Genomic DNA, 114476 nt, shown 5'->3' with positions numbered 1-114476 from the left:
CTCGGCCTCGGCGGCGGGGCGCTGCACACGCTCCTGACCGAGGCGGCCGACTCCCCGGAGGAGGGCGAGCGGGCCCTCGCGCTGCTGCTCGGCACGGTCTCGCTGCGCCAGCAGCGCTCCCAGGCGCAGGCCCTCGGCGTGGTCACGGGACCGGACTTCCAGGGGCTTCGCCGCAACGTCCTCTGAGGCCCGGAGGGGTGCCGTGCAGGGAAGGTCGACCCCCGGCATTCGGCGGGCTCTGCGACGTCGATCAGGGGGCTCCGGATCTCCACGGGGCGCGGAATCCTTCCGCCATGACGGAACGCAACGTTCCGCAGACCTCCCCAGCACCGGATCTGCTCCCTACAGTGGAGGGTGACAGATGACGAGCTACGCCCTCGGCGTCGGCTCACAGTTCCACCCGACGCGCTCGCCGAGTCCGGCACGAATTCTCGGTGAGACCCCTTCGACCCGCCGGATTGCCACTCATGGGAGCCAGGAAGAACCACCCGCGCGAGGCCATGCACCGCCCCGTGCACATCGACGCAGACGCCGCGATCCCCGCGGCGCTGCTCGACGTGTCCTGGGCGTTCCACGGCCCCGCGGCCCACCGCGCCGGCGCGCCGGTCCGGGACGGGGCCTTCCTGCGGGTGGGCCCGGTCGGCTCGGGCAGTTCGACCGCGAGGAGGTCGGACCACGCCGGACCGGTCAAGCCGAACACCTCCGCGCATGCCCGCTCCTCCGCGCCGCGGGGCCGACTGCGTCCCCTCCACCTCGTCCCGGCCAGCCGCCCCCGCCCCCCGCGGCCGGCGCCGCCCCGCGTCCGCGTCCGTCAGGACGGGGTGCGCGTCGTGGCCCATCCGCTGGCCATGCTCCCCGGCGTCACCCACGGGCCCTCCCTGCGCCTGGACCTGCATCCCGTGCCGGACGGGATCGTGTACGTCATCCGCACCCTGGAGCTGCGCGAGCTCGGCGACGACGACAAGGGGCCCGTGCAGACCGGACTGATCACCGCGCCACGGCTCAACCGCTTCTGGGACACCGTGCTGCACGACCTCCCCGCGGGCCGCCCGGTGATCGTGCGCCTCCGCTCGGATCGGGAGGCCGACCTCCTGACGCTGCTGCGCATGCTCGCCCCCACGGACGTGCCGGTCGTCTCCTACCGCCTGGACGAGTCCCCCGTGGGCTCGCAGCGCTCCAGCTACCTGCTGCCGGACGTGGACGCGGACCGCGTGATGCAGCTCGGGGCGGAGCGGATCGCCCTCGAGGACCTGCGCGCCCAGGAGGCCGAGGATTCCGCGGGGCGCCGCTCGGGGCAGGTGTTCCTCTCCCGGCGCCGCGCGGACCGCTTCATCCGGCGCACCCTGCCGCGCCTGCACCACAGCCTCGCGTTCACGGATCCCGCCGACCTCACGGACGTGTACGTGGACGGGTCCCTGCTGCGCGGCACCCGCACGGGAGGGGCGGCCGCCGTCGCCCGCGACCGGATGTGGGCCGCCCATCCGCTGCAGGGGGCCACCCTGCCGCTCGAGGTGGAGCTCGAGGGCCTCGTGCTGGGACACCTGATGGCGGCCTGGGGCGCCCCTCCGGGGGGCGAGGTGACCATCCACTCGGACTCCCGGGCGGCCCTGGCGCTGCTGCGCGAGGCCCACCGCGAGCGCCTGACCCTGGGCGGCGCGCGCGGCGAGCGCATCCGCCGCTCCCTGCGCCGGCTCCTGGCGGCCGTGGACCTCAGCCAGGCCGCCGGCGTCCACGTGAACACCACGTGGGTGAAGGGCCACGCCGGCCTCGAGGGCAACGAGTTCGCCGACGCCCTGGCCCGCTCGGCCGCGCGCAACACGGCCGCCGGCGTCTCCGAGGGGGACCTGCACCGCCGCCTGGAGCACATCGTGCGGCTGCGCTACGCGATGTACGCGGAGACCTGGAACAGCGACTGCGCCTGAGCGCGGCGGGCCGTGCCCGCTCAGCGCAGCACGTAGCCTGGGCGCATGGATCAGATCACCGAGGCCATCGCCGCCTTCAACAACGTCTACTGGTATGTCGTGATGGCGCTGCTGGCCGTGGCAGGCGTGTGGTTCACCATCCGGACGGTCGGCGTGCAGGTGCGCATGCTCCCGGAGATGCTGCGCTCGGTCACGGCGGGATCCTCCACGGGGCCCGGCGACGACGGCGTCTCCCCGTTCCGGGCCTTCACCATCTCCGCGGCCTCCCGCGTGGGCACCGGCAACGTGGCGGGCGTGGCCATCGCGATCGTGCTCGGCGGCCCCGGCGCCGTGTTCTGGATGTGGCTGCTGGCGCTCCTCGGCGGCGCCACCGCGTTCGTCGAGTCCACGCTGGCCCAGCTCTACAAGCAGAAGGGCTCGGAGGGGTTCTTCGGCGGGCCCGCCTACTACATCCGTGACGGCCTGCGCTCGAAGTGGCTCGCCATGGTGTTCGCCGTGGCGATCACGTTCACCTACGGGTTCGTGTTCAACGCCGTGCAGTCCAACTCGATCTCCGAGTCCGTGCAGGCCAACTGGGGCCAGTCCACCACCACGGCGTGGATCGTGGGCGTGGGCCTGGCCGTCCTCACCGGCCTCGTGATCTTCGGCGGCGTGCGCCGCCTCTCCACGGTCACCAACGTGGTGGTCCCCGTCATGGCCGTCTTCTACATCATCCTGGCGATCATCGTGATCATCGTGAACATCACGGAGGTCCCGGCGATGTTCCTGCACATCGTGCGCCACGCGTTCGGCATGGAGCAGGTGGCGGGCGCCGCCGTCGGCATGGCGATGATCCTGCACGGCGTGCGCCGCGGCATGTTCTCGAACGAGGCGGGCATGGGCTCGGCCCCGAACGCCGCCGCCACCGCGGCGGTCTCCCACCCGGCGAAGCAGGGCTTCGTGCAGTCCCTCGGCGTCTACTTCGACACCCTGATCGTCTGCACGGCCACCGCGTTCATCATCCTGCTCTCCAACCCGACGTACGGGGACAAGGACGCGCTCGGCATGGTGGTCACCCAGGGGGCGCTCCAGCAGGCCGTGGGCCAGTGGGCGGGCCCCGCGCTGACCGTCATCATCTTCTTCCTGGCCTGGTCCTCCGTGCTGGGCAACACCTACTACGGCGAGGCGAACATCCGCTTCCTGGCCGGCCGCCATGCGGGCGGCGCCATCACCGTGTTCCGCTTCCTCGTGCTGCTGTGCGTGATCGGCGGCGCGCTCGCCAAGGTGGCCCTCGTGTGGGACCTCGCGGACACCTTCGCGGCGATCATGGCCACCATCAACCTCATCGCGATCCTGCCCCTGGGACACCTGGCCGTGAAGCTCCTCAAGGACTACGAGCGCAAGCTCAAGGCCGGGCAGGACCCGCACTTCCACATCTCGGACCTCCCCGAGGCCCGCGGCGTGGCACTGTGGGGCGCCGAGGACGGCACGGACGTCGCCGGCCGCGATCAGCTGCGCGGCGCCGGCGGGGACCCGCTCTCCGCGGGCAGCCACCGCGCCTGAACCGGCACGCCCGCGAGCACTGGACGCGTCCGGGGGGCGTCGGCCTAGGTTGGGCTCAACAGATCGGCCACGCTCCCGTGGCCGGCACGACGTCCCAGGAGGACATCACCATGGGCATCCTCTCCAGCCTCACCGGTTCGCTCGGCGGCACGCAGCAGCGTGGCCGCGGCCGCTCCACCCGTTCGTCCTTCGGCCGCCCCGGCCTGGGCCAGTCCGGTGTCGGCCGCACCAACGGCCGGTCGGGTGCGTCCCACGGCATGCTCGCGGCGCTGGGCGGCCTGGCCCTGAGCCAGCTGGCGCGCCGCGCCGGCGGCGCGGCCGGTCGCCGCGGCTACGCCCCCACGACGCGTCGGGGCACCCCGCGCGGCGGCGGCCTGCTGGGCTCGCTGCTCGGCGGCACCACCGGTCGACGCACCACGCGCCGTGGCCCGCTGGGCTTCTGAGCGGTTCCTCCCCCCGCACGCAGGAAGGGGCGGTCACCTCGTCCGAGGTGACCGCCCCTTCCTGCGTGCGGGGTCCGAACGGGTCGGGCCACCCAGGCCCTCGGCGGGTGGGGCGTCCCCGGGCCTGTCTCAGGCGTTCCGGCGCCGGTGGTTCGCCATGGCGAACACCGCGAGGAGAGCCGCCACGACGAGGAACGGGATGCCGCCGATCCAGACCTCGGGCTCCACCTGCGTGGCGAGCAGCAGGCAGGAGGCGACGCCGAGGACCGGCAGGAACGCCGGCACGCGGTAGTGGCGGTGCGCCACGGGGTCCTTGCGCAGCACCAGCACGGCCACGTTCACGGCCACGAACACCACGAGCAGCAGGAGCACCATGATGCCCGCGAGCAGCTCGAGGGTGCCCGTGAGAGCGAGCACCAGCGAGATCGCGGTGGTCACGATGACCGCCACCCACGGGGTCTGCCGGCCCGGGAGGACCTTGCCGAGGAAGGAGGGCAGCAGGCCGTCGCGGGCCATGCCGTAGGTGAGGCGGGAGCTCATGATGCCCGTGAGCAGCGCACCGTTGGCCACGGCCACGAGCGCGATCACGCTGAACACCACGGGCGGGACGATCCCCGCCGCCTGCACCACCTGCAGGAGCGGGGCCGAGGAGGAGGCGAGCTCATCCGTCGGGACGGCGGCGGAGGCCACGACGCCGACGGCCGCGTAGAGCAGGCCCGCCACCGTGAGCGCGCCGAAGAGGGCGCGGGGGTAGGAGCGCGAGGGGTCACGGGTCTCCTCGGCCACGTTCACGCTGGTCTCGAAGCCGGCGTACGAGTAGAAGGCGAGTACGGTGCCGGCCAGGACGGCCGCGAACGGGCCGTTCTCCGGGGTGCCGAGCTGCGTGAGTCGGGAGAGGTCCCCGCCGCCGCGGGCGAGCAGGATGGCGCCCAGGACCACCACGAGCACCAGGCCGCCGACCTCGATGAGGGTGGCCACGCGGTTCACGCCGAGCGACTCGGCGATGCCGCGGATGTTCAGGGCAGCCAGCAGCGCGAGGAACACGACGACGACGATCGCCGTCGGCCAGTTCACGAACGCGCCGAGATAGTCGCCGGCGAAGCCGAGGGCGAGCGCGCCCACCGAGACGATGCCGGCCGCGAGCATGCAGAAGCCCACGAGGAACCCGACGAACGGGCCGAACGCGCGGGTGGCGTAGTGCGAGGAGCCGCCGGCGCGTGGGTACTTCGTGGCCAGCTCGGCGTAGGAGCCGGCCGTGAGCAGCGCGAGGAGGAGGGCGGCCACGAGCGGCACCCAGACGGCGCCGCCGGAGAGCTTGGCCACGGAGCCGGCGAGGACGTAGACGCCCGCGCCGAGGACGTCGCCCAGGATGAACAGGAAGAGGCTCCACGTGCCGACCTTGCGGGCGAGTGGGCTGCTGATGGCGGGGTCGACGTCGGCGGAGTGAGCGCCGGCGGAGTGCGAAGAGGTCACGGCTCTGCTCTCGTACGGAGGGGGACGCGGGGGTGCCCGCTCACGGTAAGCGGTGGGGCGGGTGTCTGCCCAGGTCAGAGGGGCGGGACGCGGGGTCACGCGGACCACCCTTGATTGTTGGATTTCCTAGCATTAGCGTGACGCCCACCACAGGTCGCCCAGAGATCGGACTCCTCATGACTGAGGCCCACATCGTCGACGCCGTCCGCACCCCGGTGGGCCGCCAGGACCTCGACTCGGCCGCGGACGCCGAGGTGCTCCTCGACGGCGTCGACCAGCCGGGGCCGCGGGCCATGCACACCGCGCGCAACGCCTGGCGTGCCGCAGGGCTGTCCGAGGACGTCCCGGGGACGACGGTCGAACGGCTCTGAGCCCCCTCCCTGCCCCTTCCGCTCCACCCCCTGGAGGACACCATGTCGCAGACGACCCCTGACACCCACGCCCGCGGCCCGGCACCCGAGGACACCATCGGCCGCCTCTTCGCCCGTGCCGTCGCCCGCTCCCCCCGCGCCGTGGCCCTGCGGTTCGAGGACCGGGACTGGACCTACGCACAGCTGCGCGACGGCGTGCACCGCGTGGCCCGCCGGCTGCTCGCCTCCGGGATGCCGCAGGGCTCCCGCGTCGCCGCCTACGCGATGAACTCGGACGCCTACGCGGTGCTCTTCCTCGCGTGTGCCACGGCCGGCTACGTGCACGTGCCCGTGAACTTCGCCCTCAAGGGCGGAGAGCTCGCCCATGCCCTCGAGGACTCCGGCGCGGAGCTGCTCGTCACAGACGCCGCGATGCTCGAGCGCGTGGACCAGGTCCGCGCGGAGGGCCGCGCGTCGGCTCTGCGGCACGTGTGGACCATGCTCCCCGCCGGCCACGCCGAGCCCTCCGTGCTGGAGACCGCCCAGGACGAGACGCTGCACGCCGCCGCCCCGGAGGCGGAGGTGTCGGCCACCGACCTCGCGCAGCTGCTCTACACCTCGGGGACCACGTCCGCCCCCAAGGGCGCCATGATGTCCCACCGGGCGCTCGTGGCCGAGTACCTCTCCTCCGTCATCGCGCTGGACTTCACGGCTGAGGACCGTCCCCTGGTGGCCATGCCGCTGTACCACTCGGCCGCGATGCACGTGTTCCTGCTCCCCTATCTGAGCCTCGGCGCCACGGTGCGCCTGCTGTCCGCCCCGGACATCCCCCGGATGCTCGAGCTGGTGGAGACCGAGCACATCGGCTCCCTGTTCCTGGCGCCCACCGTCTGGGTGCCGCTGGCGAACCATCCGGACCTGGCCACGCGCGACCTCTCCTCGCTGCGGAAGGCCCAGTACGGCGCCTCGATCATGCCCGTCACCGTGCTGCAGCGCCTGCGGCAGGCCCAGCCCGGCATCGGCTTCTACAACTGCTTCGGCCAGTCCGAGCTCGGCCCCCTCTGCACCGTGCTGCGTCCCGAGGAGCACGATGCCCGCCCCGCCTCGTGCGGACGCCCCGTGTTCCACGTCGAGGCCCGCGTCATGACGGCGGACGGCGCCCCGGCCAAGCCGGGTGAGCCGGGCGAGATCCAGTACCGCTCCCCGCAGCTGCTCAACGGGTACTGGAACCGCCCCGAGGCCACCGCGGACGCGTTCACCGACGACGGCTGGTTCCGCTCCGGCGACCAGGTCACCCAGGACGCCGCGGGCTACATCCAGGTGGTGGACCGCATCAAGGACGTCATCAACACCGGCGGCGTCCTCGTGGCGCCCCGCGAGGTGGAGGACGCCATCTACGAGCTGGACGAAGTGGCGGAGGTCGCCGTCGTCGGGCTGCCGGACGAACGGTGGATCGAGGCGGTGACCGCCGTCGTGGTGCTCAAGGAGGGCGCCGAGCTGACCGCGGAGACCGTGCGGGCCCACGTGAAGGAGCGCCTCGCCGCGTTCAAGGTCCCCAAGCGCGTCGACTTCGTGGCCGAGCTGCCGCGCAACCAGTCCGGCAAGCTGCTCAAGCGCGCCCTGCGCGCCGAACGGACGGCGGGCCAGGGGTGATGCGGCCGACCTATGACGTGACCACCCCCCTGGACGTGGACTACCTGGGGGCCTTCACAGAGGCCACGGACGAGGACCGCGCGCACTGGGACCGCGCTCGCGGTTACGGGCGGGAGGTGCTCGAGCGGATCGACGGGCACTGGGACCGGGCGGAGTACCCGCTGGACCTGGTGGCGCGGGTGGGCGAGCTGGACCTGCTCACCGACGGGCTGGAGGTGCCGGGGCACGCGGTGATGTCGCCGTTGGCCGCGGGCCTGGTGGCGATGGAGATCTCCCGGGCGGACGGCTCCATGGCGGCTGCGGCGGCGGTGCAGGGTGGGCTCGTGCTGCGCGCGCTGGTGCACTGCGCCTCGGAGGCGCAGAAGGAGCGGTACCTCGAGCCGGTGGCCAGCGGTCGTCTGCCAGGAGGGTTCGCGCTCACCGAGCCGCTGCACGGCTCGGACTCCGTGTCCCTGGAGACCTCCGCCCGTCCCGACGGCGCCGGCGGCTGGGTGCTGAACGGCGCCAAGAAGTGGATCGGCAACGGCGCCTCCGGCGGCATCACGCTGGTGTGGGCGCGCGACACGGAGGACGGCCAGGTCAAGGGCTTCATCGTGGAGCAGTCCACGCCCGGGTACGAGGCCGAGGTCATCACCGGCAAGGGCGCCCTGCGGGCGATCCACCAGGCGGAGATCTCCCTGACGGACGTGCGGGTGGACGACGACGCACGCCTGCCCCACGTCGCCACGTTCAAGGACGCGGCCCGCGTGCTCGTGGCCACCCGCGTGAACGTGGGGTGGTCCGCGCTGGGCCACGCCTCCAGCATGTTCGAGTCCGCGCTGGCCTACGCGACGCAGCGGGAGCAGTTCGGGAAGCCCCTCGGCGCGCACCAGATGGTGCAGGAGCGGCTCGCGCAGATGCTGGACGAGGTCACGGGGATGCAGGCCCGCTGTGCGGCGGTCGCGCGGCTGCAGGAGGCCGGGACCCTGCGGGACCAGCAGGCGTCCCTGCTCAAGTACAGCTGCACGCGGGGCGCGCGCCGCGTGGCGCAGATCGCCCGGGACATGCTCGGCGGCAACGGCATCCTGCTGGAGAACCAGGTGATCCGCCACATGACGGACGTCGAGGCGCTGCACACCTATGAGGGAACGGAGTCCGTGCAGGCGTTGATCCTGGGCAGGGACCTGACCGGGATGAGCGCATTCGCATGAGCAGGATGGAAGGAGACGACATGGAGATCGGGACGTACGTGGGCCGCGAGGCCCCCCGGAGCCGAGCGGGCGTGCGCGTGGAGGCGCGGCCCGGCGTGCGCCGGGTGGTGCTGGACCGGCCCGACCAGGGCAACGCGCTGAGCCTGGACCTGGGGCGAGAGGTCCTGGCCATCGTGCGGGAGGCCGAGGCGGACGCGTCCGTGCACGTGCTCACCCTCACCGGAGCCGGCCGGCTGTTCTGCGGCGGCGGGGACGTGCGTGCCATGGCCGCCGCAGCGCCGGAGGACCGCCCCGGCGTGATCGCCGAGCTGGCCGCCGCCGCGAGCGACCTCGCGCTGGCGCTCGTGCGCTCTCGGCTCGTGGTGCTCGCCGGCGTGAACGGGACGGCCGCGGGCGCCGGGCTGGGACTCCTGCTCAACGCCGACCTCGCGCTGGTCCGGGAGGACGCACGGCTGCTGACGGCCTACGGTGCGGCGGGGCTGGTGCCGGACACGGGCGTCTCCTGGTGGCTGCCCCGCACCGTCGGGCCGGCGCGCGCCGCGCAGCTGGCGCTGGGCGGGCGGCAGCTCACGGGCACGGAGGCCGTGGAGTGGGGCCTGGCGGCGGAGGTGGCGGCGGGTGACCGCTTCGAGGCGCGCCTGACCGAGCTGGAGGACGAGCTGGCCGCCGGCGCCGTGCACACCTACGGGCCGACGAAGGCGCTGCTGCGCGGCCCCGACCTCGAGGGCTTCGAGGAGCACCTGCGGCGGGAGAGCGCCGCGATCGCGGCGGCGTCCGGGCACCCGGAGGCCGTGGCCCGCGTGGACGCGTTCGCGCGGCGGTGAGGGGCGGGGGCTGCCGCCAGGTGCGTCACAGTGCCCGGCGGTCGCCCACACCCCCCCTAGGGTGACTGACACCGCACTTCCCGTGACATCCCGGAATGAGGAGCCCTCATGGAGCCCACCGCAGCCGCCTCGAGCGAGCGCAAGCAGGCGAGCCTGGCCACCATCGTCTTCCCGATCGTCGTGGTGGCCTTCGCCGCGCTCGGTGCCTTCGTGCCTCAGGTGGCGCTGCCCATCGGGCCGTACGTCCCCTGGCTGCTGGGGTTCATCATGTTCACGATGGGCCTGACGCTCACCCTGCCGGATCTCAGGGTGCTGAAGGCGGCGCCGTTCGCGGCCCTCGTCGGGCTCCTGCTGCAGTACACGATCATGCCGTTCGCCGGCCTGGGCATCGCGGTGCTGCTGAACCTCGACCCGATGCTCGTGGCCGGCATGGTTCTCCTGGGCTGTGTGCCGGGCGGCACCGCCTCGAACATCGTCACCTATCTGGCCAACGGCAATGTCGCCCTCTCCGTGGCCATGACGTCGCTGTCCACCGTCCTCTCCCCGTTCCTCACGCCGCTCCTTGTCATGTGGCTGGCCGGCAGCTATCTCCCCGTGGACGCCGGGGCCATGGTGATGCAGATCCTCCAGATCGTGCTCATCCCGGTGGTCCTGGGCGTCCTCGTGCAGCTGTTCGCGCGGGGCTTCGCGCAGCGGGTGGCCGGCATCGTGCCCTGGCTCTCGATCGTCGGCGTGGCCCTCGTGCTCGCGGGTGTCATGGCCAAGTCCGCCGCGGTGGTGTTCAGCGCGGGCGTCGCCGTCTTCGTCGCCGTGATGCTGCACAATGCCGTCGGCTTCGGGCTGGGGCACCTGGCCGCCACGCTGGCCGGCCTCGGCCCGCGCGAGCGGCGCGCCGTGTCCATCGAGGTGGGCATGCAGAACTCCGCGCTCGCCGCGACGCTGGCCTCGGCCCACTTCGGTCCCCTGGCCGCGCTGCCCGGCGCGGTTGCCGCGGCCTGGCACAACATCGCAGGCCCGCTGCTCGCCCTGGCCTACAACCGGGCGGACACGCGCGCCGAGCGCGCGGCCACGTCGGCGCGCGACGCCGCCGAGGCCGAGGACGTCCGCCACCAGCCCACGCTCTGACACCCCGGCACCCACGACGGCGGGCCCGCACCACCACGGTGGTGCGGGCCCGCCGCTGTTCCCGGGCTCAGTCCGCGAACACCTTGCCGGGGTTGAGGATGCCCGCCGGGTCGAAGGCCGCCTTGATCCGGCGCTGCAGCTCGTACTGCTCGTGCCCCAGCTCCTCCTCGAGGAACATCCGCTTCAGCAGGCCCACGCCGTGCTCGCCGGTGAGCGTGCCGCCCATCTCGAGGGCCGCGCGGAACACCTGCCCGACGGCGTCCCACACCTCGGCGGGCACGCCGGTGGACGCGTCCACGTCGCCGACCTCCCCCGCTCGGCCGAACACCGGGATGGGGTGCAGGTTGCCGTCGCCGGCGTGGGCCGACGTCGGGATGAAGACGCCGGTGGCCGCCTCGATCTCCCGGATGCGGGCGAACATCTCCGGCATCTTCGAGCGGGGGACGGCGACGTCCTCCACGAGCGGGGTGCCGAGGTGCTCCAGGGCGGGGAACACGCGGCGCCGCAGGGTCACGAGACGGTCGGCGTGCTCGGGGTCCATGGTGACCGCGACGTCGCCCCCGGCGGCGCGCATGAGCGCGGCCATGCGCTCCCCCTCGGCCTCGGCCCCCGCACCGTCCGCCTGGACCAGCAGGTACGCGCCGCGCTCGGGCAGTGCGGAGACGTCCTCGCCCAGGAAGAGCGTGTAGCGGCGGATCGCGTCCAGGCTGGCCTCGTCCAGCAGCTCCATGATGGCGGGCACGAGGCCGGCCTCGGTGATGGCGGCGGAGGCGCGCGCGGCGGCCACCACGTCCGGGAAGAAGCCGCCGAGCGTGGCGACGGGCGCGGAGTCGAGGGGGCGCAGAGCGAGGGTGGCGCCCACGATGATGCCGAGGGTGCCCTCCGAGCCGATCATGAGGGCGGTGAGGTCGTACCCGGTCACGCCCTTGACCGTGCGGTGGCCGAGGTGGAGCAGCGTGCCGTCCGCGAGGACGACGTCCAGGCCGAGGACCGCCTCCCGCGTGACGCCGTACTTGGCGCACAGGAGGCCGCCCGCGTTGAGGGCGATGTTGCCGCCCACGCTGGAGATCTCCTTCGACGCCGGGTCCGGCGCCCACCACAGGCCGTGCTCCGCCAGGGCCCGGTTCAGGTCCCCGTTGAGGATCCCGGGCTCGACCACGGCCACACGGTCCGCCGGCGAGACCTCGAGGATGCGGTCCATCGCCATGAGGTCCAGGCTGATGGCCCCGTCCCCCGCGACGGCGCCGCCCGAGATGCCGGTGCCGGCGCCGCGGGCCACGAGCGGCGTGCGGGTGGCCGTGGCGATCCGACACACCTCCTGGACGTCCTCGACCGACTGCGCGCGGACCACGCACAGCGGGGCGACCTCCGCGGAGAAGCCCGAGCGGTCCCTCCTCGCGACGGCGATCGCGGCCTCGGTGGCGTCCACACGGCCGGGCAGGGCTGCCTCGAGGCGGGCGAGGACGTCCTGCGGGGAGGCGGAGGCAGGCGTGGCGGGGGCGGGATGGTCAGCGGACGACGTGGCCGGGGTCATAGCGGCCAGCGTAGGACGCCGCGGCGCCCGCGGCGCGGGTGTGAAGGGGTGTGGCTCAGCGAGGGCCGGCACGGCGAGGACGTCAGCCGCACCGTGCCGGCGACGCACGAGGGGTTCTAGATGAACAACAGCGGACTCCCCCGCCGGGCCGGAGCGGCGCGCGATGATCCAGGAGCTCGGCGAGGCGGCGGGCGAGGTCGCGGTGGCGCTGACGGGCCCTCGCCTGCTGGTGCTGGCCGGCGTCAACGGGACGGCCGCCGGGGCGGGGCTCGGGCTCCTGCTGGGCGGCGACGTCGTGCTCGTGCGCGAGGATGCGCAGCTGGTGACGGCGTTCTCGGCGCTCGGGATGACACCGGACACGGGCGTGTCCTCCTGGCTGCCGCGGGTGCTGAGGCCGGTGCGCGCCTCCACCGGGCCGACCCCGGTCAGGTGCGCGAGGGTGTGGAGGTCACTTGAACATCTTCAGGACGTCGCCCAGGCCGACCGTGGTGCGCCGGTAGACGGCGTTGTAGGCGGCGCGCTTCGGATCGCGCAGCCAGCCCATCCCCGTGCGGCCGTAGCCGGGGATGACCTGGCGCTTGATCGCACGCTTGGCCCGGCCCGTGGTGCGAGCCTTGATGGACTTCTTCAGGCTGGGCTTGCGGAGACCGATCTTCATGGGGCGAGCGTACTGGGTGGGGTGGACGGGGTGAGGGGGTCAGCGCCTCGCCAGGACCTGCCCCTGGCAGGGCTGTCAGGCACTTCTGTCGTCCTCCTGGACGGTGTGCAGGAACCACTCCAGCGCGTCGCGGAACGCCTCCTGCGCCGCGGCTGGCTGAAGGGTCTGCGGTTTGATGCTCGGGCGCCGGCGGAGAGACTCAGGGCCGAATTCCACCTCGGGGATGAGATTCAGACGTCCCCGGAATTCGTCGAGAAGCGTCTCGTCCGTGAAGGGAGCCCACTTCGCCAGATGATAGAAGACGACCTCGACGCCGTACGTCGGGTACAGGATCACCGGCCAGATGGCGCGTGCTGACGTGCGAGGGACGACCAGGAAACAACCGCCGGCGGCATTGTCCGCGAATTCCGCCCGGCCACCGCGCTCGACCCATCCTCGTTGGACCTCGATCAGTGCGCGGGCCGATTCGGGATCGTTGTGGTCGTGAAGTCGGTCGACCCAGCGGTCCCGCAGCGCAGGGTCGTTGCCCGGGGCGGCGAGTGACCGGGGATCGGTCAGGTCGACGTCGGCGTCGATGAGCTCGGCGAGCTGCTCTGCCAGCAGCCGCTGGCCGCCGTCGGCCCGTCCGTCCTCGGAGAAGCGCACGCCTTCGGCTGCGAGGACGTCATGCGGATCGTCCGTGCGGTGGACGTCGGTCCACCGGAAGGACGGAGAGACGGTGCCACCTGCCTGGAGCACACGATGAGCGTGCGGCAGCGCCGTCCGTGCGAGGTAGGTCCCCACGGGGACCGGATGGCTTCCGATCAGCCGTGCCAGTTCGCCGTAGGAGGTCCAGGACCCGTCGGGAATGGCCTCGACGGCGTCCGTCAGCGTCTGCCAGGCCGTGTGGGCGACTCCCGAGGCGGCCTCTGCTGAGGGTCCCGGCCAGATACCGACGATCCGGTCCGCCAGCCGCTCGGCGCGAGCACGGATCTGCGCGGGACCCCATACCGGCTCAGCGGAGATCTCCTGGTTCATGCGGATGCCGCTCTTGGCCAGCTCCGCACGCTTGACCGCGAAGGGCCCATTGCTCAGCTCGCTGTTGTACCCGGTGAGGGTGAGGTTGCCCAAGGTGTGGAGGAGCTCGGTGTGCACCTCTCGAAGGTCCTGGTGCGCCTCGAGCTGGCCGGCCAGAGCGCGCTCCCACTCCTCCGTGAGCGTCTGCGGCATGACGTGCTCGATGGTCGCGCTGTCGAGGTCCACCGGCTCCTTGCTGCCGTAGGACTCCTCGATCCACCGGAGGATCAGCTTCCGGTGGGCCGCCCGGCCCGTCGTGTAGAAGGGTGCCGTCATCACGGCCTGGCGGATCTGGTCGTCGGAGGCGAAGTGCTTCCGCCCGCTGGAGAGGAAGCGCTGCAGGGCATCCGCCGGATCGTCCTGGCCCTGAATGTCGGCCGTGGCCGCGAGCAAGGTGGTGTTGAGACCGTCGGAGTAGCGGCCGAAGACGAGGCGCCGGACCAGGTACGACTCGAGGTAGAGGAGTGCACGGGCCAGTTCGTCCGAGTCGATGTCCCCCAACGACCGGCGCTCCATCAGGTGCAGTGTGATCGGGAACGTCGTCGTCGTGCGCCAGGCGCGCAGGCGTGCCAAGCGGAACCGCACTGCGGCGTCCTTCTCCTTCTCCGGGCGGAGCATCACGTCGTAGAGACGCCCCAACGCCAGGAACCGCTCGACTTCCGCCCTGACCTGCGACTCGTCCTGCAGGCCACGCATGCGTCGCTGCTGGCCCGCGTAGATCTCCGTTTGGCGGACCTTGGGATCCTGTTGCACCAGGTCAAGCCAGAACAGGGTCTCCAGTTCCTCATTGGAGAGCAGGTTCTGCAACGGGAGCCACAGGGTGGTGTAGACCTCATCCGCCCGTGTGGGCAGCTGCATGAACAGGTAGTTCCTGAGCAGGTCGCCCTGGGTGAGCTTGAGGCCGGTGTTGTTCAGCGACTCGAAGATGCGGTGGGCGTTGTCGTTCTCCCCGGTGGTCACGGACACGATCGACAGGCCGGCGACGACGGCGGACTCGACCTCCGCCAAGGTCAGCGGCTCCTCTTCACCGTCAGCAGACGGTTGACTCAACCCGAGCAGCTTCGTCAGGAAGAACTGGTGGGCTTCGCTGATCCTGGAGCCTTCGGCAGCATCCGGGGCGTGCTCGATCCGTCCGCGGTAGGCGCCGCGGTCGGCCTGGGTGGGCAGGACCTTGTAGCGGAGATCGCCGTCCTCCCACTTGTTGACCAGGTACTTCTCATTGACCCGATCGGCGTGCATGGGGCCTTCGTGCTCAGCCCGGTGGTCGCGGACAGCGGCGAGGAGGAGCGTCAGCGTCGTCAGCCGCTGCTGCCCGTCCACCACGAGCCACCGCTGGACGCCGCCGGGCCCGTTGTCCCGGAAGCCGGCGAGAACGAGGGAGCCGATGAAGTGAGTCGCCGAAGGGTTGTCCCGCCGGTGGTCGGCGATGTCCACGACGTCCTCCCACAGTCGCTGCCACTGCGGACGTCCCCAGGAGTACGTCCGCTGATAGAGCGGGACCGTGTACTGGTAGGAGCCCCCGAGGAGTTCCTGAAGGGTGACTTCACGCGCGGCGACCATGGAAGGAGCCTAACGGGGGACTCTGGCACCACCCCTGCCCGCCCCATGCGCGCCATAGACTGCTGGAGTTTCCGGCGGACGAAGCCGTCCGCACCGTCGACGAGGGAGATCCATCGTGTCCCGGCTCACCGACCTCCTGGCTCAGGCGCGCGCCAAGGACCCTCAGCTGGCCGCCGATCTGGAGGGTGAGATCCGGCAGTTGACCCAGGGCCGGCGGTTCGGTCTGGTCTTCGAACGCCATCAGCCGGAGGGCGTGGAGCTGCCCGGACGGCCGATCCGCGTGGGAGACACGGTGCGGGTGCTCCCTCCCCGTGGTTCGACGCACGGGGGCGACTCCGTGCGGTGGCGCGTAACCAGTCTTCGGCGCACATCCGATGGAGTGCTGGCGAACCTGGAATCGGAGGGCGACGAGGCCGAGCGTGAGACCCGGTCCGTCTCCACCGCGGATCTGGTGGCTGTGGCCGGCATCCAGGACCGGATCTTCCCGGGGCTGGTCGAGACCGGCCGCGTCGAACGCGGCGGGGACAAGCCGTTCCACACGGTCATCAACGCCGAGAACTTCCACGCCCTCGAGATGCTGACCTACACGCACCGTCACGCAGTGGACTGCATCTACATCGACCCGCCCTACAACACGGGCGCGAAGGACTGGAAGTACAACAACGACTACGTCGAGTCCGACGACGACTACCGCCACTCCAAGTGGCTGTCCTTCATGGAGCGACGCCTCCAGATCGCTCGCGAACTCCTCAACCCCGAGGACTCCGTCCTGATCGTCACCATCGACGAGAAGGAGTACCTGCGGCTCGGGATGCTCCTCGAGCAGACCTTTCCCGAGGCTCGGATTCAAATGGTCTCGAGCGTCATCAACCCGAAGGGTCAGTCTCGCCGCGGGTCGTTCGGCCGCACTGACGAGTATCTGTTTTTCGTCGCGTTCGGGAGCGCTGAAGTGGCCCCGTCTGTACTACCCGACCCCTGGCGGACGGCGAAGGACTCGACGGGCGGCAACTTGTATTGGCAACCGCTCAGGCGTAAAGGCCTTCGCGGCGCTGTCCGACGCGAGGATCGCCCCAATCTCTTCTACCCCGTGTACGTCAACATGGATGGGAGCGGGATTCACAGTGTTGGTGACCCGATTCCTCTTGACGCGGAGCCCTCTTTCGAGGCCCCAGACGGCACGATCTGCCTTTGGCCCGAACGGTCTGGGGGTGGCTGGGGATACTGGCAGGTAAGTCCTGCAAACTTGCGGGAGTTCAATGAGGCTGGTTTCGTGCGAATCAACTCCTTGAATGTGGAAGGCGTCCGCTACCTCAAGGCCGGAGAGCGCCGAAAGGTCGAGAGTGGTCTATTTGCCATAACTGGGCGCCGTCCAGACGGGTCGATTATCTCGGATGGCGGAGTGGCCCCATTTACTCCGGGAACCCAGTGGCGCATTCCCTCCCATGACGCGGGCATCTATGGGACGTCTATTGTATCGTCTCTCATTCCCAATAGGAAGTTCCCCTTCCCCAAATCACTGTATGCCGTAGAAGATGCTCTGCGGTTCTACCTGAGTAAGAATCCAAATGCGATGGTTCTTGACTTCTTCTCTGGCTCTGGGACGACCGCGCACGCCGTCATGCGTCTCAACAAGCAGGACGGCGGTCGCCGTCAGTGCATCTCGGTGACGAACAATGAGGTCTCGGCCGAGGAGCAGAAGGGCTTGCGTAAGCAGGGCCTCCGTCCTGGTGATCCGGAGTGGGAGCAGTGGGGCATCTGCGACTACGTCACGAAGCCCCGCATCACCGCGGCCATCACGGGCAAGACCCCGGCCGGGGACCCGATCAAGGGCGACTACAAATTCACGGACGAGTTCCCCATGGCCGACGGGTTCGCGGAGAACGCGGCGTTCTTCACCCTGACCTACGAGGCTCCCCTCGAGGTGCGCCATCACCGTGCGTTCGAGCGCATCGCACCCCTGCTGTGGATGCGGGCTGGGTCCCGTGGCCGCATCATCATGGACCTCGGAGCCCGGGGCTGGGACGTCGCGGAGGCCTACGGCGTGCTGGAGTCGATCGACCAGGCCGCTCACTTCCTCGAGGCACTCGAGTCCCGTGACACGGTGGAGACGGCCTACATCGTCACGGACTCCGCGGCCGCCTACCAGAATGTGGCCCGCGCACTCCCCGAGCGCGTCACCCCGGTGCGCCTCTACGAGTCCTACCTCCACAACTTCCAGATCAACCGGAGGGACTGAGAGCATGCGCTACACCCTGAAGGACTACCAGGCGGACGCCGTCGCCGACGTCCTGCGCCACCTGCACCGCGCCCGGGACAACTACCAGCGCTACGAGACGCTCTCCCAGTTCGCCCTCGCGGCCACCACCGGTGCGGGCAAGACCGTGATGGCGGCCGCCGTCATCGAGGCCCTCTTCTTCGGATCCGATGAGTTCGACTTCGAGCCGGACCCCGGGGCGACCGTGCTCTGGTTCTCCGACGACCCGTCCCTCAACGAGCAGTCCCGCATCCGCATCAACGCCGCCTCCAGCGAACTCGGCAGCCGGCTCCGCACGGTGGAGGCCTCCTTTAGCGAGGAGAGCTTCGCGCCCGGGATGGTCTACTTCCTCAACGCCCAGAAGCTGCGCGAGGGCGGCCGCCTGGTGCGCGGGGCCACAGCCCCGGCGAACAGCCGCACACCGGTGCTGGCGGCCCCGGACATGGCTCAGCGCACCCTCTACGACGTCATCGCCGCCACGGTCGCCCGGGAGGGGCGCACCCTCTACTTCATCCTGGACGAGGCCCACCGCGGCATGAAGCCCCAGCGGGACCGCCAGACCATCGTCCAGCGCCTGATCAACGGCACGGCGGGGGCCCCGCCCATGCCGATCGTGTTCGGCATCTCCGCCACCGTGGAGCGGTTCACACAGGCCATGGCCCAGGCCCAGGGCCGCGACGCGCTCTCCCCCGTGCAGGTCGACCCGGTCCGGGTGCAGGCCTCCGGGCTGCTCAAGGACGACATCGTGCTCGTCATCCCAGCTGAGGCCGGCGTGTTCGACACCACCCTGCTACGCGAAGCCGTGCGCCGCACCAAGGCATCCACCGAGGCCTGGGCCGCGTACGCCGTCGAACAGAGCAAGGCCGACCCCGTGGTCCCGCTGCTGGTGGTGCAGGTGGCGGACAAGCCCTCGGACGACCACCTCAGCCAGATCCTGGACGTCATCCACGACGAGTGGCCCGAGCTGCGCCCGCAGGACATCGCCCACGTCTTCGGCACCCACGCGGACCGCCACCTGCCCGGCCAGGTGGTCAACTACATCGCCCCGCAGCGCGTCCAGGACGCCACGCACATCCGCGTGCTGCTCGCCATGGAGGCGATCTCCACCGGCTGGGACTGCCCCCGCGCCGAGGTGCTCATGTCCTTCCGCACCTACCAGGACGCCACCTATGTCCACCAGCTCCTCGGCCGCATGATGCGCACGCCGCTCGCCCGTCGGATCCCCGGCAACGAGGTGCTGAACTCCGTCGACTGCCTGCTGCCCCACTTCGACCGCGACACGGCCACCACGATCGCCGAGAAGCTCATGCGCGGTCAGAGTGACCTCGACGACCCCACCCCTGGCCCGAGCCCCGACCCCCTCCGTCGCGTGCTCTTCGACCCCGTCCGGCTGGAACCGAACGAGGCCCTCTCCCCGGAAGTGTGGGCGGCCTTCGACGCACTCCCCTCCGTCACCACCCCAGGCTCGCGCCTCAAGCCGATCAAGCGACTCGACCGCCTGGCCGCACGGCTGACCCTCGACAGGGTCAAGGACGACGCCTTCGAGGCCGCCACCGAGCGGATGTGCGCCGTCCTCGACGGGCGTGCCGTGGAGTTCAAGAAGGCGGTGGCGGACTCCCGCGAAGACGTCCTCCGCATGTCTGCCGAGGTGCTGCGCGGCCGGGCCGGCACCGACGCGCCGGTGGCGAGCTCATCCCTCACCCTGGACGCGGACGCCCGCGCCATCGAACACGCCTACTCCGAAGCCTCCCGCGCGCTGTCCGACTGGCTCGCCGGCGCCTACGTCGATCACATCGCGCCCCCGGGAGACGAGACGACCACACTCGCCGACGCCCACCTGGTGGTGGCGGCGCTCGGCCGCACGTCCGACGTCGTCCAGGCCGCGGAGGATGCAGCAGATGCGCTCGTCCGGCAGTGGCTCGACGAGACACGCGTGGCCCGCCGAGGGCTCAGCGACGAGCAACAGGCCGAGTACGACACCATCGAGGGCGCCTCCCGCACACCGGAGGAGATCACGATCTCCCGCCCGAAGGTGGCACAGGCGGACCGCCGGTGGCGGGGCGCGGACCGCGCCGAACACGAGTTTCCGACGCGGACCGGTCATCTCATGTCCGCTCCGGACGGCACCGTCCCCGTGGACCTCAACGACTGGGAGACGCGCGTCTTGGACCAGGAGGCACGCGAGGAGAGCTTCCGCGGGTGGTACCGCAACCCCTCCCGGGCCACCCGGGAGTCGCTCGCCGTCGCCTACCGGGACGGGACCGGTCAGTGGCAGGCCCTGCGTCCGGACTTCGTGTTCTTCCACGAGACCGCGGGCGGGCAGATCGTCGCGGACATCGTGGACCCCCACGGCCACCACCTGTCCGACGCCCTGCCCAAGCTGCGCGGTCTGGCCGACTTCGCGGAACAGCACAGCAGCGGTGTCCGTCGGATCGAGTCCATCGCCGAGACCGACGGCGAGCTCCGGGTCCTGGACCTGACCAAACCCGCCGTCCGCGATGCCGTGCGAGGAGCCCAGGACGCCAAGGCCCTCTACGAGGCGGCCCCGCGGTACTGAATCGGCCGACGTCGTGCCGTGCCACCCTTGGAGGACCCATGACCGGCCCTCACGACGAGACCCTGGCCCAGCTGCGCGAGTTCATCGCCGAACGTGGCTGGGCCCGGTTCCACACCCCGGCCAGCCTCGCCAAGTCCATCAGCATCGAGGCCGCGGAGCTGCTCGAGCACTTCCAGTGGACGGAGGACGGCGCGGACATGGCCGAGGTACAAGACGAGCTGGCGGACGTGCTGACCTACGCGTTCATGTTCGCGGACCACATGGGCTGGGACGTGGATGAGATCATCCAGGCCAAGCTGGTGAAGACGCAGATCAAGCACCCGGTGCCGACAGGCGGGGACGAGGAGGCGACGTCGTCATGACCGACCACAACCCCGGGTACACGTTGGAGCGCCTGCCGTTCAGGGGCGCCCTTCCCCCCGAGCAGGAGAAGAACGCGCGCATGCGGGACTGGCCCGCCGTGTACGTGATCGACAATGAGAAGCAGGTCTACGTCGGCGAGACGACGAACGTCGTCGCCCGACGAGGACAGCACCACATGGACCCGCGCAAGGCCCGCCTGACGACGATGCGCGTGGTGCTCCATGACGAGTTCAACAAGTCCGCCGCCCTGGACCTGGAGCGCTACCTCATCCAGATGCTCAGCGGCGACGGCGCCCGCCAGGTCCTGAACCGCAACGCCGGCATGACGGAGTCGGACTACTACGACCGCACGCGCTACCAGGAGATGTTCGCTGACATCTTCGAGCGGCTGCGGGCGGAGAAGGTGTTCAGCCGCTCCCGCGAGCAGATCCTCAACAGCACCCTGTTCAAGCTCTCGCCCTTCAAGGTGCTCACGCCGGAGCAGGAGGCATCGCTGCGGCACATCGTCCAGCTGCTCGTCGCCGATGACGACGTCGATCGCGGCCCGCTCGTCATTCAGGGCGGCCCCGGCACCGGCAAGACGGTTGTGGGCGTGTTCCTGGCGAAACTGCTCGTGGACCTCGCGAACCTCACGGAGGAGGACGTCGAGGTGGACCTCAGCTCCGACCACGACTTCTTCGACCTGTTCACCCACGCCAACCGGAACGCCCTACTGCGCGGCACCGAGGGCCGTGATCTGCGCATCGGGATCGTCGTGCCGCAGCAGTCCCTCCGCCAGTCCCTCAAGCGTGTCTTCCGCCGGACGCCGGGGCTGCACCCGTCCATGGTGCTGTCCGTGTGGAACGTCGGAGACGCCGAGGAGCCCTACGACATCCTGATCGTTGACGAGGCCCACCGCCTCGGACTGCGCTCGGCGCAGGCCAACGGCAGTTTGAACAACAAGTACACGGCCATCAACCAGCGGCTCTTCGGCGACGACGACGTCTCCCACACCCAGCTCGACTGGATCACCCAGCAGGCCAGGGACGTCGTCCTGCTCGTGGACCCGCGCCAGACGGTGCGTCCGGCCGACCTCGACGCCGCGACGATGGACGCCCTCCTCGCGCGGGCGCACGCCGAACACCGTCACCACGCGCTCGTGTCACAGCTGCGCGTCAAGGCGTCCGACTCATACGTCGACTTCTTCGGGAAGCTCCTCCGAGGCGAGCACCCTCCGGCCCCGGACCTGGGCGAGTACGACCTGCGCTTGTTCACGGACTTCGGCGCGATGCGCGAGGCGATCCGTGCGCGCGACACCGAGTTCACGCTCGCCCGTCTTGCCGCCGGGTTCGCTTGGAAGTGGCAGAGCAAGGGCTTCCGCAAGGATCCGTCGAAGCCGGACTGGGACATCGAGCTCGACGGGGTTCGGATGCCGTGGAACGTCGCCGACACCGACTGGGTCGACTCCCCCGGCTCACTGGACGAGATCGGCTCCATCCACACCCTCCAGGGATACGACCTCAACTACGCCGGCGTCGTCATCGGACCCGACCTGCAGTGGGACGACACGGCCCAACGGGTGGTCTTCTCCCGTGCCGACTATGCGGACACGGGCGGCAAGAAGAACAACGGCTACCTCAGCCGCACCTACTCGGACGAGGACCTGCGCGAGTACGTCATCAACATCTACAACGTGCTCCTGACGCGCGGCGTCCGCGGGACCTACCTGTACGTCGTGGACGAGGGGCTCCGGGAGCAGTTCGCCCGCTGGTTCCCCGGTATCAGCGAACCCGATGTGACGTCGGCACCTTTCAACGTCCCTCCGGGTGGCCGTCCGGGCGAGGTCCTGCGCGCCGTCGATGTCGGCCACACGGCCCAGACCGAATTCATCCTCTCCACTGACGACCTCGAGCAGGCCCGTCGTCGTGCCGAGGACCTCCGCCGTTCCCGGCAGCGGACCCGGGAGTGACAGCCCCTACCCTCGGGACTCATCTGCGCACCTGGCCCTTCTGACCCGGCCACAGCCGCCGAGAAGGGTCAGATGCGCAGAAGATTCCGGCTCCGGTGCGGGTCCATGACCGCCTCCATGCGGCGCAGGATGGTGAGCGGAAGGACGAGCGTGCCGTACTGATTCGGCTTGAACACGCCCCGCAGCTGATCCGCGATCCCCCACACGAAGTTCGAGAGGTTCTGGGGAGAGGGCATGGTGGCGGAGCCTTTCGGAGCACGGCGATGTGGCAATCGGCCTCATTCTGGCACTGAAAAGTCGCACGCCTGATGCCTGAGAGCCAAGTTCCGAAGAATTCTTCGAATGAGGAGGCCGGCACCTCTTCAACCGACCCCCGGAGGCCTGAATCCGAAGTTTTCTTCGGCTTCCCGTGTCGACACGCCACCGCAGCAGTCGAACATCACCGATTCCGAAAAATCCTTCGGATTTCAGCTGCTCATCTGCCACGATAGAGCCGTGGCCACCACACGCGCAGTCTCCTCCGCCGCGGCACTGATGAAGATCAGCGACCGCGTCCGCGCCATGCGTAAAGAGCTCCTGCTGACCCAGCAGCAGCTCGCAGACCTGGCGGGAGTCTCGGATGCGACCGTCCGCCAGATCGAGCGCGGCACCGGCAAGAGCACCCTGAAGTCAGTGCTCTCCGTCATGGAGGTACTCGGCCTCGAGCTCGAGGTCACCGGTTGACGACTCCTGCACTCGAAGACCTGAAGCGCGTCACCACCGCGGACGTCTACAAGGGCGGCGTCCCAGCGGGGACACTCACCCGCGATGAACAGGGAACCGTCACCTTCCGCTACCTCGAGGGGTACGCCGGCGACCCTGTGGCCTCCACGCTGCCGGTCGCCCAGGACCCCGTCACCGCCGCCGGAGGCGGGCTCCCACCGTTCTTCTCAGGGCTCCTGCCCGAGGGGCACCGCCTCACCGTTCTGCGCACGGCGGCCAAGACCTCGGCCGACGACGAGCTCACCCTGCTCCTGGCCGTCGGCACGGACGCGCCCGGCGATGTGCAGGTTGTCCCTGCCGGCGACCGACTGCACACGGAGGCCCCCGTCGCCACGGACGATCCGCAGAACCTGGACTTCGCCGTCCTCGCGGGAGTGCCTGACCGTAACGCCCTCCCCGGTGTCCAGGCGAAGGCTTCGGCCTCCATGGTCAACGTGCCCGTGCACCTTCAGGAGCACAGCGCCCTGCTGAAGTTGGATCCACCGAACCACCCCCACCTCGTGGTCAACGAAGCACTCCATCTGCGTCATGCCGCGGCCCTCGGCATCCCCGTGTCCGAGCACTCGGTGATCCACGACCGTCACGGACGGGCAGGTCTTCTCGTCCGCCGATTCGACCGCACTGCAGACCGCTCCGGCGAAAGGGCGCGCCTCGCACTCGAAGACGCCGGACAGGCCCTCGGCATCTACCCGGCACAGAAGTACAACGTCACCACGGAGGAGGTCATCGACGTCCTGGCCGGCCTCACTCCGCATCGACTCACCGCCACGCGCAACCTGTACCTGCAGTTCCTCTACGCGTGGTTGACGGGCAACGGCGACCTCCACGCGAAGAACGTCTCGGTGCTGCAGTCTTCGAGCGGCCGCTGGAGCATCGCCCCGGTGTACGACGTGCCCTGCACCGCCCTCTACGAGGACATGACCATGGCGCTGTCCGTGGACGGGCGCACGAGGGCCCTGCGTCGGCGCCATTGGGATGCCCTGACTGCGACCATCGGCCTGCCCCAGCGCGCCGCCCGTTCCGCCATGACGGTGGCCATGACAGCAGCTGCGAAGGTGGACCTGTCGGCCCTGCCCTTCACCGGTTCGCCGCTGAAAGGCGCCGAGTGGGAACTGCGCCACCGCCGTTACGAGCTCGAAGGCTGACCAGCGTCGTGGACGGAACATGCCCGTTCCACGTCTCCACCGATGACCTCGTCGCCGCTCGCATTCACTACGTCCGCGATCTGACCCACGGACTCCAGCTGGTGCCAGCCCTGCCCGAGAACTGCCGCACATGCTCCCGCCACAACGTGGACACCGGCTGCGACGTCTCCATCAGCTCCGCCCCCTCGCGCGGCGGCATGACCGTCACGTCTGGATGGACGTCGCCCACGGCACACGCCCCCACCGCCCCGCACGTGACAAATACACGCCACCAGCCTTGCGTATCTTGGTGAGGTCTGCCTTACTGGTTCTCGGACCCCCGCCGGAAGGACCCCCATGGCCCACGCCTCCACGCACCCCGCCCATCCGCTGCCGCCCGTGGCGTCCCGTCGTCTGCTGCTGGCCCAGCGGCTGCTCCGCGGCGAGGGCTCCGTCGAGGTCACGGCCTTCCTCGCCGGCGAGACGCTCACGACGGCCGTGCACGGCGTGAGCGCGGACGGCCGCCTCGTGGTCGCCCACGTCCCCAACCTCCTCGGCTCGCTCGGCGCGTTCCACACGCCCGCGCCGCTGGACGTGCGCGTGGACGTCCTGCGCGACGCCCTGGACCTCACACTCCCCACCCGCCTGGCGTCCGTGCATCTGCTCGGCACCCTGCGCTGGTGCCGGGACTCGGCCGAGGTCGCGGAGCTGGGGCTGCGCGGCCGCGTCGCGGACCTCGTGGCCGATGTCGGCCCGCGGGTGCGCGTGGGCGTCGTCGAGACCCAGCGGATCCTGTTGCACGACGTCGACGGCGTCGCCGTGTTCTGCCGCCACACCCTGCCGCTCACGTCGCGCGGGCTCATCGACCAGGCCGAGCTCGCAGACCCGGCGGACGACGTGCTGGGCACCGCCCCCGAGGTGCTCGCAGACCTGGCCGACGCCGTCGCCCTGGGCCTGCTGCCGGGCGAGAGCACCCCGTTGCAGGTCGGCACCGAATCCTTATCCGAGTCCCCCGCCCACGCCCTCGACGCGGACGAAGCCGGGGTGACCCTGCTGCGCGTCCGCGACGGCGAGACCACCGCGGTGCACGTGGCCCTGCCCGGCGCAGGCCGGCTCGACCACAGCCCCCGGCACGCCTGGCGGCGACTGCTGGACGCGATCCCGGCGCGGGTCGCCCACCCCTGAGGCCACGGCCCCAGCCCGGCTGCGGCTCCGAGACGAGGCACGCCCGGGCCCTCGCCGACCTGCGGCGGAGTCCCGGGCGTACGGCGCGACCGGCGGGAAGGTCAGTCGATCGTGTAGGTGGCGCAGGTGGCCACGTCCGTGACCTCGATGCCCTCGGCGGTGCAGGCGAGGTCGGCGTTGAACGTGCACTCGAGGCGGTGGCACGCACCGACGGTCGAGGCGCCCTCGGTCACCGGGCGGCGGACGTCCAGCTGGACGAAGGTGCCGCAGCCGGGCGTGCTGTCGGAGCCGGCGACGGTGATGGCCAGGGCGTTGCAGGACGTCTCGGCATTGAAGGCGCAGGCACTGGCGGCGCAGGTGCGGACGGCGGTGGTCATGGCGTGATCCTCCCGGTTCGGGCCCGCCCCGGGCCGGGGCGGCGCTACTGGAATCGAGATTACTCCGGCCCACGAATAGCACAAGAGGGGAGAGCCTTAGTCGATAGAAGATTAGCGCAAATGAATTTCGCGCATTGTCGTGTGTCGTATGGACCGACGTCGCGCCCGCCGGCCACCCCACCTCGCCGTCACCGCCCGGTCACGTCCGCGTCACCCACCCCTGCCACCCTGCACGGGTGACCTCGCACACCGATCCCGCGCACCCGATCGCCCACCCCGTCTCCCGCCGCACCGTCCTCGGCGGGGCGGGCCTCGTCGTCGCCTCCGCGGCACTGCTGTCCACGCCGGCCGGCACTGCCCACGCCGCCACCGGCCCCACGCCCTTCACGCTCGGCGTCGCCTCGGGTGACCCGTGGCCCGACGGGGCCGTGATCTGGACGCGCCTGGCGGTGGACCCCCTCGCGCTCGACGGCCTCGGCGGCATGCCGGACCGGTCGTTCCCGGTGGAGTACCAGGTGGCCACGGACGAGCGGTTCACGCGCGTCGTGCGCTCGGGCACCGTCGCCACGGACCGCTCCCGCGGGTACGCGGTGCACGTGACGCTCACCGGTCTGCGCCCCGGCACCGAGTACTTCTACCGGTTCCGTGCGCTGGGGCACCTCTCCCGCACGGGCCGCACCGTCACCGCCCCGGCATTCGGCTCCTCCCCGGAGCACTTGAGCCTGACCGTGGCCTCCTGCGCGAACTGGGAGCACGGCTACTTCACGGCCTACGGACACATGGCCGCCGAGCGCCCGGACCTGATGGTGCACCTGGGCGACTACTACTACGAGATCATGCCGTACGGGTACCCCGTCTCCTCCGGCGTCCCCCGCGCGCACAAGAACGGGGAGTCGCGCACGCTGGCCCAGTACCGGGCCCGCATGGCGCAGTACAAGACGGACCCGCACCTGCAGGACGCGCACGCGGCGGCGCCGTGGCTGGTGATCTGGGACGACCACGAGCTGGAGAACAACTGGGCGGACGAGAAGCCCGAGCTCTGGGACCCGAACTTCCTGGCCCGCCGCGCCGCCGCCTTCCGCGCCTATTACGAGAACATGCCGCTGCGCGCGTCCTCGGTGCCCCAGGGCATCGACCTGCAGCTCTACCGGCGCATCCAGTGGGGCGACCTCGCCACCTTCCACCTCCTGGACACCCGGCAGTACCGCTCGGACCAGGCCAACCTGGACCTCATCAAGGTGGTGGGGGCCGAGGCGAAGGACCCCCGCCGCTCCATCACGGGTGCGGAGCAGGAGGCCTGGCTGCGCGAGGGGTTCGAGACCTCGACGGCGCGCTGGGACCTCATCACGCAGCAGGTGCCGTTCGTGCAGTACGACCGCAGCGCCGGCCCGCTCGTCTGGGGCGACATGGACTCCTGGGACGGCTACGTGGCGTCCCGCGAGCGCGTGGTGGACGCCTGGGTCGAGGCCGGCGTGCGCAACCCGGTGGTGCTGACCGGCGACATCCACGAGGCGTTCGCCTCCGATGTGAAGCGGGACTTCAACGACCTCTCCTCGGCGCCGGTGGGCGTGGAGCTGATCACCACCTCGATCACCTCCGGCGGCGACGGCTCCGACGCCGCCGCGGAGGCGCTCGCGTGGAACCCGCACATCACGTTCAACAACGACCTGCGCGGCTACCTGCGCCTGGACGTCACGCGGGACCTGCTGGAGGCGCGCTTCCAGGTGCTCGACTACGTGAGTGAGCTCGGCTCCTCGGTGCGCACCCGTGCGGTGTTCGGGGTGGCCGACGGCGAGCACCGCCTGCACACGATCCAGGCGTGAGGCGGGCGGGGCCGGGGCGGGCGGGGACGCGACACCGCCCGCCCCGGCTCAGCGACCGGTGAAGCGGGTCATCCAGGCGAAGGGCCCACGGGTGCGGTGCGCGTAGAGGGCGAGGGCGACCAGCAGGGCCCCGAGGGTTCCGACGATCAGGTCCGTCATGGTGTCCGTGTTGCCCTTCTGGGTGTGCGCGCCGAGCACCTGGTCCGCAGTGAACTCGCCGACCTCCCAGAGCAGGGCCACGAGCGAGTGCAGCGCCACCACCGTGATGGCCTCGAGCCCGGGCGGCATGGCCAGGCCGCGGCGGGCGGCCGCGAGACCCAGGACGAGGACGCAGCCCAGCGCGATGGGCACGCCGGAGTAGAAGTGCACCACAGTGTCCCACCAGGGCCAGGCCGCGTACCGGCCGAGGGCGGCGCCCATCCACGGGGCGGCGATCAGCAGAGCCGCGTACATGGCGTGCAGGGACGGGGGCAGGCGGACCCGCGCGGCGCGTTCGACGGCGATCGGCACGGGGACCACCATGGCGATCTGCACGCTGAGCACGGCCGCCTCGCGGTCCCCCTGCGCGGCGAGGACGGCGGCGCCGACGAGGAGGACGAGCGCGGCGAGGATCAGGGGCGAGCGCCGCACGAGGGCCCGCTGACGGGAGCCGGGGGCGGGCCGGGGCACGGTGACGCCGGGGGCGGGAGGGACGTCGCGGCTCATGGTGCTGAGGGTAGCCGGGGCGTGGAGGCGGAGGGTGGTGGAGCGGTGGTCAGCGGAACATTCGCAGGACGTCGCCCCGGCCGAAGGTGGTGCGCCGGTAGACGGCGTTGTAGGCGGCCCGCTTCGGGTCCCACGGCCAGCCCATGCCGGGACGGCCCTAGCCAGGAATGAGGGCACGCTTCACGGTGCGCTTGGCGCGCCCGGTGGTGCGAGCCTTGAGCGACTTCATCAGGGACGGCTTGCGGAATCCGATCTTCATGGGGTGAGGCTGATGGGCGGGGTGGATTGACGAGGCGAGGTGATGTCCCGGCGTGACGGAGGCGCTGAACGAGTCCGGCAGGATGAATGCATGTCCTCCTTCACCTGGCTCGCCGTCGATCGGCAGCAACACCGTCAGATGATGGAGCTGGTGGGCCAGTTCCGGGACGCCTCCACCGCGGACAAGTCCCCCCTACGCATGCGACTCTGACGGGGTCCGACGCTATGACGGGTCGCTGCGCAGCCCGACCGCTCAGTGCCCGATGTCCATTCCCACCTCCATCCTGAAGGGATCACTCTGATGAGGTCACCTCGTTCCTCCCTTCCCATCGGTGCAGGCATAGTCGCGGCCGGCCTCCTGCTTGCGGGCTGCAGTGCCCCGGAGGCGGTGGAGGGAGCGCAAGTGCCGTCTCCTGCAATGACTGCCTCGGTTCAGGCCGGGAAGGAGTCAACGGCCCACTCCGCCACACCGGAGACGTCGGCGGAGGAGACTCAAACCCTTCACGCGCGGTACGTCAGCTACAGCACTGCCGAGGACGTTCAGCAGGCGTCGGACTACTCGGTTGTGGGCCGGGTGATCGCATCTCGGGTTGAAGTCTGGGACCTCATGAAGGAGCCTGGCGCGGTGCCGAACCCCAAGGACCCGGAGCCAATGGCCCTTCCCTCAACCGTGTACACCGTGCAGGTCGAAACGGTCGTCAAGGGTGATGTGCAGCCGGGTGAGACCCTGGAGTTCAGCATCTTAGGCGGGGTCAAGGATGACCAGAAGTTCGAGCTGAGCGGCGCTCCGGTGCTGACCGCGGGGGCCGGAGACCTGTATCTCTTCAACCTTGTAGACGCGGGGTGGTATCCGACGCCGGTCAACCTACAAGAGGGCGTGCTTGCGGTCGAGCAAAATGACGTCCTGCCAGTCACGGGCACAGAGTTGTCGCAGACGGAGCTCGCCGTGCTCGAGGAGTCCGTGTCCGAGGCCCGAGCAGACTGAACCCCGTCGGATCGGCCCACGTGAGGTGCCTCCCCGAGCGGGCGTCCGAGTGAGGGTGCACCAGTCCCATTCAGCGCCCGCTGCGTCCTGACCTCGGAACGAAACCCAGGGCGCTTCAGTCATGCGCCCGTCCCACCCCGGGCCCGGGATCCTGTCCACACGCCTGGAGCCGGATGCCCCTACAACCTCACACCTTCCCCTTGAGGAGGCGGTTCCAGTAGATCCGCGGCTGGCCGAACCGGTCGAACACGGCCGTGCTCCGGCGGGGCTTCGTCACGTCCACGCCGGGGATCGAGCGGTCCTCGGCGCCGTCCCGGACGTGCTCGTCCAGGACCAGCTCGTCGCGGCTGACCATCACGGGGATCACCGTGTAGCCGTCGTAGCGCTGCAGCTCGCCGCCGTCGTCCGCCGCCTGGATGTTCTGCGCCAGGGTCTTGACCTGTTTGCGCAGGGCGCCGCCGGAGGGCCGCGTCTGCACCGTCGCGGCGTCGCCGAGGGCCCACACATGCGGATGACTCCGGTGGCGCAGGGTCTCCGGGTCCACGTCCGCGAGCCCGGCGGGGCCGCCGTCGCCCAGGCCCGCCTCCGCGATGAACTCGGGGGCGTGCACCACGGGGGTCACGTAGGCGGCGTCCACCCCGTCGATCCGCTCGCCGGTGCTCAGCGTCACCGTGCGGGCCGCGTGGTCCACGGCGGTCACCTCGGCACGCGGGTGCACGTGGATGCCGTATCGCGCCGCGGCGTCGGCCAAGGCGTCGTCGATGGTGGGGCGGTCCAGGATGCGGTCGTAAGGGGTCACCAGATGGACGGCCACCTCGCCGAGGATCCCCGCCCGCTCCCACGCCGCGCATGCCAGGAACAGCGCCTTGAGCACGGTGCCGCCGCACGAGGACGGCTCGGCCGGCACGTTCGCCACCACGCGGTCCCCCGCGGCGACGCCCGCCAGGAGCCGACGCGCGGGCTCCACGTACTCGGGCACGTGCGCGCTCGCGGCCCAGCCGGCCCCGTAGGCCGCGCGGAGCCCGTCGATCGCGCTCCACCACGGGGTGAGACCCGGGCACAGCACCAGGTGACGGAAGCCGACGGTGAGTCCGGTCGACGTGGTCGCGGTGCGGGCGTCGGCGTCCACGGCGGCCATGTGGTCCGGGATCCAGTCCACGCCGTCCGGGACCACGGCGCGCATCGACCGCTCGAACCCGGCCATGTCCGCCTGGCCGCCCGCGGCGTAGTTGAGCATGGGGCGGTAGCGGTGCACCTGCTGACCGTCGGCGACGGCGATCCGCCCCGCCCCGTCCTTGAGGAGCTTGGCGGCGAGCGAGATGCCCGCGTTGCCGCTGCCGACGATGAGGACGTCGTATGTCGTCGTCATCGCGATCAGCCCGCCAGTCCGAGCAGGCGCAGCTGGTCCGCGTACTTGCGCATCCCGACCTCGACGGCCAGCGGGTTCTGCGCATACCACTCGAGATGCGTCTGGCGCATCTGCTCGTCCGGGATGAGCTCCCCGCCCACGCTCCAGTCCTCCGTGGGCTCGGCTTCGAGGTCGAGGGCCTCCACCACCGAGGCGTGCAGCGGCGCGCGCACGCCGCCGAGCAGCACGCGCGTCTCCGGCACGGGCTGGACCTGCACCTCGAACGGGACCTGCTCGGCCGTGCGCTCGGCGACGCGCGTGAGCACCACGTTGGTGGGGTGGTTCACCGTGTAGAAGCCGGTGCCGCGCTCCGCCGCCACGATGTCCGCCATGCCGACGGTGCGCTTGGCCTCCTCGCGGGCACGCAGCGCCTGGACGGACGCCGCCGCGGCCGCGCGCAGGGCCTCGGGGGCCACCTCGCGGCGCTGGCCGGTGGCGGCCTCGGCGAGCACGCGGAGGTCGTGGTAGGGGACGACGGGCGGGTCCTCGCCTGGCCGCTCGGCGGCGCCGGGGGCGAACTTCCAGTTGCGCAGGGTCACCTGCCACGGGAAGCGCGAGGTGTCGTAGACCACCGGGATCCGGACCACCGGGGCATCCTCGGGCAGCTGCGCGATCAGCTGCTCCGTGCCGATCGGCATGCCGCGGTAGTCGTGGGGGATGGGCTGCGTGACGAGGGCGCGGGTGCGGGTCAGCAGGCGCTCGAGGTGCTCCACCTCGTCCGGCTGGATCTCGAAGGCCGGCGGGACGCGCACCGTGTTCAGCCCGGAGTCACCGAGCATGGCCGTGCCCGGCTCGCCGCCGAGCAGCCGCCGGTACGACTCCGCCTGGCAGTTGCCCCACACGAGCAGCAGGTCCCCCTCCGGCAGGTCCTCGAGCCCGTAGAAGTGCCCGTAGTGCCGCAGCCGGCCCTCGTCCCAGTTCGCCACGTGCGTGCCTCCGTCGTCAGATCATGGTGCTCGGAGCGGTCCTGCGAGCGCCGTCCCGCCTCGAGGCTATCGAGACGGCGCGTCCGCCGTCAGCGGTTCAGCCCCAGCCGCCCCACCAGGCCTCGAGGTCCGGCTCGGCCTCCACCGCGCGCCAGCCCAGATCTGCCGCGCGGACCCGCAGCGTCCGCGCCGGCGGGACGGCCCCCTCGCGGTGCTCGCGCCACCGCGCGCGGGAAGAGGTCAGCGTTGCGAGGACGTCGCCCGCCTCGTCGGTCACCTCCACGCGCTCCACGCCGTCCCGCTCCAGCCTCAGCAGCCAGTCCGAGGCGTCCTTCGGCACAGGGCGCGCGCCGGGCTCGGCCGGGCGCACCGGCACCGCGACGTCGACGCCCCAGTCCGGGGCGGATCTCAGGGCCACGCGGGGGTCACTCGGCCCCGCCGCATCCGGCTCCCCCGCAGGCGCCTCGAGCGCCACGCGCTCGTCGGTCAGGCAGGCCGCGGCGGCGTCGCCCAGCGCCCCGCGCACGAGGAGCCGGGCGCTCGGGAACGCCTGCAGGAGGGCGTCCGCGCCCAGCACGGTGGCGGCGTCGCCGGCGGCCCCCAGCGTCACGGCCGCCCGTGCGGGGCGGTCCTCCCCGCCGAGGCCGAGGCTCAGCCCCCGTGCGGTGGGCGCGGCGATCCTCGGCGCGAGGACGAGGGCCTCGCGGTTCTTCACACGCCTGGCCTCGGCCGGGTCCTCGCGGCCGCCGAAGTCCTCCCCGGCCTGCCACGCGACGGCGCGCGGCTCGTACGCGAACGCTCCCCCGGCCCGCCACAGCCGGTGCGCGAGCTCCCAGTCCTCACCCCCGTAGCCGACGAAGGAGGGGTCGAAGCCGCCCGCGTCCTCGTAGACCTCGCGCGCCACCGTGAGCACCGCCGAGATGAGGAACCGGTAGGACGTGGAGTCCGCACGCCGCAGGTCCTCGGAGTCGGCGTAGGCCCGCGCGAGCCACGCGGGCTCCTCCAGGCGCGCCCACTCCGGGACGGACTCCCCCGGCCGCCAGCCACCCGCCTCCAGCAGCCGCGGGTCCAGATGACGACGCCGTCCCACCACCACGGCCAGGCCGCTCGCCGCGGGCGCGGCGCACGCGGCGGTGAGGTAGCCAGGCTCGGGGAGCATGTCGCCGTCGAGGAAGGCCAGCACGGAGCCCTCGGCGGCCTGGACCCCCAGCGCGCGGGCCGCCGAGGCGCGGAAGCCGCGGTCCTCGTGGCGCACCACGGCGGAGGCGAAGGGCAGCTCCGCGGGGAGCGCGGGCGGCTCGGGCGAGCCGTCGTCGGCGATCACCACCTGCAGCCGGGAGGCCGGGTGGTCCTGCGCGGCGAGGGCCGCGAGGAGCCGGTCCAGGTCCGCCTGCGCCCGGTAGTAGGGCACCACCACGGAGACCTCGGGCGCGGTCATGCCCACCCGTGGACCGTGGCCCACACGTCCGCGAGCCGGCGCGCGCACGTCTCGGGGCCGGGCTCGAGGCTCGTGCCGGGCGCCAGCCAGGTGCGGCGGTGGTCCTCCACGGCCTCCGCGATGGCCTCGGCCAGCGCGTAGTCCAGGGGACCGGTGTCCACGCCGGTGACCCGCAGCGTGCCGGGCCGCAGACGCGCCATCTCCTGGACGTACCGGCCGCTCGGCACGATCGGCCGGCGCCCCACGCCCATCCACGAGCCGAGCGAGCCGGACGCCGAGACGTTGCGGTGCGCGGCCAGCGGGATGCCCGCGGCCAGCAGCGCGACGTCCGAGAGCTCGTCCGGCACGAAGCCCGTGGCGCGGAACTCCAGCCCGCGGTCCCGCGCGCTCTCGCGCAGCTCCCGCACGAGGCGGTCGTGGCCCGCGGAGACCGGGCCGAGCGCGGTCACGCGGCGCGGCGCCCCGCTGCCCGGGCCCCACTGGCGGTGCAGCTCGGCGAGGGCGTCCAGCGCCACGGCGTGGCCCTTGCCCGGGTAGAGGAAGCCGAACACCACCACGTCGTCCTCGAGCCCGGCCAGGTGCTCCGGCAGCTCCGGCTGCGTGTCGGAGAGCATGGCGCGGCGGTCCTCCACGGGCAGCGGCACCACGTGCACGGCCACGTCCACGATGTCGTCCAGCAGCGCCCGCTCGTGCTCCGAGGAGACCACGACGCCGGCCACGTGCCGCGCGATCCGCGCGTAGGCCTCGGCGCGCCGCCGGAAGCGCTCCTCGCCCTCGGCGGCCTGGGGGATGTCGTGCAGGGTGAGCGTCACCGCCGGGGGCAGCACCTCGAGCAGGCAGTCGGCCGCCGCGGCGGGCGAGGGCCCGAACAGCGCGTCCGTCACGTCCAGGTGGACCGCCCGGCCGTCGTCGACGGCGTCCCGGAGGACCCCGGCGAGCCCCAGGAAGTCGGAGGAGTCCGTGGCGTGCAGGGGCTCGACGTCCGCGCCCAGCCCCTGGAGGGTGCGCCGCGCGGCGGCTCCGTGGCGCGTCACGCCGTGCTCGTCTGGACCCACGGTCGCGTACAGCACGCGCCCCCTCGCCTCCGGCTCCATCGTCACTGTTCCTCACGTGGTGGAATGGTGGTCTGCGCGGTGGCGTCGACTCAGGGAGTCGTGCCGGCCCACCGCCCAGGCCAGCCTACGACGTGCGCGGACCCGCGGGGGGACGCGGACACGCCGCTTCCACCGCCGTCCGAAAGCCACCGCCGTGACCCTCACCGTTCAGCACGTGCCCGCCGGGCACCCCTACAGCCGCGCCGTGCGTCCGCTGGACGCCTCCGCGGCCCCGGACGTGGAGTTCTGGCCGGACCCTCCCGTCCCCGGCGCGCCGGAGCACCAGTGGTGGCCGCCCCAGGCGCTCGACGCGTGCTGGCTCGCCGAGCACCGCCCGGACGTGCTGCACGTGCACTTCGGCTTCGAGCACCGCACCCCGGACGAGCTCGCGGCGGCCATGGACGCCCAGCACGCGCACGGCGGGGCCGTGGTGGTCACCGTGCACGACCTCGAGAACCCGCACCTGACGGACCAGACCCTGCACCGGCGGCGCCTGGCCGTGCTCCTGGAGGCCGCCGACGCCGTGTTCACCCTGACCCCCGGCGCGGCCGACGCGGTGGCCCGCGACTACGGGGTGCGGGCCCACGTGGTGCCGCATCCGCACATCGTCCCGCTCGACGCCCTCGCCGAGCTCGCCCCGGCGGACCCCGCCCCCGCCCCGGACGACGCCGGCCCCGCCGCCGGCGAGGACGACGAGGAGGAGCGCGCCGCCGTCGCCCCCGCCCGCCTCCTGGTGCACGCGAAGGACCTGCGCGCCCAGGTGGACCCCGTGGGGTTCCTGCCCACGCTCGCCGCCGCCGTCGGGATGCTGGACGAGCGCGGCCTGGAGACCCACGTGATCGTGGAGGTGCAGGACTCGGTGCGCAGCGAGGCGGACCTGGAGCGCCTGCGGGAGGGCTGCGAGCACCACGGCTTCGAGCTGTGGCAGCACGCCCGCCTGGCCGATCCCGAGCTGCACGCCCTGCTGCGCCGCGTCGCCGTGTCCGTGCTGCCCTACCGCACGGGCACGCACTCGGGCTGGGTGGAGATGTGCCGGGACCTCGGGGTGCCGGTGGCCGTGGCGGACATCGGGCACATCGCGGACCAGGCCCGTGCCTGGGCCTCCCCGGACAGCCTCGCCGCCTTCGACCCGGACGACGCCCGCTCCCTTGCGGACGCCCTCGAGCGGCTCCTGCGGGGCCGGCATCGGCTGCGCCCGGTGCCGGTGGCCGCGCGCGCGCGCCAGCGCCGCCGCGTGGCCGCCACCCACGTGGGCGCGTACCGGCAGGCGCTCGCGCGCCGCCGCGGGCACAGCGTGGACGTCTCCGTGGTCATCATCACCGGCGGCCGCGACGAGCACCTGGCGCGCGTGCTGGCCGGGCTCGAGCGCTCGGTGCGCCGCCCGGACCAGGTGGTGGTCGTGTTCATGGACCAGCCCGACGGGGACGTGCCCGCCACGGGCCTGGACGTCACGGTCGGCCACGTGGCCGGCCGGGGCGGACTGCCGCTCGCGGAGGCCCGCAACGCCGCCGCCGCGCTGGCCACGGGCGAGGTGCTCGTGTTCCTCGACGTGGACTGCATCCCCGCCGCGGACACCGTGGGCACGCTCACCTCGGAGGTGGCCGCGCATCCGGGCTCCGTGGTGATGGGCACGCCGCGCTACCTCGGTGCCGGCTGGACCGCCACGCTGCCGTCCGCGGGCACCCTCGGGGACGCGGGCGGCGAGCCCGGCACCGCGTCCCCGCCCCTCACCGACGGCGCCCTGCGCCGCCTCTCCGTGCCCCACCACGGGCGCGCCCACCTGACGGCCGGCCCCTCGGAGGAGTGGCACCTGGTGTGGACGCTCGTGCTGGCGATCGCGCGGTCCGACCTCGAACGGATCGGCGGCTTCGACGCGGGCTTCTCCGGCTACGGCGCCGAGGACACCGACATCGCCTTCCGCGCCCGCGACGCCGGGCTGCGGCTGCGCTTCAGCCCCGCCGAGGTGTTCCACCAGCACCACGGCGTCTTCTCCCCTCCGGTAAACCACCTCGAGGACATCCTGGTGAACGCGAAGCGGTTCCGTGCCGTGCACGGCCGGTGGGCCATGGAGGGGTGGCTGCGCGCCTTCGCGGAGGCCGGCCTGATCGCGTGGGATCCCGCGGGCGAGCGGCTCGAGCTGCTGCGCCGCCCGGGCCCCGAGGAGCTCGCCGCCGCCCGCCGGGAGGACGCCGCGTACTGAGCCCTCGGCCCGCTCAGGCCAGCGCCGCCTCCACCGCGTCCTCCCAGCGGCGGCGGTACTCCGCCGGATCCACGAGGAGGGCGGCGGCCAGGCGGTCCGCGGCGGACGGGTCCGCGAGGGCCCGCTCCACGGCCCCGGACCAGTCCGCGTCCGGGTCCTCCCACGCGCACCACGGCACGCCCGCGGCGCGCTCGGCGGCCCGGGCGAAGAACAGCTGCTCGGCGAAGGGCCGCGGCTCGGGCGCGAGCACCACGGGGCGGCCGGAGCGGGCCGCGTCCACGCTCGCGTTGTGGCCCGCGGACACCACCACGACGTCGGCCTCGGCCGCCCGCACGGGGACGTCGGGCGCCCAGCCGTGCAGGCGCACGTTCCCCGGCAGGCCGGCCGCGCGCGCGACGTCGGCGGGCTCGCCCGCCCCCGCCTCGCCGTCGGCGGCGGGCCGGGCGGCTGTGGCCTCGACTCCGGCGACGGGCCCGTAGACGTCCCACGTCGCGTGCGGGACCGCGGCGGCGGCCCGGGCGAGGGCGGCCGTGCTCACCCCTCCCCCGCCCGTGCCGGTGATGACACCGACGCGCGGACGGGCCGCGCCCGTCGTCGCCGCCGCGGCGCCGAGGCGGCCCGTGACGTCCGGGACGCCCAGGTGGGTGGTGCGCGCACCGTGGACGGCCTGCCACGCGGGGTCCTCGAGCGTGACCCCGTAGTGGGCGATCAGCCGGTCGGCCTCGGCGTAGACGAGCTCGTGGGCGGGGTCGGTGCGGTCGCCGTGCATGCGCCGGTGGATCACCGGGTAGCCCGCCAGGCGCAGGAACAGGGCGGCCTCCACGGAGACGTCCACGACGCACACGTCCGGCTCCGCCTCCTGCGCGGCGGCGAGCAGGGCGGCGAAGCGCGCGCGGATCACCGGGCCGGCGGGCGTGTGGTGCAGGGGCGAGCGCGCGGGCTGGACGTGCCCGTCCACGAGGTCCGTGGGCAGCGGGACGAGACGGGTCCCGGCGGGGAGCATGTCCCCCGCGGCGGGATGCGCCGTCACCACCGTGACGCTGAACGCCCCTGTTCCCGCGAGGTTGGCCGCGTGCCGGACGTGCCCGGATCCGTGCTGGTGGGCGTAGTAGAGGACGCGCCGCCTGCCCCCGCCGGTCACGAGCGCGGCGCCTCGTGGTCCTCGACGACCTGCTCGAGGAGGTCGAGGTAGCCCTCCACCATGGTGTCCGAGCTGAAGCGGCGGGCCCAGGCCTTCACGCGGCCGCGGTCCTTGCGGCGGGCGTGGCGGATGGAGTCGGTGAGCGTCTCGGCGGAGTGGTGCACGGCGAGGTCGCCGGCCTGCGGGGCCACGATCTCGCCCATCGAGCCGGAGAGCAGCGCCGCCACGGGGACCCCGAGCGCCATGGCCTCCACCGTGGCCAGGCCGAACGGCTCGGCCCACAGCGGCGTGGAGAGGTACACCTCGCCGGTGGCCAGCATGTCCGGCAGCGTGGAGTGGTCCAGGTGGCCGTGGTAGACGGTGTCCTCGCCCAGGCGGGGCAGGATCACGTCGTCGTAGTACGCCTGGTCGGAGATCGGCCCGGCGAAGTGCAGCTCCATGCCGGCGCCGCGGGCGGCGTCGATGGCGATGTGCAGGCCCTTCTCCCCCGTGATGCGCGCGGCCCACACGGCGCGGCCCGGCACGGGCGCGGCGTCGCTGACCCACTTCTGCAGCTCGATCCCGTTGGGCACCACGTCCACGCGGGGCAGGCGGTGCTGCCAGGCGATCGCGTTGGACGCGGAGACGGACGCCCAGCGGTGATGCTTCGGGGCGGTCCACCCGGGCTCGTCGAGGACGCGGAGCACGCGGTTCAGCGTGGCCGGGGTGTGGAGCACGGTGAGCATCGGCGCGGAGCGCATGCGCTGCAGCGGCACCGGGGTGAGGGAGTTGTTGAGCACGACGTCGGCGTCCGAGGCCAGCACGGCGTCGCAGGCCGCCTCCATCGCGCGCTCGCGCATGGCGACGGCCTCGTCGCCGTCGCCCATGGCGCCCTCCTTCGCCAGGACCGGGATGAACTCACCCGGCACCTGGGTGCCCTCCCGGCCGTACACGCGGACGTCATGGCCGCGGCGGACGAGGTGCTCCACGGTGAGGGCCGTGTGCATCTCGAGGCCGCCGGCGTACGGCGAACGGATGGGATGGAGCATGTGGGTGAGCACCGCGATGCGCATGGGCGGCCCCCTCTCGGCCCGGTGAGGGGCGACGACGCGCCCGGGACGGGCGGCTGGCGAACAGACGTACGGGCCGACTGTACTGGCCCGCGGGGCGCGCGGAAAGTACACGAGGGCGGGGTCTGTCAAGGGGGTCCGGGAGAGTGATCCGGATCCCCTTCCCGCCGGGCTCGGCCGCGGAACGAGAAAGTCCCGGTCCGCCATCCGTGAGGATCGCGGACCGGGACGGTCCGTGGAGCTAAGGGGAATTGAACCCCTGACCTTTTCATTGCGAACGAAACGCTCTACCAACTGAGCTATAGCCCCAGGTCATGCCCTCTGCTCGAGGACACCGTAGAAGCATACTCCTGCCGTGCACGATCCTCCAATCGAGTCGCACGGCATCCGCGCCGGCGCCCGCCTCCCGGCACGGCCCACCGGCGCATCGCCCGCCCGACGGCGGCGCCCAGCGCCACCCCCGTGAGGTCCGCCGCCACGTCCCACGGATCCGCGCTGCGGTGCGGCACGAGGGTCAGCTGGAGGACCTCGGACACGGGCGCGTGGGCGGCGAGCGGCACGAGCCAGCCGGCCGGGAGCCGGGCGGCGGCGATCAGGGCGGCTGGTGCCGCGAAGATCGCCGCGTGGATCGCCTTGTCCAGGCCCGGCACCTCGAACCCGGCGCTCGGCACGGCCTGGCCCGGAAGGTAGAGGACCACGAGCTGGAGGAGGAGGGCGAGCGCCAGCGCGAGGAGCAGCGGAGCCCGACGGCGGCGGTGCGGCTCGGTCGCGGCGGGCTCGGCGTGGGCGGGGACGGGCGGCATCCGCCCACTGTAGGGCGCGGGCCACACCCGTCCCCGCCGTGCCGCCCGCGGCCGGGAGCGCGGTCAGGCCGCGCCGGTGTCCAGGAGGATCACGTCCAGACGTCGCGGGCCGTGGACGCCCTCGACGCGGACGAGCTCGATGTCCGAGGTGGCAGAGGGGCCCGAGATCATCGTGATCACGGCCGTCGGCGGGACGCGCTCGAGCGCCTCCGGGATGAGCTCCACCACCGACTCGACGGGCACGACGCACACATGGTGGTCGGGCACCAGGCTGAGCGCCCGGCGACCCTCGCCGGGGCGGCCGGTGAGGAAGATCGTGCCGGTCTCGGAGCAGGTCACCGTGGAGCCGGTGACGACGGCGTCGAGCCCGTCGAGCGCGCGGACGGTGAGCGGCTCGCCGGCGGCGCCGTCCACGAGGCGCTCGCGCCCCGCGGCGTCGTCGTCGGCGGGCAGCCACGCGGGGTCCAGCCCCGCGGGGGCCACGTAGCGCGCTCCCGCGCCGAGCAGGGCGCCGATCCGGGCACCCACCGTGGTGAGGTCCTCGCGGTGCACGCTCGCCTTGTAGTCCAGCAGGCGGTCCTCCAGCTGATGGAGGACGTCGGTCCGGCTCGCCTCGGAGTGGCGCCGGTAGGTCCGCTCCACGGGGTCCGGCGTCGGCCCGTCCTGCAGGGCCTCGCGGATGCGGCCGAGGATGGCGCTCTTCGCGTCGATGGGCTGGGGGGCGGTCATCGGTTCTCCTCGTCGTGCTCGTGTCCGTGCCTGCGCCACCACGTGCGGAAGGACTCCCGCGGTGGCGCGGGGACGTCGCGCTCGTCCGTCCAGTGGCCCGCGATGCCCGGCAGCCAGCCGAGCTTGCGGTCCGGCCCGGCGGCCAGGCGGCCGGCGGGCAGGCCACGCTCGGCCAGGCCCATGAGGGTCCCCGAGGACATGACCGTCTTCGCGCCGGCCATGAGCACGTCCATCTGCGAGGGGACGGGGACCCGGCTCTCCTCCCTCTTCCGGGCATGCGTGGCCATCACGTCCTCGTCGCGCAGGTGGACGAGGATCTCCGGGATGTTGATCGCGACGGGGCAGACGTCATAGCAGGCGCCGCACAGTGAGGACGCGTAGGGCAGGGAGCCGTTCTCGCCCTCCTCGACGCCGGTGAGCTGCGGGGAGAGGATCGCGCCGATCGGGCCCGGGTACACCGAGCCGTAGGCGTGGCCGCCGGTCTGCTCGTACACGGGGCACACGTTCATGCACGCCGAGCAGCGGATGCAGTGCAGGGCGGAGCGTCCCTCGGGATCGGAGAGGACGGCCGAGCGCCCGTTGTCCAGCAGGACCAGGTGGAACTCCTGGGGCCCGTCACCCTCGGTGACGCCCGTCCACATCGAGGTGTAGGGGTTCATGCGCTCTCCGGTCGAGGAGCGCGGAAGCAGCTGCAGGAAGACCTCGAGGTCCTGGAACGTGGGGACGATCTTCTCGATGCCCATCACCGTGATGAGGGTGTCCGGGAGGGTCAGGCACATGCGGCCGTTGCCCTCGGACTCCACCACGGTGAGCGTGCCGCTCTCGGCCACGCCGAAGTTCGCGCCGGAGATCGCCACCGAGGTGGTGAGGAACTTCTCCCGCAGGTGGGCGCGTGCGGTGTTCGCCAGCTCGGACGGATCGTCCGTGAGGCCGGGATCCGCGGTGGGGATCTCCCGGAGGAAGATGTCCCGGACCTCGCCGCGGTTGCGGTGGATCGCCGGGACGAGGATGTGCGAGGGGCGGTCGTGCCCCAGCTGGACGATCAGCTCCGCCAGGTCGGTCTCCGTGGCAGCGACCCCCGCCTTCGCGAGGGCGGCCTCCAGGCCGATCTCCTGCGTGGCCATGGACTTCACCTTGATGACCTCGTCCACGCCCTTCGCCGTGACCAGGTCCGTGATGATGCGATTCGCCTCCTCCGCGTCCCGCGCCCAGTGCACCACGCCGCCGCGCTCCGTCACGTTCCGTTCGAACTGCTCGAGGAGCTCGGGCAGCTCGGCCATGACCCGCTGCTTGAGGGCGGAGCCCGCCTGACGCAGCTCCGGCCAGTCCGGCAGCTCGTCCACGACGCGGCCGCGCTTCCCGCGGATCGTGTGGGTGGCGTGGCGGATGTTGGTGCGCATCTGGGCGTTGCCCAGCTCCTCGCGCGCGGAGGCGGGGAAGGGCGTCTCCAGCACGATGTCCCCCTGGCCGTGGACGCGGCGGACGGCGGGCATGCCGAGGCGGGTGCGGGTCATCGGACGGCCTCCTTCGGGATGGACAGCTCGACGGGGCCGGAGACGTCCAGCGGATGCTCCCGGGTGGCCGCGAGGATCTCGGCGAAGTGCAGGGTGGTGACGGGTCCGCCGTCGGGAGCCGTGGTGCCCCGCCGAGACATGGCGCCGCCGAGGTGGAGCAGGCAGGACGCGTCGCCGCCCGTGCAGACGGACGCGCCGGACCGCTCGACGTTCGCGATCTTCTCCTCGGCCATCGCCCCGGAGACGTCCGGGTTCTTGAGCGAGAAGGTGCCGCCGAACCCGCAGCACTCCTCGGCGTCCGGCAGCTCGCGGAAGTCGATGTCCGCCACCGTGCGCACGAGGTCCTTCTGCCGGTCGCCGAGCCGGAGCAGGCGCATGCCGTGGCAGGACGGGTGGTAGGTCACCGCGTGCGGGAACCACGAGTCGAGCTGGGCGGCCGCGTCGGTGACGCCGAGGACGTCGGTGAGCAGCTGGGAGAGCTCGTAGGTGCGCCCGGCCACCTCGGCGGCGTCGCGGGCGAGGCCCTCGTCCCCCACGCGACGCGCGACCATCGGCTGCTGGTGCCCCAGGGAGGCGACGCACGAGGCGGAGGGCGCGACGGCGACGTCGTACTCCGCGCGCTGGAAGGCGCGCACGTGGTTGCGGACCACGGGGACCGCATCGTCCAGGTAGCCGCTGTTGATGTGCATCTGGCCGCAGCAGCCCTGGCCCGGCGGGAAGACGACCTCGTGGCCGAGCCGTTCGAGGACGCGCACCGTGGCGAGTGCGACGCGCGGGTGCATGGCGTCCACGATGCACGTGGCGAACAGGGCGATCCTCATGAGCGGTCCCTCCGGGTCGGTCAATGTGGTCAGACCATATCAGGACAGTGACGCGTCGCACAGGCCCACCCGATCCACGCCGACCCGGCCGGCCCCGGCGGGCAGGGTGCGTCCGCCGCAGGACGGGCACGGTCGCCACTGGACTCCCCCCTTGCGCCTGTGATGCACGCCATATACCGTCTGCGGTCAGACCACAGTGGTCAGTCCACACGGATGCGAGACCTCGCGACCCCGCCCCACCCCGGCCCAGCGCCCCACCCCCAAGGAGAACGCGTGCCCACGTTCACCGCGACGACCGATGCGGTCGCCGGCAGCCTCGGCCTGTCAGCCCTGCTCGGCACCCTTCCGCTGATCACCTTCTTCGCGCTCCTGCTCGCGCTCAAGGCCAAGGCCTGGCAGGCCGCCCTGGCCTCCCTGGCGGTGGCCCTGCTGGTGGCTGTGCTGGGATTCGGCATGCCCGCCGGACTGGCGCTCCTCTCCGCGACCCAGGGAGCGGTCTTCGGCCTCCTCCCGATCGTGTGGATCGTGGTGATGGCGCTGTGGTTCTACCAGGTCACGGTGCTCTCGGGCCGCTTCGAGGACATGCGCGCCATCTTCGACTCGGTCGGCGGAGGCGACGTCCGCATCCAGGCCGTCCTGATCGCGTTCTGCTTCGGCGGCATGCTGGAGGCGCTGGCCGGATTCGGCGCCCCGGTGGCCATCACGGCGACCATGCTGCTCGCCCTCGGCCTCCCGCCCCTCAAGGCCGCGACGGTCGTGCTGATCGCCAACACCGCCCCCGTGGCGTTCGGCGCGGTCGGCATCCCGATCACGACGGCCGGCCAGCTCACCGGCATCCCCGCGGCGCACATCGGTGCCGTCGTCGGCCACCAGGCCCCCTTCGTCGCCGTGCTCGTCCCGTTCCTGCTGGTCTTCCTGATCGACGGGGTCCGGGGCGTGCGGGAGACCTGGCCGGCACTGCTCGTGATCGGCGGCGCCTTCTCCGTCGGCATCTGGTGGTCCTCGACGCACTTCTCCTACGAGCTGACCGACGTCGTGGCGTCCCTGCTCGCGATGGCCGCCGCCGTCGTCCTGCTCCGGTTCTGGCGCCCCCAGGGCGCGGCCGCGGCCGGCCAGCGCCTCGGCGTGCGCACTCCGGCACGAACGGAGGCGCTCACCCCGGGGCGCGTGTGGATGGCGGTGCTGCCCTACCTGCTGGTGGTGGCCGTCTTCGGCGTGGCGAAGCTCTGGACGCTGGGGGTGGACGTGCCGAAGCTGCTGGCCTCCAGCAACGTGAAGATCCCGTGGCCCGGCCTGCACGGGAACCTCGTCGACGGGGCCGGCGCGGCCATCTCGTCGACGGTGTACTCGCTGCCGTGGCTGTCCTCTCCCGGAACCCTGCTGCTGATCACCGGCCTGCTGGTCGCCGCCGTCTACGCGGTCCGCGACGGAGGCGGCCGCTACCGCCTCTCCTTCACCGACGCCCTCGCCGAGATCGGCCGGTGCTTCTGGCGCATGCGGTGGTCCGGGCTGACGATCGTCCTGGTGCTCTCCCTCGCCTACGTCATGAACTTCTCCGGCCAGACCCTGGCCATGGGCACGGCCATCGCCGCCGTGGGCGGGGCCTTCGCGTTCTTCTCCCCGGTCCTGGGCTGGCTGGGCACCGCCGTGACCGGCTCGGACACCTCGGCCAACGCGCTCTTCGCCACCCTCCAGCAGACCGCCGCCGAGAACACCGGGCTGGACCCCGCGCTCATGGTCGCCGCGAACACCTCGGGCGGCGTCGTCGGCAAGATGATCTCCCCGCAGTCCCTCGCCATCGCCGCCACCGCGGTCGGCATGGAGGGACAGGAGTCCAAGATCTTCCGCACGGTGGTGCCGTGGTCCGTGGGCCTGCTCCTGCTGGTCTGCCTGATCGTGTTCCTTCAGGCGACGGTGCTGCACGGCATGCTCCCGTGACCTCCTGCCGGATCGGCGCCGGCTGAGCGTGCCCGCAGGATCCACTATCCTGCGGGCACGGGTGCGCGGGGTCGCGCTCACCCCCGCCCCGTCCGCCCTGTCCAGGAGTCACCGTGCCCGCCCAGCCCTCGTACACCGTCATCCTCGACTGGCTGGAGGACGAGCTCCGCGGAGGCGGGCTCTCCGTCGGGGACAAGCTCCCGGGAGAGCGCGCCCTGGCCGAGCGCTTCGGGATCTCGCGGACCTCGGTCCGTGAGGCGACGCGCATGCTGGACGCCATGGGCCTGCTGAGGGCCTCGGCCGGCTCCGGCCCGAACGCCGGGACCATCCTGGTCTCCCAGCCCTCCGCGGCCCTCGCCTGGGCACTGCGCATGCACATCGCCACGCGGGCCCTGCCCATGGCGGACGTGGTCACCACGCGCGTCCTCCTCGAGACGGACGCCGCGCGGGCCGCGGCCCGCGCGGCCCAGGGGGCGGACGACGCCGCCCGCGCCGCCGCGCTCGACGACGCGGAGGCCCTCGTGGACCGGATGGACGACGAGGCCCTGCCCGCGGAGCAGTTCCACCGCCTGGACGCCGAGTTCCACGTCCTCCTCGCGTCGCTGGCCCGCAACGTGGTGGTGGAGACCGTCATGTCGTCGCTGCGCGAGGCGACCATCGGGTACGTCCAGGAGACCGTCGCCCTGCTCGACGACTGGCGGGACGTCCGGGCCGGACTCCAGCGGGACCACCGCGCGGTCCTGGCGCACGTCCGCGCTCGGGACGGGGACGCTGCCGCCGACGCCCTGCGCTCGCACATCCTGGGCTTCTACTCCCTCGCCGTTCGATAGCCGGGCACCGGCGGGGCGTCGTCGTGTGGGGGGCGGGAGAGCGGTCAGGTGAGGGCGTGGACGATGATCCCGAAGCCCACCGAGGTGAGCGCGGACATCGCGCAGGTGAACTCCACGAGGATGCCGAGGCCCATTGCCTTGAGGGCGCTGACGGAGCTGGCCATGGCGGCGCGGCCGTCCTTGAGGCGCGCCCACTGCGAGGCGAACAGGCCCACCGCGAAGCCGATGAACAGGCCGACCACGGGGACGACGAAGAAGCCGATGAGCGCCCCGACGACGCCGGCCATGATCGGCCCGCGCGTCACCTTCTCCCGGCGCAGCGAGCGGCCCGTGAGCACGGCGGACGCGCTCAGGCCCGCGATCGCGAGGCCGGCCGCGATGATGCCGAACGTCCAGGAGGCACCGGACCCGAGGATCCAGGCCCATGCGAGGGACGTGACGAGGATGAGGATCGAGCCGGGCAGGATCGGGTAGACCGTGCCGACGACCCCGACCATGATCAGGAGGACGGCGAGGAGGGACACGACGATCGCAAGGGTGGTCACGGGTCCAGTATGGCGGGCCGGGTCCGCGTGCGGGGCGGTGTGAGCGGGCCGGGTCCGTTCAGCCCCGCTGCCAGGGCCACTCGCCGCGCTCGTGCCGGAACACGAGGGAGGTGCGGGTGGAGGCCACGGCCGGATCCGCCGAGAGGTTCTTGAGCACGAACCGGGAGACCTCCTCCGAGTCCGCGACCGCCACGTGGAGGAGGAAGTCCTCCTCGCCGCCGAGGAAGAACACCTGGAGCACGCCGGGCAGCGCGCGCATCTGCTCGAAGAGCTCCTCCATGCGGTGGCGCGCCCCCGGGCGGATGCGCACGGAGATCAGCGCCACCAGGCCGTTCCCCAGGGCGGCCGGGTCCACCTCCACGGTGAAGCCGCGCACGGCGCCGGACGCGCGCAGCGCCTTGAGCCGGGCCAGGCACGTGGACGGCGCCACCCCGAGCTCCTCCGCGAGCGAGGCGTTGGTGCGGCGCGCGTCCTGCCGCAGCAGCTCGAGGAGCCGCCGGTCCACCCGGTCGAGGGACTGCAGATGCTTCATGGTTCGGGCCTCACTGTGAGCTGTGCGATGACGATTCCGTCCAATTCTGCCGTCTTCGCGCACGATCCTTCGGCACCTGGTCCGCAATGCCGTCGGGACGGCTAGATTCGCCGCCATGCTGATCGGAGTGCCCACAGAGGTCAAGAACAACGAGTTCCGCGTCGCCCTCACGCACAGCTGCGTCCTGGAGCTGGTCCGCCGCGGCCACGAGGTCCTGGTGCAGACGGGGGCCGGCGTCGGCTCCGGCATCCCGGACGAGGCCTACGTCGAGGCGGGCGCTCAGCTCGTCGGGAGCGCGGACGAGGTCTGGGAGCGCGCGGAGCTCGTGCTGAAGGTCAAGGAGCCCGTGGCCGAGGAGCACCACCGCCTGCGCCGCGGCCAGGTCCTCTTCACCTACCTGCACCTCGCCGCCGATGCCGAGGGCACCCGCGCCATCCTGGACTCCGGCACCACCGCCATCGCCTACGAGACCGTGACCCGCGGCCGCGCCCTGCCGCTGCTGGCCCCGATGTCCCAGGTGGCCGGGCGCCTCGCACCCACGGCCGGCGCGTACCACCTCACCCAGGCGCAGGGGGGCTCCGGCGTGCTGCTCGGCGGCGTGCCCGGCACCCGCCGCAGCCGCGTGGCCGTGATCGGCGCGGGCGTCGCGGGCGAGAACGCGGCCGTCGTCGCCGCCGGCATGGGCGCGGACGTGACCGTGCTGGACATCAACCTGGAGCGCCTCGCGCAGCTGGATTCCACCCACAACGGGCGCTTCCGCACGCTGGCCTCGAGTCACCTGTCCATCGCCGAGACCGTGGCGGACGCGGACCTCGTGATCGGCTCCGTGCTCATCCCCGGCGCCGCGGCCCCCAAGCTGGTCACCGCAGAGATGGTGGAGGCCATGCGCCCGGGCTCCGTGCTCGTGGACATCGCGATCGACCAGGGCGGCTGCTTCGAGGGGTCGCACGCCACCACGCACCAGCACCCCACGTATCGCGTGGGCGAGCAGGTCTACTACTGCGTGGCCAACATGCCCGGGGCCGTGCCGCAGACCTCCACGGCCGCGCTCACCAACGCGACCCTGCCGTACATCCTGAAGATCGCCGATGCCGGCTGGCGCGCCGCGCTCTCCTCGGACGAGGGCTTCGCCACGGGGCTCAACGCCCACGAGGGCTCCCTCACCCTGCGCTCCGTGGCCGAAGCGCTCGCCGAGCCGCTCGGGCTGGACGCGGAGACGGACGTGCGCGTCACCGCGGACGTGCTCGCCGAGGCCTGATCCGACCGACGACGCGGGGCCCGGACGGTCTGATCCGTCCGGGCCCCGCGTCGTCCGGGCTCACTGCCCGAGAGCGTCCGGCTCAGAGCCCAGCGAGGAACTCCCGGTGGAAGGACCAGTCGCCGGTGACCTCGGGGTGGAAGCTCGTGGCGAGCAGGCGCCCCTGGCGCACGGCCACGGGCAGGCGCGCGTCGTCGTCGAGCCCCAGCCCCGCAGGGTCCACGGACAGGCGCGAGGCCGGCACGCTCGCCAGGACCTCGACGTCGGCGCCGGCGGCCAGCACTGCGGGCGCGCGGATGAACACGGCATGCACCGGGTCCGCCGAGACGGCGGGGATGGCGAGGTCCTCCTCGAACGAGTCCACCTGCGCGCCGAACGCGTTGCGCCGCACCGTGACGTCCAGGACGCCGAGACTGCCCTGGCCCGGGGCAGGGTTCTGGATCCCGTCCGCCAGCATGATGAGGCCGGCGCACGTGCCGTAGGCCGGCAGGCCCGCGCGGAGGGCCGCGGCGAGCGCGTCCTTGAGCGCCATGATCCGCGCGAGCCGGTCCATCACGGACGACTCCCCTCCAGGCAGGACGATCCCGTCGAGCCCCTCGAGGTCGGCGGGGCGCCGCACCAGCCGGGTCTGCGCGCCGAGCGCCTCGAGGACGTGCACGTGCTCGCGGACGTCGCCCTGGAGCGCGAACACCCCGACGAGCCTCCCGTTGCTGGAACCCTGGTCGCCGTCCGGCCGCGTCGTCGTCATTCCCCTGATGCTAGCCCGCCCCCCTCCCCCGAACGAGGTGTCACGAATCGTTGGCATCCGGGCCGCATTCCAACGATTCGTGACAATTCGTCTGCACGGAGAGGACGGCGCCGCGGCGGAGGAGGGCGGCGCGCAGGTCGGCCGCCATCCGCTCGAACCCCGACGGCGTCCACACGTCCCCGGCCACCCGCAGACAGGTCCAGTCCGACGCCTCGAGACGGCGCACGCGGCTGATGTCCTCCCGGAACTGGGCGACGTCCGTGCGGTGGTGGTCGCCCTCGTACTCGAGGCACACGCGCGACTCCTCCCACACCAGGTCCGGCATGATCCACGACCCGCCCCGGAGCGTGACCCGCACGTTCATCCGCGGCTCCGGGAAGCCGGCCCCCACGAGCCGCAGCCGCAGCCGGCTCTCCGCGGGCGATCCGCTGCCGTCCCGCAGCAGCGGCAGTGCTGCCCGCATCAGGCGCACCCCGCGCACGTTCCGCCGCTTCCCGACGACGGCGGCCAGTTCCGCTCGCGTGCATCGGGGGTGCTCGCCGGGCTCCTCCCTGGCGGCCGCCCCGTGCGCGGACTGGAGCAGCGACTCCCCCGCCACCACGAGGTCCTCGAGGGCACGCTCCTCCACGAGGGGCGGGACGGACCGTGGGTCACCCCCCGGGACGAGCTGTGTGGCCAGGTCAGTCCAGGTCCATGCCGCCGACGTCACGGGGACGCCCGCGAGACGGGTGACGGGGGCGGCCGGGGGAAGCGTGTGGGGACGGACGCCGCGAGGACGGGGGCGGCCGCCGGCGTCGATGCGCTTGGACAGATGGAGCGGGGAGAGCGGGTCCAGCGCCGACGGCAGCCAGATCCCCCAGACCCACGCGGCGGTGGCGTGGGTGACCACGGCGTCCCCGGGCGTGAGGTCCGTCAGCGCTCGCAGGTGCCCGATCCGGTCGACGGGACCCGGTCCGATCGCCCGCAGACCCCACGCCGGGGCCGCGAGGTCGGACGCGCGCAGGCGCTGGGCCGTCGCACCGGCGGCCCGCAGAGCGCGGACGGTGGACACCGGTGCCGCGCCGGAGGTGAGCAGGCGCCGAGGCACGGGGGCGTCCTCGTGGTCGGGTGGTGGGGAGACGGCGGGCGGGAGCCGTCGAGGGGGACGGGGCATGCCCCCAGCGTGGCGACCGCCGCGCGCGAGGTGCGAGCCGTCGTCGTCGTCGGTGGACGAGGCGCGCCCGCTTGGCACGTGTGCAGGAGCAGCCCGCCCCCACATACCCACACGCACACGCACACGCACCCGCACCCACCCACACACGCGGACGAGGTGTCACGAAGTGTTGGTATCCGCGGCGGATACCAACACTTCGTGACACCTCGTTCGGAGGGAGGGGGGTGGGGTCAGCTCACCAGCCGCGCTCGGCCAGGCGGTGCGGGGCGGGCAGGTCCGCCACGTTGATGCCGACCATGGCCTCGCCCAGGCCGCGGGAGGCCTCGGCGATCGCGGCCGGGTCGTCGAACTGCGCGGTGGCCTTGACGATGGCGGCCGCGCGCTCGGCGGGGTTGCCGGACTTGAAGATGCCGGAGCCCACGAACACGCCGTCGGCGCCCATCTGCATCATCATCGCCGCGTCGGCCGGGGTGGCCACGCCGCCCGCGGTGAACATCACCACGGGGAGGGTGCCGGTCTCGGCGACCTCGGCCACGAGCTCGAACGGGGCCTGCAGCTCCTTGGCGGCCACGTACAGCTCGTCCTTGGCCAGGCCCTTGAGCTGCGCGATCTCCTTGCGGATGGTGCGGATGTGCTTCACGGCCTCGGAGACGTCACCGGTGCCGGCCTCGCCCTTGGAGCGGATCATGGCCGCGCCCTCGGTGATGCGGCGCAGCGCCTCGCCGAGGTTGGTGGCACCGCACACGAACGGCACGTCGAAGCCCCACTTGTCGATGTGGTTGACGTAGTCGGCCGGGGAGAGCACCTCGGACTCGTCGATGAAGTCCACCTTGAGGGACTGCAGGACCTGCGCCTCCACGAAGTGGCCGATGCGCGCCTTGGCCATCACGGGGATGGACACGGCCTCGATGATCCCGTCGATCAGGTCCGGGTCGGACATGCGGGCCACGCCGCCCTGCGAGCGGATGTCCGCGGGGACGCGCTCGAGCGCCATGACGGCCACGGCGCCCGCGTCCTCGGCGATGCGCGCCTGCTCGGGGGTGACCACGTCCATGATCACGCCGCCCTTGAGCATGTCCGCCAGGCCGCGCTTGACGCGGGTGGTGCCGGTGCCGCGAGCGCCGTCGTCGGCCGCGGAGGTGGTGGAGGCGGAGAAGCTTGCTGCGGGTGCGTCGCTCATGGGAGTCCTTCGAGGAGGCGGGATGCGGGAGATCCCGCCGCGGCCGGGCCGGGCGGGAAGCGGGGTCAACTCTAGTGGCCCGCGCACGACGGCGGCCACGGCGCCGGCCGCGGCACGTCACGCCGCGTGCCGCTCACGCGTTCCAGAGGCCGTACGAGTCCGCGAGGTCGGCGATCTTCTCGGCGCGCTTCAGGCGCGGCAGGTAGGAGCCGTCGCCGACGGCGGCGCCCGCCCTGTGCTTGTCCAGCAGGTCCTTGGCCCACGAGAGCTCGTCCTCGGACGGCGAGAGCGCCCGGTTCACCCAGTCCACCTGGCCGCGGCTGAGCACGAGGCGCCCGGTCATCCCCATCGAGGCGGTCACGGCGCTGGACTCGCGCACGGAGTCCTCGGCGTCGGCGTTCCCCGGCGGGCCGTCGATCGCGCCGGGCAGCCGTCCCACGCGCGAGGCGATCACCATGCGGGAGCGCGCGTAGGCCATGGCCAGCGGGTCCTCGCCCACGCCCACGTCCTTGCGGAAGTCGTTGACGCCGAACGCGAGGCGGAACGTCCCCGGGGCCTTGGCCACCGCCGTGGCGTTCTCGATGCCCAGGGCGGACTCCAGCAGCGCGATCACGGGCGTGCCCGCGCGCAGGCGCATGGCCGTGAACGTGACCTGCTCGGGCTCCTCGGTCTCGGCGAGCACCACGCCGCGCACCCCGCTCAGGCGCGCGAGCGCCTCGAGGTCCCGGGCCCAGTGCTCGGTGGAGGCGGCGGAGATGCGCACCCACGCCGTCATGCCGCCGGAGAGGGCGTCCACCACGTTGGCGCGCGCCGCCTCCTTCTCCTCCTCGGGCACGGCGGCCTCGAGGTCGAGGATCACGGAGTCCGCCTCGGAGGCTAGGGCCGGCGCGAAGTCGTCGGAGCGGGCCGCGTTCACCAGCAGCCAGGAGCGGCTCAGCTTGGCGGGCAGGGCGGCGGCGCGGCGGTTTCTCACGGGCATGCCTCCAGCCTAGCCTCCCGGCAGGACGCGATTCCGGGGACCGCTCTACCATGAGAGGGCTCACCCGACCCCGCCCCGACACCAGGAGCCCGCATGCGCCATCCCCTCGCCCCGCGGGCCGTCCTGCTGACCGGCCTGGGCGTGCTGGCCGCCGTCGCCACCGGGTGCATGGCCGCGCCGTCCGAGCCCGCGGCCTCCTCCGCACCGGCCTCCTCCACCGGGGTGCCCGCCCCGGACGTGGCGGGCTACGCCCCGCTGACCGTCCACCTCGTGGTCCCGGCGGACGCCGCGCCCGAGGGAGCCTCGGGCCGCGCCTTCGGCTGCGGGGACCTGCTGGTCCCGGTGGAGACCTCCCCCGCCGACGCCCCGGACCGCGCCGCCTACGCCCTGGACTTCCTCCTCAGCGACGGCCGGGGCTCCCACGGCGACCCGCCGCTCTACAACGAGCTCGTGGAGACGGACAGCACCCTCGTCTCGACGGGGCATCGCCGCGAGGGCGACACCGAGGTGTTCACGTTCTCCGGCACGCTGAGCACGGAGGGCGAGTGCTCCGCCGCGCGCGTGCGGGCGCAGCTGCAGGAGACGGCCCGCGCCCAGACGGACGCCGCCCACGTGCGCCTCGAGGTGGACGGCCGGGACCTCGACGAGCTCCTCGGCCTCGCCCCGCTCGCCCTCGGCCCGGAGCCCTCGGCCTCCCCCGACGACGACGCGGCGGCCTCCGCCGGCGCCTCGCCGTCACCGACGGAGACGGCGGCGCAGGACGGCTCCGCCGAGCAGGCCTCCTCGTCCGCTCCCCCGGCGACTGGCTCCGCGACGCCGACGGTGGAGGCCTCCCGGACCCCGGAGACCGCGGAGACGGCGCCCTCGGCCGCCGAGACGTCGACGCCGGCCGCGGAGGGGGCTGCCGGGACGGAGGGGGCGGCGGGGACGGAGGAGACGCCGGGAGGCACCGGCGCCGGCGGCCCGGGCTCCACGTCTGAGGGCTCCACCGCGGAGAACTCCTGGGCTCCCTCCTCCAGGTCCTCGTGGGCGTCCACCGCGTCCTCCTCCGCCCCCGTGGCGGATCGGGCCGAGGGCACCTCGCCCGCGGGCGACGCGGGGGAGGAAGCCGCGTCGACCACCGTCGGCACCCCCGGGGCGGGAGCGGCGGAGGGCGCCGCGACGTCGGGAGCGGCGGAGACCCCCACCACCCCCTGACCGCCCCGGTGAACCGCGTGCCCCTCCCCTGTCCGGCGGGGGGCGGCCCTTGCTAGGGTGCGGACTCGTGCATCCTCGTCGTGAACTCCTCGCCCAGCGCGCCCTCGGCGTGACCCAGTCCGCCGTGCGCGACGTCTTCGACATCGCGATGGACCCGAACCTCGTCTCGCTCGCGGGCGGCAACCCGTGGCTCGCGGACCTCCCGCTCGAGGAGCTCTCCCGGATCGCCGCGGACCTCGTGGCGCAGCACGGCACCGAGTCACTGCAGTACGGCCCGGGCCAGGGCCTCGATGAGATGCGCCAGGCGGCGGCCGCCGTCATGGCCGCGGACGGCATCCCGGACGCCGACCCCGAGCTCGTCGTCATCACGCCCGGCTCCCAGGCCGCCATCGACACCGCGTGCCGCACGTTCGCGAACCCGGGCGACGTCGTCGTGGTGGAGGACCCCACCTTCGTGGGCGCGCTGACCACGTTCAACACCTGGGAGCTGGATCCGGTGGCCACCCCCACGGACGAGCAGGGCCTCGTCCCGTCCGAGCTGGATGCCACGCTGACCGCGCTGGCCGCCGAGGGCCGACGCGTGGCCTTCCTCTACACGATCCCCTCGTTCGCCAACCCCTCCGGCGCCCTCCTCCCCGAGGAGCGCCGCGAGGAGGTGGCCGCGGTGTGCGAGAGGCACGGCGTGCTGATCGTGGAGGACAACCCGTACGGGCAGATCGCGTTCGACGGCGACCCGCTCACCCCGATCGCCGCGAGGCACCGGGACAACGTGGTGTACCTGGGCACGATGTCCAAGATCTTCTCCCCGGGCGTGCGCATCGGCTGGGCGCTCGTGCCCTCCGCCCTCAAGCGCGAGTTCTACCTCGGGGCGGAGTCCGCGTTCATCCACGCCTCCACGTACTCGCAGATGCTCTCCACCGCGTTCGTCACGCAGCTGGACTGGCAGGGGCACGTGCGCGCGGTGACGGGCCTCTACAAGGAGCGCGCCGAGGCCCTGGCGTCCGCGGTGCGCGAGCACTGGGACCCGGCCGTGGACGTCATCACCCCACGCGGCGGCTTCTTCCTGTGGGCCACGCTCCCCCAGGGCGTGGACACGCTCGAGCTGATGCACCACGGCATCGAGGCCGGCGCCGTGTTCGTCCCCGGCGCCGCGTTCACGCCGGTGGACGGGATCCACTCGACCCTGCGCCTGGCCTACCCCTTCGTGGAGTCCGAGAAGCTCGTGGAGGGCGCGCGCCGCCTGGCCCCCGTGGTGAACGAGGCGGTGGCGGCGAACCGCTCCCGCTGAGCCGCGCGCGGAGCCCCTTCCCCGTCCCCGGGTGATCGTATACGATCGCTGGCATGACGCAGAGCACACCCGAGATCTCCGGCCCGCAGCCCTCCGGCACCCCGACCGTCACCGAGCATGACTTCGCGGACCGCGGCTCCCGCCCCGGCAAGCTCCTCGCCCTGCACCTGAACTACCCCTCGCGGATCGCCCAGCGCGGCCGCTCCCCGAAGTTCCCCGGCTACTTCATCAAGGCCGGCACCTCGATCGCCCGCTCCGGCGACGTGATCGAGCGCCCCGCGGGCACCGAGCTGCTGGCCTACGAGGGTGAGATCGCCCTGGTCATCGGCACCGAGGCCCGCCGCGTGAGCCCCGAGCAGGGCTGGTCCCACGTGGCCGGCGTCACCGCCGCGAACGACTGGGGCCTCTACGACCTGCGCCACGCGGACAAGGGCTCCAACGTGAAGAACAAGTCCGGCGACGGCTACACGCCGCTCGGCCCGGCCGTCATCGCCACGGACGGCCTGGACCCGGAGGCCCTCCGCGTGCGCACGTGGGTCAACGGCGAGCTCGTGCAGGACGACACCACGGAGGGGCTCGTCTTCCCGTTCGGCCAGCTCGTGGCCGACCTCTCCCAGCTCATGACGCTCGAGCCCGGCGACGTCATCCTGACCGGCACCCCCGCCGGCTCCTCCGTGGCCCAGCCGGGCGACGTCGTCGAGGTGGAGGTGGACGCCCCCACCGCCGCGGGCGCCCCGACCACGGGCCGCCTCGTGACCCGCGTGGTCGAGTCCGAGCACGCCATGGCGCCGTACGGCCACGGCCCGCAGGTGGACGACACGCAGCGCGAGGAGGCGTGGGGCTCCCGCGAGGCCGCCGGCCTGCCGCCGGCCGCCGAGGACGAGGCCGACGACGCCGCAGGCTCCGGCGCAGTGGACGAGCACGGCCGCTACGTGCCCTCCGCCCCGGTGGCGGACCGCACCCTGCTCACCGACGAGCTGCGCGCCAAGATCAACCAGACGGCGGTGGCCACCCTCACCGCGCAGCTGCAGAAGCGCGGCATCCAGAACGCCACGATCGACGGCCCCCGCCCCGTGCACGCCGGCCAACGCGTGCTGGGCTACGCCAAGACCCTGCGCTACGTGCCCAAGCGCGAGGACCTCGCCACGAAGTTCGGCGCCGGGTTCAACGCCCAGAAGCGCGCGATCGACTCGGTGGAGCAGGACGACGTCGTGGTCATGGAGTCCCGCGGCGAGCACGGCACCGGCACGCTCGGAGACGTCCTCGCCCTGCGCGCCCAGGTCAACGGCGCGAACGCCGTGATCACCGACGGCGGCATGCGCGACTCCGCCGCCGTCGCCGAGGTGGGCCTGCAGGTCTACGCGAATGCCTCGCACCCGGCCACCCTCGCGCGGCGCCACATCCCCTGGGAGGTCGGCGGCACCATCGCGTGCGGCGGCACCACCGTGCAGCCCGGGGACATCATCGTGGGCGACGACGACGGCGTCGTGGTCATCCCCCCGGACCTGCTGGTCGAGGTCGTCGAGGACGCCTACGAGCAGGAGCAGCAGGACGCGTGGGTGTTCGACCAGGTCAAGGCCGGCCACCCCGTGGACGGGCTCTTCCCGCCGAACGCGCAGTGGAAGGCGAAGTACCAGGAGTTCCGCGATGCCCAGCGCCGCGTCGAAGGCTGACCTGGCCTACCAGGCGATCCTGCGCGGGATCCAGGAGCAGCGGTACGGGCCGGGCGACCGGCTGGTGCTCGCCCAGATCGCGGACGGGCTCGGCATGTCCGTGGTGCCGGTCCGCGAGGCGATCCGCCGGCTGCAGTCGGAGTCCCTCGTGGAGTACGAGCGCAACGTGGGCGCCACCGTCGTCGGGATCGACCCGGTGGAGTACCGCGACACGATGGAGACCCTTGCGCTTGTCGAGGGGTTCTCCACCGCGCAGTGCGCCCCGCACGTGACGGCGGCCGAGATCGCCCGGGCGCGCGCCGTGAACGAGCGCATGCGCGCGCTGGTGGACGGCCGGCAGGCGTGGGACCCGGTGGCGTTCACCGCCCTGAACCGGGACTTCCACGCCGTGCTGTTCGAGCACCACCAGAACGCGCACGTGCAGGACCTCGTCCACCGCGGCTGGAACCGCCTGTCCGCGCTGCGCTCGTCCACGTTCGCGTACGTGCCCGGGCGGGCCGCGGCGTCCGTGGCGGAGCACGAGGACCTGCTGCGCCTCATCGAGTCCGGCGCGGACTTCGCCGCCGTCGAGCACGCCGCCCGCACCCACCGGCTCAACACCCTCCACGCCTACCTGGACCACCAGGCAGACCACCCCGAGACCGCCCCCATCCGACTTCCATCCCCGCCCGAGAGGACATCATGAGCGAGACCGCCATCTCCCACCGCAAGCCCGAGGGCCTGCCGGACGTCATCCGCCACTACATCGACGGCGAGTACGTCGACTCCATCGACGGCGACACCTTCGACGTCCTGGACCCCGTCACCAACGAGTCCTACATCCAGGCCGCCTCCGGCAAGGCCGCGGACATCGACCGTGCCGTCGCCGCCGCGAAGCGGGCCTTCGAGTCCGGCGAGTGGTCCCAGGCCCTGCCGCGCCAGCGCTCCCGCGTGCTGCACAGGATCGCCGACATCATGGAGTCCCGTGGCGACCAGCTCGCCGAGATGGAGTGCTTCGACACCGGCCTGCCGATCAAGCAGGCGAAGGGGCAGGCCGCCCGCGCCGCCGAGAACTTCCGCTTCTTCGCGGACCTGATCGTGGCCCAGCACGACGACACCTTCAAGGTGCCGGGCCGCCAGATCAACTACGTGAACCGCAAGCCGATCGGCGTCGCGGGCCTCATCACGCCGTGGAACACCCCGTTCATGCTGGAGTCCTGGAAGCTGGCCCCGGCCATCGCCACCGGCAACTCCGTGGTCCTGAAGCCGGCGGAGTTCACCCCGCTCTCGGCCTCCCTGTGGGGCGGCATCTTCGAGGAGGCCGGCCTGCCCCAGGGCGTGTTCAACATGGTGCACGGCTTCGGCGAGGAGGGGTTCGCGGGCGACCCGCTCGTGAAGCACCCGGACGTGCCGCTGATCTCCTTCACCGGCGAGTCCCGCACCGGCCAGATCATCTTCGCCAACGCCGCCCCGCACCTGAAGGGCCTGTCCATGGAGCTCGGCGGCAAGTCCCCGGCCGTCGTCTTCGCGGACGCGGACCTGGACGCGGCGATCGATGCGACCATCTTCGGCGTGTTCTCCCTGAACGGCGAGCGCTGCACCGCCGGCTCCCGCATCCTGGTCCAGCGCGACGTCTACGACGAGTTCGTGGAGCGCTACGCGAAGCAGGCCGCCAACGTGAAGGTCGGCCTGCCCTCCGACCCCACCACCGAGGTCGGCGCGCTCGTGCACCCCGAGCACTACGAGAAGGTCATGTCCTACGTGGAGATCGGCAAGGGCGAGGCCCGCCTCGTGGCCGGCGGCGGCCGCCCGGAGGAGTTCCCGGAGGGCAACTTCGTGCAGCCCACCGTGTTCGCGGACGTGGCCCCGGACGCCCGGATCTTCCAGGAGGAGATCTTCGGCCCGGTCGTGGCCATCACCCCGTTCGACACGGACGAGGAGGCCCTCGAGCTGGCCAACAACACCAAGTACGGCCTGGCCGCCTACATCTGGACCAACGACCTCAAGCGCGCCCACAACTTCGCGCAGGACGTCGAGGCCGGCATGGTGTGGCTGAACTCGAACAACGTGCGCGACCTGCGCACGCCGTTCGGCGGCGTGAAGGCCTCGGGCCTCGGCCACGAGGGCGGCTACCGCTCGATCGACTTCTACACCGATCAGCAGGCCGTGCACATCAACCTCGGTGAGGTGCACAACCCCGTGTTCGGCAAGCAGGAGCAGGCCGCCTCGAAGATGGACGGCTGACGCGCCGGGCCTCCTCCGCCGTCGTTCGCGAAGCGGGGCCCCACCTCCGCTTCCCTTCGCGGAACGGGAGGCTGAGGCCCTCTGCCCACCGACGGCGCCCGCACCCTCCTCGTGAAGGCACGGGCGCCGTCGTCGTGCCGGGGGCGCATCCGTTGCGGCACGGACGCAGGGGTGGGCGGGAATGCCCGTCCCGCCCTTCCCCCCGGGCCGCGTGATCGTATACGATCGAGCCAGTGACCGTGTCCCAGGCCACAGCGGGGCGTCACCGCCGACACCCCACCTCAGCGAAGGAGCATCGATGACCAACCTCGAGAGCCGCCAGAAGACCTCGTCCGGCTTCTACGTGACCAAGGAAGCCCCCATCACCCCGGAGAACCCCCTCCCCACCCCGACGTCCGAGGCGCCGGACATCCTGCGCTGCGCGTCCATGGAGCTCGTGGTCACGGACCTGGAGCGCTCCCGCAGCTTCTACGTGGACGTGCTGGGCCTCGTGGTGACCGAGGAGGACGACGAGGTCATCTACCTCCGCTCCATGGAGGAGTTCATCCACCACAACCTGGTGCTGCGCAAGGGCGAGATCGCCGCCGTCGCCGCGTTCTCCTACCGCGTGCGCACCCCCGAGGACCTGGACAAGGCCGTGGCCTTCTACGAGGAGCTCGGCTGCCGAGTGGAGCGCAACAAGGACGGCTTCGTGAAGGGCGTCGGCGACTCCGTGCGCGTCGAGGACCCGCTGGGCTTCCCCTACGAGTTCTTCTACGAGACCGAGCACGTGGAGCGCCTGGCCTGGCGTTACGACCTCTACACCCCCGGCGCGCTGGTGCGCCTGGACCACTTCAACCAGGTGACCCCGGACGTGCCCCGCGCCGCGAAGTTCATGCAGGACCTCGGCTTCCGCGTCACCGAGGACATCCAGGACGAGCAGGGCACCGTGTACGCCGCGTGGATGCGCCGCAAGCCCACCGTGCACGACACCGCCATGACCGGCGGCGACGGGCCCCGCATGCACCACGTCTGCTTCGCCACGCACGAGAAGCACAACATCCTCTCGATCTGCGACAAGCTCGGCGCGCTGCGCATGTCCGACCACATCGAGCGCGGCCCCGGCCGCCACGGCGTCTCGAATGCGTTCTACCTGTACCTGCGCGATCCGGACGGCCACCGCGTCGAGGTCTACACCCAGGACTACTACACCGGCGACCCGGACAACCCGGTCGTCACGTGGGACGTGCACGACAACCAGCGCCGCGACTGGTGGGGCACCCCGGTCGTGCCGTCGTGGTACACGGACGCCTCCCTCGTGCTCGACCTCGACGGCAACCCGCAGCCCGTCGTCGCCCGCACGGACGAGTCCGAGATGGCCGTGACCATCGGCGCCGACGGCTTCTCCTACACCCGCGAGACCGAGGGCGAGGAGTCCATGCCCGAGTGGAAGCAGGGCGAGTACAAGCTGGGCAACCAGCTCTGATCCGCTGAGCCGGACCGCCGGTGCGCCGGGCCGCCACCGCTGTGCCGGACCGCCGGCGCATCAGCTGGGCGCAGTACTGCCAGGTAACCCCCCGGGTTACCTGGCAGTACTGCGCCCAGCTCATCCAGTGCCTGTGTCGCGGGAGGCCTGTGCCGCGGGGAACCTGGGGGGCCTGGGGGCTGGGGGCGGGGACCGCAGACATGGCGGACGACACCCGGACTAGCCTGGCGGCATGGACGAGACGAACGCGCCGACCCCTGAGGCGCCCCGCGTGCTGGCCGACGTCGCCGCGCTGATGGACGGGCTGGCCGCGGCGGAGCCCGGCGCGGCCTGGCGTCTCAAGGACGACCCGCGCGACCTGGACGTGAACCTCGTGCGGCTGCCCGCAGGCGGGCGCAATGAGCCGTTCGAGGGCCCCGGGCTGGACATCCTGGTGCACGTCGTCGCCGGCTCGGGCGTGCTCCACACCGACGGCGGCGACGTTCCCATCCGCGCCGGCCAGCTGCTGTGGCTGCCGAAGAGCTCCCGCCGCGGCTTCACCGCTGGAGACGAGGGCCTCGCCTGGCTGACGGCGCACCGGCGGAAGCAGGGGCTCGCGATCGGACACCGGCCGGGCTGAGGCCCGCACCGCCGTCGTGAGCGGGCCCACACCCGGACGGATCGCAACGTATACGATTGGCACAGCCCGCCGTCGCACCCCGAGGAGCACCATGCTGGACCACGAGACGCACGTGAAGATCGCCGACGAGCTCTTCGAGGCCGGCCGCACCGGCACCCCCGTGCCCCTGCTGACCGCCCGCCACGCGGGCATGGAGATCGAGGACTCCTACGCTGTGCAGCGCATCTGGGCGGAGCGCCGCGTGGAGGCGGGGCGCCGCGTCGTCGGGCACAAGATCGGCCTGACCTCCAAGGCCATGCAGGCCGCCACCGGGATCACCGAGCCGGACTACGGCGTGATCTTCGACGACCAGGTGTTCGAGTCCGGCCACGAGTACGAGACCGCGCGCATCACCAACCCCCGCATCGAGATGGAGCTCGCCTTCGTGCTCAGGGAGGAGCTGCGCGGCCCAAACGTGACCCTCTTCGACGTGCTGCGCGCCACCGAGTACGTGGTGCCCGCGCTCGAGGTCCTCGACGCCCACGTGGAGCTGCAGGGCCGGACCATCGTGGACACCATCGCGGACAACGCCGCGCTCGGCTCCATGGTGCTCGGCGGCCGCCCCGTGGCCCCCGACGCCGTGGACCTGCGCTGGGTGGCCGGGACGCTCTCCCGCAACCAGACCATCGAGGAGACCGGCGTGGCCGCGGGCGTGCTGAACCACCCGGGCAACGGCGTGCACTGGCTGGCCAACCGCCTGGCCGAGCACGGCGACGCGCTCGCCGCCGGGGAGATCGTGCTCGCCGGCTCCTTCACCCGCCCGATGCACGTCAGCGCCGGGGACACCGTCACCGCCGACTACGGGCCGCTCGGCACCGTCACCTGCCGGTTCGCCTGAGAGGACCCCCCGCCATGCCCGTGCGCCACCACCCCCAGCCCCTCGTGAGGGACCTGTTCACCGCGGAGGCCCGCGCCGCTCGCGGCGGCCGCCCCGCCGCCGGCATGTTCCTCAGCTCCGGGGACTGCACGGCCGCGGAGATCTGCGCCGGCGCGGGCATGGACTACCTCCTGATCGATGGCGAGCACGCCCCGCTCTCGCTCGAGACCGTCCTCGCGCAGCTGCGCACGATCGCCGGGTACGGCGTGCCCGTGATGACCCGCGTGCCCGCCCTCGACGTGGTGCTGGTGAAGCAGTTCCTGGACCTCGGCGCCCAGACCCTGCTCGTGCCGATGGTGGACGACGCCGAGCAGGCTGCCGAGGCCGTGCGCGCTGTGCGGTATCCGCCGCAGGGGGTGCGCGGCGTCGGGTCGGCGCTGGCGCGGTCGGGCCGCTGGAACCGGATCGAGGGGTACCTGCCGCAGGCGGCGGACCACGTCAGCCTGTTCGTGCAGATCGAGACGGCGGCCGGCGTCGAGAATGCCCGGGCCATCGCGGAGGTCGACGGCGTGGACGGTGTGTTCGTGGGCCCCTCCGACCTGTCCGCGTCGATGGGGCTGCTCGGTCAGCAGGCCCACCCGGACGTGGTGGCGGCTGTGGAGTCGGTGATCACCGAGGTGAAGGCCGCCGGGAAGATCGTCGGCGTCAACGCGTTCGTCACGGCCCAGGCGCAGGCCTACGCGGCCGCCGGGGCGGACTTCGTCAACGTGGGGGCCGACGTCGCCCTGCTGGCCCGTGCCGCCGAGGCCCTCGCCGAGACCTGGTGCCCCGCCCCGGAGGCCGGCGATCCAGGCGACGGCGAGGGCACGCCCCGCGCGTCGTACTGACAGGCGCTCTGACCGGGCCGGACCCCCGGTCACCGTGCCACCCTGGATCCATGCCCACCCCCGGTTCGAAGACCCCGCGCCTCACCCACCGCTTCGCCGACACGTTCCCCGAGCTCGCCCTGCCGTGGGAGGCCCAGGAGACGCCCGCGCCTCAGCTGGCCCTGCTCAACAACGAGCTCGCCGAGCTGCTGGGCATGGACGCGGAGTGGCTCGCCACCGACGACGGCGTCCGGTTCCTCACCGGCGAGCAGCCCGGCCCGGACGCCCGCCCGGTCGCGCAGGCGTACGCGGGGCACCAGTTCGGCGGCTACTCGCCGCGGCTCGGCGACGGCCGCGCCCTGCTGCTCGGTGAGATCGCCCCGATCCTTCCGGGCGCCGACTCCCCCGCCGCAGCCCGCGCCCTGCGCGACCTCCATCTGAAGGGGTCCGGCCGCACCCCCTTCGCGCGCGGCAACGCGGACGGCCAGGCCGTCCTCGGCCCCATGCTGCGCGAGTACGTCGTGGCCGAGGCGATGCACGCCCTCGGCGTGCCGACCACGCGCGCGCTCGCCGTCGTCGCCACGGGCGCCCAGGTGCTGCGCGAGGACCTGCTGCCCGGCGCCGTGCTCGCGCGCGTCGCCGCCTCCCACCTGCGGGTGGGCACGTTCCAGTACGCGGCGGCGCTCCCGGACGCGGAGGCCTCGAAGGACCTGCTGCGCCGGCTCGTGGACGAGGCCGTCGCCCGCCACCACCCGCACGCCGCCGACGCCGAGAACCCGGCGCTCGCGCTCTACGAGGCGGTGGTCGGCGCGCAGGCCGAGCTCGTGGCGCGCTGGATGCTCGTGGGGTTCGTGCACGGCGTGATGAACACGGACAACGTGACGCTCTCGGGCGAGACGATCGACTACGGCCCGTGCGCCTTCATCGACGCGTTCGACCCCGGTGCCACATTCTCCTCGATCGACGTGCAGCACCGCTACGCCTTCGGCAACCAGGGCCCCATCGCGGCGTGGAACCTCGCCCGGCTCGGCGAGACGCTGCTCCCCCTGCTCGACGACGACCCGAACCGGGCCGTGGAGCTCGCCCAGGAGGCCCTCGCCGGGTTCCAGGCCCGGCACCTGGCCGCGTGGCGCAGCGGGCTGCGGGAGAAGCTGGGGCTGAGCACGGACGTGCCGGACGAGACCGTCACCGAGCTGACCGACCGGCTCTTCGTGCAGCTGACCGAGGCGAGCACGGACTGGACCTCGTTCTGGGTCCGCCTGGCGGACATGGCCGAGGCCGATGCGGAGGCCGATCGCCTCATCCCGGGCGCCCGCACCCCCGACGAGGTGGCCGCGTGGCTGCGCGACTGGCGGGCCCTGAGCCCGGACGCCGCGGCGATGCGCCGCGTGAACCCGGTCTACATCCCGCGCAACCACCTGCTGGACGCCGCGCTCACGGCGGCCGAGGACGGGGACCTCGCGCCCGTGCGCGAGCTGCTCGAGGCGGTCACGGACCCGTTCGCCCCACGCCCCGGCTTCGAACGGTACGCGGAGCCGGCCGCGGTGGGCGGCGCCCCGTTCGTCACCTACTGCGGGACCTGAGCGCCGTCACCCGCGCGCGAGAGACCTCACGGGCACCGCCGGATCCGCGAGGGCCTCCGGGTCCACCCGGATTGCGCGGTCGATGATCCGCCGCGCCGCCTTCACGGCCATCGGATCGTCCACGGACGCGGCCCCGCGCATCGTGCCGTCCGCGGCGAGCGCGAAGCTCGCCACCGTCCGGCCCCGCACCTCGCGGTGGACGTGCCGGCCGCCGTCGGGAAGCGCCATGTCCCCCACGGCCTCGACGTGCGCGCCGTGCCGGTCCGACCAGAACCACGGCGCGCCGGGCACGGCCGGCTCCTCGCCCATCAGGGCCGTCGCGGCCGCGACGCCCGCCTGCATGGCCGGCTCCCAGTGCCGCGACGCCGGCCAGGCCGAGTCCCGCAGCCGCGCGACGTCGCCGACGGCGAGGATCCCCGGCACGGATGTCCGGCCCGCGGCGTCCACCAGCACGCCGTCCGCGGTCTCGATCCCGGCCTTCTCGGCGAGTGCGGTCTCAGGGACGGTGCCCGTGGCCAGCACGACGACGTCGGCGTCCACGGTGCGGCCGTCCTCGAGATGGACGCGGTGGGCGGTGGGGAGTCCGCCGCCGGGATCGTCCGCCGCCCCGTCCGCGTGCTCGATCCGCGCGACGCGCCCGACCTCCACCACGACCCCGTTCTCGGCGTGCATGCGGTGCAGGCGCGCGGTGATCGCCGGTCCGACGGCGGCCAGTGAGGGCGTCTCGGTGCTCGTCACGAGCGTGACGTCGGCGAAGGCGGCGCGGGCCGACGACGCGGCCTCGGCGCCCGTGAACCCTCCGCCGATCACCGCCACGCGCGCCCCGAAGTGCAGCCGGGCCACGAGTGCGTCCGCGTCGGCGCGGGTGCGCAGGGTGATCAGCCGCGCATCGTCAGCGCCGGGCACCGCCAGCGGGCGCACCCGACCGCCCGTCGCGAGGACCACGACGTCCGCCTCCCGGGCCTCCCCCGTGTTCAGCCGCACGCGGTGCCGCGCGTCCGCGCCGCCGGGCTCGAGCGCCTCAGCCCGCGCGGTCACGACCTCCACCCCGTGCTCGGCGAACCACGACGGCGGGGCGAGGAGCAGCCGGGGCCCGTCCGTCTCCCCGGTCAGGTAGTCCTTGGACAGCGGCGGTCGGTCGTAGGGCAGGCCCTCGGGGTCCGCGATCGTCAGCGCGCCCGCGAAACCGCGACGGCGCAGCTCGCGCACCAGGGAGAACCCGGCCAGCCCGCCGCCGAGCACGAGCACGGAGGCGGAAGCCCCGCCGGGAGCCCCGCCGTCGTCCGCCACAGGCACGAGGCCCGCGCTCATTCGCCCGGCGTCAGGTAGAGCTGGCCGTCCCGCGCCTCCACCGCATGCGTGCCGACCGGCTTCGTGGCCGGCAGGCACAGCGCCTCGCCGGACCTGAGGCAGAACTCGGCGGAGTGCAGCGGGCACTCGACCTTCGTCCCCTCGAGCCACCCCTCGGCCAGGGATGCGTCCTCGTGGGTGCAGGTGTCGTCGATCGCGTAGAACGCGCCGTCCTCGGCGTGGAACACCGCGACGTCGTCGCGCGTGCCCGCCGTCTGCGCCGGGATCACGCGGGACTCGCCCTCCGGGATGTCCGCCGCCGCGCCGATGTGGATGGGCTCCGCCATGTGCTGCCTCCGTGCTCCGCCGGCCCGCGCCGGTTCCTTCAGGGTCTGCACGCCACGGTATCGCGCGGGCGTCAGAGGACCTCGACGGCGCGCAGGCCCGGGCACAGCCGCCGGATCTCCGCCCCGATGCGCCGGTGGGTGGTGAAGCCGCGGGCCGGGCACCCGCCGCACGTCCCGCCGAGAGCGAGCGTCACGGTGCCGTCCCGGATCTCGACCACGTCCGCCGCACCGGCGGCGACGACGGCGCGCACCGTCCCGTCCGCGCAGCGCCTCGAGCGGGGCGGGGGCGGCGGCGGCCATGTCCTCGTCCGAGCGGACGGGGACGTTCAGGAGCACCCAGAGCAGCGCCGTCGTGACCAGGATGATCGAGGTGACCTTGCGCAGGCAGCCCTTCGCCGAGGCCCACATGGAGGTGAGCACGGTGCGGGCACGCGCATCGCGATCAGCAGCACGTAGACCGGCAGGCTCGGCCGGTCACGTCGCGCTCGCGCAGCGCGCGGGTCACGGGGAGAAGGAGGGCCATGGGGTCCTCGCCTGGGGTGCCGTGCCCCGGACCGGCGGTCCGGGACGCTCGGTGCCGTCACCGGAATTACGTCTGACGGGCGTGAGCTACGGGGGGCCTTACTCCCCTCGGCGGCGACGCGCACCTCCCCCGATCGACTCAGGACCGGAACGCGCGCGCCACCTCGAGGAAGCGGTCGTTGGCCTCGACCTCACCCATCGTGACGCGGACGCCCTCGCCCGCGAACGCCCGCACCGAGAGCGCTCGGGCCTGGGCTGCCTCGGCGAACGCGGCGGTCTGATCACCCAGCGGCAGCCACACGAAGTTGGCCTGGGTCTCGGGCACGTCCCAGCCGGCCTCCTGCAGCGCGGCGACGACGCGCTCGCGCTCGTCCACCACGGTCTGCACGTGGCCGAGGACCTCGTCCAGGTGCTCGAGCGAGGCGACGGCGGCCTGCTCGGCGAGCGTGGAGACGGCGAAGGGCACGGCCACCGTGCGCAGCGCGGAGGTGATCTCCGGGTGGGACACGGAGTAGCCGACACGGAGGTTGGCCAGGCCGTGCGCCTTGGAGAAGGTCCGCAGCACCACCACGTTGCGGTGCTTCCGGTACATCTCCGGGCCCTTGACGGCGTCCTCGTCCCGGATGAACTCCACGTAGGCCTCGTCGATCACCACGAGGATGTGGGAGGGCACCTTCGCCAGGAAGTCCTCCACCTCGACCGTGGTGAGCACCGGGCCGGTGGGGTTGTTCGGGGTGCACAGCAGGATCACGCGCGTGCGGTCCGTGATGGCGTCCAGCATGGCCGGCAGGTCGTGTCGGTGGTCCGCGGTGAGCGGCACCATGACGTCCTTCGCGCCGGCGCTGCGGGCCACGATCGGGTAGGCCTCGAAGGAGCGCCACGCGAAGATCACCTCGTCCGGCTCGGTGCCCTCCCCCTCGCCCGCGAAGGCGGTGATGATCTGGGACAGCGCGCCCAGCGAGCCGGCGCCGGTGACGATGTCCTCGGCCGGGACGTCCAGGTGGGTGGCCAGCTTCTCACGCAGCTCCGTGGCGAGCGGGTCCGGGTAGCGGCACAGCAGGCTCGGGGCGCCCTCGACGCCGGTCACGATCTCGTGCACGCGCTCCACGACGCCCGGCACCGGGGCGAACGGGTTCTCGTTCGAGGAGAGCTTGTACGGAGTGAGGCCGGGGACGGCCACGGGCGGCTTGCCGGCCGCGTACGGCGGCAGCTTGCCGACCTTGGCGTGGGCACGGACGACGGCGGGGCTGGGCTGAGCGGAGTCGGTCATGTGGCACAGGATACGGCGGTGACGAGGCTCTCAGCCGTCGCCGAGGGCGGCCGCCACCCGCTGAGCGGCGGCGGACAGGCGGGCCCCGATCGCCTCGAGGTCCTCCGCCCGGGTCGCGAAGACGACGGCGAGCGCCGCCGGGAACTGGCCCCGCACCGCGAGCGGCACGGCCACCGAGGACACGCCGGTGATCACCTCGTCGCGGCTCGAGGCCCAGCCGCGCGCGCGGGCGCCGGCGACCTCCGGACGTTCGGCGCCGTCGTCGTGCGGGCCCACCCCCTGCCCGCCCTCGGCGCGGCGGGCGCGCTGCGCGGCCCACTCCGCCTCCGGCATGGCGGCCGCGAGGGCGATGCCCGGCGCGCCGACCCCCAGCGGGTGGCGCGTGCCCGGCCGCTGGGTCACGAGGTTGCCGCGCGGGGGCTCCACCGTGGCGAGGGTGAGGCAGTCCGCGCCGTCCCAGACCACGAGGAAGGCGGTCATGTGGAGGTCGGCCGAGACGGAGGTGAGCTCGGGCAGGGCCGCGGCGCGCAGGTCCGGCTCCACCCGGCCCGCAAGCACCGCGAGGCCCGGGGCGACGAGGACGCGGCCGGCGTCGTCCCGGCGCAGGAGGCCGTGCTCCTCGAAGGTGCGGAGCATGCGGTAGGCCACCGAACGGTGGACGCCGAGGCCCTCGGCGAGCTCGGCGATGGTGGGCGGCGTGGGCGCCTCGGCCACGGCCTCGAGCATCGTGAGCGCACGGGAGAGGGTCTGCGACGGCGCCTCGGCGCGCACGGGGCGGGAGCGGGACGTCTCGGGGGGCATCGTGCGCTCCTTCGCTCAACGGGGCCGGGCGGAACGGGGTGGATGGACCGCGCGGGGGCACACCGGACGGCGTGTGGGCGCCCCCACGCGGGGTTGTGAAGCCGGTCACGCCCGCGTACAGTCTGCCACAGGCGTGTTCCCTCTGGGAACGACGCGTTCTCTGAGCGAACAGGCGCCGGGTGCCATCCTCGGCCGCAGCGAAAGGTCTCCCATGCTGTTCCACCACCACGGCTACGTCTCCACCGATCCCCGCGTCCAGCCCGCCGCCGGCACGGGCCTCACCCGCCCCGCCGAGCTGCCGGACGAGATGGACGTGCTGATCGTCGGCACGGGCCCCGCCGGCATGATCGCCGCGGCCCAGCTCGCGATGTTCCCGGACGTCCACGCCCGCATCATCGAGCGCCGCCCGCACCGCCTCGAGATCGGCCAGGCCGACGGCATCCAGGCCCGCTCCGTGGAGACCTTCCAGGCGTTCGGATTCGCGAACCAGATCATCGACGAGGCCTTCGACCTCACCTCGATGGCCTTCTGGAACCCGGACCCCGAGGACCCGGCGGACATCGTCCGCACCCAGCTCGCCGAGGACGACCCGGAGGGCGTCTCCGAGTTCCCGCACCTGATCGTGAACCAGGCGCGCATCCTGGACTGGTTCGCCGAGTTCATGATGAACGCCCCGGCCCGCATGGCCCCCGACTACGGCTGGGCCTTCGAGTCCCTCGACGACTCCGGCACCGGCGCGCACCCCGTCTCCGTGACCCTGCGCCGCACGGTGGACGCCGAGGGCAACGCCCTGGAGAACCCGGAGGACGGCGAGCTGCGCACCGTGCGCGCGGCGTACGTGGTGGGCGCGGACGGCGCCGGCTCGCGCGTGCGCAAGGCGATCGGCCACTCCCTCTCCGGCGACGCCGCCAACCACGCGTGGGGCGTCATGGACGTCCTCGCGGACACCGACTTCCCGGACATCCGCACGAAGTGCTCGATCCACTCGCAGGCCGGCTCGATCCTCCACATCCCCCGCGAGGGCGGGCACCTGTTCCGCATGTACGTGGACCTGGGCGTGGTGCCGGAGGGCGACGGCCACACCATCCGCAAGACCCCGCTCGAGGAGGTCATCAAGCGCGCCCAGGCGATCCTCCACCCCTACCGCCTCGACGTGAAGGAGACCGCCTGGCACTCGGTGTACGAGGTCGGCCACCGTCTGACCTCGGGCTTCGACAACCGCGAGCGCGTGGGCCAGCCCACCGTGTTCCTGCTCGGCGACGCCTGCCACACCCACTCCGCGAAGGCCGGCCAGGGCATGAACGTGTCCATGCAGGACGGCTGGAACCTGGGCTGGAAGCTCGGCCACGTCCTCTCCGGCCGCGCACCCCAGGAGCTGCTCGCCACCTACGCGGACGAGCGCAAGGACATCGCCAAGAACCTGATCGACTTCGACAAGGAGTGGTCCACGCTCATGGCGAAGCCCGTCTCCGAGCTGGGTGATCCGAACTACGTGGCGGAGTTCTACACGAAGACCGCTGAGTTCCCTGCGGGCTTCATGACCCAGTACCAGCCGTCCATGCTGACCTCGGGCACCGCGCACCAGGACCTGGCATCCGGCTTCCCTGTGGGCAAGCGCTTCAAGTCCGCCCTCGTGGAGCGCTCGTGCGACACCAACGTGAAGCACCTGGGCCACCTGCACCGCGCGGACGGCCGCTGGCGCGTCTACGTGTTCGCGGACTCCGCGTCCCCCCGTTCAGCGGACTCGCAGGCGGCCGCCTGGGCCCGGGCGATCGCGGAGGACCCGCAGTCCTTCCGCAACCGCTTCACCCCGCCCGGCGCGCCCGAGGACACCGTGTTCGACGTCAAGGTCGTGTACCAGCAGCAGCAGTCCGAGTTCGACTGGACCGACGCGCCCGCCGTGTTCGTGCCGACCACGGGCCCGCTCGGCCTGCGCGACCTGAACAACGTGTTCGCCACGTGCCGGCCCAAGCACGGCGAGGACGTCTTCGAGGCGCGCGGCATCAGCCGCGACGGCGCCGTCGTGGTCGTCCGCCCGGACCACTACGTGTCCGGCGTCTTCCCGCTGGACGCCCCCGCGATGGTGAACGAGTTCTTCGCGGGCGTGCTGTCCGACCGGGCCTGACCCGACCGGCTCAGCGGCTGCGCGGCGTGCGGGCGATCTCCTCGGGCGCCTGGCTGACCACCCCCGCCCGACGCCGCGCGTCGGCGCCCTCGACGCTCCGCTGCAGGCGCACCGTCCGGCTGGAGAGCACGGCGCCCGTGGCCAGCCCGGCGAGCGCGGCGTGCACGCCGGCCACCTCGGCGCGAGCGGCGGGGTCGGCGGCCTCGAAGTCCTCGATCATGCGGGTGTAGTCCCCGAGCGCGTGGGCCCGGTCCAGGTCAGTCGCGACGGCCTCCGCATCCTGTCCCAGGCGCGAGGCGAGCCCGGGCAGGTCGTGGGGGTCCAGCCGGTCCGGCCCCAGCCGCTCGATCCCGTCCTGCCATCCCGCCTCGGACGAGGTCCCCGGGGCGAGCAGCGCGGGTGCCTCGTCCGGCCCCTCGGGGTGGAAGGTGACGGTGGCCCGCTGCAGGCCGAGGGGGTTCGGGCCGCCGTCGGCCGCGGTGTAGAGGTCACGGTCCGTGGCGAACTCGAGGATCGGCACACCGGCCGGCGCGGACTGGTTCCCGTTCGGCGCACCCACGGTCATGACGCCGCGCACCGAGTAGGCCTGGGAGAATCCGGGATCGTCCGCCAGGTTGACCGCGTGCACGCCGCCCTGGCTGTACCCGGCCAGCAGGAGGTCGGCGCCCGTCGGCACGCCCGCCGCCGCGAGGGCCTGCGCGATGCCGGCCGCCGTCCGGCGCGAGTCGTTCCCCAGCGCGTCGAGGTTGCCCCCACCGTCCGCCCAGTTGTCCGAGCGATGCTGCGGCAGCAGCCCCTCCTGGGTGCCCGGCAGGCCCACGAGCCACACGTCCGCGCCGTCCGCGCCGCGGATCCGGGTGACGGTCACCGCGCCCTCGCCGTCGCTGTGCCGCGGGATGAGGTGCGCGACCTCGGACAGGTGGCCGGTGAGACGCCGGGGCGCCTCGAGGTGGTCCACAGGCTCCCCGGCGACCTCGAGGGGATCGGCGTTCGTGGGGTCCAGGAGCGGGTAGACCTCGGCGATGAGCCGCCACGCGGCCGCGGGCGTGAGGCGCAGGCTGGGGTCGATGTCCCCCAGGCGGTCCGCCGCCCACTCGAGCTCACCGCCCAGCTCCCCCACGGCGCACTGCCCCGCCACCCAGTCCCGCACGGGCCCGCCGAATCCACCGATGGCCGCGATGCCCTCGTCCACCGTCGTCCCCACGGGGAGGCCGAGCAGCTGGGCCAGGAGCGCCTCCCCCACGACCTCCGTGCCCGCCCGCACGAGGAACTCCGCCTCCTCGACGGACAGGCCGTCCGCCGCCCGCGCCTCGAGCGCGGCTCCCAGCACGGCCGCCCGCGGGTCCTCCGCGTCCATGACGCCGGCCGCCCCCTGCTCGGCCCGGCGGTACGCCTCCGCAGCCCGCCGCAGGTCCTCCCGGTTGCGGGCGAGCGCGTCCGTCAGGCCCTGGAGACGGCGGGCGCCCTCGCGCAGCGCCTCCCGCAGGCGGGCCGCCGCGCCCGGGCCGGAGGCGGCCCGGTCCACGAGGGACGCCGCGTGCTCGGCGTGGAACACCAGGACGCGGGTGACGTCCGCGGCCTCGCGGAACCGCTCGGCGGCCGCGTCGATGCCGTCCAGGTCCGCGTAGACGGACCCCGGACCACCCTGGGTGCTGAAGCGGACCACGTCTCCCACGCCGCTCACACCCCCGCCACGCTCAGCAATGCGGCCCGGGCGGACTCCTCCGCCTGGCGGATCCGCTGCTCGGCGGCGAGCCGGGCGTCCTCAGCCTCCCGCTCGGCCGCGGCGAGCAGGGCCAGCCACTCCTCGGCGGAGGCGACGAGCGCCCCCGCCTCGGCCAGCAGCGCCTCGGCCCGGGCCAGGTGCTCCCGCGCCGCGCTCGACCGCCACTCCACCTCGAGGGTCGCGCGGATGATCCCCTGCGCCGCCAGGAGCTCCCGGAGCAGCCCCTGGAGGGGATCCCACGCCGCGCGCAGCACCGTAGCGGCCCCCAGCGCGTCCTCGAGATCGTCCTGCGCGCCGCTGAAGCGGCCGGCGAGGGACGCGACGACGTCGTCCAGGCCCACGGCGCGCAGCAGCGGGACCGGGGAGGGAGGGAGGAGGGGCGCGGAGATCAGCTCGGCGACGGGCATGGCCCCACGGTAGGGAGGGCGCCCGGCCACGTTCCCCGGGCGAGGGGCCGGCCGGGGACGGGGGCCCGTGCGTCGTGACCTGTGCAGGAGGAGCCGGCGGGCGGGGGTGTTGACCCACCTCACACCCTCCCCTATCCTGAACGAACGGTCAGTAATTCGATCCGCCGCGCGCGGACCCCGGGCACGGACCATCAGCCCGCACTCTCACGTGAGGTGAACCCCATGACGCAGACCAGCTCGACCACCCCCCTGGCCTCCGTCCCGTCCCCCGAGGATGCGGCCGGCCAGGAGAACTTCGATCGCCTGATCGCGGAGGACTCGCGCATCGAGCCCCGCGACTGGATGCCCGAGGCCTACCGCAAGTCCCTGACCCGCCAGGTCTCCCAGCACGCGCACTCCGAGATCATCGGCATGCAGCCCGAGGCCAACTGGATCACGCGCGCCCCCTCGCTCAAGCGCAAGGCCATCCTCATGGCCAAGGTGCAGGACGAGGCCGGCCACGGCCTGTACCTGTACTCGGCCGCCGAGACCCTCGGCACCCCGCGCGACGTGCTCAACCAGCAGCTGATCACCGGCCGCGCCAAGTACTCCTCGATCTTCAACTACCCGGCCCGCACGTGGGCGGACATGGGCGCGATCGGCTGGCTCGTGGACGGCGCCGCGATCTGCAACCAGGTGCCGCTGTGCCGCGCCTCCTACGGCCCGTACGGCCGCGCGATGGTGCGCATCTGCAAGGAGGAGTCCTTCCACCAGCGCCAGGGCTGGGAGATCCTCTTCGAGCTCTCGAACGGCACCCCGGAGCAGAAGCAGATGGCCCAGGACGCGGTGGACCGCACCTACGGCCCTGCCCTGCAGATGTTCGGCCCGCCGGACGCCGACTCCCCGAACTCCCAGCAGTCGATGGCGTGGAAGGTCAAGCGCTTCTCCAACGACGACCTGCGCCAGCGCTTCGTGGACATGATCGTCCCGCAGGCCGAGGCCCTCGGGCTGACCCTGCCGGACTCGGACCTGAAGTGGAACGAGGAGCGCGGCCACTACGACTACGGCCAGCTGGACTGGGAGGAGTTCAACGCCGTGATCAAGGGCAACGGCCCCATGAACACCCAGCGCCTGGCCCGCCGCATCCAGGCCCACGAGGACGGCGCCTGGGTCCGCGAGGCCGCCGCCGCCTACGCCCGCCGCCAGGCCGAGCAGCACGCCGCGGCCGACACCCAGCTGATCGGAGCCTGATCCATGACCGAGAACACCTCCGCCTCGAACGAGTGGCCCCTCTGGGAGGTCTTCGTCCGCGCGAACCGCGGCCTCTCCCACGTGCACGCGGGCTCGCTGCACGCCCCGGACGCCACCATGGCGCTGCGCAACGGCCGTGACCTCTACACGCGCCGCAACGAGGGCACCTCCGTGTGGGTCGTCCCCGCGGACGCGATCGCGGCCTCGGACCCGGACTCCAAGGGCGGCTTCTTCGAGTCCGCCCAGGGCAAGTCCTACCGCCACGCCACCTACTACCAGAAGTCCGAGGGGGTGCCCCACCTGTGAGCTTCGCGACCAACGACTCCGCCACGAAGCACTCCGCCGGCGTCGCCATCACCGCGGAGGAGATCTCCTCCGGTGAGCAGAAGGCCTCGGACGAGGTGGCCCGCTACGCCGTGTACCTGGGCGACGACTCGCTCATGCTCGGCCAGCGCCTCTCCTGGTGGATCTCCCGCGCCCCGGAGCTCGAGGAGGACATCGCCCTCGGCAACATCGCCCTGGACCTCGTCGGCCATGCCCGCTTCCTCCTCTCCTACGCCGGCACGGCGTGGGGGAAGAGCGAGGACGACCTGGCCTACTTCCGCGACGAGGAGGAGTTCCGCTCTGTCCGCCTCGTGGAGGCCGAGAACGGCGACTTCGCCAAGACCATCGCGCGTCAGCTGTACTTCTCCTTCTACGCGTACGAGCTCTACTCGCGCCTGAAGGAGTCCACGGACGCCACCCTGGCCGCCATCGCGGACAAGGCGCTCAAGGAGGTCCTGTACCACCAGGACCACGCCGCCGAGTGGCTCAACCGCCTGGGCCTCGGCACCGAGGAGTCGGCGCGCCGCATGCAGCGCGGCCTGGACGAGCTGTGGCCCTACGTGCCCGAGCTCTTCCACGACGACGACCTCACCCGCTCGCTCGCGGAGGAGGGCGTCGCGGTGCTCCCCTCCTCCCTCGAGGAGCCCACGATGTCCCGCCTGACGTCCGCCATCACGGCGGCCGGCCTGCAGGTCCCCGCGACGGGCACCGCCCGCGGCGGCGACCGCTCCGGTGAGATGAGCGAGCACCGCGGCTACATCCTGGCCGAGATGCAGTCCCTGGCCCGCCGTCACCCGGGGGCCACCTGGTGACCACCGCCAGCGAGCTGCGCCCCGCCGACCCCGCCGACGCGCGGGTCTGGGACGCGGCCTCCACCGTGCACGACCCGGAGATCCCCGTGCTGTCCATCGCGGACCTGGGGATCCTCCGGGACGCGCACGCGGAGGGCGAGAAGGCCGTCGTCGTCATCACCCCCACGTACTCCGGCTGCCCCGCGATGGAGACGATCTCCACGGATGTGGCCCGCGCGCTCACCCGCGCCGGGTTCGCGGACGCGGAGGTGCGGCTGGTCCTCCAGCCGGCGTGGACCACGGACTGGATGACGGACGAGGGCAAGGCCAAGCTCAACGAGTACGGGATCGCCCCGCCGTCGGCGCGCGCCGACGGCGGCCCCGTGCGGATCGGGCTGACCGTCAAGTGCCCCCGCTGCCACTCCCTGAACACCCGCGAGATCACCCGCTTCGGCTCCACCTCGTGCAAGGCGCTGTACACCTGCAACGAGTGCCTCGAGCCCTTCGACTACTTCAAGGTGCACTGATGACCGAGACCACCGCCGCCCCCGCTGCCGGCAAGCGCCGCGCCGCCTTCAACACCCTCGAGGTGACCGAGCTGCGCCGGCTCACCGAGGACTCCGTGGAGGTCACCTTCGCGGTGCCCGAGGAGCTCGCGGACGACTACGACTACGTGCCGGGCCAGTACGTCGCCCTGCGCAAGGAGCTGGAGGGGCAGGAGGTCCGCCGCTCGTACTCCATCTGCGCCGTCCCGACGCGCGGCGAGATCCGCGTGGCCGTGAAGAAGGACTTCGGCGGCCGGTTCTCCACCTGGGCGAACGAGCAGCTGCAGGTGGGCGAGAAGATCGACGTGATGAACCCGCAGGGCGCGTTCACCTCGCGCTCGCACATCACCTCGCTCAACGACGCCGAGAAGGTGGCCGCGGAGCAGGTGGCCAAGAAGGACAACGCCCACCTCGTGGCGTTCGCCGCGGGCTCGGGCATCACGCCGATCATGGCGATCGCGAAGGCCGTGCTGGCCGCATCGGAGACCTCGCGCTTCGACCTGGTCTACGCGAACCGCTCGGCCATGGACGTGATGTTCGCCGAGGAGCTCGGCGACCTCAAGGACAAGTACCCCGCCCGCTTCTCCGTGCACCACGTGCTCTCCCGCGAGCAGCGCGTCTCCCCGCTGCTCTCCGGCCGCATCGACGCCGAGAAGCTCGAGACCCTGCTCAACCAGGTGATCGACGTGGACGGCACCGACGAGTGGTTCCTCTGCGGCCCGTTCGAGCTCGTCCAGCTCATGCGCGACACCCTCGCCACGCGCGGCGTGTCCGAGGATGACATCCGCTTCGAGCTGTTCACCACCGGCAAGCCGGAGAACCCGCAGGGCCAGTCCGGCCGCGTGGTCGAGGTGGACCCCTCGGGCAGGAACGTCACCATCGAGTTCAACCTGGACGGCCTGACCGCCAAGGTCGACTCCCCCGCGTCCGCGCACGAGACCATCCTGAACGCCGCCCTGCGCGTGCGCTCGGACGTCCCGTTCGCGTGCGCCGGCGGCGTGTGCGGCACCTGCCGCGCCAAGGTCACCGACGGCACGTACGAGATGGGCGAGAACTACGCCCTCGAGAAGGACGAGGTCGACGCCGGCTACGTCCTCACGTGCCAGACACGCCCCACCTCGGACGCCATCACCGTCGACTTCGACGCCTGATCCGCGCCCGCCCCGCCTGAGCCAGACCGAGCCGCCCGAAGGAGCCCCCGTGATCCAGCTGAGCATCGCCGACGGCGTCGCCGAGATCGTCCTCGACGCGCCCCAGAAGATGAACGCCCTCGACGAGGCCGCCCTGGCCGAGCTCGGCGAGGCCTATGCGGAGGCCGCGGCCGGCGTCGAGACCGGCGAGGTCCGCGCCGTGCTGCTGCGCGGCGAGGGGCGCGGGTTCTGTGCGGGCCGGGACATCTCCCACGTCACGCCCGCCGACGACGACGCCACCGCGTACCTGCGGGACAGGGTCACCCCCGTGCTGCGGACGATGTCGGAGATCCCGGTGCCGACGTTCGCGGCCGTGCAGGGCGCGTGCCTCGGCGTGGGACTCGGCCTCGCGATCGCCACCGACGTGGTCTACGTGGCCGAGAACGCCAAGATCGGCTCGCCGTTCGCCAACCTCGGCGCCACCCTGGACTCGGGTGGCCACTGGCTGTTCACCGAGCGCCTGGGCGCGCACCGCACGCTCGACCTCATCTACACCGCCGAGCTGATCTCGGGGGCCGAGGCCGTGCAGGCGGGCCTGTTCTCCCGCGCGGTCCCGGCCGAGGAGCTGCTGGAGTTCACCCGCGCCAAGGCCGCCCAGGTGGCCTCCGGCGCGACGCTGGCCTTCCGCGCGTCGAAGGAGCTGGTCCGCCAGATCCGTGACGAGCGCGTCGGCCTGTGGGAGTCCCTCGACGCGGAGAACGTGGCGCAGGGCGACCTGTGCGGCACCGCCGACTACGCGGAGGGCTTCAAGGCCTTCCAGGAGAAGCGCAAGCCGGAGTTCACCGGCCGCGGCTGAGCCCTCCGTCCTCCACAGGCCCCCGCGACACCCAGACCACGGCGCCGCCCGCCCCCTCCGTGAGAGGGGGCGGGCGGCGCCGTCGAGCGGGCCGTGGGGGACGTCACAATCACGACATCCCTCGAGGGCGTGGCGCGAGTCACACCACATCGTATACGGTGACCCGTGTCACTTCCCGACCGAACGGTCGGTCACATGCGTCTCTCGCCGTCTCGCACCGCAGGCCGCAGCCCCTCACCCCAGGAGCACCCATGAGCCATACCGTCGCCTCCCCAGCCGCCCCGGCCGCCCGCGACCCCCGCGAGGAGCGCAAGGTCCTCGCCGGCACCCTCGTCGGCACCACCATCGAGTGGTACGACTTCTTCATCTTCGCCCAGGCCACCGCACTGGTCTTCGCCGCCCTGTTCTTCGCCCCGATGGGCTCGACCGGCTCGCAGATCGCCGCCTGGGTCACCCTCGGCATCTCGTTCCTCGTGCGCCCCCTCGGCGCCATCATCGCGGGCCACCTCGGCGACAAGTTCGGTCGCAAGATCGTCCTGTCCTTCACCCTGATCGGCATGGGCCTGGCCACCACGCTCATCGGCCTCCTGCCCACCTACGCCCAGATCGGCGTGTGGGCCCCCATCCTCCTCGTGCTGCTCCGCCTTCTCCAGGGCTTCTCCGCCGGCGGCGAGTGGGGCGGCGCGGCCCTCCTGGCCGTCGAGCACGCCCCCAAGGGCAAGCGCGGCCTCTTCGGCGCGGCCCCCCAGGTCGGCGTGCCGCTCGGCATGATCCTGGCGACCGGCGCGCTCTTCCTGGTGCGCTCCAACATGACCGAGGAGGCCTTCCTCACCTGGGGCTGGCGCATCCCCTTCCTGATCTCGATCATCCTGATCGTGGTCGGCTACTTCATCCGCAAGGCCGTGGAGGAGTCCCCGGTCTTCAAGGAGATGCAGCAGCTCAAGGCCAAGGAGTCCGCCCCCCTGGGCGAGCTGTTCCGCGGCCACACCAAGGAGGTCATCCTCGCCGCCGTGATCTTCGCGGCCAACAACGGCGTGGGCTACCTGCTGATCGCCTGGTTCTCCAAGTACGGCGGCCCCAAGGGCCTGGGCATGACCTCCACAGAGGTGCTGACCGCGAGCCTCGTGGGCGGCCTCGGCTGGTTCATCTTCACCCTGTTCGGCGGCTGGATCTCCGACAAGATCGGCCGCAAGACCACGTTCGTCGTCGGCTACGCGATCCTGATCGCCTGGGCGTTCCCCCTGTTCAGCCTGCTGAACACGGCCTCCCTGCCGCTCTTCGCCCTGGCCCTGTTCGTGCTGACGATGGGCCTCGGCCCCTCGTACGGCCCGCAGTCCGCCATGTACGCCGAGATGTTCCCGGCTCGCGTCCGCTTCTCGGGCGTCTCCATCGGATACGCTCTCGGCACCATCATCGGCGGCGCCTTCGCCCCGCTGATCGCCGATCTCCTCGTCAAGAACGGCTGGGAGTACGTCGCCTGGTACATCGTGGGCATCTCCGCGATCTCCCTGATCGCCGTCCTCCTGGTGCCCAAGGGCATCCAGGACCGCGAGCTGCACGACGAGGAGGTCGTCGCGACCCGCTCCACCCCGGTGGTCTCCGCCTGATCACCCTCCGCTGACGGGCTCCGCCCGCCACACACGACGACGGCGCCTCCTCCTCCACGGGAGGAGGCGCCGTTCGCTGTGCCCGGCTCGGCACCTGACGAGGTGAGGTGGTCGGGTCCGCGGGTCCCGTGCGTCGGGCCCTCTGGGGACGCGGCCCACGGCGAGGAGACGCCCGCCGCCGTGAGGGCGCGCGCGAGCGGCACGGCGGCGCCGGCGACGGCGTCCATCACGTCCTCGCCCCGTCACACCCCGCGCCCTGGTTGACCCCCGTCACACCGGGCCGGGATACTGATACCTGAACGCACGGTCGGTAATTCGGTGCGCCCCTGGCGCCCCACTCCCCGGCGCCCGCCCGCAACGCAAGGAGACCCCGCATGTCCACCCCTTCCCAGGCCCTGCTCGTCGGAGGTCGCCGCACCCCGGTCGGCCGCTACGGCGGCGCCCTCTCCTCCGTCCGCCCCGACGACCTCGCGGCCCTCACCATCAAGGCCGTGATCGAGGATGCCGGCATCGACCCGGCGGTCGTGGACGATGTCATCCTCGGCAACGCCAACGGCGCCGGCGAGGAGAACCGCAACGTCGCCCGCATGGCCTGGCTGCTGGCCGGCTTCCCGGACACCGTCCCGGGCATCACCGTGAACCGTCTCTGCGCCTCGGGCATGTCCGCGATCGGCATCGCCACCGCGATGGTGCGCTCCGGGATGGCCGACGTCGTCGTGGCCGGAGGCGTGGAGTCGATGTCCCGCGCCCCCTGGGTGATGGAGAAGCCGACGACGGCGTTCGCCAAGCCCGGCGCGGCCTTCGACACCGCGATCGGCTGGCGTTTCGTGAACCCGCGCTTCGCGGACGGCGAGTTCGGCGAGAAGTTCACCTTCTCCATGCCGGAGACCGCCGAGGAGGTCGGCGAGGTGGACGGCATCACCCGCGAGGACGCCGACGCCTTCGCCGCCCGCTCGCACGAGCGTGCGCTGGCCGCCATCGAGGCCGGCCGCTTCGCGGACGAGATCGTGCCCGTCGTCGTCACGGGCCGCAAGGGCGCCGAGACGATCGTGGACACGGACGAGGGCCCCCGCCCCGGCTCCACCCCCGAGGTGCTCGCCGGCCTGCGCCCGATCATCAAGAAGGACGGCGTGGTCACCGCCGGCAACTCCTCCTCCCTCAACGACGGCGCCTCGGCGATCCTCGTCGTCTCCGAGCGGGCCGCCCAGAAGTACGGCCTGACCCCGCGGGCCCGCGTCGTGGAGTCCACCTCGGCGGGCCTGGCTCCCGAGATCATGGGCCTGGGCCCCGTCCCGGCCACCGAGAAGGCCCTCGAGCGCTCCGGCTGGTCCGTGGCGGATCTGGGCGCCGTCGAGCTCAACGAGGCCTTCGCCACCCAGTCCCTGGCCTCGATGCGTCGCCTCGGCCTGGACCCGGAGACCGTCAACGCCGACGGCGGCGCGATCGCCCTGGGCCATCCGCTGGGCTCCTCGGGTTCGCGCCTCGTGGTCACGCTGCTCGGTCGGATGGAGCGCGAGGGCGCGGACAGGGGCCTGGCCACGATGTGCGTGGGTGTGGGCCAGGGCTCCGCGATGCTCGTGGAGAAGGTGTGAGCATGGCCGAGACCCGCGAGACCCCTCAGGCCGAGGCGGATCCCGACGTCGTCGGCCCGCGCCTGGACGCGGCGGACTTCACCGCCCTGCGGATCGAGGAGCGCGAGGACCGGCTCCACGCGCGCATGGACCGCCCCGCGGTGCGCAACGCGATCGACGCGACCATGGTGGACGAGTTCCACGCGGTGTGCGCACACCTCGAGCAGAACCCCAAGATCCTCATCATCTCGGGCACGCAGGTGGAGTCGAAGAAGGCCCCCGGCACGTTCTCGGGCATCTTCGCGTCCGGCGCGGACATCGGCCAGCTGCGCGAGCGGCGCCGCGACGACGCCCTGCGCGGCGTGAACTCGCAGGTGTTCGACCGCATCCACCGCCTGCCGATGCCCGTCATCGCCGCGATCGACGGCTTCGCCCTGGGCGGCGGCGCCGAGCTCGCGTACGCGGCGGACTTCCGCATCGCCACGCCCTCCCTGAAGATGGGCCAGCCGGAGACCGGCCTCGGCATCACGGCTGCCGCGGGCGCGCAGTGGCGCCTCAAGGAGCTCGTCGGCGAGCCGGTGGCCCTCGAGCTGCTGCTGGCCGGCCGCATCCTGGACGCCCAGGAGGCCCTGGACCTCACGCTCGTCACCGAGCTGCACGAGCCGGACCACCTGGAGGACGCCGCCCACGCCCTGGCGGACCGCATCGCGCAGCAGGACCCCCTGGCGGTGCGCCTGTCCAAGCGCGTGTTCCACCTGCCCCGCGAGGCCCACCCCCACGTGGACGAGATCGCGCAGGCCATCCTGTTCGAGTCCGAGGCCAAGTTCGAGCGCATGCAGGCGTTCCTGGACCGCAAGAAGAAGTGAGGACTTCCATGACCGAAACCCAGAACACCCCTGACACCTCCCGCGCGTCCGTGCCCGACGTCGTCGGCGTCCTCGGCGGCGGCCGCATGGGCGGCGGCATCGCCCACGCCTTCCTCACCTCCGGTGCCGCCGAGGTGATCGTGGTGGAGCGCGACGCGCAGTCGGCCGAGGCAGCCAAGGAGCGGATCGAGGCGGACCTTGCGAAGTCCCTCGAGCGCGGCAAGCTGGACGGCAACCTGGACGTGTGGGCCGAGCGCCTCACGATCTCCCTGGACCGCGCCGACTTCGCCCGCTGCGGGCTCGTGGTGGAGGCCGTCTTCGAGGACATGCAGGTCAAGATCGACGCCCTCACCGACGTCGAGAAGCACCTGGCCGAGGACGCGTGGCTCGCCACGAACACCTCCTCGCTGTCCGTGGACGAGATCGCCCGCCACCTGGAGCGCCCCGAGCGCTTCTGCGGCCTGCACTACTTCAACCCGGTTCCGGCCTCGAAGCTCGTGGAGGTCGTCATCGGCGAGCAGACCGGCGAGGAGCTCACGGCCCTCGCCACCGAGTGGGTGCGCGGCCTGGGCAAGACCCCGGTCGTGGTGAAGGACGCGCCCGGCTTCGCGTCGTCGCGCCTCGGCGTGGCCATCGCGCTCGAGGCCATCCGCATGGTCGAGGAGGGCGTGGCCTCTCCCGAGGACATCGACGCCGCCATGGTGCTCGGCTACAAGTTCCCCGTCGGCCCGCTCGCGCTGACGGACATCGTGGGCCTGGACGTGCGCCTCGGGATCGCCGAGTACCTCGAGTCCCAGCTCGGCGAGCGCTTCGCCCCGCCGCAGCTCATGCGGGACATGGTGGCCCGCGGCGAGCTCGGCCGGAAGTCCGGCAAGGGGTTCTTCGACTACGAGGGACAGGCCTGAGCATCCGGCGCGCCGACCGCCCGTTCCGCTTCGAGCACCGCTGGGCGGTCCCCCTGCCCGCCGACGCGGTCATGGACCTCCTCGGCGAGCCGGTGGGCTACTCCTCGTGGTGGCCCGCGATCCCGCGGGCCCGCCGGATCGACGACGGCGTCCCGCCCGGCGCGATCGGCGAGCGGGCGGCCATCCGCCTGCGCGGCTTCGTCCCCGTGGGCCTGACCATGGAGCGCGTGGTGGACGACCGCGAGCGCGGCGTCCTCGTCGCCCGCGTCGAGGGGGACCTCGTGGGCACCGTCCGGGCGGAGGTCCGTCCGGAGGAACCCGGTGCCCACGCCCCGTCCCGGCCCGCGGACGACGGCACCGCCCCCGCCTCCGCCGCCGACAGGCGTTGCACCGTGCACTGGACCCAGGAGGTCGTGCTGGGTCCCACGTGGATGCGCGCGGTCGTCGTGATCCCGGGGGCGAGGGCCGCGATGCGCGCGAGCCACGCCGTGGCGATGCGGGCTGGCCGCCGCGCCCTGGGGGCGACGCGCCTGCCCGCGGGCTGAGCGCGGCGCTGCACCCGACGCTCCCGCGCGAACCCGCCGACGCAGCACGCCCGGCGCGGCGTCGCACAGCACGACGGCCCCCACCATCCGGTGGGGGCCGTCGTGTCGTCGTGGACTCGCTCAGGCTGCGGCGTGCTCACAGGTGCCGCAGGAGCAGTCCGCGCACTCGCACGTCGCGCAGGCGCATCCCTGGTCGCAGGAGCCGCACGCGCAGGTGTCGCACTCCTCGACGTGGTCGCCGTGCACGTGATGCAGGTGGCCGTCGTGCTTGTAGTCCACGTGGTGGCCGTGCTCGACGGCCCCGTGGCCGCAGTCCGGGCCGTGCGCGTGGTCGTGCTCGGGGTGGATGACGTGGGTGGTGTGGTCAGTGCTCGTCATGGTGGGCCTCCTCGGCTGCATGCTGGACGGCGTCCCGCAGGATGTGCGACACGTGGTCATCGGTGAGCGAGTACATCCGGGTCTTGCCATGGAGGTCGGATCGGACGAGACCGCTCATCCGCAGCACCCGCAGATGCTGGGACATCAGGGTGTGCGTGACCCCCGCGTGGTCGGCCAGGCCGGAGACGCTCGTCGGCTGCTCCGCCATCCGCAGCAGCGCGGTGATGCGCACCGGGGAGGCGAGGACCTTGAAGAGCTCGGCGGTCTGGGTGATGTCGGGGTTCACGCGCCGATCTTACCTGCACATGTTTGCAGGTGTCCACATGTCGGGGCGGTCGAGCACGAGCGGGGTGAACGCCGGGCACGTGTTCACCGCGCCCCACAGGTTCACCTCGGCGGCGCGGCGCACCCCCTGCTCGTCGAGGCCCTGGTACGTGACGAACTGCTGGATGATGCCGCCGACGTCGAGCAGGCGGTCCCCCCGGCCGTGCGCCGCGACGACCTCCTCCGGGAGGCGAGCGACGCCGTCGTGGTCCGTGATGTCCCGCGGGTGGGCGGTGAACCGGGGGCCGACGCCGACGCGGCGGGCGGTCTCCTCGAGCGACCCGGCGGGGAGCGTCAGAGTTCGGCCTGCGCCTCGTCCCAGCCACGGGAGAGCGGGGGACGCGCGACGCCGTCGAGCAGCGCCTCCGCGGGATCCTCCCCGAGGTGCTTGATGCGGTTCTCCGCGTCCACGTGGACGACACGCGGGGTGAAGGAGCGCGCCTCGGCGTCGTCCATCTGCGCGTAGGCCATGAGGATCACGATGTCTCCGGGGTGCACGAGGTGGGCGGCGGCGCCGTTGATGCCGATGACGCCCGAGCCGCGCTCGCCCGCGATCGTGTAAGTCTCGAGGCGGGCGCCGTTGGTGACGTCCACGATGCTCACGAGCTCGCCCGGCAGGATCTGGGCCGCGTCCAGGAGGTCCTGGTCCACGGTCACGGAGCCCACGTAGTGCAGGTCCGCCTGGGTCACGGTGGCCCGGTGGATCTTGGCGTGGAACATGGTGCGCAGCATGCGGTGAGGAGCTCTCCAGGTGGGGGCGGGGTGTGTCCCAGGGACGGGGACGAGTCTACGCGGGGTCTGCGCGGCGGCCGATGAGTCGTCCGGACGGGGCGGTGGGCCGGTGGGGCGGTGGGGCGAAGCGCGGAGGCAGTCGTACACGCCGCTACGTGATTCGGTAGCGGCGTGTACGACTGCCTCCCGGGATGTGGTCACCGCGCGCCCCCTCCCACGGGCGATCGCCGGGCGAGGTGTTCCCGCAGCTGCCACAGGAACGTGTCCAGATGCGCCGGCCGGAAGACGTCCGCCGTCACGCGGATCACCTCCCACCCGTCCGCCCTCAGGTTGGCGTCCCTCTCGACGTCCTCCCGCCACTGACGCTGATCCGTGCGGTGCTGGTCGCCGTCGTACTCCACGATCACCTTCGCATCGAGCCAGGCCAGGTCCACGCGCAGCCACTGCCCCGTGGACAGGACGATGCGCGGATTCACCTCAGGCTCGTCGACGCCGGCCAGGACGATGGCCACCCGGAGGCGGCTCTCCTGGGGCGAGCCGGATCCCGAGCGGACGAGGTCGAGCGCCTCGCGCGCCGCGCGGATGCCCTTGACCCGCGGCCGACTCGCCACGCCCTCCCTCAGCTCCACCAGCGTGCCCACGCCCGGCGGCAGCTCACGACGGCGGCGTTCCGAGTGAGCCACCCTCACGATGCTGTCCCCCAGCGCGACGAGGGCGTCCAGCTGCGCTCCACCCTTCGCGAGGTCCACGAACGTCCACGGGGAGGTGGTCACGCGGACGCCGTCGACGACCCGCACCGGCGCGTCCGGCGGGAGCCGATGGCACCGCAGGCCCGGGCGCTGCGTGCCCCCGCCGTGATGCCGGGGCTCCGCGAGATGGATGACAGCGCCAGCCTCCAGCCGCCCGGTCAGCCACAGCCCGAGCACCCTCGCCGCCGTCGCATGGGTGAACACCCCCTCCGGGTGGAGGTCCTGCAGGGCGCGCAGCAGATCCAGCTGCGCAGGCTCCACCTCGCGCAGCCGCCACAGTCCGTACCCGAGCGAGACGAGGTCGCCGCGCCGCAGGCGGCTGGCCGACACCCCCGCCTCCTGCGCCGCCGGAGTGGAGAACACCGTGGGAGTGCGCTCTTCGTCGCTCAAGCCGCATCGCATGGGCGGCAGCGGGGCGGGGGCGCGGGGCATGCCCTGAGCGTGCCCGACGGAGGGGGCCCGTCGTCGTCGGGACGGCAGATCTGTGGAGAACGCCCGCACCCACCCCTCAGCGAGGCAGGCACACGCGCCGCTACGAATATGCGTAGCGGCGCGTGTGCCTGCCTTGGCGCATGGGCGGCGGCGGCCCGGGCGGCGACGGCCCGGGCGGCGACGGCGCCCCGGGTGGCAACCGCCCGCGCCGGCACCGCGTCACGACGACGACCGCATCACGACGACGACGGCGCCCCCGCCCCCTCCCGCGTGACGCGCGTCTCGGCTAGGCTCGGGCCCAATAACCGACCGATCGGTCGGGACCCATCCGCGCCCTCGACGTCAGGAGACCCACGTGACCGTCACCGCACCGTCCTCCGCCCCCGCCCTCCCCCAGATCCTGCCCAGCTACGTCCGCGGCGCCTGGTGGACCCCGGAGAACCCCTCCACGGTCACGCCCGTCGCGGACGCCAACACCGGCGAGCACCTCACGGACGTCTCCACCGAGGGCCTCGACACCGCGGCGGCCATCGACTACGCCCGCTCCGTCGGCCAGAAGAACCTCGGCGAGCTGACCATCCACGAGCGCGCCCTCAAGCTCAAGGAGCTCGCGCTCTACCTGAACTCCCGCATCCAGGAGCTCTACGACCTCTCCTTCGCGACGGGCTCCACGCAGCGCGACCACGCCTTCGACGTCGACGGCGGCATCGGCACGCTCTTCACCTTCTCCGGCAAGGGCCGCCGCGAGCTTCCGAACGCCAACGTGATCATCGACGGCGACGTCGAGCCGCTCTCCAAGGACGGCTCGTTCATCGGCGAACACGTCTACCAGCGCGTGCCCGGCGTCGCGGTGCAGATCAACGCGTTCAACTTCCCGGTGTGGGGCATGCTCGAGAAGTTCGCCCCCGCCTTCGTGGCCGGCGTCCCCACGATCGTGAAGCCGGCCACCCCCACGGCCTACGTCACGCAGAAGTGCGTGGAGCTCATGGTGGACTCCGGCATCCTCCCTGAGGGCTCCATCCAGCTCATCGCCGGCTCGGCTCGGGACCTCCTGGACCACCTCGACTACCGCGACCACGTGGCCTTCACCGGCTCCGCCCACACCGCCCAGACCCTGCGCAAGCACCCCAACGTGATCGACGGCGGCGTGCGCTTCACCGGCGAGACCGACTCCCTCAACGCGGCCATCCTCGGACCGGACGCCACCCCGGACACCCCGGAGTTCGAGGCGTTCGTCAAGGTGGTCTTCCAGGAGATGACGGTCAAGGCGGGTCAGAAGTGCACGGCCGTCCGCCGCGTGATCGTCCCCGCCGCCATGGCCGAGGCCGTCACCACCGCCCTCACCGAGCGCCTCTCCGCGAAGGTGGTCCTCGGCGATCCCCGCAGCGAGGGCACCACCATGGGCGCGCTCGCCTCCAAGGAGCAGCAGTCCGAGGTCCGCAAGGCCGTGCAGCGCCTCGTCGACGCCGGCGGCCAGGTCCGCCTCGGCGGTCCTGACGGGGACACGGGCACCGCGGACGCCGAGGCCGGCGCGTTCTTCGCCCCCACCGTGCTCTCCTTCGCCGACGCCCGCACCCCCGAGGTGCACAGCGTCGAGGCGTTCGGCCCGGTCGCCTCGGTGCTGGGCTACGCCGACGTCGCCGACGCCGTCGAGCTGGCCGCGATGGGCTGCGGCTCGCTCGTGGCCACCGTGGCCACGAACGACGGCGAGACCGCCCGCGCGTTCGCCGCCGGGATCGGCGCGCACCACGGCCGCGTGCACTTCCTCAACCGCCAGACCGCCAAGACCACCACGGGCCACGGCGCCCCCGTGCCCGTGCTCGTGCACGGCGGCCCGGGCCGCGCCGGCGGCGGCGAGGAGCTCGGCGGGATCCGCGCCGTCAAGCACTACATGCAGCGCACCGCGATCCAGGGCTCCCCGGACATCCTCACCGCCATCACGGGCGTGTGGCACCCGGGTGCCGCGGCGGACACCGCCACCCGCGAGGACGTGGAGTCCGGTGCCAAGAAGCACCCGTTCTACAAGTCGCTCGAGGAGCTGAAGGTCGGCGACCAGTTCGCCTCCGGCCTGCGCACCGTGACCCTCGAGGAGATCACGGAGTTCGCTGAGAAGACCGGGGACAAGTTCTACGCGCACACGGACGAGGAGGCCGCCATGGCCAACCCGTTCTTCCCGCGCCGCGTGGCCCACGGCTACCTGCTGGTCTCCTGGGCCGCCGGCCTCTTCGTGGCCCCGGATCCGGGCCCGGTGCTCGCCAACTACGGCCTGGAGCACCTGCGCTTCATCACGCCCGTGACCTACGACGACGCCATCCGCGTCACCCTCACGGCCAAGAGGATCACCCCGCGTGTGACGGACGAGTACGGCGAGGTCGCCTGGGACTGCCGCCTGCACAACCAGAACGACGAGCTCTGCGCGCAGTACGACGTGCTGACGCTCGTCGCCAAGACCTGGCCGATGGCGCAGGGGCAGGCTCCCGACGCTCAGGTGTGAGCCGTCGGACAGATCCGACGGGAACAAGCCCACCGGCATGCTTCGTTCACCCTGATGTCCCCGAAGGACCCCTGAGAGAGAAGGTCATCCCCATGTCCGAATTCACTCGTTTCGAGCAGGTGACGGTGCTCGGCACCGGCGTGCTGGGCTCGCAGATCATCATGCAGGCCGCCTACCACGGCAAGAAGGTCATGGCGTACGACGCCGTCCCCGCCGCCCTCGAGAACCTCGACAAGCGCTGGGCGTGGATCCGCCAGGGCTACGAGGCCGACCTTGGCGAGGGCTACGACGCCGCCCGCTTCGACGAGGCCATCGCCCGCATCACCCCGACGTCGGACCTGGCCGAGGCGGTGGCGGACGCGGACATCGTGATCGAGGCCGTCCCGGAGAGCCTCGACCTCAAGCGCGACGTGTGGGCCAAGGTGGGCGCCGCGGCCCCCGCCACGACCCTGTTCGCCACGAACACCTCCTCCCTGCTGCCCTCGTCCTTCGCGGACGCCAGCGGCCACCCGGAGCGCTTCGTCGCCCTGCACTACGCCAACCGCATCTGGGCCCAGAACACGGCCGAGGCCATGGGCACCGCCAAGAGCTCCCCGGAGGCCGTCGCCGGCGCCCTGCAGTACGCCGAGGAGACCGGCATGGTCCCCGTGCACGTGCGCAAGGAGGTGCCGGGCTACCTGCTGAACTCGCTGCTCATCCCGTGGCTGCAGGCCGGCTCCAGGCTCTACATGAACGGCGTGGCCAACCCCGCGGACATCGACCGCACCTGGCGCGTGGCCACCGGCAACGACGCCGGCCCGTTCCAGACCTACGACGTGGTCGGCTTCAACGTCGCCGCGCACGTCTCGCGCAACGCGGGCGCCGACTGGCAGATCGGCTTCGCCGACCTGCTGCAGAAGTCCATCGACGCCGGCCACTCCGGCCTCGCCGACGGCCAGGGGTTCTACCGCTACGGCCCCAACGGGGAGAACCTGGGCCCGGTCGAGGACTGGAACCTGGGCGACAAGGACACGCCGCTGGGCTGATCCCCGCCTCATCACGACGCCGGACCGTCCGGTGCGCATCCTGCGCGCCCGGGCGGCCCGTCGTCGTACAGTCGCCCCATGACGCTCCGGACCCCCTCCTCCCGCCGCGCCCTCGGCTGCACCCTCGCGGCGGTCGCCCTCGCCCTCACCGGGTGCGCGGGCGACGGCGCCCCGGCCGCCGCGTCGTCCTCCGCCGGAGCCACCTCGGCCGACGGGTCCGCCACGCCGATCCCGCCCACGCCTACGGAGACGACGGCCACCGCAAGTCCGGCCTCCTCCGCCCGGGCTGACAGCTCCGCCTCCAGCGCGTCCTCGCCCGCCGCGTCCGAGGGGAACGGCTCGACATCCCCGGCGGCGACGCGCCCACTGGACGAGACCGATCCGCAGGCGTATGTCGACGCCCTCCCCCTCACCGTCGACGAGATCGACCGGCGGGCGGAGGCCCTGTGGGAGACGTTCGACGCGGTGGGGCTCCCCGCGGCCGATCTCCTGACGCCCGCGGACCGCCTGGAGATGACCCTCGCGGACCTCGACGAGCTGCCTTCCGACGCCTCCCTCGTGGTGGGTGAGGAGGAGTGCGTCGCCGCCGTCCGCGCGCGGTCGGACCACGAACTGTCCACCCCGGTGTGGGAGTACGAGGTGACCCTCGAGGACGAGATGATCGCCGACGACGCCGGGCTGGACTTCAAGGACAGCGTGCTGGAGTCGGTCCTGTTGAGCGAGACAGACCGGGCGGCGGATCTGCGCCGGCACGTGGAGAACCTGGACGAGGAGTTCCACGCGTGTGCCGACGTCCAGGCCACCGGTGCTCTCGGCGCTGCCGACGAACGCCCGTTCACGGCGGACGGCGTCACCTTCGAGTCCACCTCCCACCCGGGGCTGGCCTTCGAGGAGGAAGAGGTCTGGTGGTCCCTGGACGTGGCGAGGGGCTCCCGCCGGCTGGCGTACCTGTACACGGGCGACCCCGGCTCGCTCACCCGAGAGGACTTCGAGGAGGCAGCCGCCCGCCGGCTCCTCGACGTGGCCGACGCGCTCCCTCCCGAGTGGCCTCCGGCCCAGGAGACGGCGACGGCGGCGGACGTCCCCGGCCGCGCGGCATCCACGGAGGCACGCACCTCCGCCTGACCCGCGGCCTCGCACCTCCGCCTGACCCGCGGCCTCGCGCCTCCGCCCGACCTGCGTCCCTCAGCGGGCGGCCTTGTGGGACCCGTCACGGTCGCCCTACAGTTCGGTCATGACGACTCCTCGCACCACCGCCCGCCGCCTGTCCCGGCTCGGCGTCGTCGCCGCGAGCGCCCTCGCCCTCGCCGGATGTGCGGGGAACGGGGACGCCGGCGCCTCCTCGACCTCCTCCCCCGCGGGCGTCATCTCGTCCGGCGCAGCCCCCGCGTCCACGGGCGCGACGAGCGGGTCCGCGACCCCCTCAGGCTCCTCCCGCGCCCTCTCCCTGGACATGCCCGCCGCCCTGGACGCGGAGCACGTCAAGGCCGTGAAGCAGGCCGTGCTCCTGGCCGCCGGCCCCGGCGCGGAGGTCGGCCTGAGCAAGGCCTCGCCGCTCGAGCGCCAGACCGAGCTCCGCCGGGCTGCGGAGGACATCGAGCAGACCGCGGCCGCCGGAGCCACGCCTGCGCCGTCGTGGAGCCCGGAGCAGCGCACCTGCCTGGACGCCACGCGCGGCGCCTTGGAGCGCTCGGCGGACGCGGACGCCGCCTGGGTGGACTTCATCGTCCAGCCCACCACGGCGGCCACCGTCGGTGGGGCGTCGACCGCCTCCCCCGTCCCCTCCATGACGGCCTCTCCCAAGGCGGAGGTCACGCCGATGGGCGTGCGGGTGGAGTCCTTCCCGGACGAGGCGGCGGCGCGCGCCGACATGGAGCAGGCCCGCACGGCCGCCGCGGCCTGCGCCGGGGCCGACCTGCCCGGGACGGGCGTGCGCGAGCTGGAGGATGTGGCATGGGAGGGCGGCACTGCGTACACCGCACGACCCGTGGGCTCGGTCTACAGCCACGTCATGGCCGTGCAGGACGGCAGCCGGATCATCTCGGTGAGCCAGGGGACCACCGAGGGCGACGCCCCCGCGGACGCCGAGAGGCGAGCCGCGTCGATCGTCAGGAACGTGAAGGCCGCGCTCGACGGCACGTGACGTCCCGGGCGGGGACGCCGGTCAGCCCCGCAGGCCGCCCAGCACCACGCCGGTGACGGCCTCCACCATCTCCTCCACGGACTTGTGCCCGGGCTGGGCCCCGTCCGGCCGGTACCAGTCCACGATCGAGTTGATCATGCCGAGCATGAGACGGGCGAGGTTGCGCGGTGTCACATCCGAGCGCACCGTCCCCTCGGCCTGCGCGGCCTCCACGAGCTCGCCGAGCCGCCGGGTGATGGCTCGCCGCCGCTCCATCGCGGCCAGCTCCACGTCCGAGTTGCCGCGCAGGCGCAGCAGCAGCGTGACCTCGGGCATCCTGGCCACGAGGACCCGCAGGGTGCCGCGCACGGCCGCCTCCACCTTCTCCCCCGGCGCGCCCGGCCCGGCCTGCACCGCGTCGATCGAGGCTTCGAGGGCGCCCAGCGCGTCGTCGAGGGCCTGGCCGAGGATGGCCTCCTTGGACTGCACGTGGTGGTAGATCGCGGACTTGGAGATCCCCAGGTGCGTGGCCAGCATCCCCATGGACGTGGCCTCGTAGCCGTGCCGGTTGAACACGTCCACGCACACCGCCAGCAGCGTCTCGCGGTCGTAGCCGGGGCGCCCGCGGCGGGGCAGGCCGGCGACGGCGGCGTCGGGCTGGGGGTCGGTCACGGTGTCCTCTCGGGGCCTGGCATGCGGGTCGGCTGACCCAGCGTAGCCGCCGCGCGGGGACGGACGACGACGGCGGGCGCGGGCCGCCGTCCGCCTCCGACGGGCGCGGGCCGGGCTCCGGCCGGATCAGGCCTTGTCGCGCAGGTCGTAGATGCGCTTGAGCTTGCCGGAGGAACGGGCCAGGGACTCCGGCTCGACCACGTTGATCACGCACGAGGAGCCGATCTTCGTCTTGATCTCCATGCGCAGGTGCGCGGCGCAGGCCTGGGCCTCCTCGCGGGTCGCGTTCTCGCGGCGCTCGATGTTCACGGCCATCTGGTCCATGCGGTCCGGGCGGGTGATCTCGAGGGTGAAGTGCGGTGACAGGGCCGGCTCCTTGAGGGCCAGCTCCTCGATCTGCGACGGGAACAGGTTCACGCCGCGCAGGATGATCATGTCGTCCGAGCGGCCGGTGATGCGGCCCATGCGGCGGTGGCCCGGGTGCGTGGTGCCGGGCAGCAGGCGGGTGAGGTCGTGGGTGCGGTACCGGATGATCGGCAGCGCCTGCTTGGTGAGCGAGGTGAAGACCAGCTCACCGGGGCGGCCGGTCTCCAGGACCTCGTCCGTGAGCGGGTCGATGATCTCGGGGCGGAAGTGGTCCTCCCAGATGTGGGAGCCGTCCTTGGTGGCGGCGGACTCGCCTGCCACGCCCGGGCCCATGACCTCAGAGAGGCCGTAGATGTCCACGGCGTCGATGTCGAAGGTCCGCTCGATCTCGCGGCGCATCTCCTCGGTCCACGGCTCGGCGCCGAGGATCGCGACCTCGAGGGAGGACTCGCGCGGGTCCAGCCCGAGCTTCTTGAAGCCGTCCGCGATGGTCAGCAGGTAGGTGGGCGTGGAGAGGATGGCGCGCGGCTGGAAGTCGGTGATCAGCTGCACCTGCTTCTCCGTCTGCCCGCCGGACATCGGGATCACGGCGGCTCCGACGCGCTCGGCGCCGTAGTGGGCGCCGAGGCCGCCGGTGAACAGGCCGTAGCCGTACGCGTTGTGCACGCGGTCGCCGGGGCGGATGCCACCGGCGCGGAAGCAGCGGGCGACCAGGGTGGCCCAGGTGGCCAGGTCGTCGTCGGTGTAGCCGACCACGGTGGGCTGGCCCGTGGTGCCGGAGGAGGCGTGGATGCGGCGCAGCTCTGGGCCCGTGGCCGCGAACGCGCCGAACGGGTAGCTCCTCCGCAGGAACTCCTTGTCCGTGTACGGGAACTTGGCGAGGTCGCCCAGCTCCTTGAAGTCGGAGGGGTGCACGCCGTGGGCGTCGAAGTGCTCGGTGTACGCCGGCACGTTCTCGTAGGCGTGGTGGAGGGACCAGCGGAGGCGCTCGGTCTGGAGCGCCTCGATCTGGTCGCGGCTCATCGTCTCCTCTGGGTCCTTGGCGCCGCGCGCCTCCGGGTCAGCCGGGACGGGTGCGGGCGTGTACGGATTCGGGATCGAGGCCTCGAGCATGGCGTTCTCCTGGGGTGCGGGGTCGGTGGACGTGCGTCAGGCGGCGGGCTGGGGCGCCGGGATCGTCCGGGAGCGGCCGCGGAACACGGCGACGACGGCGCCGTCCTCGGCGGTGACCGTGATGTCGTAGACGCCGGAGCGGCCGGACTTCGCCACGAGCCGACCTTCCGCGGTCAGCGTCTGCCCGGCACGGGTGCCGGCCAGGAAGTTGACGTCCACGCCGGAGGCGACCGTGATGGTGCTGCCGTCCCCCCGCGGATCGTTGCAGGTCAGGGCGAAGCACGCGTCCGCGAACGCGAACACGGCACCGCCGTGAGCCATGCCGAAGCCGTTGTGGTGGTCCTCGGTCAGGGTCATCCGGATGCGGGCGTGATCCTTCTCCGCCGCCTCGAGGGTCACGCCGAGCCACTGCGCCACACGGTCGCCCGCGAGCATCGGGTGGTGCGGGGCGGCTGTCTGCCGGGCGTTCTCGGTCACGTGGGCACCTCCCTGTCGGGGCGCACGGTCGGTCGAGAGCAGAGGCCGCGCGAATTACTGAACGATCATTAGGTAAGTCCAGGTAACTCCGTCGATGTGACCTGCGTCAAGTCCGGGGCGGCATGTGACGGTCCGCCCACGGCGGAGACGCCGACCCCTCTGCGGGCCCGGGCTCCTCCGTCCTCCTCCGTCTCCGGGCCATGCGGGCCACACGGGCGACGCCCTCCACGGACGCCACGTGCCGCGGCGGGTCCCCGTTCGGCTGCTCCGCGGCCCTCGAACAGCAGCCCGGCGTCAGCCCGCGCGACGTCCGCGATGGAAGAATGGACCCCATGACCACGCAGCCCGCAGGCCCCTCCCCCGCGTCCACCGCCCACCGTCGTTCCCTCGCCGAGGCCGGCATCGCCCTCGGCCCGCTGGACGGGCGCTACCGGTCCGCCGTCGAGCCGCTCGTGGAGCACCTCTCCGAGGCCGCGCTCAACCGCAACCGCGTGCACGTGGAGGTGGAGTGGTTCCTCCACCTGGCTGAGCGCTCCGTGCTGCCGGGCCTCGAGCCCCTCACGGCCGAGCAGAAGGCCGGCCTGCGCGCGATCGTCACGGACTTCGACGCGGACTCCGTGGCCGAGCTCGCCGAGACCGAGCGCGTCACCGTGCACGACGTCAAGGCGGTCGAGTACTTCATCGCCGCCCGCCTCGAGGGCCTCGGCCTGGCGCACCTGAAGCCGCTCGTGCACTTCGCCTGCACCTCCGAGGACATCAACAACCTCGCCTACGCGGTGGGCGTGCGCGACGCCGTCGAGCAGGTCTGGCTGCCGGCCGCCCGCGCCGCCGTCGCCACGATCTCCGCGATGGCCGCCCGCGCCGCCGAGACCCCGATGCTCTCCCGCACCCACGGCCAGCCCGCCACGCCGACCACGCTCGGCAAGGAGATGGCCGTGTTCGTGCACCGCCTGGGCCGCCAGACCCGGCGCATCGCCGGCCAGGAGTACCTGGGCAAGATCAACGGCGCCACCGGCACCTACGCCGCTCACCTCGCCGCCGCGCCCGACGCGGACTGGCAGGACGTCGCCCGCTCGTTCGTGGAGCACCTCGGCCTCACCTGGAACCCGCTGACCACCCAGATCGAGTCACACGACTGGCAGGCGGAGCTGTACGCGGACGTCGCCCGCTTCAATCGGATCCTGCACGGCTTCTGCGTGGACGTGTGGTCCTACATCTCGATCGGCTACTTCGCGCAGATCCCGGTGGCCGGCGCCACCGGCTCCTCCACGATGCCGCACAAGGTGAACCCGATCCGGTTCGAGAACGCCGAGGCCAACCTCGAGCTCTCCTGCGCGCTGCTGGACTCCCTGGGCGCCACGCTGGTGGAGTCCCGCTGGCAGCGCGACCTCACCGACTCCACGTCGCAGCGCAACATCGGCGTGGCCCTGGGCCACTCGGTGCTCGCGCTGAGCAACGTCACGAAGGGCATGGGCCAGCTGCAGGTGGCCGAGCCGGTGCTCGCCGACGACCTGGACCACAACTGGGAGGTCCTCGGCGAGGCGATCCAGACCGTGATGCGCGCCGAGGCGATCGCCGGCGTCGCGGGCATGGACAACCCGTACGAGCGCCTCAAGGAGCTCACCCGTGGCCAGCGCGTGGACGGGGAGCGCATGCGGGAGTTCGTGGCCGGCCTCGGCCTGTCCGACGACGCCGGGGCCCGCCTGCTGGCGCTCACGCCGGCCTCGTACACGGGCATCGCGGCCGAGCTGGCCCGGGAACACGGCCCCGCCCGCGGCTGACACCCGCGGCCGTCACGCCGACGGGCCCCGCCCGCTGGCGGTCCCGCGGCCCGACCGGCGACCATGGATCCCGTGACGCTTCCCTTCCCTCCCCTGTGGCTGCTCAGTGCCGTCCCCCGCGACCCATCCGAGCTCGAACGCGACGCCCCCGACCCCCTGCGCTCCGAGGGGCAGGTGGCGGAGACCGTCACGGCGCTGATCACCGGCGTGGACCTGGTGGGGGTGTTCTTCTTCGCGATCTCCGGTGCGGTCCTGGCGGTGCGCAAGGGGTACGACGTCGTCGGGTCCCTCCTGCTGGCGCTCATGGTGGGCACGGGCGGCGGCGTCATCCGGGACCTGATCATCGGCCAGGACGTCCCCGCCGCGTTCCGCAACCCCTGGTACCTGATCCTCCCGGCGTTGGGCTCGCTGGCGGTGTTCGTCAAGCTGTTCGACGGCGAGCGCGGCCGGCACGCCGTCATGGCGTTCGACGCGATCGGCCTGGCGGTGTACTGCGTGGTGGGCACGCGGATCGCCCTGATCGGGGGCCTCGAGCCGGTCTCCGCGGCCGTGCTGGGCGTGGTGACGGCGGTCGGTGGCGGCATCCTGCGCGACGTCGTGGCCGGGGAGCCGCCCGCGGTGTTCGGCGGGCGCGGCTGGTACGCGGTACCGGCGATCATCGGCTCCGCAGCGACCGCGAGCCTCGGCGCCATGGGGCTGCTGAGCATCGCCACGATGGCCGGCACCATGGCCCTCGTGCTGACGCTGCGCGTGGTCTCCATGCGGGGGGACTGGCTGGCCCCGGGCGCTGAGATCACCGGCGAGACGCAGCGCCAGCGGATCGACCCGGACGACGCCCCGCCGGTCCCGGACGTGCGCGACCGCCCGGACGAGGACGGCGGTCTCGGCTCCAGCGGCGAGGAGGACCCCACGGATCCCCCGCGGCAGGTGGAGGAGAGCGCGGTCGACCGGGTCCTCGACGGCGGCGACGCCCGCCCCGACGCGCAGGGCGGACGATGACCGGCGACGTGCAGCACCTCGTCACGCAGCTCGCGGACGTCCCGTGGCTGCTCACCGCCCTGGACCTCGTGGGCGTGTTCTTCTTCGCGGTGTCCGGTGCGCTGCTGGCCGCCCGCAAGCACTTCGACCTGGTCGGCTCCATGGCCCTCTCCCTGCTGGCCGGCCTCGGCGGCGGGTTCACGCGGGACATCGTGCTGGACCGTGGCCTCCCGGCCTCGCTGGAGAACCCGATCTACCTGGCCCCGCCGGTGCTCGTCTCCCTGCTGGTGTACGTGAAGTTCATCCACCCGAACCGGCTGAACCTCACCATCACCACGTTCGACGCCGCGGGCCTGGCCCTGTTCACGCTCTCCGGCGTGGTCATCGCTCACGGCATGGGCCTGCACCCGGTCTCCGTGGTGATCGTCGCCACGGTCGCGGCGCTCGGCGGCGGCGTGCTGCGGGACATCGTGGCCAACGAGGTCCCCTCCGTGTTCGACCCCCGCGGCGTCTACGTGATGCCCTCCGTGCTGGGCGCCGCCGTCGCCGAGGCCGCCGCGCTCCAGGGCATGCTCAACGCCTTCACCGGCACGGTCATCGCGGCCCTGATCTTCACCGTGCGCATGCTCGCCTACCACTACCAGTGGCGGCTGCCCGGTGCGGAGATCTCCCAGGACCGGGAGTCGCTCGCGCGGCTGCGGCGACTGGCCGAGCAGGCCCAGGCCGCGACGGCCCGACGCGCGGCCCGCGCCCGGGAGCGGATGGGTCCGGTGGAGGAGTTCGAGGGTCAGGTGGTGGTGGAGGACTTCGACCCGGACACGCAGTCCATCACCGTGGTGGACCCGGCCTCCCACCAGTCCGTGCACTACGACCCGGGCACCGGCACCATGGACGTCAAAGACATGCGCACCGGCCGCACCCGCTCCTACGACGCCCCGGAGCACGACTGGGTGGCGGACCATCCTCGCCGCCAGGCTTGAGCGGATCGACCCGACAGGCCCGAGGATCCGGACGCCGGGACTGATCGGCCCGACTCCGTCGGAGCGACACACGGACAGCCCCTGGCGCGCAGCCTCCTGCCCCGTCTGACTTCAGGCATGAGCACCCCTCGTCGTCAGCGCACCGCCCACCGTCCTGTCCTCGCCGCCACCGTCCTCGCTCTCGGCCTCCGCGACCGGCTCGGCGTCGAGTGCGCCCTCATCCTCCGCGGCGACCGCCTCCGGCACCGCCGCCGGCGCGTGGGACCCCTCGGCGACGGAGGCGGCGATCCGCGAGGTGCTCGGCCCGGACGCCGCCATCGAGCGGATCTCCGCGGACGCGATGAAGGAGAGCCTCTCCAACGGCCTGGAGGGCGGCAGCGCCGCGCCGCGGGAGGGTGAGACGGCACAGTGCGCCGCGGCTCGCACCGAGTACGCGCTGAAGGCCCGGGACTCCGCGGCGGGCGGGGTCACCGGCACCACGGCGAAGCCGGACGCCGAGCCGTTCGCGGACGAGCGCACCATCACGGTCATGGCGTTCGCCCCGGGCACGGACCTCAGCGGGCCGGCCGCTGGCATGCAGGAGCACTGCGAGCCCGGCTCGCCGGACCTCAAGGCAGCGAAGGAGGGCGAGGCAGGGTACACGTCCATGCCCGTGAAGGTCGGCGGGGTGGACGGTGCGCTCATGCAGCACCTCACCCTGATGTACGAGGGCCAGGCTGCCGCCGACTCGGGCACCCCGACGTCGCAGACCGCGACCCGCTCGATGTCCCTGATGGGGGCCGACCGTGCCCTCTTCGACGAGGCCACCGAGACCACCACCGGGGCCGCCACCACGATGGAGGAGTACATGAAGGCGCAGAGCCCGAGCCTCGAGAAGGTCATGGACGCCGCCCGTCGGTGACCGCATCCCGGTGATGGGGCTATGCTGGAGGTCCATGACCGGCACCGCTGACAGCGTCCTCACCATGGCCCCCACGCAGACCTCCCGCCCCGTCGGATTCGACCGCGCGACGTACATCGAGCTCCAGTCCCAGCACATCCAGGAGCGCCGCCGCCAGCTCGGCGGCAAGCTCTACCTGGAGATGGGCGGCAAGCTCTTCGATGACATGCACGCCTCCCGCGTGTTGCCCGGGTTCACCCCGGACAACAAGATCGCGATGCTCGAGCAGATCAAGGACGAGACCGAGATCCTCGTCTGCTTCAACGCGAAGGACCTCGAGCGCAACAAGGTCCGCGCCGACCTCGGCATCACCTACGAGGAGGACGTGCTCCGCCTCGTGGACGTGTTCCGCGAGCGCGGCTTCCTGGTGGAGCACGTCGTCGTGACCCAGCTGGAGGACTCCAACCACCTGGCCGTCGCCTTCCTGGAGAAGCTGCAGCGCCTCGGCCTGCGGGTGGCCCGCCACCGCGTGATCCCGGGCTACCCGCACGCGACGTCGAAGATCGTCTCCGAGCAGGGCTTCGGCGCCAACGAGTGGTCCGAGACCACGCGGGACCTCGTCGTCGTGACGGCGCCGGGCCCGGGTTCCGGCAAGCTGGCGACGTGCCTGAGCCAGGTGTACAACGACCGCCAGCGCGGCATCCCGGCCGGCTACGCGAAGTTCGAGACGTTCCCCATCTGGAACCTGCCGCTCGAGCACCCGGTGAACGCCGCCTACGAGGCCGCCACCGTGGACCTGGACGACATCAACCTGATCGACCCGTTCCACCTCGCCGAGTACGGCGAGCGGGTGACCAGCTACAACCGCGACGTCGAGGTGTTCCCGCTGCTGTCCGCGCTGCTGGAGAAGGTCACGGGCACCACCCCGTACAAGTCCCCCACGGACATGGGCGTGAACATGGCCGGCGCGGCGATCGTGGATGACGAGGTGTGCCAGGAGGCCGCGAAGCAGGAGATCATCCGGCGCTACTACAAGGCCCAGGTCAACGAGGCCCTGGAGGGCGCGGACGACACCGAGTCCGAGCGCGTGGCCCTGGTGATGTCCAAGCTGGGCCTGAGCTCCGAGGACCGCCCCGTGGTGGGCGCCGCGCTGGCCGTGCAGGAGAAGACGGGCGAGCCGGCATCGGCGGTCGAGCTGGCCGACGGGACCATCGTGACCGGCAAGACCACCGAGCTGCTGGGCTGCTCCGCCGCCATGGTGCTGAACGCGCTGAAGGTGCTGGCCGGCATCGAGAAGGAGGCGCACCTGCTGAGCCCCGAGTCGATCGAGCCCATCCAGACGCTCAAGACGGAGCACCTGGGCTCCAAGAACCCGCGCCTGCACACGGACGAGGTGCTGATCGCCCTCTCCGTGTCCGCCGCGACGGATCCGCGCGCCAAGGCCGCCGTCGAGCAGCTCAAGCACCTCGCCGGCTGCGACGTCCACACGACGACCATCCTTGGGTCCGTGGACGAGGGCATCTTCCGCAACCTGGGCATGCTGGTGACGAGCGAGTCGACGTTCCAGAAGAAGGCGCTGTACCGGAAGCGCTGAGTGCTGGCGCCAGCCATGGCGACGAGCCCTGCGTAGTGGGGCCTATTCCACGCGGATAGGCCCGGCTGCGCAGGGCTCGTCGTTATGTGGCAGGGCTCGTCGTCATGTGGCAGGGCTCGTCACAGGCGACGACGCCGCCCGACTCAGCCCAGCCGCGTCACGCCGATCGTGTGGTCGGTGGTGAACTCCTCGATGGCCCACTCGCCGTTGAACCGGCCGAGCCCCGAGTTCCGCGCGCCGCCGAAGGCCACGTGGGCCTCGTCCTGCACGCTCATCTGGTTGATGTAGGTCATGCCGGCCTCGTTGCCCTCCGCGAAGCGCAGGCCGCGATCCAGGTCCTGGGTGAACACGGAGGAGGAGAGCCCGAACTCGTGGTCGTTGGCCAGCTGCAGCGCGTGCTCCTCGTCGCGGGCCTTGAGCACCACGGTCATGGGGCCGAAGATCTCCTCGCGGGTGATCTCCATCTCCGGCGTCGCGTCCACCCAGATGAAGGGCGGCACCACGCGACCGGTGATCTCGCCGCCCACCAGGGCGCGCGCGCCGTCGGCCTCAGCGCTGGCGATCTTCTTCTTCAGCGTCTCGAGCTGGGTGTCGTTGATCACGGGGCCCACGAGCACGCCCTCCTCGTCCGGGTCGCCCACCTTGAGGCCGCGCACGGCGGCCTCGTACTTGGGGAGGAACTCGTCGTAGACCTTCTCGTCCACGATCACGCGCTGCACGGACATGCAGATCTGGCCGGAGTGCAGGTAGCCGCCCTGCACGGCCTGGTCGACGGCGGCGTCGATGTCCGCGTCGTCGAGCACCACGAGCGGGGCGTTGCCGCCCAGCTCGAGCGCCACCTTCTTCAGGGTGTCGCCCGAGACGGCGTTGGCGCCGACCTGCTTGCCCACCGGCGTGGAGCCGGTGAAGGAGATCAGGCGCGGCACGGGGTGCTTCACGATGGCGTCGCCGAGCTCGGATCCGGAGCCGACCACCACGGAGAGCACGCCGGCGGGCAGACCGGCCTCCTCGAACACGCGGGCGATCAGGGTGCCGCCGGTCACCGGGGTGTCCGAGGCAGGCTTGAGCACCACGGCGTTGCCGAGCGCCAGCGCCGGGGCCACGGAGCGCTGGGAGAGGTGCAGCGGGAAGTTCCACGGGGAGATCACGCCGATGACCCGAGGACCAGCGGCAGGGGCGTGGGGTAGACCTGGTCGCGCACGGCGGCGTCGGTGTGGCAGACGCCCGAGGCGACCATGCGCACACGGAGCTCGCCGGGCTGGACGGCGTCCAGCTCGAGGCCCTCGATGGTGAACGGGCTCTTCGGGGCGGTGGCGACGGCGGCGGTGGTCTTCACGGTGGTGCTCCTTCGTCCGGGATGCGGAGGCCGATGGGATCGACCAGGGCCAGTTCACGCCCGAGGAGGGGAGCTTGCCAAGGGGGTGGGGCTGGGAGTTCCGGGTGAGGGCGTGGAAGGGAGCAACGGCGATGGGTCCGGCGCGGCGCGTGGGGCCGGCCGTCGGGAACGGACCGCATCGATCACCGTCTGGGCGACGCCGGCAGGGTCCTCGTGCTCCCAGAAGCGCAGGACCGTCCAGCCACGCTCGGTGAGGACGGATGTGGTCTCGAGATCGCGTTTCCGGTTGCGGGCGACCTTCTGCCCCCAATAGGAGTCGTTGGCCTTGGGCGCGATGTAGTGCTCAGGGCATCCGTGCCAGAAGTAGCCGTCGATGAAGACAGCCACGCGGGCAGGGCCGAGGAGAAGGTCAGCTGTCCGCCGCAGATCCTTCTCCGGCTTGGCGCTGACGCGATAGCGGAGACCGGCGGCGTGGACCAGGCGGCGAACCAGGAGCTCGGGCTTGGTGTCGCGGGAGCGATTGGCGCGCATGGTGGCGCGGGCTCCCGCAGAGGAGGCCCAGGACTCAGTCATGCCAGGAGCCTATGGCGAAGGCCACGCTGGTCCCCGAGCTGCAAGATCCGCGCCAGGCTGCTAACCTCAAGTGACTCTTCTGCCCACCGACTGGAATTCGCGCGTCGCCGCGCGACCCCTGGGCCTCTAACCTGTCCGCCCTGGATGGTCAGCTGGAGTGACACGACGGAAAGGCGAGCCCATGATGCATCCTCCCCACCAGGACCAGCCGGACCTTTTCACTGCCCAGCTTCCCGCAGTCGAGCCCGGAGACCCGACGCGGACGACCTTCCGCCTCGGAGAGCTGTTCTCCGGCCCGGGAGGCATCGGCAAGGCAGCCCAGCTGGCCCAGGTGCCGGGAGTGGATCTGCGAATCGCGCATCAGTGGGCGAACGACTACGACGCCAGCACGTGCAGGACCTATGCGAGGAACATCACTGGCGACCCGGAGCATCCCTCGGTGATCTGCGGGGACGTCCGCAAGCTCGACTACCAGCGACTGGTCGACCTGGGCCCCATTGATGGGCTGGCCTTCGGCTTCCCCTGCAACGACTTCTCGGCGGTCGGAGAGCGACTCGGATTCGATGGGGAGTACGGACCCCTCTACACCTACGGCATCAGGGCCCTGCAGATCTTCAAGCCTGTCTGGTTCCTGGCGGAGAACGTCGGAGGGCTCACCTCTGCCCGCCAGTCGGCCGCATTCAAGAAGATCCTCGCGGACATGCGCGACGCAGGATACAAGCTCACCCCTCATATGTACAAGTTCGAGCAATATGGCGTGCCCCAGGCCCGACATCGCATCATCATCGTCGGCATTCGCGACGACGTCGACGTCACCTATCGCGTCCCAGACCCGGCACTCTGGGCGGACGCAGACGTCTCAGCACGGACAGCACTGACGGTGCCCCCCATTGACGACTCCATGGCCAACAACGAGCTGACGCGCCAGTCACCCCAGGTAGTGGAGCGACTGGAGAACATCCCCCCGGGAAAGTCGGCCTTCAATTCGAATCTGCCCGACCGCCTGCAGATCAAGACCGCCACGAAGATCTCCCAGATCTACCGGCGCCTGCATCCCGACAAGCCCTCGTACACGGTGACGGGGTCTGGCGGTGGGGGCACCCATGTGTATCACTGGGAGCATCCTCGCGCCCTCACCAACCGGGAACGGGCTCGCCTGCAGACGTTCCCTGATGACTTCATCTTCGAGGGCAACAAGGAGTCGGTGCGGCGGCAGATCGGGATGGCAGTGCCGGTGAACGGAGCAAAGGTCATCTTTGAGTCGCTCCTGAAGAGCTTTGCGGGAGTCAGCTACCCCTGGGTGGAGTCCACCTACCCCAGCGATTCCTGAGCCGCCACTCCGGGTCTTTCTCTTCCCCCATATGACTCTAGGATTGAGCCGTGATTGGTCTTCCCCTCACCCAGGGTCTCTACGAGACTGCCCTGCGGATTCCCGCCCGAAGCGCTGACGCCCTCCGGGTCGTGAGCGGCTACGCCTCCCCCGCCTTCCTCAACCGCCTGCTTGACGATCTCAAGACCGATGGGCTCGAGGGGCGCAGAATCGAGCTGGTCGTCGGCATGAGTGGGGTCGATGGAGTCAACAGCGCACATCACGCCGGGTTCCAGCGCGTCCTACGCGAACACGCCGGGCAGGTCGAGGTGCGCTATGTCCCCCGCGGGCGCAGCAATCACAGCAAGTTGTACGTCTGGACTGCACGCAACGCCCCTGTCACGGCGTTCGCCGGTTCGTCCAATTTCACGTTGAACGGCTTCATGATGAATTCGCGGCGCCCTCACCATCAGGAGATGCTCTTCGGCGTCGACCACGTCGCCGCGATGCGATGCTTCGAAGAAGGCGCCCAGTTCACCATCCCCGCAGACGATCCGCTGGTGGACGACAACGTTGACATCCTTCCCGCTGTTCAACGGCCCCCAGGCGCTGGCGCTCAGCAGGCCTCTGCCGCCCCCGGCCATGTGGCACCCCCTCAGGACGCAGCCGCCACCATCCTTCCGCTTGTCATCGTCGCCCCAGGACGGCGTCAAGGCGAGATCCACGGCAAATGGGGACTCAATTGGGGGCAACGTCCGGGCCGTAATCTGAACCAGGCCGCGATCCCCTACCCCAACTCGGCCAAGGCCCAGAATGCGAGTGGATTTTTCCCCATCGGCCCCGCCGGCAGGCGGGAACGCTTCACGGTGCTCACGGATGACGGGTTCTCAATCGAGATGATCGTGGCGGAGGAGAACGACAAGGCCCTTCATTCTCATCCGACAAACGATGTCATCGGTGTCTACTTCCGGCGACGGCTGGGCGTGGCACTGGGCGCTCGGGTGGAAGTTCAAGATCTGGTACGCAACGGGTCGCGGTTCGTGCGCTTCACGAAGATCGACGACGAGACGTTCTACATGGAGTACAACCCCTCGGTTGAATCAGAGGGCTGCCAGCTCTATCACCTACAGGGTCTCCCTACGGGGGGCGCCTCCGAGCACTGAGCTCGTCGGTGGTGGGCGATGTGCCCCGCACCGACGAGCACCGCCGTCTCAGAAGTCGTGCGGTGATATCAGTGCCTCGTCAGCAAGTCGGCCCAGAGCCTGAAGGACGACCTTCGCCTGGGCCTCTGAGGGCACGACAATGGCTCGGCCGGCGAGTTTCTGAAGGATGTCGGCCTCCTTCTCCGTGAGCTTGCCAGCGCCGCGTCCAGCTGACACGGCGTCAGAGAGGATCGGTGGCTCGATGGCCATCACCCGTTCGACGTTCTGCATGCCCGTGTCGAATCTCTGGGTCGCCTTGGCATCCGCCTGCGTGGCCTTCCAGTGGCTGGCATCGACCATCTCGGACGCGAGACCGTACGGAAGGTCGACCTGGAGGGCTGCTACACGTCGCCAGCACTCCTCCTGCTTCGCCCACTGGGTGACATTCGCCTGGGGCCTGTCCTCAGACGTCAGGACGCCCAGCACGGCCGGGGCGATAGCGAGCGCAGCCGCCTGCACTTCCGGACCCGCAGCCTGCGCCTTCCAGATGCCCTCGAAGTCGAGGTGTCGGCCGGGGAGGCGTCGCTCGATCTCAAGGGCGAGCTTCGCCACGGTGTAGGCGACGATGTTGGCCAGATAGCCACGGCGCTCGTGGTACCACTCCGTCGACGAGATGACCTCCCGCACGTCATTGAAGAGAATGGCCTTGCCGACACCCTCCTTGAAGTACTGCTCGTTGACGAACGTCTTGTCCGACTCCCAGCGCTGGTCGGCCTCCCCCGCATAGGCCAGGAAGTTCGCCTGGGCACCCTTGCTGACGATGTGGGGCTTCTTGCCCCACGCCATCTGATACTTGGCCCAGTCAGTCTTGACGATCCGCTGACGCTTCGGGAACTTGAGCTCCCACTCGCGTTGCCGCGCCGGAGTCATGGGGCGTCGCTCGTTCTCCCACTGCCCCCGCGCCCGCTCGTAGAACCACCCCGAGCTGTACTGGTTCCCCTGCTGAGGCGGAGGCATGACACGCTTGGAGATCCGTTCCAATGTCTGGTGGTACTCGCTGTTGGCGAAGAAGTCGGCCTCATTGACCTTGTTCTGGCTGTTGGCAAAACGAGAGATGTTGGGGACGAAGTCGCTGGCATTCTCCGGATCCACAAGGACGAGCTTCATCTGGACGGCGACATCAGTCAGATCCGCATCGCGGTTCCTGCGCAGGAAGTTGGCAAGGGACGAGGTGGTCTGTCCGCCGTTCACGATCTGCCAGTCTTGAATTGACTGGATCCGCAGGATCGTGCCGTCTTCTTCCACGACCTCCATCCCCGTCGCGGTCGTGGTCAGGCCATTGTTGTAGGCCAGGAACTTCGACGGTTCGTATTTCAGCGTGGCCTGTATCCCCTTGTTGATCTTCCCCGCCGTACCGAGGTAAGTGCGCACGTTCGACTCCAGGAGGCGACTGCCATGACGCTGGAATATCTCTGCTAGGACGTCCCCCCGCAAGACGGCCAAGTAGGTGAACATCCCGGTTCCCTCAACCTCGGAGCCGACCAGCGCAGGGAGCCCGTCCGGATGCCATGCGGTGAAGTCGATGTCGACCGGTTCGCGTCCTGAAGAGCTCATCGCGGCGTCGGCGAGCCGACGGATGTCCCAGATCATGTAGGACACTTCGCGGTCGCCGACCTCATCGGACTCCACGGTCTTGATCCGGTTGCTCATCGACGCATCGGTGAAGAGGACCATCCTCACTGCGCTGCTCCGGTTGAAATTCCGCACCAGATCCTCGGCGGCCTCCACTTCAAGAGAGGAGAAGTCCAGGTGCTCCTGGATCCACCCGTTGAGGGAATGCTCCAGGAAGGCGCGTCCCGAATCGAACGTCTTCCGCATCTCCGTCAGGTTCAAGGTGGCGTCCAGCACCCCGAAGTGTCGCCCCACCACGAGGATGAGTGAGCCATCGGCCTCGTCGAAGCCATGGCCCAGGAGCTCCATCGTCCGCCCCCGAGTCCCCTGGCAGGTCAGGGGCAGGATGGTGAGGTCACGCAGCTCGTCGCTATCTTCAAGCCTCTCGGCGAAGACCCCGGCGAAGGCTTCAAGGTCGAACAGGCCCTGGCCGGCCGCCCGGTGTGCGACGGCATCATGAAACTCGCGGGCATATGCTTCCGCGGCCCCGCTCACAGCGCCGACCCGGTCGACGCGGAAACGGCAGATGCAGGGCTATCCACAGCCGACTCGTCTTCGATCAGGAAGTCTTTGGCACAGGACAAGTCGACCAGGAAGTTCACTCCTGAGACGCCACGCGGAACGGCATCACGACCCACTCGGGGAAATCCCGCCGCAATGCCGTATTCAACCGGGCGGCGGCACATGAACCACGCCGCCCTGCTCTCCTCGTCTTCAGGGGCGAGCCCATAGGCCTCGAGCCCGACGTGCAGGGCCGCCGGATCGACGCCGGCCGAGGCGAAGCGTCCCGTCAGCCCAGCAATGAGGTCCGTGAGGGTGGCCGCTTCCTCCATGCCCTCTGTCGCCTTCTCCATCCGGACAACACAGAGGGAGAGCATGAGGCCATTCGGTTCGAGCTGCTCGGGGCTGGAGATTCGCACCGTGTCGCTGTTGTACGGGGCGGATTTCACCTCGTAGGCGCGCCCATCGGGCAGGACGAAGTCCTTGTTGTCCTTGAAGGGACCCTTCCAACCAGAGAGGACGGCGGCAGGCGACAACCCCCGGTCGATGAGCCAGGTCATCACGACGAGCTCGGCTACAAGACCCTTCAATGCCTCTGCACTCAGGGTCTTCTGGGACTCCATGAAATGGCGGAATGCGTCGTACGCGTCGAGAAGCTCCCCCAGTGCGCCGGCCTCCTCTTCCTCCCCGGCCGTCCGATCGACAGCGAACCGCACAAACGACAGGAACAAGGTGTCCAGGGAAGGGGAGCGGGAGATGAAGGCGAGCTCCCGGCTCTCGCCCAGGCGCGTCTCGGTGTCGACTTCGATGCCGCGCGTGGAGACCAAACGTCGGAGATTGAACTCTTCCGGCACCATCACTCGCAGGGAGAGATTGCCCCCTCGGTCGTGGGCGAACATGCGGAGGGTCGAGTGAGAAATCCCCAGAATCCGTCCGCTCTGGTGTTCCCTGCTCTCCATGAGCCTGTCGAACTGCCGCTCTGGAGTCATCTCATTCGCACTCATCACTTCACTCCTCTTCCACATCGTCATCGACGTCGCCGTCCAAACCGAGCATTCGCTGCTGGTAGACGGTGTTGGCGATGAACTTCGTCGCCTTGGCGCGCGCGAAATTCTGCTCGTCATCATCGGGAAGGCGTGGGAAGGCCACCATCGCTCCGATCAACGGTCCTGCCAGCAACGCCTTCTGTTCAGGCGAGAGCTTGGCCTTCTTCTCCTTGGGCTGGGGAGCCGTCACGGTGTAGACCAGAAGGATGGGACGATCAAGCCCCTCCCTGGCCACGAATGTCTCTGCCATGCTCGTGGGGGCTTCCTGCCCGATGGACTCGAAATGCTTATTGAACGCCGCGCGCACCCGCTCCTTATTCTCCTGGGGCAAGGATTTCAGAAGATCTGAGCCTGAGGCCAGACGGCGATTTCCAAGCAGGATAGAACCAGATTCCAAGAACGACATCGCGTTTCGGATCGAAGGCCTCAACGTGATTTCTTCCCCAAAGCTGACAGGATCTTTAGACTCACCCTCGACGAACTTCACATCCCACGTCTCCGCTTTGACCGCGTCATCCATCGCGTTGAGCATCTGCGAGGTCCTGGAGCCCGGAGCGGGGCCCAGGTAAATGTCTTCATCGGCCGCGGTGAACTTGGCGAAGAACTCCCGGACGTAGTCAGCGGGGACCCCCCGCCAGACGAGACCCGACTCCTTCCAGGCAGGGGCCTCCGTCGTGAGACGGCGCAACAACGTCCTGGCGGCGCCGAGGTTCGCCTCCCGCCGCTCCGTCTGAGCGGGCAGGAAGCCCGACGAGAACGAGGAGCCGTGGATGCTCACTTCCCCGCTGACAACTTCGCCGTGCTTCGATTTGTTGGCCGCAGTGATGCGGAAGGCCTCTGGATGGAGGCGGATTCGCAGTCCGAAGTCGATCGGGGTGAGTCCGAGCCGTTTGAGCTCAGCGAGGGAGGCGCGCAGTTCGGCGGACACCTCTGCCGTGAATTCGAAGAGGTCGTCGATCTCCTCGTCAATCCATACTCGAACGAGGTCCTCGTAGCGGGGCCGATATCCGAACCACCGGCCCATCTGCAACAGGGTGTCGGCGGCGCCCGCCCGTCGCAGGAAGTAGCTCACCTGGAGCCCCTCGAGCGTCAGACCTCGCGCAAGCACGTTGCCGCCGATCTGGATGACGGGCCGGCTGAGGAATGCCGCCCGATCTCCCCGCGAAAGGCTGTTGACGTGCTTCTCGATGACTTTGGTGGTGTTGGCGTTGACCAGCGAGGTCCGGATCTCTCGAGCCACTGCTGTCAGGGGCTCTCGAAGGTCATCCCAGCTGAACTCAAGACTGGGATAGACCTGATCAAGCACCGCTCGCATTGCTGCAAGTGTTTCGGACTCGGCCGGCAGGCCCGCGGAGACTTCGGCTTCCAGAGTCCGTGAGACCGAGCGGACAAACTCGTCGATCTCCTCGTAGATCCGCTCCTGCACATCGTTGAACCGGGAGATGTTCACCATCATCGATGCCGGCCGCGCCTTCCCGTCTCGAAGTCTTCGGGCTGCGGTGCCGAGATAGAAGGCGTAGATGGCGTTCTTGAGGCTGTCCGGAAGCCCCTCGATGCGATCCCACCTCTTGTGGTTGTAAGGGAGCACCTGCAGAACGTCTTCGACGCCCGTCTGGAGCCGCAGCGGGTTTCCCTCCCGGGCCTCCTTGGAGTGGTAGCTCTCCACCCCCATGTAGTTGCTGGGACTCGGGAGCGCCCGTATGTAATCCTTGGGAAAGAGATCCTCTTCGATGCGCGAGTCGATGAGGATGTTGGCGAACGGCGTGGCCGTGATGGCCAGGTAGCTGCTCCGAGTGCTCACGGCCAGCAGATCTCTGATAGCTCGGTTGACTGCAACGACCTTGTCCTCGGTCCCTGTATTGACAGAAGCCCAGTCCGACTCGTCGTCAATCACGAGCAGAGGAGCGGTGAGACGACCAGTGGTGGCCTGGTGCTTGAGAAATCCCGTCAGGTTCTGCAAGGTGCCAGCATGCTTTTTCACAACCCCGACCACGGGATGGTCGCCGATGGTGACCCCCTGGGTTGACTTGTTCGACTTGCTGAAATCCCCCAGCACAGTGGTCAGGTATGAGGGACGGGTGAGCCCAGTCGGGATCTTGCCCACGCCGATCGCCGCAGTGGCCCGTGAGTTGTCCGTTGCGGCGACCTCAGTGGATGCGAAGTTCGTGTCGAAGCCAAGAAGGTCGGAGTCGATACGCTCCTGGGTCTGGCGGCGCAGGTCGTTGGTGTGGCCGCCGATGACGATGATGATCTTGTAGCCCGCATCGATGGCTTTGTTGAGCACCCCGATGTAATTGGCGGTCTTGCCGGACTGCACCTCACCGATGGCGAGTCCCCGGCGCCGCCATTCTCCCTCGATGTTCGGATTGCCGGCGAGGTCGATGAGATGGCTCGTCTCCTTGTCTAGACCATCGACGACATCACCGCCCCACCCCTTGTCCTCGATGAGGTACTTCGCATAGCGATCCCACCGAGGCACGTTGTTGGCGGCTCGCCACTCTGAGAACCAGGGCTCGAAGTCTGGAGCAGTCACGTCACTGCCCGCGCCAAGGAACACATCCAAGTTCTCCAGGACTGCGGCAATGGTGTCGGAGAAGTCCTTCGGGGTCACGTCGATGTCGTAGAGCTCGGCCACCAGATGCCCCCGGCGGGACAGCTCGTCGAAGTCCACCCCCTGGGCCGCCCTCTCCACCGCCCATGTGTTCAATCGCCTGAAAAGATCGTCGTTGCTAGGCATCTGCCCAGACCTCCTCCATCACCGTATTGAGTTTCGCAAAATTTTTGAAGGGCTCGACATTGTCGACGAACTCGGCCACCTCACCTCGGGAGAAGCCGCTGTCGCGCAGCTTGACGAGGCGCCCCCTCACCTCGGAGAGGGTCAACCCCGCATCTTCCGGTAGCTCATTCTTCGCAGCGGCCACATATGTGTCGTAGTAGGGGAAGCAGGCGGCAAGATCGTCGAGCAGGTCACTGAACAGAGCACGGCCCTTCCCGTCGAGGCGTTCTGAGAGTTCCCTCACCACCGGGTGCTGCGGGTTGACCTCGAATCGGATCCCGTCGCGGGTGCGGATCTTGTTCCAGTAGTGGTCATGGATGGTCGGGTTCACCGAGCGCGCCCTCCTGCTATGCAGATTCTCGCTGCGGACAACCAGACGGTCCATGAGGGGACGGACCTTCTCTCGGAACTCCGCAGGCGGCTCGGACCTCGCCTTCCGGATGTCGACCTGCCAGAGGTAGTCGAGTGCGTCGGTGATGTCCACGCGCACCCTGGCCTGCTTGGTGAGCTCATCCTTGCCCCTCAGTCCGAACCATCCTCCCCGGAAGATCAGACGGCGGTTGCGATAGATGTAGAACCCCTGGTTCTCCTTGAGCCCATTGCCCATGTCTGCACGCGCACTGACATCGATCGGCAGATTGCGGGCGTGGGGAAGCGTGTATCCCTGGAGGAGGACCTGAGAGTCCTGAATCGTGATCGACTGTTCAGGAGTCCGCTGAGTCTGAAGGTGTGAGGTCAGGAACGGGTCGATCGGCTCAATCCGGCGTCCATTGAGGATGAGCTGCAATGCGCCTTTTCCCTCGAGGAAGCGGTGAAAGACGAGACCCAGATGGAACCTCAGGGTCTCGATCTTGCGGCTGAGGTGATCGCTGACGTTGGCGGCCTTGCCGATGAGGTAGTCCAACTTAGACCAGACCACCGTCGTCCCGTCCTTGCCTGAGACCAGAGGGCTCACCTGCGGCAGGGCCGCCATCGCGTCGTCATCGAGAACCTCTACGACCCATCGCGCTTCCTCTGCCACCCGGTCGATGTCCCACGCGAGGCCCGTGAGCACGCCCTCGCGGCACGTGACCACATCAAGCCTTCGCCCCTGGGAGAGGGAAGCCGTCTTGAGGCCGAGACCGAATCGCCCCAGAGACTCGGTGCTCTCTGCGGTCGTCCGTGCCGTGCCTGCGAGTCGCAGGGCCTCCGTCGCCTCGCCGGGGGTCATCCCCTGCCCGTCATCACTGATGGCCACCCACTTGCCTTCGACGACGTCCACCTGAACTTCGACGCGAGTCGCACCGGCGGTGATGCTGTTGTCGACCAAGTCAGCAACCGCGGTCTCGAAGGAGTATCCGACAGAGCGCATCGACTGCAACAGGTCGACTCCGGGAGTCAGCTCAAGGACCTCCAAGCGGCCGCCCATCCCTTCGTAGACCCTGTCGGCCCCATCACAGGGGCAGGTGTCGGAGAGCACAGCGCCTCCACATCGCCACATCATAGGCAGAGGTCAGCGGCTGGTTGGTGCAGCACGCCTGGCTCATCTCTCCGCGGCGCACGTCGGCGCGTTGTGCTGCACCTGCAGACGGAGGATCGCGTAGAGAGTACTGACTCCTCCGGCTCCGTCCATCCCGCCTTGCAAACGAGCCCTGCGCAGATGCGCCCATCCCCTCGGAATGGGCCCGTCTACGCAGGGCTCGTCGTGACGCTAGGCGCGTCAGCAGCCACACCTCACCGCAGCGGGTGCTTCATGATCTTTCCGGTCGTGTTCTTGGGCAGCCCGTCCATCACGGTCACGCTCTGCGGGCACTTGTACGCGGCGATCCGCTCGCGCACGAACTCCAGCAGCTCGCCGTCCTCCACGCTCGTTCCGGCCTCCAGGGACACGTACGCCACGACCTCCTCGCCGAAGCGCTCGTCCGGCATGCCGACCACGGCGGCCTCGGCCACGGCGGGGTGCTCGTACAGCACCTCCTCCACCTCGCGCGGGTACACGTTGTAGCCGCCGCGGATGATCACGTCCTTGAGCCGGTCCACCACCAGGTAGTAGCCGTCCTCGTCGCGACGGGCGAGGTCGCCGGTGCGGAGCCAGCCGTCGTCGTCGAAGGCCGCGGCCGTGGCTTCGGGCAGGCCCAGGTACCCGGACATGATGACGTCGCCGCGCATGCGCAACTCGCCGGCGGTCTCGGTGTCCCCCTCGGGCACCTCCACGCCCTCCGACGTCACCAGGCGGAACTCGACGCCGTCCATGGGCAGGCCCACGGTGCCGGGGCGGCCCGGGCGGTCGATCGGGTTGAAGCTCACCGCGCCGGAGCCCTCGGAGATCCCGAAGCCCTCGCGCAGCGGCACACCCCACGTCTCCTCGGCGGTGCGCAGCGTCTCCACGGGCAGGCTCGCCCCTCCCGAGATCAGGAAGCGCACGGCGGAGACGTCCAGCGCCTGGCCCTTGGCCCGGCGCGCGCGGACGGCGCTGACGAGGGCGCCGTGGATGGTCGGCACGCCCGGGATCACGGTGACGCGGTCCCGCACGATCTGGTCCAGCGCCTCCTGCGGCGCGAACCGGGATGTCACGGACATCATGGCGCCCATGTAGATCGCCGAGTTCAGCACCACGGACAGCCCGAACACATGGAAGAACGGCATCACCGCGAAGAGCGTGTCCTCCCGCCGGACCCGGGTCATCGACTCGACCGTGGCGATCGCGTTCGCCCGCACGTTGGTGTGGGTCAGCTGCGCGCCCTTCGGGCGGCCCGTGGTCCCGGACGTGTAGATCACGACGGCGGCGTCGTCCCCCTCGCCCCGCGGCGCCTCGAGGACGGGTGCGACGTCGGCGACGAACGCGGTGATCGCGTCCGGCGCCGTCGTCACCAGCGGGATCCCGACGGCGGCCGCGGCCTGCGCGCCCGCGTCCATGCCGGGCAGGGTCCACAGGAGACTCGCACCCGAGTCGGTGAGGTAGTACTCGAGCTCGCGCGCCGTGGAGAGCGGGTTCAGCGGCACGACGACCGCCCCGAGCCACGCCGTCCCGTAGAACACCGCGGGGAACACGAGCGTGTTGGGCACGAGCAGGGCGACGCGGTCGCCGGGGCCGACGCCCATCGAACGCAGATGCCCGGCGGTGCGCTGGGCGAGGTCCAGGAGCTCGGCGTAGGTGAGCTCCTGCTCCCCCTGCCGCCAGGCCAGCTTCTCGGGCACGTCCGCCGCGGTGCGCGTCAACAGCTCGGCGATGTGGCCGGCGCGGGCCATGGGGCTCGCGGAAGGATCGGGGGTCGTGCTCATACGGGTGCTCCTGACGGGTCTGTCCCCGCGGGCGAGGCGCGAACTTTTCGCTTCACCCTACGGGCCGTGTGCCCGCGGGGACCGCTGGAGGTGCGCCGCGGACACAGACGCGCCCCGCGATGCCGCGGGGCGCGTCGGTCATGCCGGGGCCGGACGGGACGACGTCGTCCCTCCGGCTCACCTGGATCACGGCGCCGTGTAGCCACCGTCCACCAGGTGGTAGGAGCCGGTGATGAAGGAGGCCTTCTCGCTGAGCAGGAAGCTCACCAGGTGGGCGACCTCTTCGGGCCGGCCCAGGCGGCCGACCGGGTGCTTGGCCACGAGGGCGTCCTTGACCTCGGCGGGCAGGTTCGCCAGCAGCGGGGTCTCGATGTAGGCCGGGCCCACCGCGTTGACGCGCACGCCGCGCGGGCCGTAGTCCACACCGGCCTGCTTGGTCAGGCCCACCACGCCGTGCTTGGCGGCGGTGTAGGCGGAGGCGCCCACGCCGGTGGCCACGGAGCCGTGGATGGAGGACATGTTCACGATCGCGCCGCCGGCCTTCTCGATCTCCGGCAGCTGGTACCGCATGCCGTAGAGCACGCCGTTGAGGTTGATGTCGATGACCTTGTCCCCGTCCTCGAGCGCCAGGTCGCCGGCGGCGTCCGGGCCCGCGCCCACGCCCGCGTTGTTCACCGCCAGGTGCAGCCCGCCGAACTCCTGCACGGCGAACTCCACGGCCTTCCGGTTGTCCTCCGGGGAGGCGGAGTCCAGCTTCGTGGCCTTGGCCTTGCCGCCGGCCTCGGTGATCTCCCGGGCCACCCGCTCGGCGGCCTCCAGGTTGATGTCCGTGACCACGACCTTCGCGCCGTTCTGCGCCATGTCCTTGGCGCACGCCTCGCCGATGCCGGAACCGGCGCCCGTGACGAGGGCGACCTTGCCGTTGAACTCCACCATGCTGCTCACTCTTCGAAGCCGTTGGGGATGTCTGCGGACCCGGACTCCGGACCCGTTCCCCACGCTAGGGCGAGTCGTCAAAACCGGCCAGGCCCCGTCATCGCCGGCAGGACCACCTAGGGCATGTCTGACAATCGTTTGGACCACGCGAGCACAGCGTTCAACACCACGGCGGCCCGGTAGACGATCGCGTACTTGTCGTACCGGGTCGCCAGGCCCCGCCATTGCTTCAGGTGCGCGTAC

At 71.7% G+C, this 114476-nt stretch carries 101 protein-coding genes, 1 tRNA gene and 2 pseudogenes (1 of these 104 running past the window's edge); 56 read left to right on the top strand and 48 right to left on the bottom strand.

Annotated elements, in window-relative coordinates; genetic code table 11:
- From NJC10_RS02970 to NJC10_RS02955, 4 genes are all read left to right on the top strand, one after another.
- Positions 1 to 186, top strand: the 3' portion of a protein-coding gene (locus tag NJC10_RS02970; protein ID WP_319074488.1) for a TetR family transcriptional regulator. It extends 333 nt beyond the left edge of the window; the window shows 186 of its 519 coding nt (coding positions 334–519); the start codon falls outside the window, past its left edge; it ends in the stop codon at positions 184 to 186.
- Between the two features lie 281 nt (positions 187 to 467).
- On the top strand, positions 468 to 1922 hold the full coding sequence (locus NJC10_RS02965; protein WP_319074487.1) for a ribonuclease H family protein: 1455 nt from the start codon (positions 468 to 470) through the stop codon (positions 1920 to 1922).
- 45 nt (positions 1923 to 1967) lie between these two features.
- The gene (locus NJC10_RS02960) at positions 1968 to 3464 is read left to right on the top strand and encodes an alanine/glycine:cation symporter family protein (protein WP_319074485.1); all 1497 of its coding nucleotides are present in this window, start codon (positions 1968 to 1970) and stop codon (positions 3462 to 3464) included.
- A gap of 77 nt (positions 3465 to 3541) precedes the next feature.
- Positions 3542 to 3907, top strand: coding sequence for a hypothetical protein (locus NJC10_RS02955; RefSeq protein ID WP_319074484.1), 366 nt, complete (start codon positions 3542 to 3544; stop codon positions 3905 to 3907).
- A 129-nt stretch (positions 3908 to 4036) separates the two neighbouring features.
- On the opposite strand, the gene NJC10_RS02950 is transcribed toward NJC10_RS02955, so the two are convergent.
- On the bottom strand, positions 4037 to 5329 hold the full coding sequence (locus NJC10_RS02950; protein ID WP_319074575.1) for an APC family permease: 1293 nt from the start codon (positions 5327 to 5329) through the stop codon (positions 4037 to 4039).
- 227 nt (positions 5330 to 5556) lie between these two features.
- On the opposite strand from NJC10_RS02950, the gene NJC10_RS02945 reads away from it, so the two are divergent.
- From NJC10_RS02945 to NJC10_RS02925, 5 genes are all read left to right on the top strand, one after another.
- On the top strand, positions 5557 to 5751 hold the full coding sequence (locus tag NJC10_RS02945) for a hypothetical protein (RefSeq protein ID WP_319074483.1): 195 nt from the start codon (positions 5557 to 5559) through the stop codon (positions 5749 to 5751).
- Positions 5752 to 5793: 42 nt separating this feature from the next.
- Positions 5794 to 7383: a fatty acyl-CoA synthetase gene (locus tag NJC10_RS02940; RefSeq protein ID WP_319074481.1), complete on the top strand. Its 1590-nt coding sequence runs from the start codon at positions 5794 to 5796 to the stop codon at positions 7381 to 7383.
- A complete protein-coding gene (locus tag NJC10_RS02935; protein WP_319074479.1) occupies positions 7383 to 8573 on the top strand; it encodes an acyl-CoA dehydrogenase family protein in 1191 nt (396 codons plus the stop codon). The genes NJC10_RS02940 and NJC10_RS02935 overlap by 1 nt, the downstream gene beginning before the upstream one ends.
- A gap of 20 nt (positions 8574 to 8593) precedes the next feature.
- A complete protein-coding gene (locus NJC10_RS02930; RefSeq protein WP_319074478.1) occupies positions 8594 to 9397 on the top strand; it encodes an enoyl-CoA hydratase/isomerase family protein in 804 nt (267 codons plus the stop codon).
- 108 nt (positions 9398 to 9505) lie between these two features.
- The gene (locus tag NJC10_RS02925; RefSeq protein WP_319074477.1) at positions 9506 to 10522 is read left to right on the top strand and encodes a bile acid:sodium symporter family protein; all 1017 of its coding nucleotides are present in this window, start codon (positions 9506 to 9508) and stop codon (positions 10520 to 10522) included.
- Positions 10523 to 10589: 67 nt separating this feature from the next.
- Here the strand turns inward: NJC10_RS02925 and NJC10_RS02920 are convergent, their stop codons facing one another.
- Complete coding sequence (locus tag NJC10_RS02920) at positions 10590 to 12056, bottom strand: FAD-binding oxidoreductase (RefSeq protein WP_319074474.1); 1467 nt, start codon at positions 12054 to 12056, stop codon at positions 10590 to 10592.
- 163 nt (positions 12057 to 12219) lie between these two features.
- On the opposite strand from NJC10_RS02920, the pseudogene NJC10_RS02915 reads away from it, so the two are divergent.
- Positions 12220 to 12438, top strand: a pseudogene (locus NJC10_RS02915) (enoyl-CoA hydratase-related protein); the annotation flags it as partial.
- A 66-nt stretch (positions 12439 to 12504) separates the two neighbouring features.
- Here the strand turns inward: NJC10_RS02915 and NJC10_RS02910 are convergent.
- Together NJC10_RS02910 and NJC10_RS02905 are read right to left on the bottom strand one after the other, a co-directional pair.
- Positions 12505 to 12714 (bottom strand): hypothetical protein, encoded by a 210-nt coding sequence (locus NJC10_RS02910; protein ID WP_319074472.1) that lies wholly within the window; start codon positions 12712 to 12714, stop codon positions 12505 to 12507.
- Between the two features lie 75 nt (positions 12715 to 12789).
- Positions 12790 to 15330, bottom strand: coding sequence for a DUF262 domain-containing protein (locus NJC10_RS02905; protein ID WP_319074470.1), 2541 nt, complete (start codon positions 15328 to 15330; stop codon positions 12790 to 12792).
- Positions 15331 to 15445: 115 nt separating this feature from the next.
- Here NJC10_RS02905 and NJC10_RS02900 point away from each other — a divergent pair, with 115 nt between their 5' ends.
- The 4 genes from NJC10_RS02900 to NJC10_RS02885 are packed head-to-tail and all read left to right on the top strand — an operon-like array spanning position 15446 to position 22452.
- Complete coding sequence (locus NJC10_RS02900; protein WP_319074468.1) at positions 15446 to 17566, top strand: site-specific DNA-methyltransferase; 2121 nt, start codon at positions 15446 to 15448, stop codon at positions 17564 to 17566.
- A gap of 4 nt (positions 17567 to 17570) precedes the next feature.
- Positions 17571 to 20141, top strand: a complete 2571-nt coding sequence (locus tag NJC10_RS02895; RefSeq protein WP_319074467.1) for a DEAD/DEAH box helicase family protein — start codon at positions 17571 to 17573, stop codon at positions 20139 to 20141.
- 38 nt (positions 20142 to 20179) lie between these two features.
- Positions 20180 to 20503: a nucleotide pyrophosphohydrolase gene (locus NJC10_RS02890; RefSeq protein ID WP_319074465.1), complete on the top strand. Its 324-nt coding sequence runs from the start codon at positions 20180 to 20182 to the stop codon at positions 20501 to 20503.
- Entirely contained in the window at positions 20500 to 22452 is a 1953-nt protein-coding gene (locus NJC10_RS02885) for a DNA/RNA helicase domain-containing protein (RefSeq protein WP_319074463.1), read from the top strand. Before NJC10_RS02890 ends, NJC10_RS02885 begins: the two co-directional genes overlap by 4 nt.
- A gap of 68 nt (positions 22453 to 22520) precedes the next feature.
- On the opposite strand, the gene NJC10_RS02880 is transcribed toward NJC10_RS02885, so the two are convergent.
- Positions 22521 to 22688 (bottom strand): type I restriction-modification system subunit M N-terminal domain-containing protein, encoded by a 168-nt coding sequence (locus NJC10_RS02880; RefSeq protein ID WP_319074460.1) that lies wholly within the window; start codon positions 22686 to 22688, stop codon positions 22521 to 22523.
- 259 nt (positions 22689 to 22947) lie between these two features.
- Between NJC10_RS02880 and NJC10_RS02875 the strand changes: the two genes are divergently transcribed.
- The 3 genes from NJC10_RS02875 (at position 22948) to NJC10_RS02865 (ending at position 25523) form a co-directional block, all read left to right on the top strand.
- On the top strand, positions 22948 to 23175 hold the full coding sequence (locus NJC10_RS02875) for a helix-turn-helix domain-containing protein (protein ID WP_223247472.1): 228 nt from the start codon (positions 22948 to 22950) through the stop codon (positions 23173 to 23175).
- Positions 23172 to 24359, top strand: a complete 1188-nt coding sequence (locus tag NJC10_RS02870) for a type II toxin-antitoxin system HipA family toxin (RefSeq protein WP_319074459.1) — start codon at positions 23172 to 23174, stop codon at positions 24357 to 24359. Before NJC10_RS02875 ends, NJC10_RS02870 begins: the two co-directional genes overlap by 4 nt.
- A 336-nt stretch (positions 24360 to 24695) precedes the next feature.
- Positions 24696 to 25523 (top strand): hypothetical protein, encoded by an 828-nt coding sequence (locus NJC10_RS02865; RefSeq protein ID WP_319074458.1) that lies wholly within the window; start codon positions 24696 to 24698, stop codon positions 25521 to 25523.
- A gap of 101 nt (positions 25524 to 25624) precedes the next feature.
- Here the strand turns inward: NJC10_RS02865 and NJC10_RS02860 are convergent, their stop codons facing one another.
- Positions 25625 to 25900, bottom strand: coding sequence for a DUF1540 domain-containing protein (locus tag NJC10_RS02860; protein ID WP_319074457.1), 276 nt, complete (start codon positions 25898 to 25900; stop codon positions 25625 to 25627).
- A 236-nt stretch (positions 25901 to 26136) separates the two neighbouring features.
- On the opposite strand from NJC10_RS02860, the gene NJC10_RS02855 reads away from it, so the two are divergent.
- Positions 26137 to 27723, top strand: a complete 1587-nt coding sequence (locus NJC10_RS02855; RefSeq protein WP_319074456.1) for an alkaline phosphatase D family protein — start codon at positions 26137 to 26139, stop codon at positions 27721 to 27723.
- Positions 27724 to 27771: 48 nt separating this feature from the next.
- Here NJC10_RS02855 and NJC10_RS02850 read toward each other — a convergent pair whose 3' ends face one another.
- Entirely contained in the window at positions 27772 to 28428 is a 657-nt protein-coding gene (locus tag NJC10_RS02850; RefSeq protein ID WP_319074454.1) for a hypothetical protein, read from the bottom strand.
- Between the two features lie 676 nt (positions 28429 to 29104).
- Between NJC10_RS02850 and NJC10_RS02845 the strand changes: the two genes are divergently transcribed.
- Positions 29105 to 29671, top strand: a complete 567-nt coding sequence (locus NJC10_RS02845) for a hypothetical protein (RefSeq protein WP_319074453.1) — start codon at positions 29105 to 29107, stop codon at positions 29669 to 29671.
- Positions 29672 to 29858: 187 nt separating this feature from the next.
- Here the strand turns inward: NJC10_RS02845 and NJC10_RS02840 are convergent, their stop codons facing one another.
- The 4 genes from NJC10_RS02840 to NJC10_RS02825 form a co-directional block, all read right to left on the bottom strand.
- Positions 29859 to 31040, bottom strand: a complete 1182-nt coding sequence (locus NJC10_RS02840; RefSeq protein ID WP_319074452.1) for an FAD/NAD(P)-binding oxidoreductase — start codon at positions 31038 to 31040, stop codon at positions 29859 to 29861.
- Between the two features lie 5 nt (positions 31041 to 31045).
- A complete protein-coding gene (locus NJC10_RS02835) occupies positions 31046 to 32005 on the bottom strand; it encodes a WcbI family polysaccharide biosynthesis putative acetyltransferase (RefSeq protein WP_319074450.1) in 960 nt (319 codons plus the stop codon).
- 97 nt (positions 32006 to 32102) lie between these two features.
- Positions 32103 to 33443 carry a glycosyltransferase gene (locus NJC10_RS02830; protein ID WP_319074449.1) on the bottom strand — a complete coding sequence of 447 codons (1341 nt, stop codon included), beginning with the start codon at positions 33441 to 33443 and terminating at the stop codon, positions 32103 to 32105.
- Positions 33440 to 34513, bottom strand: coding sequence for a hypothetical protein (locus NJC10_RS02825; protein ID WP_319074447.1), 1074 nt, complete (start codon positions 34511 to 34513; stop codon positions 33440 to 33442). Before NJC10_RS02825 ends, NJC10_RS02830 begins: the two co-directional genes overlap by 4 nt.
- Positions 34514 to 34691: 178 nt before the next feature.
- Between NJC10_RS02825 and NJC10_RS02820 the strand changes: the two genes are divergently transcribed.
- Positions 34692 to 36737: a galactosyltransferase-related protein gene (locus NJC10_RS02820; RefSeq protein ID WP_319074446.1), complete on the top strand. Its 2046-nt coding sequence runs from the start codon at positions 34692 to 34694 to the stop codon at positions 36735 to 36737.
- Positions 36738 to 36750: 13 nt separating this feature from the next.
- Here the strand turns inward: NJC10_RS02820 and NJC10_RS02815 are convergent, their stop codons facing one another.
- The 7 genes from NJC10_RS02815 to NJC10_RS02785 all read right to left on the bottom strand — a co-directional run bounded on the left by NJC10_RS02815 (position 36751) and on the right by NJC10_RS02785 (position 42794).
- Positions 36751 to 37878, bottom strand: coding sequence for a glycosyl transferase (locus NJC10_RS02815; protein WP_298712303.1), 1128 nt, complete (start codon positions 37876 to 37878; stop codon positions 36751 to 36753).
- Positions 37875 to 38930 carry a glycosyltransferase gene (locus NJC10_RS02810; RefSeq protein WP_319074444.1) on the bottom strand — a complete coding sequence of 352 codons (1056 nt, stop codon included), beginning with the start codon at positions 38928 to 38930 and terminating at the stop codon, positions 37875 to 37877. Before NJC10_RS02810 ends, NJC10_RS02815 begins: the two co-directional genes overlap by 4 nt.
- A 233-nt stretch (positions 38931 to 39163) precedes the next feature.
- Positions 39164 to 39236 (bottom strand) — tRNA-Ala (locus NJC10_RS02805).
- Positions 39227 to 39730, bottom strand: a complete 504-nt coding sequence (locus NJC10_RS02800; RefSeq protein WP_298712297.1) for a VanZ family protein — start codon at positions 39728 to 39730, stop codon at positions 39227 to 39229. Before NJC10_RS02800 ends, NJC10_RS02805 begins: the two co-directional genes overlap by 10 nt.
- Before the next feature lie 63 nt (positions 39731 to 39793).
- Positions 39794 to 40459, bottom strand: a complete 666-nt coding sequence (locus NJC10_RS02795) for a LutC/YkgG family protein (protein WP_319074442.1) — start codon at positions 40457 to 40459, stop codon at positions 39794 to 39796.
- Complete coding sequence (locus tag NJC10_RS02790) at positions 40456 to 41973, bottom strand: LutB/LldF family L-lactate oxidation iron-sulfur protein (RefSeq protein WP_319074440.1); 1518 nt, start codon at positions 41971 to 41973, stop codon at positions 40456 to 40458. Before NJC10_RS02790 ends, NJC10_RS02795 begins: the two co-directional genes overlap by 4 nt.
- Entirely contained in the window at positions 41970 to 42794 is an 825-nt protein-coding gene (locus NJC10_RS02785) for a (Fe-S)-binding protein (RefSeq protein WP_298712288.1), read from the bottom strand. The genes NJC10_RS02790 and NJC10_RS02785 overlap by 4 nt, the downstream gene beginning before the upstream one ends.
- Positions 42795 to 43067: 273 nt before the next feature.
- Between NJC10_RS02785 and NJC10_RS02780 the strand changes: the two genes are divergently transcribed.
- Both NJC10_RS02780 and NJC10_RS02775 read left to right on the top strand, forming a co-directional pair.
- Entirely contained in the window at positions 43068 to 44732 is a 1665-nt protein-coding gene (locus NJC10_RS02780) for an L-lactate permease (protein WP_319074437.1), read from the top strand.
- A 113-nt stretch (positions 44733 to 44845) separates the two neighbouring features.
- Positions 44846 to 45562 carry a FadR/GntR family transcriptional regulator gene (locus tag NJC10_RS02775; protein ID WP_248117403.1) on the top strand — a complete coding sequence of 239 codons (717 nt, stop codon included), beginning with the start codon at positions 44846 to 44848 and terminating at the stop codon, positions 45560 to 45562.
- Positions 45563 to 45606: 44 nt separating this feature from the next.
- On the opposite strand, the gene NJC10_RS02770 is transcribed toward NJC10_RS02775, so the two are convergent.
- Complete coding sequence (locus tag NJC10_RS02770; RefSeq protein ID WP_319074436.1) at positions 45607 to 46107, bottom strand: DUF456 domain-containing protein; 501 nt, start codon at positions 46105 to 46107, stop codon at positions 45607 to 45609.
- Positions 46108 to 46165: 58 nt separating this feature from the next.
- The gene (locus NJC10_RS02765; RefSeq protein WP_248117401.1) at positions 46166 to 46639 is read right to left on the bottom strand and encodes an Lrp/AsnC family transcriptional regulator; all 474 of its coding nucleotides are present in this window, start codon (positions 46637 to 46639) and stop codon (positions 46166 to 46168) included.
- A gap of 115 nt (positions 46640 to 46754) precedes the next feature.
- On the opposite strand from NJC10_RS02765, the gene ald reads away from it, so the two are divergent.
- Positions 46755 to 47897 (top strand): alanine dehydrogenase, encoded by a 1143-nt coding sequence (gene ald / locus NJC10_RS02760; RefSeq protein ID WP_319074435.1) that lies wholly within the window; start codon positions 46755 to 46757, stop codon positions 47895 to 47897.
- Positions 47898 to 47979: 82 nt separating this feature from the next.
- Here ald and pdxT read toward each other — a convergent pair whose 3' ends face one another.
- The 4 genes from pdxT to NJC10_RS02740 form a co-directional block, all read right to left on the bottom strand.
- On the bottom strand, positions 47980 to 48645 hold the full coding sequence (gene pdxT / locus NJC10_RS02755) for a pyridoxal 5'-phosphate synthase glutaminase subunit PdxT (protein ID WP_319074434.1): 666 nt from the start codon (positions 48643 to 48645) through the stop codon (positions 47980 to 47982).
- Between the two features lie 40 nt (positions 48646 to 48685).
- Positions 48686 to 49798 carry a hypothetical protein gene (locus NJC10_RS02750; protein ID WP_319074433.1) on the bottom strand — a complete coding sequence of 371 codons (1113 nt, stop codon included), beginning with the start codon at positions 49796 to 49798 and terminating at the stop codon, positions 48686 to 48688.
- Positions 49799 to 50033: 235 nt separating this feature from the next.
- Positions 50034 to 50978 carry a pyridoxal 5'-phosphate synthase lyase subunit PdxS gene (gene pdxS, locus NJC10_RS02745; RefSeq protein WP_319074432.1) on the bottom strand — a complete coding sequence of 315 codons (945 nt, stop codon included), beginning with the start codon at positions 50976 to 50978 and terminating at the stop codon, positions 50034 to 50036.
- 133 nt (positions 50979 to 51111) lie between these two features.
- Positions 51112 to 51957, bottom strand: coding sequence for an HpcH/HpaI aldolase/citrate lyase family protein (locus NJC10_RS02740; RefSeq protein ID WP_248117393.1), 846 nt, complete (start codon positions 51955 to 51957; stop codon positions 51112 to 51114).
- A 93-nt stretch (positions 51958 to 52050) separates the two neighbouring features.
- Between NJC10_RS02740 and NJC10_RS02735 the strand changes: the two genes are divergently transcribed.
- The 10 genes from NJC10_RS02735 (at position 52051) to NJC10_RS02690 (ending at position 63727) form a co-directional block, all read left to right on the top strand.
- A complete protein-coding gene (locus tag NJC10_RS02735) occupies positions 52051 to 53154 on the top strand; it encodes a hypothetical protein (RefSeq protein WP_319074430.1) in 1104 nt (367 codons plus the stop codon).
- Positions 53155 to 53221: 67 nt separating this feature from the next.
- On the top strand, positions 53222 to 54442 hold the full coding sequence (locus NJC10_RS02730) for a PLP-dependent aminotransferase family protein (protein ID WP_319074429.1): 1221 nt from the start codon (positions 53222 to 53224) through the stop codon (positions 54440 to 54442).
- 53 nt (positions 54443 to 54495) lie between these two features.
- Positions 54496 to 56115, top strand: a complete 1620-nt coding sequence (locus NJC10_RS02725; protein WP_319074428.1) for a fumarylacetoacetate hydrolase family protein — start codon at positions 54496 to 54498, stop codon at positions 56113 to 56115.
- Positions 56090 to 56800: a GntR family transcriptional regulator gene (locus NJC10_RS02720; RefSeq protein ID WP_319074427.1), complete on the top strand. Its 711-nt coding sequence runs from the start codon at positions 56090 to 56092 to the stop codon at positions 56798 to 56800. Before NJC10_RS02725 ends, NJC10_RS02720 begins: the two co-directional genes overlap by 26 nt.
- Positions 56797 to 58338 (top strand): 5-carboxymethyl-2-hydroxymuconate semialdehyde dehydrogenase, encoded by a 1542-nt coding sequence (hpaE, locus tag NJC10_RS02715; RefSeq protein WP_319074426.1) that lies wholly within the window; start codon positions 56797 to 56799, stop codon positions 58336 to 58338. Before NJC10_RS02720 ends, hpaE begins: the two co-directional genes overlap by 4 nt.
- Before the next feature lie 298 nt (positions 58339 to 58636).
- Positions 58637 to 59803, top strand: a complete 1167-nt coding sequence (gene hpaD / locus NJC10_RS02710) for a 3,4-dihydroxyphenylacetate 2,3-dioxygenase (RefSeq protein WP_298712238.1) — start codon at positions 58637 to 58639, stop codon at positions 59801 to 59803.
- 232 nt (positions 59804 to 60035) lie between these two features.
- Positions 60036 to 60422, top strand: a complete 387-nt coding sequence (locus NJC10_RS02705; RefSeq protein ID WP_319074424.1) for a cupin domain-containing protein — start codon at positions 60036 to 60038, stop codon at positions 60420 to 60422.
- 91 nt (positions 60423 to 60513) lie between these two features.
- Complete coding sequence (hpaH, locus tag NJC10_RS02700) at positions 60514 to 61299, top strand: 2-oxo-hept-4-ene-1,7-dioate hydratase (RefSeq protein WP_319074422.1); 786 nt, start codon at positions 60514 to 60516, stop codon at positions 61297 to 61299.
- A 14-nt stretch (positions 61300 to 61313) separates the two neighbouring features.
- Positions 61314 to 62165 (top strand): HpcH/HpaI aldolase/citrate lyase family protein, encoded by an 852-nt coding sequence (locus NJC10_RS02695; protein WP_319074420.1) that lies wholly within the window; start codon positions 61314 to 61316, stop codon positions 62163 to 62165.
- Positions 62166 to 62215: 50 nt separating this feature from the next.
- On the top strand, positions 62216 to 63727 hold the full coding sequence (locus NJC10_RS02690) for a protein adenylyltransferase SelO (protein WP_319074419.1): 1512 nt from the start codon (positions 62216 to 62218) through the stop codon (positions 63725 to 63727).
- Positions 63728 to 63733: 6 nt separating this feature from the next.
- On the opposite strand, the gene NJC10_RS02685 is transcribed toward NJC10_RS02690, so the two are convergent.
- From NJC10_RS02685 to NJC10_RS02665, 5 genes are all read right to left on the bottom strand, one after another.
- A complete protein-coding gene (locus tag NJC10_RS02685) occupies positions 63734 to 65038 on the bottom strand; it encodes an NAD(P)/FAD-dependent oxidoreductase (protein ID WP_319074418.1) in 1305 nt (434 codons plus the stop codon).
- On the bottom strand, positions 65035 to 65364 hold the full coding sequence (locus tag NJC10_RS02680) for a bifunctional 3-phenylpropionate/cinnamic acid dioxygenase ferredoxin subunit (protein WP_298712694.1): 330 nt from the start codon (positions 65362 to 65364) through the stop codon (positions 65035 to 65037). Before NJC10_RS02680 ends, NJC10_RS02685 begins: the two co-directional genes overlap by 4 nt.
- 71 nt (positions 65365 to 65435) lie before the next feature.
- A complete protein-coding gene (locus NJC10_RS02675; RefSeq protein WP_319074417.1) occupies positions 65436 to 65615 on the bottom strand; it encodes a NifU family protein in 180 nt (59 codons plus the stop codon).
- A 410-nt stretch (positions 65616 to 66025) separates the two neighbouring features.
- On the bottom strand, positions 66026 to 67156 hold the full coding sequence (locus NJC10_RS02670) for a histidinol-phosphate transaminase (protein WP_319074416.1): 1131 nt from the start codon (positions 67154 to 67156) through the stop codon (positions 66026 to 66028).
- Between the two features lie 30 nt (positions 67157 to 67186).
- Positions 67187 to 67957 (bottom strand): IclR family transcriptional regulator, encoded by a 771-nt coding sequence (locus NJC10_RS02665; RefSeq protein ID WP_248117369.1) that lies wholly within the window; start codon positions 67955 to 67957, stop codon positions 67187 to 67189.
- Positions 67958 to 68168: 211 nt separating this feature from the next.
- Here NJC10_RS02665 and NJC10_RS02660 point away from each other — a divergent pair, with 211 nt between their 5' ends.
- A complete protein-coding gene (locus NJC10_RS02660; protein ID WP_319074415.1) occupies positions 68169 to 70082 on the top strand; it encodes an FAD-dependent monooxygenase in 1914 nt (637 codons plus the stop codon).
- A 10-nt stretch (positions 70083 to 70092) separates the two neighbouring features.
- Here NJC10_RS02660 and NJC10_RS02655 read toward each other — a convergent pair whose 3' ends face one another.
- Together NJC10_RS02655 and NJC10_RS02650 are read right to left on the bottom strand one after the other, a co-directional pair.
- A complete protein-coding gene (locus NJC10_RS02655) occupies positions 70093 to 71766 on the bottom strand; it encodes a hypothetical protein (RefSeq protein WP_319074414.1) in 1674 nt (557 codons plus the stop codon).
- Complete coding sequence (locus tag NJC10_RS02650; protein ID WP_319074413.1) at positions 71763 to 72215, bottom strand: hypothetical protein; 453 nt, start codon at positions 72213 to 72215, stop codon at positions 71763 to 71765. The genes NJC10_RS02655 and NJC10_RS02650 overlap by 4 nt, the downstream gene beginning before the upstream one ends.
- Before the next feature lie 222 nt (positions 72216 to 72437).
- Here NJC10_RS02650 and paaA point away from each other — a divergent pair, with 222 nt between their 5' ends.
- From paaA to NJC10_RS02595, 11 genes are all read left to right on the top strand, one after another.
- Positions 72438 to 73445 carry a 1,2-phenylacetyl-CoA epoxidase subunit PaaA gene (paaA, locus tag NJC10_RS02645; RefSeq protein ID WP_319074412.1) on the top strand — a complete coding sequence of 336 codons (1008 nt, stop codon included), beginning with the start codon at positions 72438 to 72440 and terminating at the stop codon, positions 73443 to 73445.
- A gap of 3 nt (positions 73446 to 73448) precedes the next feature.
- Positions 73449 to 73751 (top strand): 1,2-phenylacetyl-CoA epoxidase subunit PaaB, encoded by a 303-nt coding sequence (paaB, locus tag NJC10_RS02640; RefSeq protein WP_248117358.1) that lies wholly within the window; start codon positions 73449 to 73451, stop codon positions 73749 to 73751.
- The gene (paaC, locus tag NJC10_RS02635; RefSeq protein ID WP_298985248.1) at positions 73748 to 74581 is read left to right on the top strand and encodes a 1,2-phenylacetyl-CoA epoxidase subunit PaaC; all 834 of its coding nucleotides are present in this window, start codon (positions 73748 to 73750) and stop codon (positions 74579 to 74581) included. Before paaB ends, paaC begins: the two co-directional genes overlap by 4 nt.
- Positions 74578 to 75087 carry a 1,2-phenylacetyl-CoA epoxidase subunit PaaD gene (gene paaD, locus NJC10_RS02630; protein ID WP_319074410.1) on the top strand — a complete coding sequence of 170 codons (510 nt, stop codon included), beginning with the start codon at positions 74578 to 74580 and terminating at the stop codon, positions 75085 to 75087. The genes paaC and paaD overlap by 4 nt, the downstream gene beginning before the upstream one ends.
- Positions 75087 to 76256, top strand: coding sequence for a 1,2-phenylacetyl-CoA epoxidase subunit PaaE (gene paaE, locus NJC10_RS02625; RefSeq protein ID WP_319074408.1), 1170 nt, complete (start codon positions 75087 to 75089; stop codon positions 76254 to 76256). Before paaD ends, paaE begins: the two co-directional genes overlap by 1 nt.
- Before the next feature lie 49 nt (positions 76257 to 76305).
- Positions 76306 to 77091 (top strand): enoyl-CoA hydratase/isomerase family protein, encoded by a 786-nt coding sequence (locus NJC10_RS02620; RefSeq protein ID WP_298985253.1) that lies wholly within the window; start codon positions 76306 to 76308, stop codon positions 77089 to 77091.
- A 251-nt stretch (positions 77092 to 77342) separates the two neighbouring features.
- Positions 77343 to 78698 carry an MFS transporter gene (locus NJC10_RS02615; RefSeq protein WP_319074406.1) on the top strand — a complete coding sequence of 452 codons (1356 nt, stop codon included), beginning with the start codon at positions 77343 to 77345 and terminating at the stop codon, positions 78696 to 78698.
- A 374-nt stretch (positions 78699 to 79072) separates the two neighbouring features.
- A complete protein-coding gene (locus NJC10_RS02610) occupies positions 79073 to 80290 on the top strand; it encodes a thiolase family protein (protein WP_319074404.1) in 1218 nt (405 codons plus the stop codon).
- Positions 80291 to 80292: 2 nt separating this feature from the next.
- Positions 80293 to 81135 carry an enoyl-CoA hydratase/isomerase family protein gene (locus NJC10_RS02605; protein ID WP_319074403.1) on the top strand — a complete coding sequence of 281 codons (843 nt, stop codon included), beginning with the start codon at positions 80293 to 80295 and terminating at the stop codon, positions 81133 to 81135.
- Positions 81136 to 81143: 8 nt separating this feature from the next.
- The gene (locus NJC10_RS02600; RefSeq protein ID WP_319074401.1) at positions 81144 to 82040 is read left to right on the top strand and encodes a 3-hydroxyacyl-CoA dehydrogenase family protein; all 897 of its coding nucleotides are present in this window, start codon (positions 81144 to 81146) and stop codon (positions 82038 to 82040) included.
- 71 nt (positions 82041 to 82111) lie between these two features.
- Positions 82112 to 82585, top strand: a complete 474-nt coding sequence (locus tag NJC10_RS02595; RefSeq protein WP_319074399.1) for a polyketide cyclase — start codon at positions 82112 to 82114, stop codon at positions 82583 to 82585.
- A 120-nt stretch (positions 82586 to 82705) separates the two neighbouring features.
- Here the strand turns inward: NJC10_RS02595 and NJC10_RS02590 are convergent, their stop codons facing one another.
- From NJC10_RS02590 to NJC10_RS02575, 4 genes are all read right to left on the bottom strand, one after another.
- Positions 82706 to 82963, bottom strand: coding sequence for a hypothetical protein (locus NJC10_RS02590; protein ID WP_319074398.1), 258 nt, complete (start codon positions 82961 to 82963; stop codon positions 82706 to 82708).
- The gene (locus NJC10_RS02585; protein ID WP_248117339.1) at positions 82950 to 83249 is read right to left on the bottom strand and encodes an ArsR/SmtB family transcription factor; all 300 of its coding nucleotides are present in this window, start codon (positions 83247 to 83249) and stop codon (positions 82950 to 82952) included. Before NJC10_RS02585 ends, NJC10_RS02590 begins: the two co-directional genes overlap by 14 nt.
- Positions 83250 to 83581: 332 nt before the next feature.
- Complete coding sequence (gene panD, locus NJC10_RS02580; protein ID WP_319074396.1) at positions 83582 to 84019, bottom strand: aspartate 1-decarboxylase; 438 nt, start codon at positions 84017 to 84019, stop codon at positions 83582 to 83584.
- Between the two features lie 197 nt (positions 84020 to 84216).
- Positions 84217 to 85200 (bottom strand): endonuclease domain-containing protein, encoded by a 984-nt coding sequence (locus NJC10_RS02575; RefSeq protein WP_319074395.1) that lies wholly within the window; start codon positions 85198 to 85200, stop codon positions 84217 to 84219.
- A gap of 355 nt (positions 85201 to 85555) precedes the next feature.
- Here NJC10_RS02575 and paaZ point away from each other — a divergent pair, with 355 nt between their 5' ends.
- The 4 genes from paaZ to NJC10_RS02555 all read left to right on the top strand — a co-directional run bounded on the left by paaZ (position 85556) and on the right by NJC10_RS02555 (position 90862).
- Positions 85556 to 87694 carry a phenylacetic acid degradation bifunctional protein PaaZ gene (gene paaZ / locus NJC10_RS02570; protein WP_319074393.1) on the top strand — a complete coding sequence of 713 codons (2139 nt, stop codon included), beginning with the start codon at positions 85556 to 85558 and terminating at the stop codon, positions 87692 to 87694.
- A gap of 92 nt (positions 87695 to 87786) precedes the next feature.
- A complete protein-coding gene (locus tag NJC10_RS02565) occupies positions 87787 to 88719 on the top strand; it encodes a 3-hydroxyacyl-CoA dehydrogenase (protein ID WP_319074392.1) in 933 nt (310 codons plus the stop codon).
- Between the two features lie 78 nt (positions 88720 to 88797).
- On the top strand, positions 88798 to 89844 hold the full coding sequence (locus NJC10_RS02560; RefSeq protein WP_319074389.1) for a hypothetical protein: 1047 nt from the start codon (positions 88798 to 88800) through the stop codon (positions 89842 to 89844).
- 109 nt (positions 89845 to 89953) lie between these two features.
- Positions 89954 to 90862 carry a hypothetical protein gene (locus tag NJC10_RS02555; RefSeq protein ID WP_319074388.1) on the top strand — a complete coding sequence of 303 codons (909 nt, stop codon included), beginning with the start codon at positions 89954 to 89956 and terminating at the stop codon, positions 90860 to 90862.
- Positions 90863 to 90883: 21 nt separating this feature from the next.
- Here the strand turns inward: NJC10_RS02555 and NJC10_RS02550 are convergent, their stop codons facing one another.
- From NJC10_RS02550 to NJC10_RS02540, 3 genes are all read right to left on the bottom strand, one after another.
- Positions 90884 to 91513, bottom strand: coding sequence for a TetR/AcrR family transcriptional regulator (locus NJC10_RS02550; protein WP_319074387.1), 630 nt, complete (start codon positions 91511 to 91513; stop codon positions 90884 to 90886).
- Between the two features lie 126 nt (positions 91514 to 91639).
- A complete protein-coding gene (locus NJC10_RS02545) occupies positions 91640 to 92992 on the bottom strand; it encodes a phenylacetate--CoA ligase family protein (RefSeq protein WP_319074386.1) in 1353 nt (450 codons plus the stop codon).
- 36 nt (positions 92993 to 93028) lie between these two features.
- Positions 93029 to 93427, bottom strand: coding sequence for a PaaI family thioesterase (locus NJC10_RS02540; RefSeq protein ID WP_298712691.1), 399 nt, complete (start codon positions 93425 to 93427; stop codon positions 93029 to 93031).
- A gap of 374 nt (positions 93428 to 93801) precedes the next feature.
- Here NJC10_RS02540 and purB point away from each other — a divergent pair, with 374 nt between their 5' ends.
- From purB to NJC10_RS02515, 5 genes are all read left to right on the top strand, one after another.
- The gene (gene purB / locus NJC10_RS02535) at positions 93802 to 95250 is read left to right on the top strand and encodes an adenylosuccinate lyase (RefSeq protein WP_319074385.1); all 1449 of its coding nucleotides are present in this window, start codon (positions 93802 to 93804) and stop codon (positions 95248 to 95250) included.
- A gap of 63 nt (positions 95251 to 95313) precedes the next feature.
- Entirely contained in the window at positions 95314 to 96249 is a 936-nt protein-coding gene (locus NJC10_RS02530; RefSeq protein WP_319074383.1) for a trimeric intracellular cation channel family protein, read from the top strand.
- Complete coding sequence (locus tag NJC10_RS02525) at positions 96246 to 97208, top strand: trimeric intracellular cation channel family protein (RefSeq protein WP_319074381.1); 963 nt, start codon at positions 96246 to 96248, stop codon at positions 97206 to 97208. The genes NJC10_RS02530 and NJC10_RS02525 overlap by 4 nt, the downstream gene beginning before the upstream one ends.
- Before the next feature lie 295 nt (positions 97209 to 97503).
- On the top strand, positions 97504 to 98109 hold the full coding sequence (locus NJC10_RS02520) for a hypothetical protein (RefSeq protein WP_319074379.1): 606 nt from the start codon (positions 97504 to 97506) through the stop codon (positions 98107 to 98109).
- Between the two features lie 34 nt (positions 98110 to 98143).
- Positions 98144 to 99682 carry a DUF1846 domain-containing protein gene (locus NJC10_RS02515; protein ID WP_319074378.1) on the top strand — a complete coding sequence of 513 codons (1539 nt, stop codon included), beginning with the start codon at positions 98144 to 98146 and terminating at the stop codon, positions 99680 to 99682.
- Positions 99683 to 99825: 143 nt separating this feature from the next.
- Here the strand turns inward: NJC10_RS02515 and NJC10_RS02510 are convergent, their stop codons facing one another.
- From NJC10_RS02510 to NJC10_RS02500, 3 genes are read right to left on the bottom strand one after another with little or no spacing between them, the layout of a single operon-like run.
- Positions 99826 to 100830 carry an aldehyde dehydrogenase family protein gene (locus NJC10_RS02510; protein WP_319074376.1) on the bottom strand — a complete coding sequence of 335 codons (1005 nt, stop codon included), beginning with the start codon at positions 100828 to 100830 and terminating at the stop codon, positions 99826 to 99828.
- Positions 100827 to 101018, bottom strand: coding sequence for an alcohol dehydrogenase catalytic domain-containing protein (locus NJC10_RS02505; RefSeq protein ID WP_319074375.1), 192 nt, complete (start codon positions 101016 to 101018; stop codon positions 100827 to 100829). The genes NJC10_RS02510 and NJC10_RS02505 overlap by 4 nt, the downstream gene beginning before the upstream one ends.
- Positions 101019 to 101072: 54 nt before the next feature.
- Positions 101073 to 101591: a very short patch repair endonuclease gene (locus NJC10_RS02500; RefSeq protein WP_319074374.1), complete on the bottom strand. Its 519-nt coding sequence runs from the start codon at positions 101589 to 101591 to the stop codon at positions 101073 to 101075.
- Between the two features lie 181 nt (positions 101592 to 101772).
- Here NJC10_RS02500 and NJC10_RS02495 point away from each other — a divergent pair, with 181 nt between their 5' ends.
- Both NJC10_RS02495 and NJC10_RS02490 read left to right on the top strand, forming a co-directional pair.
- A complete protein-coding gene (locus NJC10_RS02495; RefSeq protein WP_319074373.1) occupies positions 101773 to 102921 on the top strand; it encodes a DNA cytosine methyltransferase in 1149 nt (382 codons plus the stop codon).
- Between the two features lie 50 nt (positions 102922 to 102971).
- Complete coding sequence (locus tag NJC10_RS02490) at positions 102972 to 104063, top strand: restriction endonuclease PLD domain-containing protein (protein WP_319074372.1); 1092 nt, start codon at positions 102972 to 102974, stop codon at positions 104061 to 104063.
- A gap of 48 nt (positions 104064 to 104111) precedes the next feature.
- Here the strand turns inward: NJC10_RS02490 and NJC10_RS02485 are convergent, their stop codons facing one another.
- From NJC10_RS02485 to NJC10_RS02455, 7 genes and pseudogenes are all read right to left on the bottom strand, one after another.
- Positions 104112 to 106208 carry an AIPR family protein gene (locus tag NJC10_RS02485; RefSeq protein WP_319074371.1) on the bottom strand — a complete coding sequence of 699 codons (2097 nt, stop codon included), beginning with the start codon at positions 106206 to 106208 and terminating at the stop codon, positions 104112 to 104114.
- The gene (locus NJC10_RS02480) at positions 106205 to 107173 is read right to left on the bottom strand and encodes a PD-(D/E)XK motif protein (RefSeq protein ID WP_319074574.1); all 969 of its coding nucleotides are present in this window, start codon (positions 107171 to 107173) and stop codon (positions 106205 to 106207) included. Before NJC10_RS02480 ends, NJC10_RS02485 begins: the two co-directional genes overlap by 4 nt.
- A gap of 49 nt (positions 107174 to 107222) precedes the next feature.
- On the bottom strand, positions 107223 to 109997 hold the full coding sequence (locus tag NJC10_RS02475) for a Z1 domain-containing protein (protein ID WP_319074370.1): 2775 nt from the start codon (positions 109995 to 109997) through the stop codon (positions 107223 to 107225).
- Positions 109990 to 111495: an ATP-binding protein gene (locus NJC10_RS02470; protein WP_319074369.1), complete on the bottom strand. Its 1506-nt coding sequence runs from the start codon at positions 111493 to 111495 to the stop codon at positions 109990 to 109992. Before NJC10_RS02470 ends, NJC10_RS02475 begins: the two co-directional genes overlap by 8 nt.
- A gap of 254 nt (positions 111496 to 111749) precedes the next feature.
- Positions 111750 to 113297: a long-chain fatty acid--CoA ligase gene (locus NJC10_RS02465; RefSeq protein ID WP_319074368.1), complete on the bottom strand. Its 1548-nt coding sequence runs from the start codon at positions 113295 to 113297 to the stop codon at positions 111750 to 111752.
- A gap of 186 nt (positions 113298 to 113483) precedes the next feature.
- Positions 113484 to 114233 (bottom strand): glucose 1-dehydrogenase, encoded by a 750-nt coding sequence (locus tag NJC10_RS02460; protein ID WP_319074367.1) that lies wholly within the window; start codon positions 114231 to 114233, stop codon positions 113484 to 113486.
- A 116-nt stretch (positions 114234 to 114349) separates the two neighbouring features.
- Positions 114350 to 114476, bottom strand: a pseudogene (locus NJC10_RS02455) (IS5/IS1182 family transposase); the annotation flags it as partial.

The sequence above is a fragment of the Micrococcus sp. M4NT genome, assembly GCF_033790745.1.
Taxonomy (GTDB): Bacteria; Actinomycetota; Actinomycetes; order Actinomycetales; family Micrococcaceae; genus Micrococcus.
This window is presented reverse-complemented; position numbering and strand designations above follow the sequence as displayed.

Excerpts from the sequence above, each read along its gene's own strand:
- NJC10_RS02660 (WP_319074415.1), top strand. The coding sequence starts at position 68,169 with ATGCTGTTCCACCACCACGGCTACGTCTCCACCGATCCCCGCGTCCAG.
- NJC10_RS02725 (WP_319074428.1), top strand. The coding sequence starts at position 54,496 with ATGACGCAGAGCACACCCGAGATCTCCGGCCCGCAGCCCTCCGGCACC.
- NJC10_RS02525 (WP_319074381.1), top strand. The coding sequence starts at position 96,246 with ATGACCGGCGACGTGCAGCACCTCGTCACGCAGCTCGCGGACGTCCCG.
- NJC10_RS02670 (WP_319074416.1), bottom strand. The coding sequence starts at position 67,156 with ATGACCGACTCCGCTCAGCCCAGCCCCGCCGTCGTCCGTGCCCACGCC.
- NJC10_RS02865 (WP_319074458.1), top strand. The coding sequence starts at position 24,696 with ATGGCCCACGCCTCCACGCACCCCGCCCATCCGCTGCCGCCCGTGGCG.
- paaB (WP_248117358.1), top strand. The coding sequence starts at position 73,449 with ATGACCGAGAACACCTCCGCCTCGAACGAGTGGCCCCTCTGGGAGGTC.
- NJC10_RS02495 (WP_319074373.1), top strand. The coding sequence starts at position 101,773 with ATGATGCATCCTCCCCACCAGGACCAGCCGGACCTTTTCACTGCCCAG.
- NJC10_RS02845 (WP_319074453.1), top strand. The coding sequence starts at position 29,105 with ATGACTGCCTCGGTTCAGGCCGGGAAGGAGTCAACGGCCCACTCCGCC.
- NJC10_RS02850 (WP_319074454.1), bottom strand. The coding sequence starts at position 28,428 with ATGAGCCGCGACGTCCCTCCCGCCCCCGGCGTCACCGTGCCCCGGCCC.
- NJC10_RS02555 (WP_319074388.1), top strand. The coding sequence starts at position 89,954 with ATGACGACTCCTCGCACCACCGCCCGCCGCCTGTCCCGGCTCGGCGTC.
- paaE (WP_319074408.1), top strand. The coding sequence starts at position 75,087 with ATGACCGAGACCACCGCCGCCCCCGCTGCCGGCAAGCGCCGCGCCGCC.
- NJC10_RS02935 (WP_319074479.1), top strand. The coding sequence starts at position 7,383 with ATGCGGCCGACCTATGACGTGACCACCCCCCTGGACGTGGACTACCTG.
- NJC10_RS02685 (WP_319074418.1), bottom strand. The coding sequence starts at position 65,038 with ATGAGCGCGGGCCTCGTGCCTGTGGCGGACGACGGCGGGGCTCCCGGC.
- NJC10_RS02750 (WP_319074433.1), bottom strand. The coding sequence starts at position 49,798 with ATGCCCCGTCCCCCTCGACGGCTCCCGCCCGCCGTCTCCCCACCACCC.
- NJC10_RS02515 (WP_319074378.1), top strand. The coding sequence starts at position 98,144 with ATGACCGGCACCGCTGACAGCGTCCTCACCATGGCCCCCACGCAGACC.
- NJC10_RS02720 (WP_319074427.1), top strand. The coding sequence starts at position 56,090 with ATGCCCAGCGCCGCGTCGAAGGCTGACCTGGCCTACCAGGCGATCCTG.
- NJC10_RS02740 (WP_248117393.1), bottom strand. The coding sequence starts at position 51,957 with ATGCCCGTGAGAAACCGCCGCGCCGCCGCCCTGCCCGCCAAGCTGAGC.
- pdxT (WP_319074434.1), bottom strand. The coding sequence starts at position 48,645 with ATGACGACGACGCGGCCGGACGGCGACCAGGGTTCCAGCAACGGGAGG.
- NJC10_RS02765 (WP_248117401.1), bottom strand. The coding sequence starts at position 46,639 with ATGAAGCATCTGCAGTCCCTCGACCGGGTGGACCGGCGGCTCCTCGAG.
- NJC10_RS02705 (WP_319074424.1), top strand. The coding sequence starts at position 60,036 with ATGGACGAGACGAACGCGCCGACCCCTGAGGCGCCCCGCGTGCTGGCC.
- NJC10_RS02565 (WP_319074392.1), top strand. The coding sequence starts at position 87,787 with ATGTCCGAATTCACTCGTTTCGAGCAGGTGACGGTGCTCGGCACCGGC.
- NJC10_RS02610 (WP_319074404.1), top strand. The coding sequence starts at position 79,073 with ATGTCCACCCCTTCCCAGGCCCTGCTCGTCGGAGGTCGCCGCACCCCG.
- NJC10_RS02575 (WP_319074395.1), bottom strand. The coding sequence starts at position 85,200 with ATGCCCCGCGCCCCCGCCCCGCTGCCGCCCATGCGATGCGGCTTGAGC.
- NJC10_RS02810 (WP_319074444.1), bottom strand. The coding sequence starts at position 38,930 with ATGCGCATCGCGGTGCTCACCCACATGCTCCATCCCATCCGTTCGCCG.
- NJC10_RS02880 (WP_319074460.1), bottom strand. The coding sequence starts at position 22,688 with ATGCCCTCTCCCCAGAACCTCTCGAACTTCGTGTGGGGGATCGCGGAT.
- NJC10_RS02475 (WP_319074370.1), bottom strand. The coding sequence starts at position 109,997 with ATGCCTAGCAACGACGATCTTTTCAGGCGATTGAACACATGGGCGGTG.
- NJC10_RS02940 (WP_319074481.1), top strand. The coding sequence starts at position 5,794 with ATGTCGCAGACGACCCCTGACACCCACGCCCGCGGCCCGGCACCCGAG.
- NJC10_RS02595 (WP_319074399.1), top strand. The coding sequence starts at position 82,112 with ATGGACCTCCTCGGCGAGCCGGTGGGCTACTCCTCGTGGTGGCCCGCG.
- NJC10_RS02905 (WP_319074470.1), bottom strand. The coding sequence starts at position 15,330 with ATGGTCGCCGCGCGTGAAGTCACCCTTCAGGAACTCCTCGGGGGCTCC.
- NJC10_RS02930 (WP_319074478.1), top strand. The coding sequence starts at position 8,594 with ATGGAGATCGGGACGTACGTGGGCCGCGAGGCCCCCCGGAGCCGAGCG.
- NJC10_RS02615 (WP_319074406.1), top strand. The coding sequence starts at position 77,343 with ATGAGCCATACCGTCGCCTCCCCAGCCGCCCCGGCCGCCCGCGACCCC.
- NJC10_RS02800 (WP_298712297.1), bottom strand. The coding sequence starts at position 39,730 with ATGCCGCCCGTCCCCGCCCACGCCGAGCCCGCCGCGACCGAGCCGCAC.
- NJC10_RS02695 (WP_319074420.1), top strand. The coding sequence starts at position 61,314 with ATGCCCGTGCGCCACCACCCCCAGCCCCTCGTGAGGGACCTGTTCACC.
- NJC10_RS02965 (WP_319074487.1), top strand. The coding sequence starts at position 468 with ATGGGAGCCAGGAAGAACCACCCGCGCGAGGCCATGCACCGCCCCGTG.
- NJC10_RS02925 (WP_319074477.1), top strand. The coding sequence starts at position 9,506 with ATGGAGCCCACCGCAGCCGCCTCGAGCGAGCGCAAGCAGGCGAGCCTG.
- NJC10_RS02605 (WP_319074403.1), top strand. The coding sequence starts at position 80,293 with ATGGCCGAGACCCGCGAGACCCCTCAGGCCGAGGCGGATCCCGACGTC.
- hpaH (WP_319074422.1), top strand. The coding sequence starts at position 60,514 with ATGCTGGACCACGAGACGCACGTGAAGATCGCCGACGAGCTCTTCGAG.
- NJC10_RS02545 (WP_319074386.1), bottom strand. The coding sequence starts at position 92,992 with ATGCTCGAGGCCTCGATCCCGAATCCGTACACGCCCGCACCCGTCCCG.
- NJC10_RS02650 (WP_319074413.1), bottom strand. The coding sequence starts at position 72,215 with ATGCCCGTCGCCGAGCTGATCTCCGCGCCCCTCCTCCCTCCCTCCCCG.
- NJC10_RS02895 (WP_319074467.1), top strand. The coding sequence starts at position 17,571 with ATGCGCTACACCCTGAAGGACTACCAGGCGGACGCCGTCGCCGACGTC.
- NJC10_RS02600 (WP_319074401.1), top strand. The coding sequence starts at position 81,144 with ATGACCGAAACCCAGAACACCCCTGACACCTCCCGCGCGTCCGTGCCC.
- NJC10_RS02920 (WP_319074474.1), bottom strand. The coding sequence starts at position 12,056 with ATGACCCCGGCCACGTCGTCCGCTGACCATCCCGCCCCCGCCACGCCT.
- NJC10_RS02785 (WP_298712288.1), bottom strand. The coding sequence starts at position 42,794 with ATGAGGATCGCCCTGTTCGCCACGTGCATCGTGGACGCCATGCACCCG.
- paaA (WP_319074412.1), top strand. The coding sequence starts at position 72,438 with ATGACGCAGACCAGCTCGACCACCCCCCTGGCCTCCGTCCCGTCCCCC.
- NJC10_RS02830 (WP_319074449.1), bottom strand. The coding sequence starts at position 33,443 with ATGACCGCGCCCGAGGTCTCCGTGGTGGTGCCCTACTACCGGGCGCAG.
- NJC10_RS02960 (WP_319074485.1), top strand. The coding sequence starts at position 1,968 with ATGGATCAGATCACCGAGGCCATCGCCGCCTTCAACAACGTCTACTGG.
- pdxS (WP_319074432.1), bottom strand. The coding sequence starts at position 50,978 with ATGAGCGACGCACCCGCAGCAAGCTTCTCCGCCTCCACCACCTCCGCG.
- NJC10_RS02860 (WP_319074457.1), bottom strand. The coding sequence starts at position 25,900 with ATGACCACCGCCGTCCGCACCTGCGCCGCCAGTGCCTGCGCCTTCAAT.
- NJC10_RS02795 (WP_319074442.1), bottom strand. The coding sequence starts at position 40,459 with ATGACCGCCCCCCAGCCCATCGACGCGAAGAGCGCCATCCTCGGCCGC.
- ald (WP_319074435.1), top strand. The coding sequence starts at position 46,755 with ATGCTGATCGGAGTGCCCACAGAGGTCAAGAACAACGAGTTCCGCGTC.
- NJC10_RS02690 (WP_319074419.1), top strand. The coding sequence starts at position 62,216 with ATGCCCACCCCCGGTTCGAAGACCCCGCGCCTCACCCACCGCTTCGCC.
- NJC10_RS02465 (WP_319074368.1), bottom strand. The coding sequence starts at position 113,297 with ATGAGCACGACCCCCGATCCTTCCGCGAGCCCCATGGCCCGCGCCGGC.
- NJC10_RS02840 (WP_319074452.1), bottom strand. The coding sequence starts at position 31,040 with ATGACGACGACATACGACGTCCTCATCGTCGGCAGCGGCAACGCGGGC.
- NJC10_RS02540 (WP_298712691.1), bottom strand. The coding sequence starts at position 93,427 with ATGCTCGCGGGCGACCGTGTGGCGCAGTGGCTCGGCGTGACCCTCGAG.
- NJC10_RS02500 (WP_319074374.1), bottom strand. The coding sequence starts at position 101,591 with ATGACTGAGTCCTGGGCCTCCTCTGCGGGAGCCCGCGCCACCATGCGC.
- NJC10_RS02910 (WP_319074472.1), bottom strand. The coding sequence starts at position 12,714 with ATGAAGATCGGTCTCCGCAAGCCCAGCCTGAAGAAGTCCATCAAGGCT.
- NJC10_RS02590 (WP_319074398.1), bottom strand. The coding sequence starts at position 82,963 with ATGACGAGCACTGACCACACCACCCACGTCATCCACCCCGAGCACGAC.
- NJC10_RS02890 (WP_319074465.1), top strand. The coding sequence starts at position 20,180 with ATGACCGGCCCTCACGACGAGACCCTGGCCCAGCTGCGCGAGTTCATC.
- NJC10_RS02735 (WP_319074430.1), top strand. The coding sequence starts at position 52,051 with ATGCGCCATCCCCTCGCCCCGCGGGCCGTCCTGCTGACCGGCCTGGGC.
- hpaE (WP_319074426.1), top strand. The coding sequence starts at position 56,797 with ATGAGCGAGACCGCCATCTCCCACCGCAAGCCCGAGGGCCTGCCGGAC.
- NJC10_RS02560 (WP_319074389.1), top strand. The coding sequence starts at position 88,798 with ATGACGCTCCGGACCCCCTCCTCCCGCCGCGCCCTCGGCTGCACCCTC.
- NJC10_RS02460 (WP_319074367.1), bottom strand. The coding sequence starts at position 114,233 with ATGGTGGAGTTCAACGGCAAGGTCGCCCTCGTCACGGGCGCCGGTTCC.
- panD (WP_319074396.1), bottom strand. The coding sequence starts at position 84,019 with ATGCTGCGCACCATGTTCCACGCCAAGATCCACCGGGCCACCGTGACC.
- NJC10_RS02680 (WP_298712694.1), bottom strand. The coding sequence starts at position 65,364 with ATGGCGGAGCCCATCCACATCGGCGCGGCGGCGGACATCCCGGAGGGC.
- NJC10_RS02790 (WP_319074440.1), bottom strand. The coding sequence starts at position 41,973 with ATGACCCGCACCCGCCTCGGCATGCCCGCCGTCCGCCGCGTCCACGGC.
- NJC10_RS02530 (WP_319074383.1), top strand. The coding sequence starts at position 95,314 with ATGGATCCCGTGACGCTTCCCTTCCCTCCCCTGTGGCTGCTCAGTGCC.
- purB (WP_319074385.1), top strand. The coding sequence starts at position 93,802 with ATGACCACGCAGCCCGCAGGCCCCTCCCCCGCGTCCACCGCCCACCGT.
- hpaD (WP_298712238.1), top strand. The coding sequence starts at position 58,637 with ATGACCAACCTCGAGAGCCGCCAGAAGACCTCGTCCGGCTTCTACGTG.
- NJC10_RS02665 (WP_248117369.1), bottom strand. The coding sequence starts at position 67,957 with ATGCCCCCCGAGACGTCCCGCTCCCGCCCCGTGCGCGCCGAGGCGCCG.
- NJC10_RS02945 (WP_319074483.1), top strand. The coding sequence starts at position 5,557 with ATGACTGAGGCCCACATCGTCGACGCCGTCCGCACCCCGGTGGGCCGC.
- NJC10_RS02885 (WP_319074463.1), top strand. The coding sequence starts at position 20,500 with ATGACCGACCACAACCCCGGGTACACGTTGGAGCGCCTGCCGTTCAGG.
- NJC10_RS02480 (WP_319074574.1), bottom strand. The coding sequence starts at position 107,173 with ATGGAGAGCAGGGAACACCAGAGCGGACGGATTCTGGGGATTTCTCAC.